99 protein-coding genes and 1 tRNA gene (2 of these 100 cut by a window edge) are annotated in these 115,343 nt (G+C 44.3%); 48 read left to right on the forward strand and 52 right to left on the reverse strand.

Going from position 1 to position 115,343, the window contains the following annotated elements:
- On the reverse strand, positions 1 to 1,535 hold the 5' portion of the coding sequence (locus F8C76_RS13280; RefSeq protein ID WP_152132205.1) for a GMC oxidoreductase. It extends 172 nt beyond the left edge of the window; 1,535 of the gene's 1,707 nt are visible here — the first part of the coding sequence; the start codon lies at positions 1,533 to 1,535; the stop codon falls past the left edge of the window.
- A 139-nt stretch (positions 1,536 to 1,674) separates the two neighbouring features.
- Between F8C76_RS13280 and F8C76_RS13285 the strand changes: the two genes are divergently transcribed.
- From F8C76_RS13285 to nadD, 6 genes are all read left to right on the forward strand, one after another.
- Positions 1,675 to 2,727: a sugar phosphate isomerase/epimerase family protein gene (locus F8C76_RS13285; RefSeq protein ID WP_152132206.1), complete on the forward strand. Its 1,053-nt coding sequence runs from the start codon at positions 1,675 to 1,677 to the stop codon at positions 2,725 to 2,727.
- Entirely contained in the window at positions 2,724 to 3,467 is a 744-nt protein-coding gene (locus tag F8C76_RS13290) for a 3-keto-disaccharide hydrolase (protein WP_152132207.1), read from the forward strand. The genes F8C76_RS13285 and F8C76_RS13290 overlap by 4 nt, the downstream gene beginning before the upstream one ends.
- A gap of 4 nt (positions 3,468 to 3,471) precedes the next feature.
- Entirely contained in the window at positions 3,472 to 4,224 is a 753-nt protein-coding gene (locus F8C76_RS13295; RefSeq protein WP_369126712.1) for a 3-keto-disaccharide hydrolase, read from the forward strand.
- Positions 4,225 to 4,305: 81 nt separating this feature from the next.
- Positions 4,306 to 5,163 carry a YicC/YloC family endoribonuclease gene (locus tag F8C76_RS13300; protein WP_152132209.1) on the forward strand — a complete coding sequence of 286 codons (858 nt, stop codon included), beginning with the start codon at positions 4,306 to 4,308 and terminating at the stop codon, positions 5,161 to 5,163.
- Complete coding sequence (gene gmk / locus F8C76_RS13305) at positions 5,160 to 5,759, forward strand: guanylate kinase (RefSeq protein WP_152132210.1); 600 nt, start codon at positions 5,160 to 5,162, stop codon at positions 5,757 to 5,759. The genes F8C76_RS13300 and gmk overlap by 4 nt, the downstream gene beginning before the upstream one ends.
- Before the next feature lie 3 nt (positions 5,760 to 5,762).
- Positions 5,763 to 6,347: a nicotinate (nicotinamide) nucleotide adenylyltransferase gene (gene nadD, locus F8C76_RS13310; protein WP_152132211.1), complete on the forward strand. Its 585-nt coding sequence runs from the start codon at positions 5,763 to 5,765 to the stop codon at positions 6,345 to 6,347.
- Positions 6,348 to 6,359: 12 nt separating this feature from the next.
- Here nadD and F8C76_RS13315 read toward each other — a convergent pair whose 3' ends face one another.
- The 3 genes from F8C76_RS13315 to F8C76_RS13325 form a co-directional block, all read right to left on the reverse strand.
- Positions 6,360 to 7,079, reverse strand: a complete 720-nt coding sequence (locus F8C76_RS13315) for a DUF6503 family protein (protein WP_170284029.1) — start codon at positions 7,077 to 7,079, stop codon at positions 6,360 to 6,362.
- Between the two features lie 54 nt (positions 7,080 to 7,133).
- Entirely contained in the window at positions 7,134 to 9,431 is a 2,298-nt protein-coding gene (locus F8C76_RS13320; protein ID WP_129655004.1) for an inorganic phosphate transporter, read from the reverse strand.
- Positions 9,432 to 9,507: 76 nt separating this feature from the next.
- On the reverse strand, positions 9,508 to 10,722 hold the full coding sequence (locus F8C76_RS13325) for a porin (RefSeq protein ID WP_152132212.1): 1,215 nt from the start codon (positions 10,720 to 10,722) through the stop codon (positions 9,508 to 9,510).
- Positions 10,723 to 11,048: 326 nt separating this feature from the next.
- Between F8C76_RS13325 and dgt the strand changes: the two genes are divergently transcribed.
- Entirely contained in the window at positions 11,049 to 12,407 is a 1,359-nt protein-coding gene (gene dgt / locus F8C76_RS13330) for a dGTP triphosphohydrolase (protein WP_152132213.1), read from the forward strand.
- Here the strand turns inward: dgt and F8C76_RS13335 are convergent.
- On the reverse strand, positions 12,404 to 13,462 hold the full coding sequence (locus F8C76_RS13335; protein WP_152132214.1) for a DUF3078 domain-containing protein: 1,059 nt from the start codon (positions 13,460 to 13,462) through the stop codon (positions 12,404 to 12,406). The genes dgt and F8C76_RS13335 overlap by 4 nt on opposite strands.
- Positions 13,453 to 15,231: a 1-deoxy-D-xylulose-5-phosphate synthase gene (gene dxs / locus F8C76_RS13340; protein ID WP_152132215.1), complete on the reverse strand. Its 1,779-nt coding sequence runs from the start codon at positions 15,229 to 15,231 to the stop codon at positions 13,453 to 13,455. Before dxs ends, F8C76_RS13335 begins: the two co-directional genes overlap by 10 nt.
- Before the next feature lie 84 nt (positions 15,232 to 15,315).
- Between dxs and F8C76_RS13345 the strand changes: the two genes are divergently transcribed.
- The gene (locus F8C76_RS13345; RefSeq protein ID WP_129655014.1) at positions 15,316 to 15,765 is read left to right on the forward strand and encodes a nucleoside deaminase; all 450 of its coding nucleotides are present in this window, start codon (positions 15,316 to 15,318) and stop codon (positions 15,763 to 15,765) included.
- 54 nt (positions 15,766 to 15,819) lie between these two features.
- Here F8C76_RS13345 and F8C76_RS13350 read toward each other — a convergent pair whose 3' ends face one another.
- The 5 genes from F8C76_RS13350 to aspS all read right to left on the reverse strand — a co-directional run bounded on the left by F8C76_RS13350 (position 15,820) and on the right by aspS (position 21,624).
- The gene (locus F8C76_RS13350; protein ID WP_116216857.1) at positions 15,820 to 16,014 is read right to left on the reverse strand and encodes a cold-shock protein; all 195 of its coding nucleotides are present in this window, start codon (positions 16,012 to 16,014) and stop codon (positions 15,820 to 15,822) included.
- A gap of 81 nt (positions 16,015 to 16,095) precedes the next feature.
- Positions 16,096 to 16,359 carry a hypothetical protein gene (locus F8C76_RS13355; RefSeq protein ID WP_152132216.1) on the reverse strand — a complete coding sequence of 88 codons (264 nt, stop codon included), beginning with the start codon at positions 16,357 to 16,359 and terminating at the stop codon, positions 16,096 to 16,098.
- Positions 16,356 to 18,140, reverse strand: a complete 1,785-nt coding sequence (locus F8C76_RS13360; RefSeq protein WP_152132217.1) for a chloride channel protein — start codon at positions 18,138 to 18,140, stop codon at positions 16,356 to 16,358. Before F8C76_RS13360 ends, F8C76_RS13355 begins: the two co-directional genes overlap by 4 nt.
- A 116-nt stretch (positions 18,141 to 18,256) precedes the next feature.
- Positions 18,257 to 19,834: a hypothetical protein gene (locus F8C76_RS13365; RefSeq protein WP_152132218.1), complete on the reverse strand. Its 1,578-nt coding sequence runs from the start codon at positions 19,832 to 19,834 to the stop codon at positions 18,257 to 18,259.
- Positions 19,835 to 19,872: 38 nt separating this feature from the next.
- Entirely contained in the window at positions 19,873 to 21,624 is a 1,752-nt protein-coding gene (aspS, locus tag F8C76_RS13370; RefSeq protein WP_152132219.1) for an aspartate--tRNA ligase, read from the reverse strand.
- A gap of 334 nt (positions 21,625 to 21,958) precedes the next feature.
- Here aspS and F8C76_RS13375 point away from each other — a divergent pair, with 334 nt between their 5' ends.
- Positions 21,959 to 22,309: a toxin-antitoxin system YwqK family antitoxin gene (locus F8C76_RS13375; protein WP_152132220.1), complete on the forward strand. Its 351-nt coding sequence runs from the start codon at positions 21,959 to 21,961 to the stop codon at positions 22,307 to 22,309.
- A gap of 55 nt (positions 22,310 to 22,364) precedes the next feature.
- Here the strand turns inward: F8C76_RS13375 and F8C76_RS13380 are convergent, their stop codons facing one another.
- The 6 genes from F8C76_RS13380 to F8C76_RS13405 form a co-directional block, all read right to left on the reverse strand.
- Positions 22,365 to 25,874 carry an efflux RND transporter permease subunit gene (locus F8C76_RS13380; RefSeq protein WP_152132221.1) on the reverse strand — a complete coding sequence of 1,170 codons (3,510 nt, stop codon included), beginning with the start codon at positions 25,872 to 25,874 and terminating at the stop codon, positions 22,365 to 22,367.
- Between the two features lie 10 nt (positions 25,875 to 25,884).
- Positions 25,885 to 27,060, reverse strand: a complete 1,176-nt coding sequence (locus F8C76_RS13385; protein ID WP_129655026.1) for an efflux RND transporter periplasmic adaptor subunit — start codon at positions 27,058 to 27,060, stop codon at positions 25,885 to 25,887.
- A gap of 23 nt (positions 27,061 to 27,083) precedes the next feature.
- A complete protein-coding gene (locus F8C76_RS13390; RefSeq protein WP_152132222.1) occupies positions 27,084 to 28,415 on the reverse strand; it encodes a TolC family protein in 1,332 nt (443 codons plus the stop codon).
- Positions 28,416 to 29,021, reverse strand: coding sequence for a TetR/AcrR family transcriptional regulator (locus tag F8C76_RS13395; RefSeq protein WP_116217626.1), 606 nt, complete (start codon positions 29,019 to 29,021; stop codon positions 28,416 to 28,418).
- A gap of 220 nt (positions 29,022 to 29,241) precedes the next feature.
- Positions 29,242 to 29,670 (reverse strand): hypothetical protein, encoded by a 429-nt coding sequence (locus tag F8C76_RS13400; RefSeq protein ID WP_129655030.1) that lies wholly within the window; start codon positions 29,668 to 29,670, stop codon positions 29,242 to 29,244.
- 2 nt (positions 29,671 to 29,672) lie between these two features.
- Positions 29,673 to 30,218: an RNA polymerase sigma factor gene (locus F8C76_RS13405; RefSeq protein ID WP_152132223.1), complete on the reverse strand. Its 546-nt coding sequence runs from the start codon at positions 30,216 to 30,218 to the stop codon at positions 29,673 to 29,675.
- A 178-nt stretch (positions 30,219 to 30,396) separates the two neighbouring features.
- Between F8C76_RS13405 and F8C76_RS13410 the strand changes: the two genes are divergently transcribed.
- The gene (locus F8C76_RS13410; protein WP_152132224.1) at positions 30,397 to 31,380 is read left to right on the forward strand and encodes a polyprenyl synthetase family protein; all 984 of its coding nucleotides are present in this window, start codon (positions 30,397 to 30,399) and stop codon (positions 31,378 to 31,380) included.
- Here F8C76_RS13410 and F8C76_RS13415 read toward each other — a convergent pair.
- Both F8C76_RS13415 and F8C76_RS13420 read right to left on the reverse strand, forming a co-directional pair.
- Entirely contained in the window at positions 31,377 to 32,519 is a 1,143-nt protein-coding gene (locus F8C76_RS13415; protein WP_152132225.1) for a lycopene cyclase family protein, read from the reverse strand. The two genes, F8C76_RS13410 and F8C76_RS13415, sit on opposite strands and share 4 nt — an antisense overlap.
- Positions 32,520 to 32,607: 88 nt before the next feature.
- Positions 32,608 to 34,878 carry a TonB-dependent receptor gene (locus F8C76_RS13420; RefSeq protein ID WP_249042416.1) on the reverse strand — a complete coding sequence of 757 codons (2,271 nt, stop codon included), beginning with the start codon at positions 34,876 to 34,878 and terminating at the stop codon, positions 32,608 to 32,610.
- Positions 34,879 to 34,957: 79 nt separating this feature from the next.
- On the opposite strand from F8C76_RS13420, the gene F8C76_RS13425 reads away from it, so the two are divergent.
- Positions 34,958 to 35,614, forward strand: coding sequence for a metal-dependent transcriptional regulator (locus tag F8C76_RS13425; RefSeq protein WP_152132887.1), 657 nt, complete (start codon positions 34,958 to 34,960; stop codon positions 35,612 to 35,614).
- Positions 35,614 to 36,435: a ZIP family metal transporter gene (locus tag F8C76_RS13430; protein ID WP_152132226.1), complete on the forward strand. Its 822-nt coding sequence runs from the start codon at positions 35,614 to 35,616 to the stop codon at positions 36,433 to 36,435. Before F8C76_RS13425 ends, F8C76_RS13430 begins: the two co-directional genes overlap by 1 nt.
- A gap of 2 nt (positions 36,436 to 36,437) precedes the next feature.
- Here the strand turns inward: F8C76_RS13430 and F8C76_RS13435 are convergent, their stop codons facing one another.
- The 6 genes from F8C76_RS13435 to F8C76_RS13460 all read right to left on the reverse strand — a co-directional run bounded on the left by F8C76_RS13435 (position 36,438) and on the right by F8C76_RS13460 (position 46,929).
- A complete protein-coding gene (locus tag F8C76_RS13435; protein WP_152132227.1) occupies positions 36,438 to 37,571 on the reverse strand; it encodes an efflux RND transporter periplasmic adaptor subunit in 1,134 nt (377 codons plus the stop codon).
- A gap of 7 nt (positions 37,572 to 37,578) precedes the next feature.
- Positions 37,579 to 41,916: a CusA/CzcA family heavy metal efflux RND transporter gene (locus tag F8C76_RS13440; RefSeq protein WP_152132228.1), complete on the reverse strand. Its 4,338-nt coding sequence runs from the start codon at positions 41,914 to 41,916 to the stop codon at positions 37,579 to 37,581.
- 77 nt (positions 41,917 to 41,993) lie between these two features.
- The gene (locus tag F8C76_RS13445; RefSeq protein ID WP_152132229.1) at positions 41,994 to 42,392 is read right to left on the reverse strand and encodes a hypothetical protein; all 399 of its coding nucleotides are present in this window, start codon (positions 42,390 to 42,392) and stop codon (positions 41,994 to 41,996) included.
- 93 nt (positions 42,393 to 42,485) lie between these two features.
- Positions 42,486 to 45,596 carry a WD40/YVTN/BNR-like repeat-containing protein gene (locus F8C76_RS13450; protein ID WP_152132230.1) on the reverse strand — a complete coding sequence of 1,037 codons (3,111 nt, stop codon included), beginning with the start codon at positions 45,594 to 45,596 and terminating at the stop codon, positions 42,486 to 42,488.
- A gap of 90 nt (positions 45,597 to 45,686) precedes the next feature.
- Positions 45,687 to 46,157 carry a hypothetical protein gene (locus F8C76_RS13455; RefSeq protein WP_152132231.1) on the reverse strand — a complete coding sequence of 157 codons (471 nt, stop codon included), beginning with the start codon at positions 46,155 to 46,157 and terminating at the stop codon, positions 45,687 to 45,689.
- A 4-nt stretch (positions 46,158 to 46,161) separates the two neighbouring features.
- Positions 46,162 to 46,929: an SDR family NAD(P)-dependent oxidoreductase gene (locus F8C76_RS13460; RefSeq protein ID WP_152132232.1), complete on the reverse strand. Its 768-nt coding sequence runs from the start codon at positions 46,927 to 46,929 to the stop codon at positions 46,162 to 46,164.
- 184 nt (positions 46,930 to 47,113) lie between these two features.
- On the opposite strand from F8C76_RS13460, the gene F8C76_RS13465 reads away from it, so the two are divergent.
- From F8C76_RS13465 to F8C76_RS13480, 4 genes are read left to right on the forward strand one after another with little or no spacing between them, the layout of a single operon-like run.
- Complete coding sequence (locus F8C76_RS13465) at positions 47,114 to 49,159, forward strand: S9 family peptidase (protein WP_152132233.1); 2,046 nt, start codon at positions 47,114 to 47,116, stop codon at positions 49,157 to 49,159.
- Positions 49,146 to 49,580, forward strand: a complete 435-nt coding sequence (locus F8C76_RS13470; RefSeq protein ID WP_152132234.1) for a hypothetical protein — start codon at positions 49,146 to 49,148, stop codon at positions 49,578 to 49,580. The genes F8C76_RS13465 and F8C76_RS13470 overlap by 14 nt, the downstream gene beginning before the upstream one ends.
- Before the next feature lie 49 nt (positions 49,581 to 49,629).
- The gene (locus F8C76_RS13475) at positions 49,630 to 50,037 is read left to right on the forward strand and encodes a DUF2141 domain-containing protein (RefSeq protein ID WP_152132235.1); all 408 of its coding nucleotides are present in this window, start codon (positions 49,630 to 49,632) and stop codon (positions 50,035 to 50,037) included.
- A gap of 17 nt (positions 50,038 to 50,054) precedes the next feature.
- Positions 50,055 to 50,447 carry a DUF423 domain-containing protein gene (locus F8C76_RS13480; protein ID WP_152132236.1) on the forward strand — a complete coding sequence of 131 codons (393 nt, stop codon included), beginning with the start codon at positions 50,055 to 50,057 and terminating at the stop codon, positions 50,445 to 50,447.
- A 4-nt stretch (positions 50,448 to 50,451) separates the two neighbouring features.
- On the opposite strand, the gene F8C76_RS13485 is transcribed toward F8C76_RS13480, so the two are convergent.
- From F8C76_RS13485 to F8C76_RS13525, 10 genes are all read right to left on the reverse strand, one after another.
- Positions 50,452 to 50,976, reverse strand: coding sequence for a YybH family protein (locus F8C76_RS13485; RefSeq protein WP_152132237.1), 525 nt, complete (start codon positions 50,974 to 50,976; stop codon positions 50,452 to 50,454).
- Positions 50,977 to 50,979: 3 nt separating this feature from the next.
- On the reverse strand, positions 50,980 to 51,693 hold the full coding sequence (locus F8C76_RS13490; RefSeq protein WP_152132238.1) for a DUF4097 family beta strand repeat-containing protein: 714 nt from the start codon (positions 51,691 to 51,693) through the stop codon (positions 50,980 to 50,982).
- A gap of 30 nt (positions 51,694 to 51,723) precedes the next feature.
- Positions 51,724 to 52,476, reverse strand: a complete 753-nt coding sequence (locus F8C76_RS13495) for a DUF4097 family beta strand repeat-containing protein (RefSeq protein ID WP_152132239.1) — start codon at positions 52,474 to 52,476, stop codon at positions 51,724 to 51,726.
- Between the two features lie 19 nt (positions 52,477 to 52,495).
- Positions 52,496 to 53,284 (reverse strand): HEAT repeat domain-containing protein, encoded by a 789-nt coding sequence (locus F8C76_RS13500; RefSeq protein WP_152132240.1) that lies wholly within the window; start codon positions 53,282 to 53,284, stop codon positions 52,496 to 52,498.
- Positions 53,285 to 53,286: 2 nt separating this feature from the next.
- On the reverse strand, positions 53,287 to 53,811 hold the full coding sequence (locus tag F8C76_RS13505) for an RNA polymerase sigma factor (RefSeq protein WP_152132241.1): 525 nt from the start codon (positions 53,809 to 53,811) through the stop codon (positions 53,287 to 53,289).
- 85 nt (positions 53,812 to 53,896) lie between these two features.
- Positions 53,897 to 54,298 (reverse strand): TonB-dependent receptor, encoded by a 402-nt coding sequence (locus F8C76_RS13510; protein WP_152132242.1) that lies wholly within the window; start codon positions 54,296 to 54,298, stop codon positions 53,897 to 53,899.
- Between the two features lie 80 nt (positions 54,299 to 54,378).
- Positions 54,379 to 54,525: a hypothetical protein gene (locus tag F8C76_RS18745; RefSeq protein ID WP_165357430.1), complete on the reverse strand. Its 147-nt coding sequence runs from the start codon at positions 54,523 to 54,525 to the stop codon at positions 54,379 to 54,381.
- A complete protein-coding gene (gene feoB, locus F8C76_RS13515) occupies positions 54,525 to 56,747 on the reverse strand; it encodes a ferrous iron transport protein B (RefSeq protein WP_152132243.1) in 2,223 nt (740 codons plus the stop codon). The genes F8C76_RS18745 and feoB overlap by 1 nt, the downstream gene beginning before the upstream one ends.
- Positions 56,744 to 56,989, reverse strand: coding sequence for a FeoA family protein (locus F8C76_RS13520; protein WP_116216888.1), 246 nt, complete (start codon positions 56,987 to 56,989; stop codon positions 56,744 to 56,746). Before F8C76_RS13520 ends, feoB begins: the two co-directional genes overlap by 4 nt.
- 85 nt (positions 56,990 to 57,074) lie before the next feature.
- Positions 57,075 to 57,749 (reverse strand): SCO family protein, encoded by a 675-nt coding sequence (locus F8C76_RS13525; protein ID WP_129655373.1) that lies wholly within the window; start codon positions 57,747 to 57,749, stop codon positions 57,075 to 57,077.
- 151 nt (positions 57,750 to 57,900) lie between these two features.
- Here F8C76_RS13525 and rseP point away from each other — a divergent pair, with 151 nt between their 5' ends.
- The 4 genes from rseP (at position 57,901) to F8C76_RS13545 (ending at position 62,744) form a co-directional block, all read left to right on the forward strand.
- A complete protein-coding gene (gene rseP, locus F8C76_RS13530; RefSeq protein ID WP_152132244.1) occupies positions 57,901 to 59,256 on the forward strand; it encodes an RIP metalloprotease RseP in 1,356 nt (451 codons plus the stop codon).
- Between the two features lie 69 nt (positions 59,257 to 59,325).
- Positions 59,326 to 59,399: transfer RNA gene (locus F8C76_RS13535), tRNA-Asn, on the forward strand.
- 569 nt (positions 59,400 to 59,968) lie between these two features.
- Positions 59,969 to 61,702 (forward strand): S9 family peptidase, encoded by a 1,734-nt coding sequence (locus F8C76_RS13540; RefSeq protein ID WP_152132245.1) that lies wholly within the window; start codon positions 59,969 to 59,971, stop codon positions 61,700 to 61,702.
- Positions 61,703 to 61,745: 43 nt separating this feature from the next.
- On the forward strand, positions 61,746 to 62,744 hold the full coding sequence (locus tag F8C76_RS13545; protein WP_152132246.1) for a glycoside hydrolase family 18 protein: 999 nt from the start codon (positions 61,746 to 61,748) through the stop codon (positions 62,742 to 62,744).
- Positions 62,745 to 62,754: 10 nt separating this feature from the next.
- Here F8C76_RS13545 and lepB read toward each other — a convergent pair whose 3' ends face one another.
- From lepB to F8C76_RS13575, 6 genes are all read right to left on the reverse strand, one after another.
- Positions 62,755 to 63,963 (reverse strand): signal peptidase I, encoded by a 1,209-nt coding sequence (gene lepB, locus F8C76_RS13550; RefSeq protein WP_152132247.1) that lies wholly within the window; start codon positions 63,961 to 63,963, stop codon positions 62,755 to 62,757.
- A gap of 20 nt (positions 63,964 to 63,983) precedes the next feature.
- Complete coding sequence (locus F8C76_RS13555) at positions 63,984 to 64,472, reverse strand: hypothetical protein (RefSeq protein WP_152132248.1); 489 nt, start codon at positions 64,470 to 64,472, stop codon at positions 63,984 to 63,986.
- A gap of 7 nt (positions 64,473 to 64,479) precedes the next feature.
- Positions 64,480 to 65,745, reverse strand: a complete 1,266-nt coding sequence (locus F8C76_RS13560) for a DUF4221 family protein (RefSeq protein ID WP_152132249.1) — start codon at positions 65,743 to 65,745, stop codon at positions 64,480 to 64,482.
- A 965-nt stretch (positions 65,746 to 66,710) separates the two neighbouring features.
- Complete coding sequence (locus F8C76_RS13565) at positions 66,711 to 68,252, reverse strand: O-antigen ligase family protein (protein WP_170284030.1); 1,542 nt, start codon at positions 68,250 to 68,252, stop codon at positions 66,711 to 66,713.
- Between the two features lie 577 nt (positions 68,253 to 68,829).
- Positions 68,830 to 70,539, reverse strand: a complete 1,710-nt coding sequence (locus tag F8C76_RS13570) for a DUF2135 domain-containing protein (protein WP_152132251.1) — start codon at positions 70,537 to 70,539, stop codon at positions 68,830 to 68,832.
- Positions 70,540 to 70,689: 150 nt separating this feature from the next.
- Entirely contained in the window at positions 70,690 to 71,097 is a 408-nt protein-coding gene (locus F8C76_RS13575; RefSeq protein WP_152132252.1) for a VOC family protein, read from the reverse strand.
- Positions 71,098 to 71,242: 145 nt separating this feature from the next.
- On the opposite strand from F8C76_RS13575, the gene F8C76_RS13580 reads away from it, so the two are divergent.
- Complete coding sequence (locus tag F8C76_RS13580) at positions 71,243 to 72,346, forward strand: acyltransferase family protein (RefSeq protein WP_152132253.1); 1,104 nt, start codon at positions 71,243 to 71,245, stop codon at positions 72,344 to 72,346.
- Between the two features lie 126 nt (positions 72,347 to 72,472).
- Here F8C76_RS13580 and F8C76_RS13585 read toward each other — a convergent pair whose 3' ends face one another.
- The 4 genes from F8C76_RS13585 to F8C76_RS13600 form a co-directional block, all read right to left on the reverse strand.
- Entirely contained in the window at positions 72,473 to 74,017 is a 1,545-nt protein-coding gene (locus F8C76_RS13585) for a vanadium-dependent haloperoxidase (RefSeq protein WP_249042417.1), read from the reverse strand.
- Positions 74,004 to 75,017: a transporter family protein gene (locus F8C76_RS13590; protein WP_211372155.1), complete on the reverse strand. Its 1,014-nt coding sequence runs from the start codon at positions 75,015 to 75,017 to the stop codon at positions 74,004 to 74,006. Before F8C76_RS13590 ends, F8C76_RS13585 begins: the two co-directional genes overlap by 14 nt.
- A gap of 284 nt (positions 75,018 to 75,301) precedes the next feature.
- The gene (locus tag F8C76_RS13595) at positions 75,302 to 75,811 is read right to left on the reverse strand and encodes a PepSY domain-containing protein (RefSeq protein ID WP_152132254.1); all 510 of its coding nucleotides are present in this window, start codon (positions 75,809 to 75,811) and stop codon (positions 75,302 to 75,304) included.
- A 42-nt stretch (positions 75,812 to 75,853) separates the two neighbouring features.
- On the reverse strand, positions 75,854 to 76,414 hold the full coding sequence (locus tag F8C76_RS13600) for a YceI family protein (RefSeq protein WP_152132255.1): 561 nt from the start codon (positions 76,412 to 76,414) through the stop codon (positions 75,854 to 75,856).
- A 242-nt stretch (positions 76,415 to 76,656) separates the two neighbouring features.
- Between F8C76_RS13600 and F8C76_RS13605 the strand changes: the two genes are divergently transcribed.
- Together F8C76_RS13605 and F8C76_RS13610 are read left to right on the forward strand one after the other, a co-directional pair.
- A complete protein-coding gene (locus F8C76_RS13605; protein WP_152132256.1) occupies positions 76,657 to 77,655 on the forward strand; it encodes a sensor histidine kinase in 999 nt (332 codons plus the stop codon).
- A gap of 3 nt (positions 77,656 to 77,658) precedes the next feature.
- Positions 77,659 to 78,357 (forward strand): LytR/AlgR family response regulator transcription factor, encoded by a 699-nt coding sequence (locus F8C76_RS13610; RefSeq protein WP_152132257.1) that lies wholly within the window; start codon positions 77,659 to 77,661, stop codon positions 78,355 to 78,357.
- A 73-nt stretch (positions 78,358 to 78,430) separates the two neighbouring features.
- Here the strand turns inward: F8C76_RS13610 and F8C76_RS13615 are convergent, their stop codons facing one another.
- From F8C76_RS13615 to F8C76_RS13625, 3 genes are read right to left on the reverse strand one after another with little or no spacing between them, the layout of a single operon-like run.
- Positions 78,431 to 80,083 carry a sodium:solute symporter gene (locus F8C76_RS13615; protein ID WP_129655102.1) on the reverse strand — a complete coding sequence of 551 codons (1,653 nt, stop codon included), beginning with the start codon at positions 80,081 to 80,083 and terminating at the stop codon, positions 78,431 to 78,433.
- Between the two features lie 28 nt (positions 80,084 to 80,111).
- Positions 80,112 to 81,437 carry a xylose isomerase gene (gene xylA / locus F8C76_RS13620; RefSeq protein WP_152132258.1) on the reverse strand — a complete coding sequence of 442 codons (1,326 nt, stop codon included), beginning with the start codon at positions 81,435 to 81,437 and terminating at the stop codon, positions 80,112 to 80,114.
- A gap of 13 nt (positions 81,438 to 81,450) precedes the next feature.
- Positions 81,451 to 82,941: a xylulokinase gene (locus F8C76_RS13625; RefSeq protein ID WP_152132259.1), complete on the reverse strand. Its 1,491-nt coding sequence runs from the start codon at positions 82,939 to 82,941 to the stop codon at positions 81,451 to 81,453.
- Positions 82,942 to 83,220: 279 nt separating this feature from the next.
- Here F8C76_RS13625 and F8C76_RS13630 point away from each other — a divergent pair, with 279 nt between their 5' ends.
- The 3 genes from F8C76_RS13630 to F8C76_RS13640 are packed head-to-tail and all read left to right on the forward strand — an operon-like array spanning position 83,221 to position 86,260.
- A complete protein-coding gene (locus F8C76_RS13630; RefSeq protein ID WP_249042456.1) occupies positions 83,221 to 84,429 on the forward strand; it encodes a DUF5690 family protein in 1,209 nt (402 codons plus the stop codon).
- Positions 84,419 to 85,576 (forward strand): TIGR03364 family FAD-dependent oxidoreductase, encoded by a 1,158-nt coding sequence (locus F8C76_RS13635; protein ID WP_152132261.1) that lies wholly within the window; start codon positions 84,419 to 84,421, stop codon positions 85,574 to 85,576. The genes F8C76_RS13630 and F8C76_RS13635 overlap by 11 nt, the downstream gene beginning before the upstream one ends.
- A gap of 9 nt (positions 85,577 to 85,585) precedes the next feature.
- A complete protein-coding gene (locus F8C76_RS13640; protein WP_152132262.1) occupies positions 85,586 to 86,260 on the forward strand; it encodes a phosphonatase-like hydrolase in 675 nt (224 codons plus the stop codon).
- Here F8C76_RS13640 and F8C76_RS13645 read toward each other — a convergent pair.
- Positions 86,257 to 86,823: a helix-turn-helix domain-containing protein gene (locus F8C76_RS13645; RefSeq protein ID WP_152132263.1), complete on the reverse strand. Its 567-nt coding sequence runs from the start codon at positions 86,821 to 86,823 to the stop codon at positions 86,257 to 86,259. The two genes, F8C76_RS13640 and F8C76_RS13645, sit on opposite strands and share 4 nt — an antisense overlap.
- A 281-nt stretch (positions 86,824 to 87,104) precedes the next feature.
- Here F8C76_RS13645 and F8C76_RS13650 point away from each other — a divergent pair, with 281 nt between their 5' ends.
- From F8C76_RS13650 to F8C76_RS13710, 13 genes are all read left to right on the forward strand, one after another.
- Positions 87,105 to 90,314: a SusC/RagA family TonB-linked outer membrane protein gene (locus tag F8C76_RS13650; protein WP_152132264.1), complete on the forward strand. Its 3,210-nt coding sequence runs from the start codon at positions 87,105 to 87,107 to the stop codon at positions 90,312 to 90,314.
- Between the two features lie 20 nt (positions 90,315 to 90,334).
- Positions 90,335 to 91,783: a SusD/RagB family nutrient-binding outer membrane lipoprotein gene (locus F8C76_RS13655; RefSeq protein WP_152132265.1), complete on the forward strand. Its 1,449-nt coding sequence runs from the start codon at positions 90,335 to 90,337 to the stop codon at positions 91,781 to 91,783.
- 78 nt (positions 91,784 to 91,861) lie between these two features.
- Positions 91,862 to 93,517, forward strand: coding sequence for an alkaline phosphatase family protein (locus tag F8C76_RS13660; protein WP_170284031.1), 1,656 nt, complete (start codon positions 91,862 to 91,864; stop codon positions 93,515 to 93,517).
- 36 nt (positions 93,518 to 93,553) lie between these two features.
- Positions 93,554 to 94,792 (forward strand): ComEC/Rec2 family competence protein, encoded by a 1,239-nt coding sequence (locus F8C76_RS13665; RefSeq protein ID WP_249042457.1) that lies wholly within the window; start codon positions 93,554 to 93,556, stop codon positions 94,790 to 94,792.
- Complete coding sequence (pbfA, locus tag F8C76_RS13670) at positions 94,770 to 96,140, forward strand: (R)-1-hydroxy-2-aminoethylphosphonate ammonia-lyase (protein ID WP_152132267.1); 1,371 nt, start codon at positions 94,770 to 94,772, stop codon at positions 96,138 to 96,140. Before F8C76_RS13665 ends, pbfA begins: the two co-directional genes overlap by 23 nt.
- Positions 96,140 to 97,729, forward strand: a complete 1,590-nt coding sequence (locus tag F8C76_RS13675; RefSeq protein ID WP_152132268.1) for a fibronectin type III domain-containing protein — start codon at positions 96,140 to 96,142, stop codon at positions 97,727 to 97,729. The genes pbfA and F8C76_RS13675 overlap by 1 nt, the downstream gene beginning before the upstream one ends.
- A gap of 3 nt (positions 97,730 to 97,732) precedes the next feature.
- On the forward strand, positions 97,733 to 98,806 hold the full coding sequence (locus F8C76_RS13680; protein WP_152132269.1) for a sulfatase-like hydrolase/transferase: 1,074 nt from the start codon (positions 97,733 to 97,735) through the stop codon (positions 98,804 to 98,806).
- Between the two features lie 152 nt (positions 98,807 to 98,958).
- Positions 98,959 to 99,591, forward strand: a complete 633-nt coding sequence (locus F8C76_RS13685; protein WP_116216910.1) for a Crp/Fnr family transcriptional regulator — start codon at positions 98,959 to 98,961, stop codon at positions 99,589 to 99,591.
- A gap of 63 nt (positions 99,592 to 99,654) precedes the next feature.
- Positions 99,655 to 101,388 (forward strand): SulP family inorganic anion transporter, encoded by a 1,734-nt coding sequence (locus F8C76_RS13690; protein WP_152132270.1) that lies wholly within the window; start codon positions 99,655 to 99,657, stop codon positions 101,386 to 101,388.
- A 57-nt stretch (positions 101,389 to 101,445) separates the two neighbouring features.
- The gene (locus tag F8C76_RS13695; RefSeq protein WP_152132271.1) at positions 101,446 to 102,855 is read left to right on the forward strand and encodes an MBL fold metallo-hydrolase; all 1,410 of its coding nucleotides are present in this window, start codon (positions 101,446 to 101,448) and stop codon (positions 102,853 to 102,855) included.
- Between the two features lie 4 nt (positions 102,856 to 102,859).
- Entirely contained in the window at positions 102,860 to 103,243 is a 384-nt protein-coding gene (locus F8C76_RS13700) for a rhodanese-like domain-containing protein (protein ID WP_152132272.1), read from the forward strand.
- An 80-nt stretch (positions 103,244 to 103,323) separates the two neighbouring features.
- Positions 103,324 to 103,662, forward strand: coding sequence for a rhodanese-like domain-containing protein (locus F8C76_RS13705; RefSeq protein WP_152132273.1), 339 nt, complete (start codon positions 103,324 to 103,326; stop codon positions 103,660 to 103,662).
- Between the two features lie 15 nt (positions 103,663 to 103,677).
- A complete protein-coding gene (locus F8C76_RS13710; RefSeq protein WP_152132274.1) occupies positions 103,678 to 104,271 on the forward strand; it encodes a Tll0287-like domain-containing protein in 594 nt (197 codons plus the stop codon).
- A 1-nt stretch (position 104,272) separates the two neighbouring features.
- Here the strand turns inward: F8C76_RS13710 and F8C76_RS13715 are convergent, their stop codons facing one another.
- Genes F8C76_RS13715 through F8C76_RS13725 form a run of 3 tightly spaced genes read right to left on the reverse strand, consistent with a single transcriptional unit; the run spans position 104,273 to position 106,835 of the window.
- Positions 104,273 to 105,157: a sterol desaturase family protein gene (locus F8C76_RS13715; RefSeq protein WP_152132275.1), complete on the reverse strand. Its 885-nt coding sequence runs from the start codon at positions 105,155 to 105,157 to the stop codon at positions 104,273 to 104,275.
- 2 nt (positions 105,158 to 105,159) lie between these two features.
- Positions 105,160 to 105,612 carry a monoheme cytochrome C gene (locus tag F8C76_RS13720; RefSeq protein WP_152132276.1) on the reverse strand — a complete coding sequence of 151 codons (453 nt, stop codon included), beginning with the start codon at positions 105,610 to 105,612 and terminating at the stop codon, positions 105,160 to 105,162.
- A 2-nt stretch (positions 105,613 to 105,614) separates the two neighbouring features.
- Positions 105,615 to 106,835, reverse strand: coding sequence for a sulfite oxidase (locus tag F8C76_RS13725; protein WP_152132277.1), 1,221 nt, complete (start codon positions 106,833 to 106,835; stop codon positions 105,615 to 105,617).
- Between the two features lie 167 nt (positions 106,836 to 107,002).
- On the opposite strand from F8C76_RS13725, the gene F8C76_RS13730 reads away from it, so the two are divergent.
- The 9 genes from F8C76_RS13730 to F8C76_RS13760 all read left to right on the forward strand — a co-directional run.
- Complete coding sequence (locus F8C76_RS13730; RefSeq protein WP_129655145.1) at positions 107,003 to 107,209, forward strand: YgaP family membrane protein; 207 nt, start codon at positions 107,003 to 107,005, stop codon at positions 107,207 to 107,209.
- Positions 107,210 to 107,385: 176 nt separating this feature from the next.
- Positions 107,386 to 108,648, forward strand: coding sequence for an NAD(P)/FAD-dependent oxidoreductase (locus F8C76_RS13735; RefSeq protein WP_152132278.1), 1,263 nt, complete (start codon positions 107,386 to 107,388; stop codon positions 108,646 to 108,648).
- A gap of 89 nt (positions 108,649 to 108,737) precedes the next feature.
- The gene (locus F8C76_RS19015) at positions 108,738 to 108,866 is read left to right on the forward strand and encodes a hypothetical protein (RefSeq protein ID WP_283016257.1); all 129 of its coding nucleotides are present in this window, start codon (positions 108,738 to 108,740) and stop codon (positions 108,864 to 108,866) included.
- Positions 108,867 to 108,994: 128 nt separating this feature from the next.
- Positions 108,995 to 110,368: a cytochrome ubiquinol oxidase subunit I gene (locus F8C76_RS13740; protein ID WP_152132279.1), complete on the forward strand. Its 1,374-nt coding sequence runs from the start codon at positions 108,995 to 108,997 to the stop codon at positions 110,366 to 110,368.
- Between the two features lies 1 nt (position 110,369).
- Complete coding sequence (cydB, locus tag F8C76_RS13745; protein WP_129655150.1) at positions 110,370 to 111,407, forward strand: cytochrome d ubiquinol oxidase subunit II; 1,038 nt, start codon at positions 110,370 to 110,372, stop codon at positions 111,405 to 111,407.
- A 133-nt stretch (positions 111,408 to 111,540) separates the two neighbouring features.
- Entirely contained in the window at positions 111,541 to 112,182 is a 642-nt protein-coding gene (locus F8C76_RS13750) for a DUF2202 domain-containing protein (RefSeq protein WP_152132280.1), read from the forward strand.
- A gap of 96 nt (positions 112,183 to 112,278) precedes the next feature.
- Positions 112,279 to 113,736, forward strand: a complete 1,458-nt coding sequence (locus tag F8C76_RS13755; protein ID WP_152132281.1) for an NAD(P)/FAD-dependent oxidoreductase — start codon at positions 112,279 to 112,281, stop codon at positions 113,734 to 113,736.
- 6 nt (positions 113,737 to 113,742) lie between these two features.
- On the forward strand, positions 113,743 to 113,877 hold the full coding sequence (locus F8C76_RS19020) for a hypothetical protein (protein WP_262707914.1): 135 nt from the start codon (positions 113,743 to 113,745) through the stop codon (positions 113,875 to 113,877).
- Positions 113,878 to 114,044: 167 nt separating this feature from the next.
- Positions 114,045 to 115,343, forward strand: partial view of a TolC family protein gene (locus F8C76_RS13760; RefSeq protein WP_152132282.1) — the 5' portion only. It continues 6 nt past the right edge of the window; only the first 1,299 of its 1,305 coding nucleotides appear in the window; it begins with the start codon at positions 114,045 to 114,047; its stop codon lies off the right edge, out of view.

Below are 115,343 nucleotides of genomic sequence, written 5' to 3' on the forward strand. Positions count from 1 at the left end.
GTTTTGGGGTCGTGTCCCATTCGTGCGCCTCCCATTTCATGGATGCCCAGACCGGGACCGGTTTCGTTATCGTAGGTGGTGATATTTCTAAACCCGGCTGCCTTGAGCATGGCAGCGGCCTCTTCAAGTATGGCTTCTCGCATTTTGTACTCGTTGTCCTTGAACTCTACATCAAAATCCAATTGGGGCAATCCCCATTGGTCCTTTTTATCGTTGCTCAAGGTAACCCGATTATCATGATGTGGCAACATTTCCCCAAAGCCGGTCATTCCAATTTCCCAACCACCGGGTTTTAGGATGGCCTCTTTCAGTGCCTTGCCATAACCCATTTCCGCGACCATTTCGGACCAGTTGGTCCTATTGGCCCCACCTTGGTATCCAAATCCACGTAGGAAGTCCTTGCGTTGTGTTTTTTCATCCAGATTGACAAACCTTGGGATATAAAAACCATTGGGCCGTCTTCCCTTGTAATATTTGTCCAAATGACCATCTACCTTGGCCGAAGCGCCCAATTGGTAATGGTGGTCCATGATATTGCGTCCCAATTGGTCATGGTTGTTGCCCATTCCATTGGGGAAGGCCTTTGATTTGGATTGCAACAAGATGCCCACGGATGCCATGGAGGATGCACAGAGAAACACAAGGTTTGCTTTAAACTCCATTTTTTCATGGGTTCCGGCATCAATGACCTTTACCCCAGTGGCCTTTTTTTGTTGTTCATCATAGATGACTTCATAGACGATGGAGTTGGGTCTTAATGTCATGTTTCCGGTCCGTTCCGCAGCGGGAAGCGTAGAGGAGTTACTGCTAAAATAGCCTCCAAAGGGACATCCCCTCCAGCATCGATTTCTATATTGACAAGGTCCCCGACCTTCAAATTCCGCAGTTTTTTCTGTAATGTGGGCCACTCTACCAATGGTCAAGAGCCTGCCATCCTCAAAATTGGAAGTCAACGCCTGTTGCAGGTCCTTTTCGGCACAATTCAACTCCATGGGAGGTTGAAATTGCCCATCGGGCAGTTGTTTAAGCCCCAAGGCTTGACCACTTACCCCAATATAGGATTCCACCTTATCATACCAAGGTGCAATGTCCTTGTAACGTACGGGCCAATCCACAGCAATGTCTTCTTTTTTGTTGGCTTCAAAATCGATATCGCTCCAACGATAACTTTGTCGGCCCCAAATCAAGGAACGGCCACCTACCTGATAGCCCCGTATCCAATCAAAACGTTTGGTTTCTTGGTAGGGATGTTCCAGGTCGTTCACAAAAAAGTGTTTCACATCGTCCCTGGGAGCCCATCCTACCCGTAGTTGTTTGTGGTATTTTTCCTTGTCAGCACGGTTTAGTTCGCCTTTATAGGGGTAGTCCCAAGGGTCATCGTTCATGGTTTTGTAATCTTCCACATGCTTTACCATGGGGCCACGTTCCAGTACTAAGGTTTTTAGTCCATTTTCACAGAGTTCCTTGGCGGCCCAACCGCCACTGACTCCCGTGCCTACCACTATGGCATCATAAACTTTGGCATCATTCACCATTCTACTGTTTTAATTGTTGGCTAATCCCTATATTTAGGTCTTTATTCATGGGAAGTGGGAATACCATGATATTTTTCTTAAATATAGAGGATAAATCCTAAAAATGAATGGATTTATAAATTCCAAAAACTCAACTTAAATGAAAACAATTAAAGGACCGGCTGTTTTTTTAGCACAATTTGTGGACAGTCAGCCACCGTTCAATTCTTTGGATGGGCTTTGCGAATGGGCCTCGGGTCTAGGGTATAAAGGAATTCAGATTCCTACATGGGAATCTTTTCTAATTGATTTGGACAAGGCGGCCGAAAGTCAGGACTATTGCGATGAGCTCAAGGGAAAGATAAACTCATATGGATTGGAAATCACCGAATTGTCCACTCATTTACAGGGACAATTGGTGGCGGTGCACCCTGCGTACGATATCATGTTCGATAATTTTGCGCCGGATGCCCTAAAGGGCAAGCCCAAGGAACGGACCCAATGGGCCATGGAGACCGTGAAAAAGGCAGCGACGGCCAGTCGAAGATTGGGGTTGAACGCCCACGCCACCTTTTCTGGGGCATTGCTCTGGCATACAGCGCACCCTTGGCCCCAAAGACCGGCCGGTTTGGTGGAAATGGGTTTTGAGGAACTGGCCAAGCGTTGGATGCCCATATTGAACCATTTTGATGAGGAAGGTGTGGATGTATGCTATGAGATCCACCCTGGGGAGGATTTGCACGATGGGGATACCTTTGAGCGATTTTTGGAAGCCACGGGCAACCACAAAAGGGTCAATATTCTTTACGACCCAAGCCATTTTGTATTGCAGCAACTGGATTATATTGCTTACATAGACCATTACCACGAGTTTATAAAATCGTTTCACGTAAAGGATTCCGAGTTTAACCCAACAGGAAAGAAAGGGGCCTTTGGAGGCTACAATGATTGGGGGGATAGAGCCGGGAGATATCGTTCTTTGGGTGATGGCCAAATCGATTTTAAGACCATATTCTCCAAATTGACCCAATACGGTTGCGATGTTTGGGCGGTGATGGAATGGGAATGTTGCATCAAAAGCCCTGAGCAAGGTGCACGCGAAGGTGCCAAGTTCATTCAAGATCATATTATTGAAGCTACCACCAAGACCTTTGATGATTTTGCAGGTTCGGCAGTAGATTCGGAAAAACTTAAAAGAATACTAGGAATATGAAAAAACCAATCATTTTGATGGCACTTGCAGTAGCCTTTGCCTGCAAGGAAAAGCCCAAGGAGAATGCAACCGAAGAAGTTGCACAAGAGGTAACGCAAACACAGGAAGAAGCCACATGGACCGTTTTGTTCGATGGCTCTTCATTTGACGGATGGCACGTGTATAATGGAGGTGAGGTAGGTGAGCCATGGAAACTGGAGGATGGTGCCATGGTATACTATCCACCCAAGGAAAGAAAGAAGGGGGAAGTGTATGATCTCGTTACGGATAAGGATTACACCAATTTTGTATTGTCTTTGGAGTGGAAAATTTCCGAGGGTGGAAACAGCGGAATTTTCTATGGAATATTTGAAGATGAGAAATATGGGGCACCCTATGCAACAGGTCCGGAAATTCAAGTTTTGGATGATGAAGGCCATCCTGATGGCAAGAACGGGACTACGCATCAAGCCGGAGCTTTATACGATATGATTGCTGTATCGGAAAAAACCGTAAAGCCTGTGGGCGAATGGAATCAAGTGGAGTTGACCATCAATCATGAAACCAATCAAGGGCAAGTGGCCCTCAATGGCAAAAAAGTTGTGGAGTTTCCAGTACATGGCCCGGAATGGGATGAGATGGTTGCCAATTCCAAATTTAAAGGATGGGAAGGTTTTGGAGCCTATCAAACGGGAAAGATAGGGTTGCAGGATCACGGAAATGTTGTAGCGTTCAGAAACATCAAAATAAAGGAACTGTAGTATGATGATCAATAAGAATGCCTTTTTGGCCCTATGTGTCTTAACTGGGGCCTTTGCTTTCGGACAAGAGAAAGAACCTACCCAACCTGAAGCTACAGAGATCTATGAACCCGTTCCTCCAAAAGTGGTTCCGGGAACCAACGGTGCGCCACCCAGTGACGCCATTGTTCTTTTTGATGGCTCCAGTTTGAACAGCTGGATCGGCACCACGGACAGTACTGCTGCAAAATGGACGCTGAACAAGGATGGTAGCATGACCGTAAAGGACAAAACGGGCAATATCCAGACCCAACAGAATTTTGGGAGCATCCAACTGCACATAGAATGGAAGTCCCCTGCCCAAGTAAATGGAAAGGGACAAAGCCGTGCCAACAGCGGTATCTTTTTATCGGGTCTATATGAAGTACAGGTACTGGACAACAACGACAATGATACCTACGTGAACGGTCAGGTGGGGTCGGTGTATAAGCAGCATGTACCCTTGGCCATGGCATCGGTGCCAACAGGGGAGTGGAATTCCTACGACATCATCTACCATGCCCCGGAGTTTGAAAAAGGGCAAAAAACCAAATCAGGGACACTCACAGTGATCCAAAATGGGGTGTTGATCCAAGATCATGTAGAGATCAAGGGAACCACACCGTACATTGGGTGGCCCAAAAACCCTCCACATGGAAAGGGACCATTGATGTTGCAGGACCACCAAGACAATAGTAGGGTAAGCTATAGAAACATTTGGGTAAGGGAGCTGGACTAAAGTCACCCTATATCTTCAACAAGCAGTAGTTAAAGGGCCAATACCTATTTTGGTTACCTTTGGCAAAATTTATCGTTTCATATGATTCAATCCATGACCGGCTTTGGAAAGCATGTTGTACAGCTTCCATCAAAAAAAATTACGGTAGAGCTTAAATCGCTCAACAGTAAAAATTTGGATATCAACGCCAGAATTCCGCAAACCTTTAGGGAAAAGGAGCTGGAGCTCAGAAAGATGATAGCCGATGTCCTGATCAGGGGAAAGGTTGATCTAAGCCTTTACGTTGAAATTACCGGCGAAGAAACCACTGCGGAAGTAAACCAAGGGGTGGTGAGGAAGTATATGGAACAGCTGTCGGCGATTGCCCAAGGAGACGATTTAAAGCTCTTGGAACTGGCATTGCGTATGCCGGACACCCTAAAAACGGATAAGAACGACATTGATGTTGAAGAGTACAAAGCTATCAAGGAAGCCCTTGACCAGGCCCTATCCAAGATAATCGAATTTAGAAATGAAGAAGGCAAGGTCTTGGAAAAGGATTTTGTGGAGCGTTTGGCCAACCTGAAAGCCTTGTTGGATAAGGTGAGATCCCTTGACCCTGAACGCTTGGCCAGTGTACGTGAGCGTTTGGAAAGAGCTGTTTCAGATCTAAAAGTGGAAGTGGATGAGAACCGTTTTGAGCAAGAGCTCATCTACTATTTGGAGAAGTATGACATTACGGAGGAAAAAGTACGTTTGGATAACCATTTGAATTATTTTGAAACCACCTTGAACTCCGACGATTCCAATGGCAAGAAACTGGGATTCATTTCCCAAGAAATAGGAAGGGAGATCAATACCATTGGTTCCAAGGCCAATTATGCCCCCATGCAACAAGTGGTGGTGCAGATGAAGGATGAACTGGAGAAAATCAAGGAACAAATGCTGAATGTATTATGACGCAAGGAGGGAAACTCATTATTTTTTCGGCCCCATCGGGAAGTGGGAAAACAACGATTGTAAAGTACTTGTTGGAACAACCCGAACTGAACTTGGCCTTTTCAGTTTCGGCCACCTCCAGACCCCGAAGAGGTAAGGAAAAGCATGGGATAAATTATTACTTCATGTCCATTTCCGAGTTCAAGAGACACATAAAGGAAGATGACTTCTTGGAATGGGAAGAAGTATATCGCGATAATTTTTATGGCACTTTAAAGAGTGAGGTGGAACGTTTGTGGGCCGAAGGCAAGAATGTCATTTTTGATATTGATGTGGTCGGAGGGCTTCGTATCAAAAAGAAATTCCCCGAACAGACCTTGGCCGTTTTTGTGAAGCCACCCAGCGTGGACGAGTTGAAGATTCGACTAAAAAAGCGCAGTACCGAAAGTGAAGACAAGATCAATATGCGGGTGGCCAAGGCCTCGGTTGAATTGGCCACGGCTCCCCAGTTTGACCGGATCATCAAAAACTATGATTTGGATACCGCCCTTAAGGAGGCCCATGAATTGGTGGCGGAATATGTCGGGGCCAAGATTCCCGATGCAAAAGAGGAATAGCTTATGAAGAAGGTAGGGCTCTTCTTTGGAACATTCAACCCCATTCATATAGGTCATTTGGTCATAGCGAACCATCTGGTGGAGTTTTCCGATTTAGATGAGGTTTGGTTTGTGATTACCCCGCAAAGTCCATTCAAGACCAAGCAATCGCTTTTGGATGACCACCATCGATACCAAATGGTATATGAGGCCGTACAGGAATATCCCAAGTTGAAACCCAGCAAGATTGAGTTTGACCTGCCTCAGCCCAATTATACCGTAAATACTTTGGTGCATTTGGATGAAAGATATGGGGAAGACCATCAGTTTGCCCTGATTATGGGGGAGGACAACCTGAAAAGCTTCCATAAATGGAAAAACTATGAAACCATCTTGGAGCAGTATTCCCTATATGTCTACCCAAGGGTTTCCGCAGGGGAGGTGGAGCAGCAGTTCAAGAACCATCCTAAGGTAGTGCGGGTGGCTGCCCCCATCATGGAAATTTCATCCACCTTTATCCGTAGGGAACATAAAAATGGCAAGAATATAAGGCCTTTGCTCCCCAATGCCGTTTGGAAATATATGGATGAGATGAACTTTTACCGTTAGGAGGGTCTAAGGTCAACCTTTGGTAAGAATATCCGTTCCTAGATACTTGTCATCCTTGTTTAAATACCAAGCCCGAGTCTTGGGCATTTGTATCCCGTTGATTTCCTCCAATCTCTCCAAAAGGATGTATTCCCCGTCATTTTTGCTTTCATCATGGTAAAATTGGTACACTTCCATGGCATAGGTCTTCGGGTCAAAATAGAAATACCAGGTATCGCTTCCTACCTTTTCATCATATCGAACCTTTAGCACAAGGTATTCCTTACCCTGAAAGGATTTTACCTCCACTTTTTCGTCCAAGAGCGTCCCAGGGTCTTTTAGCTTCATGGGAAGCCCGTACAGATAAGTGTAGTAATTTTTCATGGTCTTTCCCCGTTCGCAGGATAGTCTCAATTTATCTGCCTCAGCTTCCGAAAACTCCTTACTGCCGTTTAAGGTAATGGAGCAATTGCCCTTGCTCATATCATAGGTATAGGAATTGCCGTCCTGCTCCACATCCAATACAAATTCTTGGTTGACAAAATCGGCTTTTATGGTACTCGTTCTCTTCGGCGCATTGGGAGACTCCATAATGACCTTGAAAGAGGCATCAAAATAGCTCCAGTTGTCATTGGGGTCATGGAAGGCAATGGCCCTTTCCAACACAGTGTTGGCTGTTGGTAATTCTTGGGAATTGCCAATCTGGACGGTTACCCATGTAATTAGGAAGGAGAAAAATGCATGTTTGACCATCTTGTACCTATTATTTATAGGTACAAGATAGTACTTTATGTATGATAAAGTTGCTTACTGTTCCTGTTCGATCTTGGCAGGAGGAACGGAACTGTCGTACTCTTGATAGTACTGCTCCAAAAGATCCATCATGGCGGTCATTAAGTCCCGGGTCTCCAACAATAGGGAGAAATACAAAGTTGTATTTTTTGGACTGGACTCCTCAGTTCGGGTCCTTGAGACCTGACGATCAATCTTTTGCAATACCAGATCATACAGCTCTTGCTTGGAATTTAGGATGGCATCGATTTTATCAAAGGATTTCTTTTCGAAGGTTTCTTGGGTCCTGTCAAAAATCTCCTGTAGTTTCTGGTCGATTTCCTTGAGCTCCTTTATCTGGTTGTACTTCAATTTTTTATGGTTGTTGTACACATGGTTAAAGCTTACTTTTCCTATGTACTCTAGGGATTGCGACATATCGGTCAAGTGTCCCATGGCGTTGATGTAAAAGTTACTGGCACCAATGTGGGCTTCCTCCAAATTCTTGATAAAGTAGAAAGTATGTTCCCGTAGGTCCTCAATCTCTGAAGAAAGTTTGTTGCTCTGTTTTTTGTTCTTCTTTAGGAAGTTCAAATCTTGTTTGGCTAACCCATTGATGGAGTTGGAGTAAATCCTATTGCTACGCTTAACGGCGTTGGCAATGTTGGCGGCACTTTCATCTATCACACCTTGAATAGAGCTGCTTTCGGCTCGTCTCAATCGGTCTTCCACCTTGATTTCCTTTGTTTTCTTGTTGTAGGAGATGTAGTTCCTTACCAAAAGAAGTACAGCTGCAAACAAAAGAATGGCAATGGCGGCACCCTTACCAAAGCTGATGAGTGTTAGAATGGTCCCAGCGGCAATGAACGCTATAATGGCGGTACTGAACCATCCGGCAATAACATTGAGAACCCCTGCTACCCTGTATACGGCACTTTCGGCACCCCAAGCCCTATCGGCCAATGAGGTTCCCATGGCTACCATAAAAGTCACATAGGTAGTAGAAAGGGGAAGTTTATAGGAAGTGGCCACTGAAATCAGGATACCTGCCACCATCAAGTTAACCGATGCCCTGATCATATCAAAAGCGGGTAGGTGCAACACTTTATCCTTGGATAGATTGATTACGGGTTTTTTGAATCTTTTGTCGATGGCGCCCTGCACTGAAGGAGGAACTATGGAAGTTATCCATTCAGATACGGCAATGGAGTACCGTACAAGGCTTCTGGATAAATAGTTGGGCTGAAACCGTTCCTTGGCCTCACCTTCACGCGAAAGGTTGATTTCCGTATCGGCAACATAACGCGCTTTTTTGGACCACCAAAGGGTGGCCACCATGATCATCCCGGAAATAAACAAAAGCAGCGTAGGAGTTTCTACTTTTGTGGCAAGGATTTCCATGCTAAATTCGGAGGCCGGGGTTCCAGAAACCACCCAAGCTTCATAAGATTGCCAAGCGGCAATAGGCACACCAATGAAATTGACAAGGTCATTTCCAGCGAAGGCCAATGCCAATGCGAAAGTTCCAACACCAATGATCAATTTATAGATGTTGGTATTGGCAAACATGATGAGCACGTAAGAAATAACGGCCCAAATCATAAAGTTTACCACTACCACCCCGTACACTTGGGTCTCTAAAAAATCTTTAATGGTCATACCATTTATAAAACCATAGGTTTGGTCGGCAAAGGGAGTTCCCTTGATCCCTTTTATCAAGATAAAATAGGTAATCGCGGAAAGTGCTATACCTCCAAAAATAGCTCCGGTCCATTTTGGTTTTTTCTGAAAATCATAGGATAACAAAAGTCTGGAAACCCATTGCACAAAGGCTCCAATGGAAAATGCAATGACCACGGAAGATAGGATGCCTACAATAATTTCGATGGCCTTATCCGTGTTGATATAGTTGATGACATCCGTGAAATTCCCATTTTGCGCCCCGATTTTGATCAAGGCCATGGCAACCGCCGCTCCCAAAAGGTTGAAGACTATGGATACGGTTGTGGAAGTGGGCATGCCCAGCGTGTTGAAAAAGTCAAGAAGGAGAATATCGGTGATCATCACAGCCATAAAAATGAACATGATTTCATCAAAATAGAATTGACCGGGGTTAAAAATACCCTTTCGGGCCACCTCCATAAGACCGCTGGAAAAAATAGCGCCACAAGCAATACCTATACTGGCCACGATCATAATGGTCCTAAAGGATATTGCCTTGGAACCAATGGCCGAATTAAGAAAGTTTACCGCATCATTGCTGACACCAACTACAAGGTCGGCTATGGCCAAGGCCGCCAAGGCGACCATTATTAAAAAGTAAATACTATCCATACAATAATTAAAAGTCCAAAAAATTTTTCAAATATCTAGAGAATGCCCTATGATTAAGTTATGTTAAGGTTATCTTTTACAGGTGAACATCCAACTGTAACCGGAACATTAACTCATCAGTTCCTTGATCAACAGTTAGATAGCTAAGGTCGGTTTGCAGTTTTAGTTTATGTCCTACAATATATTTTGAAAGTCCCAGAGTATACTGTTTCTCAGGAGCTTTTCCCGTAATATTCTCATCCAATTTTATGCTGGTAAACCTAGCGGATAGTTCCCAATCCTTTTTAAGGAGATATCCCGTTTGAAGGTTCAATCCGTTTCCTATTTGTACAATGTCGCCCGTTTCAGTACCATCCAAATTTTTGGCGATAGGGTCATCGGCATCACGGTTGGCATATTCCCCCATTAGTGAGAATCCCTTGTACTTAAACATGAAATCCATAAAAAAGGTGGAAATATCCGTTTCATAAAAGCCGGTATCGGTGAACATATAGTTACCCATGTTGCTCCGGGTCTTTACGGCGTTCTTGTTGAGGTCATATGTGCTGCCTATCATTAATTTAGGGGTTTCTTCCCGTGCCAGATCGGCTCCTTTATAATCACCTTTGGACTGGAATTTTCCAAAGGGAAGGAATTCCAAGCGCGAGGTATACTGATGCCCTCCCAGATTGCCTACGGTAACGTTTCTTCCTTCTCCCTGGGAGAAAGCGAACTTCTCCCTGATCAGAGCTTGTTTTCCCAATTTAAAATGATGCCTTAGTTGGAAGCCCATATCCCGATCAATGTTGAACTTGGCATTGAGCAAGGAGCGATCTACCTGTTGGAGGTCTCCGGATGAGATAACCCGTTCTATGTTCCCAGGAAGTTTGGTCTGGCCAAACCACAGTTCAAAATTCTCATAAAAGTTCCATTTCACAACGGCATCAAAGATATATCTGGGCGTGTTTCCCGTAAATTGGGAACCTCCTGAAATATCGCGGTTGGAGAGCCCCAATTCAATTTTATATCGAAGTTTTGGCGTGTATACAAACCCATCAAATTTTAATCTGGCCCTACGTACCAGGAAATTCTGTTCTGGGTTTTGTAACCCATCGGTTTCACTATTTTCCCAATTGGCAATGGCCAGAAGTTGCATTCTTGCCCCAACTTTGGAGCTCCATGTACTGTCCTTGCCAACAATGTTCAATAACCCTTTACCAAAAGTTGACGGACTTGAATCTTGTGAGTGGGAAAAATGGGTGCATAAGAAAACAAAGAAAGACCCTGCTAGGGCTAACTTTTTGATATTCATTACAGTACTAGTTTTTGTCGCTGCAAAGAACAGCACCTAATGTTAAGTTAATGTTTTCTGTATGTTATATTAAGGATAGGAGATAAATAAAAAAGGCTACCTTATTGAAAAGGTAGCCCTAGGATTTCGAAGAATAGTCGACAAAAACTAATATCCGTAACGAAAACCTTAGCTGTAATGCTGTATTCTGACAAAAATGCCCCAATGGGATGTCTTTAGTGTAATGTAAAAATTAAGGAATCATTAAACTTTTGTGAGTCTGAAGGACAATACGGGACAAGGTTTTTCTTGGAACGTACCCAAGGTTCAGCGTATATTGCACCTATATGAACTGGGAACAATTACTCTCACTACGACGCCATGGCGATACCCACAAACGATTGCGAAAAGAGCAAAACGAGACCCGTTTAGGGTTTGAAGTGGATTACGACCGCATTATTTTCTCCTCGGCATTCCGAAGTCTTCAGGACAAGACCCAAGTGGTTCCCATGCCCATCAGTGTAGGTTCCAACAAAGACTTTGTGCATACGAGGCTTACCCACAGTTTGGAAGTTTCTGTGGTGGGGAGAAGCTTGGGACGAATAGCGGGACAGAAAATCTTGGCCAAATATCCTTTTCTGTCGGAAGTGCACGGGTATCATTTTAATGATTTTGGTGCTATTGTTGCGGCGGCGGCCTTGGCCCATGATATAGGAAATCCTCCTTTTGGACATAGTGGGGAAAAGGCCATTGGAAATTATTTTGCACAGGGAAATGGGAAGAAATACAAGGAGGTTCTTTCTGATGTGGAATACCAAGACCTTATAGATTTTGAAGGGAATGCCAATGGATTCAAACTGTTGACCGAGTCCAGGGACGGTGTTCCGGGCGGGTTACGACTCAGTTATGCTACATTGGGGGCTTTTATGAAGTATCCCAAAGCCTCGTTGCCCAAAAAACCTTCCAGGCATATAGCGGACAAGAAGTTTGGCTTTTTCCAATCCGAAAAGGATTTTTTCATGGAAGTGGTGAACGAAATTGGACTTGTTCCCAATCCCCATAATCCGGAAATGGGCTATTACCGTCACCCTTTGACCTATTTGGTAGAGGCGGCGGATGACATCTGCTATACCATCATCGATTTTGAGGATGGTATCAATTTGGGGTTGATTTCAGAGGAATATGCGTTGGAATATTTGATCAAGTTGGTAAAAGACAACATCAACACCAAAAAATATGCAGCCATGACCAATTCCAGTGACCGATTGAGTTATTTAAGGGCTCTCGCCATAAACACCTTGATCAGCGATGCCGTTGAAGTCTTTGTGAACAATGAGGAGACCATTTTAAAGGGAGATTTTGGATCTGCACTTTTGGACAAGGGAAAGTACAAAGCCCAGATAGACGATATCCTAAAGCTGAGTGTTGAAAAAATCTACCAATCTGCCCATGTAATTGATAAGGAATTGGCGGGATATCGAATTATTGCAGACCTGTTGGACATGTACACTACGGCCTTGATCAGAAAAAAAGAAGATTGTGCCAACAATTATGATGGATTGTTGATCAAGAGCTTGCCTGAAAATTACAGAAACACGGATGCCTCTGTGTACAAAATCTTGTTGGACACCAGCTGTTTTGTGGCCAGTCTATCGGATAGTGCGGCGGTGCATATCCATGATAAGTTGACCGGCCGAAAAATTTAGAAGGCATATCTAAGGCCCACCCCTAAAATCTGCTTAAACTGTATTTTGGATATCCCCGGATCGGTTATCGTGCCATCTTCAGCTACCACTTCATCAAATTTAATATCGTCATCAAAAATCACATGGGTACCAATCATGGCGTTCATATATTCATTGACTTTTAGGTTGAAGGTCATTTCCCAATCCACATCCACGTTACCAAAACTTCTTACATAATCCGTATATAGGTTGATGCGATGGTTCATCAATACATTTTTAAGGATTTCCTTTTCCCATGTATTGGTAATAAGGAAACCAAGTTCCAGAAACACATTTTCTCCCTCATCCACACCAAATGCTCCTTGACTGGATAAAGTTTCATCCAATACAAAGGTTGACTTAAGGGTAGCGGGAGAAATATAAAGGTTGAATTTTTCATTTTGGGGAATATAGGAGGTACCAATACCGACAAAAAGATAACCGGGCGCCATGAATCTTGAAATGGGGGTTTCCCGGTCTGGATATTTAAAACCGTTGGAAAACTGGGTGTTAAAATTCGCTTTTACCGAGTAATACCAGTTGGTTATGGTATCCTTTCTAAAACCTATGGTGGAGGATAATCGTATCTGATCGTCCGTTTTTCGCAGTTTTCTCCCTTCTTGGGCGTTGAGACCGTATCGTAGTTTTGCCTCATTTTTCCAGTTCAGGTACCGGAACTTGTAATTTCGTTCAAAGTCGGCACTGGCCAAGGCGGATACTGAATTGTCACCCCCAGCGTTCCAATTCACAAAGGAAACCTCATTGATATTAAGCCCAAATGCATTCTTTTTATCCCAAAATGAATGGGGCACAAAGCGTTTGTACCATCTTTTAAGGGGCTTTACCCGATTAAGCACCGTTCTTGGATCGGTCAGTTTTGCACTACGGGTAAGATACTTCAGTTTGACATCCTTTATCCGGACCACCCGAAAGCCGGTCTCGGTACTGTCGGGTTCAAAAACTTTTAAGCGATTGATCTGGGCATTGGCGGAAAAGGAGACGACTAGGAAGAGAAGTAAACAACAGATTATTCGCATTGGTCTAAGGTTGATTGTATAAAAGAATGAATGGTTTCAAAATCTATGCCAGCCAGTTTATGCGTCTCTGAAATTGTTCCATGACCAACAAACTTATCTGGAATGCCAAAAATTGTAACGGGTTTTACATAGTGTTCTGCATTGGCGAACTCCAAAACCGCAGAACCAAAACCACCTATCTCGCAGCCATCTTCGAGTGTAATGATGTGGTCATACGTGTTGAAGACTGTATCTAACAGTTTTTTGTCCAAGGGTTTTATAAAACGCATATCGTAATGACCAATGGCATCCGTTTGGTCAAGTGTTGGTAATAAACGGGAAATTTCATTTCCAATATGGCCCACGGTAAGGATGGCGATTTTTGACCCTTCCTTGAGGCAACGCCCTGTTCCCAATGGGATGGACTCCAATTCATTTTTCCAGTCAATGGTCACGCCTTGGCCCCGGGGGTATCGAATGGCTATGGGGCCATCCATGCCCAATTGGGCCGTGTACATGATGTTCCTGAGTTCCATTTCGTTCATGGGGGCAAATAGAGTAAGATTGGGAATGCATCTTAAATAGGCAATATCAAAAACACCATGGTGTGTAGGACCATCTTGGCCTACTAGTCCTGCTCTATCCAAGCAAAAAATAACAGGGAGATTTTGGAGGGCCACGTCATGGATGACCTGATCATAGGCACGCTGCAAAAAGGTGGAATAGATGTTGCAAAATGGGATAAGCCCTTGTGTGGCCATTCCTGCGGCCAAGGTTACTGCATGTTGTTCTGCAATGCCCACGTCAAATGCACGATCGGGCATTTGCTCCATCATGTATTTTAGAGAACTTCCTGTGGGCATAGCAGGAGTGATGCCTACTATATTCTTATTTTTTTGGGCCAACTCCACCAAGGTATGTCCAAACACGTCTTGGTATTTTGGGGGTTGGGCCTCTTGGGATTTCTTGAGGCGTTCCCCGGTAACCTTATCAAATTTTCCGGGGGCATGGTAGACCACCTGGTCCTCTTCCGCCTTTTTAAGCCCTTTTCCTTTGGTGGTAATGATATGAAGGAGTTTGGGGCCATCCACTTGCTTTAAACGCTGCAACTCTTCCACAAGTCCTTTTACATCGTGCCCATCCACTGGACCGGAATAATCAAGATTCAGACATTCAAAAATGTTTTCATCCTTGGCCGTGCCGGCTTTTACGTTGGTGAGGTATTTTTTTAGGGCGCCTACACTGGGATCTATTCCTATGGCATTGTCATTTAGGATGATAAGGGCATTTACGTCCGTAACTCCAAGATGGTTCAACCCCTCAAAGGCCATACCGCTGGCTATGGAAGCATCACCTACCACAGCAATGTGCTGTTTGAAGTTTTCCCCATGGAGTTTGGAGGCCATGGCCATACCCAAAATGGCCGATATCGCAGTGGAACTATGCCCCGTGCCAAAATCATCATACTTACTTTCACTTCGCTTGGGAAAGCCGCTTATACCTCCAAGTTGCCTGTTGGTTTCAAAAATCTCCTTTCTTCCGGTCAGAATTTTGTGGCCATAGGCCTGATGGCCCACATCCCATATAAGTTTATCGTTGGGCGTGTCAAAAACATAATGGAGGGCTATGGTCAGTTCCACAACTCCCAAGCTGGCACCCAAATGACCTTCTTTTGTGGAGACAATATCAATAATAAATTCCCGAAGCTCTTGGGCGAGTTTGGGAAGTTTATCCAAAGGCAGTTTTTTAAGGTCTGCCGGGGAATTGATATGTGTTAAAAGCTTTTCCAACGAATAAAAAACAAAAGTACCTATAATAGGTAAAATTTTTTTATGCTTAGCTTAGCCTTTTGATGAAAAGTTTCAATAAAAATTGTGGAGAACCCGTTTGACGACACCTATTTTATGAAAAAAGCCCTACAGGAAGCCGAAATGGCCTACGAAATGGGTGAAGTTCCCGTTGGGGCCATCGTGGTGGTGGACAACCGAATCATTGGCCGTGCCCACAACCTTACGGAGCGATTGAAGGATGTAACGGCCCATGCCGAGATGCAAGCCATAACGGCGGCATCAAATTTTCTTGGCGGTAAGTATCTGCATGGGTGTACGCTCTATGTGACCTTGGAACCGTGCCAAATGTGTGCCGGTGCACTGTATTGGAGCCAAGTTTCAAAGATTGTCTATGGCGCAGCGGATTTGGAACGAGGATTCAATGTCATGGGAGGCCATCTGCATCCCAAAACGGAAGTGGTCAGCGGGATTATGGAAAACGAGGCTTCGGAATTACTGAAACGCTTTTTCATCCAACGAAGAAACCTCAACTAAAGTAAAAGCCCCGGCATGGGCCAGGGCTTCGAAATTTTTCAAAATAAAATATAATTATCCGATTACTTGCACTTGTGCAGCAACCCTTCCTTTTCTTCCTTCTTCTTCTTGGTATTCTACTTTGTCGCCTTCGTTCAATTCCACCCCGTTCAATGCTGTAACATGAACAAAGATGTCCTTTCCTGTGTCGTCGTTGGTAATGAACCCATAACCTTTGGATCCATTAAAAAATTTTACTGTACCGGTCATTAAAAAAAAATAAATGTTAAAGCACGAATGTAGGATATTTTACGTCTAATCAGGTAAAATAACCATTAAATCTTGGGAAGATTATTCTTTTCCAGTGTTTTTGCGCTCTTGATTCTGCATTTTTTTTATGTTGTCCTTGGTGAGCATGTAGTCTTTCATGTTCTTTCCCTTGCTTTCTTTGAACAGGAAAAGGGGCATGGCCACCAAAAATAGGCCTATGGTTCCCAAACCGATATATCTGTGCGCAGAAGAAGGTTGCTCCTCTTCAATGGAAAAGCCAAATATGATAGAGGAAATGGAAGCCAGAACGATAAGGACAATGATATATTTGAGCTTGATTTTCATTGGGTGTAATTGATGAGTTTTCGCCGATAGGCCGTCAATAATTTCGATTTTGAAATGAAACCTTCGTATTTGCCATCCTTGATAACGGGCAGGTTCCAAGCCCCACTGTCCTGGAATTTCTTCATGACCTGTTTCATGGTATCTTTTCCATAAAAGATATGCTCGGGCGGGGCGTGCATCAAATTCTTTACATGAACGGTTTCGTAGAGGTCACGGTCAAACATAAACTGGCGGATATCATCCAACACAATGATGCCCATTAATTTTTTTTCATCATCCAACACGGGAAAAATGTTCCTTTTGGATTTGGAAACGGATTCGTGCAGCATGTCCCCCAAGGACATTTCAGGGTGTACCGATTTGAAATTTTTCTCAATCACATCGTCCATTTCCATAAGCCCCAATACCATTTGGTCCTTATTGTGGGATAGTACGGCGCCAATTTTTGCCAGTTCCTTGGTGTAAATGGTATAGTCCAACGCATTTTTGGTAGTGAGATAGGAGATGGAGGCAGTGATCATCAAGGGAACAAAGAGTTCGTAACCTCCGGTGATTTCAGCAATCAAGAAAATGGCGGTCAAAGGCGCATGGATTACCCCGGCAATCAGACCAGCCATGCCTATTAGGGTAAAGTTGCTTTCCGATACCGAAAACCCAAGGCCCAGATGGTTGATGATCTTGGCCACCACATTGCCCAACGCACTTCCCATGACCATGGTAGGAATAAAGATTCCACCGGCACCACCAGCGGCAAAGGTGGTGGTCATGGCTATGGCCTTAAAAATGGTAATGCCGAACAAAAGGGCAATCACTACCCAAATGTTGTCCGTATAGGCATCGAACGGGGTTTTTCCCAAAGCCTTTAAATGGTCCCCATCCAATAAATTGTTGATGAAACCAAAACCTTCCCCGTAGAGTGGAGGGATGGCATAAAGCATGATTCCAATGGCAATACCGCCCACCAAAAGTTTGTACTTGGGACTTTTGAACCGTTTGAAAAAGGTGAGTATGGAAAAGTACATCTTGGTAAAATATATCGAGGCGAAGGCGGTACCCACGCCCAACAACACATAAAATGGGGTGTCCTTCAATTCAAATCCTTCGGTAAGGGAAAAACTAAAAAGCACTTCGTTTCCCAAAAAGAAATAGGAAGTGAGCACCCCTGCTATGGAGGCCAACAACAAGGGAAGCATGGACATCATGGTCAAATCCAAGGTAAATACCTCTACGGCAAAGATGATGGCGGCAATAGGGGACTGGAAAATGGATGAAATGGCCCCTGCCGAAGCACAGGCAACCAATAACGATCGTGTCTTGGCATCAATATGAAACAGGCGACTAAGGTTGGAACTTATGGCCGAACCTGACTTGACCGCCGGTCCCAAAAGTCCCACGGAACCCCCAAACCCTACCGTAAGTGGTGCCGTGATCAATGGGGTATAAATATCTTTTGTTGATAAGAGTCCCCCTTTTTTGGAAAGCGAAAAAATAATGGACGACACCGCATGCTGAATCGGCTTTTTGTGTACAAACTTTACGTAGAGATACACAAACGTCAACCCAATGGTGGGTAGGATAAAGTAGAGTTGATTTTCTGAAAAAACGATTCCCATTTTAAGCAGGGACTCGATAAAATAGGTGAAGTTTTTTAAGGTAACGGCCACCAACCCCGCCAAAAAACCCACCACCAGACTCATGAGGTGCACAAAGGTTTTGTTGGAGATATTTTTATACCTCCATTTTAAAAACTTCGTGAATATTTTTTTTGATCGGTTGGACATGCTGAAATTATTGCATAGTGTTGAAAGTGTTTTTCCTTTGGTATAAAATGAAACAGTAAAAACGTTCTCTACGGGTTTAAAACAACAACTCTAAAAGGTACAAAGTGTATAGCAAATCAATATGAAGGATCTATGAAAGATTCACGATTGTCCATACTTGGCCAAACTGTGATATGTTCAACCTTTTCAGAATGTTCATAATATCTTAAATTATCCTTTTTAGCAATGTTTAAATAATCTTCAAAAGACCCAATATTGGAATAACTGGAAATTCTAGTGGACTTGATTTCGTAAGTTAGTCCCGCAAGTTCTTCCATCCCACTAAAATTAGGAATTTCTGGTAGGGTTAACTCTTCACTATTACTTGCATCAAAATTAAATACCCAGTTAGAATTTTGGTTTATGGACTTTAAATGGACTTTCCCTGAATGGTAGTCAGGAAGAGGTATAAAATCAATTAAAAGTTTATTGTCTACGAGAGTGGTTACGAGAGTGGTTCCTAAAGGATTGTAATCTTCTAGGGGCAATCCTTCACCCATATACCTGTAACCGTTCAAATTTGAACCATATAAGTCTACATAGGTATGTCTATAATACGTGAAATTATCAATATATGGAATCCGAATGCTGTTCTGGGATACTATTTGACCCACATTGAATCTTGCATTATGGGGTTTATCTGCTTCAAAATCAGCATAACTTTCAAAGCCGTAAATATCAATCACCGAGTTTTCCGTGTAAGGAAAATTGCCAACCGTGACATGTTCTGAAGTGAAGTCATCCAACTCCAATAGTAATGGACTTGAAATTGTATCTCTTTTTATTTTGGTATAGAAATGTTCGCCATCCACACTCCCCCCTGCAGCCTTTAAAAAAATATGTGCGGGAGGATCAAAACGATCAAGGAGGTCTAAAGTTCCAGTTGGATCATCAGGAGAGAAAAATATATAGCTATACCCTAAACCTTCAAGTTCGGGGAAACCGGTAGCGGCATAGTTGACCTCAATTGTTTCATAATTAAATCTGCCTTGGTTGGTCAAAAGAAAATTATTGGTTTCAGCTACTTTTAAATGGGGAATCGATTCCAAGTCAATCGGTCCATTGGTGTTTTTTGTGATGATGGTCAAAACAAATTCCTCGCTGGCGTCAAAATCAAAGGGAGCGAGCAGTTTTAGTTCAGCGTTTTCTGTTAGTATTATGCTATCCAGAACAACTCCATCATTCCTAGATGCAAATGCAAAGGCTTCTTCAATAGGGTTACGAAAATAATTTTCTTCAAGTGATAACTTGACCAGAACTCTCTTGATTATAAACCTAACATTTACTGATGTACTGTTCTTGGCATCATCAGATGCCACAAAGCGAATTGTTTTTTCGCCGGGGGCAAAAAGATTGGGGTCGAGTTCAAAAGTGTAATCAGTACTACTGCTATAAATCAACACACCATCCAAGAACGCTTCTAAAAGGAGGTTATCACCTGAATTATCAGCCAATGAAAGAGTCAATTCTTGGGGTTCGCTTAAGGTTTCATTTTCAACTATGCCGCTAACCGTTAAAGTAGGCGCAATACTATCTTCAACTGTTGTTTCGGGAGGCGTGCTATTTTCTGAATCACCATTGACTGAACAAGAGGCTAACAAGATAATTATGCTTAATGCCAGTAATGGTCTTGGAAAGAGGTTTTTAAAAGCCATATTTTGAAGATACTTATAAAAATCCTTTTTCGAACATTTTAAGACCTGTCCAATTTCAAATGTAACTCTTTAAGTTGCTCATCATCAATGGTCGCCGGGGCATCGATCATAACATCCCTACCGCTATTGTTTTTAGGGAAAGCGATAAAGTCGCGAATGGTCTCCTGTCCACCCAAAATAGCCACTAATCGGTCCAAACCAAAGGCAATACCACCGTGGGGAGGGGCACCATATTGAAAGGCGTCCATTAAAAACCCGAATTGGGCCTTGGCCTCTTCAGGAGTAAACCCTAGATGTTTGAACATGGTTGCCTGTACTTGTTTATCATGGATACGGATGGATCCACCACCAATTTCATTGCCATTCAACACTAAATCATAAGCATTGGCCTTGACAGCCCCCGGGTCGGTATCCAACAATTCCAATTGACCAGGTTTTGGTGAGGTGAAGGGGTGGTGCATGGCATGATAGGTGCCGGTTTCCTCGTCCAATTCCAACAAGGGGAAATCCACAACCCATAATGGGGCAAACTCATCGGGTTTTCGTAGACCGAGCCTTTCGGCCAGCTCCATTCTAAGGGCGCTGAGTTGTGCACGGGTTTCATTGGTGTTCCCGGAGAGGACACAAATAAGGTCGCCCGGTTTTGCGCCAGTGACATCGGCCCATTGGGCCAAATCATCTTGGTCATAAAACTTGTCTACGGATGATTTGTAGGAACCATCCTCATTGCATTTTACATAGACCATGCCCTTGGCCCCTACTTGGGGGCGTTTTACCCAATCAATAAGGGCGTCTATTTCTTTTCGGGTATACTCCGCAGCTCCGGGGACAGCGATTCCCACAACCAATTCGGCAGAGTTAAAGACGTTAAAGTCCTTGTGCTGGGCCACAGTATTGAGTTCCCCGAACTGCATTCCAAAGCGGATATCGGGTTTGTCATTGCCATAAAGGCGCATGGCATCGTCAAAGGTCATTCGAGGAAATTCATCGATTTCAACTCCCTTGATTTCCTTGAGCAAATGCTTGGTAAGGCCTTCAAAGGTATTCAGGATGTCCTCCTGTTCCACAAAGGCCATTTCGCAATCTATTTGGGTGAATTCGGGTTGCCTATCTGCCCGTAGATCTTCATCCCTAAAACATTTTACAATCTGAAAATATTTGTCCAATCCACCGACCATCAACAATTGCTTGAAGGTCTGTGGGGATTGGGGCAGGGCATAGAACTGCCCTTCGTTCATTCGGCTAGGAACCAAAAAGTCGCGTGCCCCTTCAGGGGTGGACTTGATCAAATAGGGGGTTTCCACATCGATAAATCCTTGTTCCGAAAGGTATTTTCGGACCTCCATGCTCACTTTATGCCTAAAAATAAGCTTGTTCTTTACCGGATTCCTTCGGATATCCAGGTAACGGTATTTCATTCGGATATCCTCTCCGCCATCCGTTTCATCCTCAATGGTAAAGGGGGGTAGGAGGGATTTGTTCAGGATGGTAAGCTCCTTGACCAACACCTCAATTTCCCCTGTTGGGATATTTGGGTTTTTTGAGGCCCGTTCAATGACTTCTCCCTTGGCCTGAATCACGGTTTCACGACCCAACTCCTTGGCTTTTTCAAGAAGTTCGACGGGTGTGCGCTCTTCATCAAACACCAATTGCGTAATGCCGTAGCGATCACGAAGGTCTACCCAAACTACAAAACCCTTGTCACGGAGCTTGTGTGCCCAACCACTTAGAACTACTTCCGAACCGATATCTGATGCCCTTAATGCACCGCAGGTATTACTTCTGTACATGATGTTTGTTATGAGACGGCAAATTTAATAGGAATGGCAAAATTTATTGCTAGATATATGGATTTTCTCCTTGATGATGGTACAGGATTTTTAAAAAAGAACGTATTGGTCCCTATTCAGTTATAGGCTAGATCAAGGTTTTGATTCAAAATGGGTGCTTTTTTATCGATAAAAGGAGTAGAATGCATTTTTATCAAAAAGTTAACGTATTGAATTTCAGTTTAATATAGTTTTAATGTAAATTTATTGTTACGTAAATCTTTATTTAATGTAAAATTTAAATAAATTTATAGCGTTAGTACAAGTAGTTCAAGATTTTAAATCCCAATGTATTATGAAGAAAGCAATATTTTTTATGGCGTTGATGTTTTCGGTTTATATGTATCCGCAAGATACCCAACCGACTTTTGAGAAAGTGGGAAAAATGGTAAAAGCAACATATTTTCATGAAAACGGAGAAATGGCCCAAACCGGCTATTATCTGAACGGAAAATTACACGGTCAATGGTTGATGTACAATATGGAAGGAAAGAAAATAGCTTCCGGTACGTACATGAATGGGGAAAGAACTGGTAAATGGTTCTTTTGGGAAGGCGATTTGTTGAAAGAAGTAGATTTCAGTGACAACAGGATTGCCAGTGTGAAAAACTGGAACCAATCTGAAATCGTTTCGATTGACAAGTAATGTAAAAGATTTAATTAAAAAGCCCCTGCCTATGGCAGGGGCTTTTTTTATGACCTTAGGCGGCCACATCCAACTGTTCCTTTTTCTTTTTCTCTCTTCTTATTTTGTTTTTCTGTATCCGTAACTTGAGTCGGTACACCAAGGTGAACAGGATGGGAACCACGATCAGGGTCAAGAAGGTGGCCACAAATAGACCATAGATCACGGTCCAGGCCAAAGGTCCCCAAAAGATTACGTTGTCCCCGCCAAAGTAAATGTGTGGGTTAAACTCACTCATCAAGGTAAAGAAGTTGATGTTGAACCCTGTTGCCAATGGAATCAACCCCAAAATGGTGGTGATGGCCGTAAGCAGTACAGGGCGCAACCTTGCCTTACCTCCTTTGACCACGGCTTCCTTAAAGTCTTCTGGGTCCAAAAGGTCTTCCTCATCCAAATCGAGGGCCACCTTCTTCCTATCGATCAAGAGTTGGGTATAGTCCAAAAGTACCACACCGTTGTTCACCACGATTCCCGCCAATGAAATGATACCCATCATGGTCATCATGATCACAAAGGCACTTCCTGTGGCCACAATACCCCCAAATACCCCGATTAAGCTCAAGAAAATGGCAAGCATGATGATACCAGGTTTGGAAACCGAGTTGAACTGGAAGATCAAAATGAAGAAAATCAAGCCAAGACCGGTAAAGAAAGCGCCCATCAAAAAGGCCATTTGCTTGTTCTGCTCCTCAATCTGACCAGTATAGTCAACCTTGATATCCGAAGGCAAGCCTTCAAAATCGTTCATTTCTTCCTGTATCTTGCCTACAATCGCTCCAGCATCCGTGAAACCAGGGGCCAAGGCAGAGTATACGGTAACCACACGTCTGGTATCCCGGTGCTTGATGGCACTAAAACCAGTACTGTTCACCTGTTTGGCAACCGCTGATACGGGCACCTCTTTTATCTGGCCGGATGAAGGATCCCTAAACGTAATGCGCTGGTTAAAAATGGCGCTGGTGTTATATCGGTTTTCCTCATTGAAACGAACATAAATGTCGTAATCCTCTCCATCTTCCTTATAGATTCCAGCTTTGGCACCAAAAATGGAGTTACGGAGCTGTTGTCCCACTTGTCCTGTGGCGACACCCAGTTCACCGGCCTTTTTTCGATCTACGGCAACCAACATGGAAGGCTTGGACTTGTTCACATCGATTTTGAGTTCATCAATACCAGGAATGTTCCTTGAGTTGATAAAGTTTCGCATCTGCTCTGCGGCAACGATCAATTCGGAGTAATCCTCTCCTTCCAGTTCTATATTGATGGGATATCCTGCTGGTGGACCAACGGCATCTTTCTCCACGGAAATGGCTACTCCGGGATATACATCTTTCAAGGCCTCTTGGACTTTTCGTAAAAGTTCATTACTGTCGGCTCCTTCACGAAACTTATATTCCCGCATGGTAGCGGTAATTTTTCCACGGTGTGGCATTTCGGCCGCGGAACCCCCATCGGTTTGTGGATTTCCTGCACCTTCGCCCACTTGGGAGACCCCACTTTCCACCAAGAAATTGTAATCGCCATGGTTATAGGTATCCGCATTGACAATATCAAATACCCTTTGCTCTATGTCCTTGGTGATGGCATTGGTCTTTTGGATATCTGTTCCTTCAGGATATTCAATGTATACAATGATCTGGTTAGGGGTATTGTCTGGGAAGAATTCCACTTTGGTTCGTTGGCTTCCCACTGAGGCTCCAAATCCCATAAAGGCTATAAGTAGGAGTACAAAAGTACCTATGGCTATAAAAATGGGCTTTCTTCCTGCCAATGTATAACGTAAGGTCCGTTCATAAAACCGTTCCCATCGTGGTAATATCTTGTTCTGGAACCCATTGGCCCAATTTCTCAAGAAAAGCCTGTAGATCCATAGCATAATGGCGGTCAATACCATTAAGGATCCCAAAGCTCTATACGTACCTCCAAACAGAATGATTAAAAGTCCGATCACGGATATGATAGATGTGATACGGATAATCTGCTTTAGCGGCATACTCTTGTCCTCCGTGGTCATGTATCGCGACACCAGTACGGAGTTGAAGAAGATGGCCACAAAGAGCGAGGACCCCAAAACTACCGACAAGGTCACTGGGAAATAGATCATAAATTGTCCCATAACTCCCGGCCATAGTCCAAGAGGGACGAAGGCTGCTACGGTGGTCAATGTGGAAATGATAATGGGAAATGCAATTTCTCCAATCCCTTTTTTGGCCGCTTCAATTCGGGACATGCCCTCTTCGTCCATAAGGCGATATACATTTTCCACTACCACAATACCGTTGTCCACCAACATTCCCAATCCCATGATCAACCCAAAGAGGATCATGGTGTTCATGGTATACCCCAAGGTGTTCAATATCATCAGGGACATGAACATGGACATGGGTATGGCAAAACCAACGAACAAGGCATTTTTGAAGCCCAAGAAGAACATCAGAACGGTCACCACCAAGATGATACCGAAGATGATGTTGTTCACCAAATCATCTACCTGACCTATGGTCTTGGAAGATTGATCATTGGCAATGGTCACCTTTAAATCCTGTGGAAACACATTTTTGACGGCATCGTCCACAATCACTTGGATTTGCTCAGCTGCGGCCACCATGTTCTTTCCGGCACGTTTTTTAACGTCCAACATCACCACGGGAGCACCATATTCACGTGCATAGGTGGTCTTGTCCTCTTCCTTAAAACTTACCTTGGCAATATCCTTCAGATAAATGGGATTGCCATTTTCAGACTTTACCACAAAATTTTCCAGTTCATTGGGTCGGTCTATCTCACCCACAATACGGATGGTCCTACGCTGTCCACTGGTAATGAGGTTGCCCGCCGAAGTGGTCATGTTCTCATTGCTTATGGTATTGATGATGTCGTTGAAGCTCACCTTGGCGGCCATCATTTTATAGATATCCACGGCAACTTCCACTTCCTTTTCCTGGGCACCGCGAATGTCCACTTGCTTTATTTCAAGCAGCCCTTCGATTTCGTCTTCCAGATATTCCCCATATTCCTTGAGTTTGTCCACCGGATAGTCCCCGGAAATGTTGATGTTGAGAATCGGAATCTCTTCGGACATGCTCAAATCGAACACATTGGGTTCTACCTTGGCACCGTTGAACGTGGGCCAATCTTCCCCTGCAGTCTTTGAATCCACCTCGTCCTTTACTTTCTGTAGGGCACCTTCAACGGAAATGTTCTCATCAAACTCCACAATGATCATGGAGTAATCTTCCTGGGAGGTGGAGGTGATTTCCACAACGTTGCTCACGGTCTTCAACTCATCCTCAATAGGGTCGGTGATGAGTTTTTCAATGTCCTCCGCGGTATTTCCGGGATAGAGGGAACTGATATAGATCTTGGTTTCCTTGATTTCCGGGAAACTTTCTCTAGGCATGCTAAAATAGGCCGATGCTCCCAGAAAAAGGATAACGGCTATCAGCACATACATGGTCGTTTTATTGTCGATAGCCCATGAGGACAGCCTAAATTCCTTATCTACGCTTTTCTTTTGCTTGCTCATAATTAGCTGGCTATATGTTGTTCTTGATTTTTACTTTTTGCCCTTCTTTTACGCTACGGGCCCCTTCATCTATGATACCATCACCGCTATTGATACCGGAAAGTACCTCTACATAATCCCCTTGGGTCTTGCCGGTTTCAATGACCACTTTTTTGGCCACAGGGTCGGACGATATGGAATCAGCATCCACCAAGAACACATATTGCTCCCCATTGGCGTTTTCTGATACAATGCTTTGTGGGATAAGAATGGCATTCTCATTGGTGTAATCGTTGATCATCACTTTGGCGGTCAAGTTGGGCTTCACCTTCCCATCATGGCTTGGTACAGGGATTTCAGCAGTGAAAGACCTGTTGCTGGGGTTGATAAAGTTTCCGGTCTGACGAATTTTGGTGATGACGCTATCTCCCAATACAGGGAAATATACGCGAACATCCTTTCCAGGGGTAACATTGGGCAGGTGACTTTCAGGTACCTCCACCTTAATGTACATGTTGGAAAGGTTTACGATTCGGAACACCTCAGAACCTGGTCCGGGACTTACCACGGTACCCTGATCTTTGATCACATCGTCAATGATACCGGCAAAAGGCGCACGGATAGTGGATTTTCCCACTTGGCTTTCCAATTGCTTTACGGCACTTTGTTGTGCTTCGTAAGTGGTTTTGGCCTGTAGATATTGGATTTCGGAACCAATGTTTTGCTCCCAAAGTCTTTTCTGACGCTCAAAAGTTGTCCTGCTAAGTTCTGCCTGCGTCTTTGCCTGCGCCAATTGGCTGGAAAGCCCACCATCGTCAATGGAAGCCAATACTTGGCCTTTGGCCACTTTTTGTCCTTCCTTGACATAAACACGGTAAAGTGTCCCGGCCATTTCAGGATAGATCAGGACATTCTGCTTGGTGGTTACATCACCTTGCAGTTCCAGATAATGGTCAAATTTCTCTGGTTTCACATCAATGGTGGTCACCAAGGGCAGTTTGGCGTTATCGTCCAATTGTGCAATGGCAGAATCCAAGGTCTTCAGCTCCATCTCCAAAGCCTTGTGCTGCTGGGAAATTTCCGTATGCTTGGCTCTGATAGCTTCTAGATTGTTGGTTTCAATGACACTCTCCACAGAGTTTTTGCCACTACTCCCACAAGAAGCCAAAGTTGCTGCTGTAAGTGCTATATATATTGCTTTTTTCATGATGGTACGGTTTTCTCTTTTGTTTATTGATTAAAAATGGTTTCCAGTTCGGTTTTCTTGTTGATCACGTCCACCATGGACTGCAAGTATTCCTGTTGACTGGTATAAAGTTGGGTCTGTGCCTGCCGAAGCTCAAAGCTGGTGGCCAAACCTTCGGAATATTTAATTTGGTTTTTGTTTTCAATACGTTCGGCCAGTTCCAAGTTTTGCTTGGAGGTGCCGTATTCCTCAATGGCAAGGATGTAATTGCTTTTGGCATTTTCCAATTGAAGCCAGATTTGTTCCTCGGCCTCGGTCAATTGGGTCTTGGCCTTCTCCAAGGCAATTTTGGCCCGTTGTGTAGAGGCACTTCTTCCCAAAGAACTGAAAATGGGAATGTTGAGATCCACACCCAAGATGGAGGATTCAAACCATGGTTGCCCGCTGCTTAAAAAATTGAATCGATCGCTAAATGAATTTCCCCCGTAGCTCACAAAAGCATTTAGTGTGGGCAACGCCCTGCTCTTGGCCAATTTCAGCTCAAAGTAACGTTGTTCGTTGAGGTTTGTGGCCAGTTTGTAATCCACGTTGTTCTCTATGTTGAATTCGGAGTCCAATAGGCCCAAGTCAATTTGTTGCTGGGTAAGATCATCCAGGTTCTCGGTCAAGACGGTTTGGGTCTCAATGGGCAATCCCAAGACCAGGTTCAACATCTGGAGCGTGATGACCTCCAGACGCTTCGCGTTTTTCAACTGATTGTCTACGGATGAGAGGGTAATCTGCAATTGATCTACGCTTTCCTCATCGCCAAGACCGTTTTCGTACACCCGTTTGGTCTCGTACAGGTTTTTCTCCAAAGTAGCCTTGTTGTTCTCGGAGATGAGGACACTTTCCTTGGCCAAAAGCACATTGCCATAGGCTTCCACCACGGCCTTTCTTACGTCCAAATCCGTTTTCTCCTTGTTGTTTTGACTATAGTCCAAAAAGGTTTTCGTGGCCTGTACACCTACAATATAAGATCCATCAAAAATCTGTTGTTTTAATGTGGCCGAAGCCGACATGGATTGGGGTTGGCCAAAGACCACTTCCTGATAAGTACCCGGTTCACCGCCAAAAAACTCGGCAGGAATCTGGGATACAGGCTGTATCAATTGATTTTGATAGCTAACCGCCCCTGAAATCTGGGGAAGGCCGCTGGCAATCGTCTCCCATTTCTGTTTTTGGGCATCGTCCAGGTCCCTAGTGGCGTTCAATGAACTATAATTATGTTCCAAGGCATATTGGATGGCCCCCTCCAGATTGAATCTGGGAATGGTATCCTGTGCTGACGAAAGCCATGGGAGCACTAGTAGTAAACTGATTAAGGTTGTTCGCATTTATTCTTGGTTTGAATTGATGATTGAGTTTAATATTTTTCGTCCTTTTGGGGTGACGATGCCCCTTAAATGGTATTCCAGATATTGGTCCAAGACATCGGGCTTGGAAAAAATCTGGGAAGGAAAAAGGTTTTCATCCTTTAAGCTCATGACCCCTGAAAAATAGATTCTGGATACAAATTCCACATTGAGGTTGCTCCTGTAGATTTCCATTTCCATTCCCCGTTTTACATTCTCCAGGACACAGCCGTGCATGGACTCGTATTGCTTTTCCTTTAGGGACCCATGTATCTTGGGGTAATATTTTTGCAGTTGGTATAAGGGAGACGTTTTCTCGTTCTTTAAATTCACCATGACAAACTTTTTGATCTCATAGAGTTCTTCAATGGGGTTCTTTTGCAGACAAACAATGTTATCTATGCCACAGGTTATAAAGTCGCACATGGTCATTGTGGTCTCTTCCACCAGTTCGCTTTTGTTCCTGAAATGGGAATAAATGGTCTTTTTGGATATCCCCATTTCATTGGCCAAATCGTCCATGGTCACACTCTTAAACCCCAGGTTTATGAAAAGTTCCGTCGCCTTCTGTATAATCTTTTCCCTCATAATGGGGGCAAAAGTAATCATGGAAACTTTAAAAACAAAAAAAGTTTCCAAGGTTTTACGTTTTTTTAACGAGTGCTTAATGGCTGATCTTTAGTGGGACCAACCTACTATGTGTTGACGAAATAGGGAGTCTCTTTTGGACTGGGTTGGGGATTTAGATCGTAAAGTCCAGAAAAAGGATTTGTACTGACGTTTGTAACGCTCTTGGATAACGTTCTTTTTACTCGGTATCATGATTTTCGTTTTTGATTCGTTCCACGTAGGCTTTAAAGGCGGTTTCTCCTTCCTCTTTCCAGAATTGGTCATAGTGTTTCCATTCATCAAAATCGCGTCTGAGCGAACCACATCTTTTTTTGGAGAAGCCATGTTTTTTCTTGTGATGGGATTTTTTGCCTCCTTTGTCATCACCAAAGCCAAAACCAAAAATGAGTTTGGCCAAGACAAAGATGCCCAGGGCTTGCCAGTAGGTTACGGTGGGCAGTCCAAATATGTCCGGCATCAACCAGTTCCATAACCACATCAACACATAATTGGCCAATAGGAGAAAAAGGATGCCCAAAATGACCATTGCAATCACTTTCAATACTTTTTTCACATAGTACTCCACTTTACTTTCCACTGCTTTTTCAATATTTTCTTTATGTTCCATGACTATATACTTTTAGATTCTTTACTATTTTCCAAATTGTTCAATAATACGGACATGGCTCGGTGTCTTCGGGACATAAGCGTCCCGGTTGGGATGCCGGTCCTTTCCGCAATTTCTTTATAGGTGAAACCTTCAAAGTCAATGGCGATGATGATATCCCGGTAAGCGGGTTTCAACGCTGCTACGGCTTTTTTCAACTCCTCTTCCAATGCAGGGGAATAGGAATTGTCCGCATCGCCATAAAAAGCTTCTGCAAAATCCTGCCATTGCCTATCAATTTCCTCCGCAGGGTATTTATGCTCTTTTCTTCCGCGCATGATATCAATGATCCTATTGCGAATGGCACTGTACACAAACCCCCCAATGTTGTTGATGGGGTTAAGGTCATCGGCCCGCGAATAAATCCGAAGCGCCACATCCTGGACAATGTCCTCCGCATCCCGTTCCGAAGTATTTCGGATTTTGGACTGCACATACATTCGCAATGAGTGGTATTCCTCATTGAAAAAAGTGGTCAGGTTGTTGCGGTTCTCTGTTTTGGCGGCCATTTAAAAAAACGGATTGCTTACTTTATCTGTTAGGACGAAGCTTTTCAAATCTATTGCATTTTTGGGGCGATTTTTTTGATGAATGGAGCAATTTTGGGTTTTTCAATGGGGATAACCACTAAAGTATTCCGCCACCTGACCCGTTGTTTTTTGTTTTTTTGCACGTATTTTTGGCTCCATGTCAGATATCGATATCATTAGTCAGTATAGGGAACAGTTTGTTACGCATCTTGAGGCAAGAACCCAAATGACAGAACCCAGGAACCTGTACGAACCTGTGCACTATATTTTAGGTTTGGGTGGCAAACGGTTACGGCCCATACTTACCCTAATGACCGCTGAGGTTTTTGGAGGAAAGGCAAAGGAAGCCATGGATGCTGCTTTGGCCATAGAAATGTTCCATAATTTTTCCTTGGTCCATGATGATATTATGGATGATGCCCCATTGCGAAGAGGAAAAACAACCGTGCATGAAAAATGGGATTTGAACACCGGGATTCTTTCCGGGGATGCCATGTTGATTCTGTCCTATCAGTTTTTTGAAAGTTATCCACCTGAGGTCTTTAAAAAACTTACCTCCCTTTTTAGCAAGACGGCCATCGAAGTTTGTGAAGGACAACAATACGATGTGGATTTTGAGACCCGCGATGACGTCACTATTCCGGAATACCTCAAAATGATCGAATACAAAACCTCGGTTTTGGTGGCTGCCGCCATGCAGATGGGGGCCATTATTGCCCATGCATCGGACAAAGATGCCGAGGCCATGTATGAGTTTGGGCGAAATCTGGGGATTGCCTTTCAGCTTCAGGACGATTATCTGGATGCTTTTGGAGATCCCAAGACTTTTGGGAAACAGGTAGGGGGCGATATCATGGAAAACAAAAAGACCTTTCTGTATCTAAAATCACTTGAAAAGTCCACCAAGGAAGACCAGGAAAGTCTCATGCATCTCTATTCCATTAAACCGAAAGACGCTGCGGCAAAAGTCGAGGCAGTGAAGGGGATTTTTAAGGATAGTGGTGCCGTAGAAGCCACCCAAACCGAAATCGAGGCCTATACACGGAAGGCTTTTGAGGTTTTGGAACAATTGACGATTCCTGAAACCAACAAAGAACTGCTACGAAAGTTTGGTGAGAACTTGATGAAGCGAACCGTCTAAAAAATTCTTCGAAACAATGCCTTGAGAAAAGGCCATGGTTTAGGAGCAGTCACAATCTGCAGTTCTTCGCCGAGATGGGTGCCATTACCCAAAAACTTTAAGATCAAGGATGCTTTTCGCTTGGCAAACAGCGATTCAAATATAGATCGTCCCAAATGGTTTTCCCGATGGAGAATGTCCAAGAGAAGTGAGTCATAGAACCCAAACCTGCTCTTTTTGTGGAATGTGGCCAAGGGTTTTTCCTGTTTTAGATGGGTAACCAAAGCCTTGATTTGTTGACTTGTATTGTAAAACGTAAACCCAGTGCTGGGCTTTGCCCATCCTCCAGCGATACCGATGTGGAAAACCACATTGGAATTATGCTTGTGAAACGGATAGCACGTCATGGGGATGCTTCCAAATTCTGTTTCTGAGATGGTATAATCAGTACTGTTGTATTTTTCTTGAAGATAATTTTTGAGCGCTTCTTCGTATTCGTTTTTCTCCAAAAGGTGTTCGGAGAAAAGAGTGTACTCTACCAAGGCTTCGGTGGTTGATGTGGGAAGCACATACATAAAACGGGTATTGCCCTTTTGCGGAACGGAAAAATCCATGAATGTGGCTTCATCTGGATTAAAAACAGGTGCTTTGGTCGTAATGAACCATCCCAAAAAGTGTTGTTGCAACACCGGGAATTTAGTTTGTTGGGAAACGGAATCCCAATCCGCTATACTGGAAAAAATCGTTTTGCCGGAAAAAGTGTCACCCTTCGTCTGGACCAAAGCCCCAACTTCATTTTCCTGAATGTGGATGACCTCGCTCTGAATCCATGTGATATTGGGGCAGCTTTTTATTTCAGGGATGTATTTGGAGTAGAAATCCAACCCCCGAAGCATTTTGTAGGTGTAAGGGGCTATGGGTGTGGAAAGGCGAAGTTCTTTTCCCGCTACATGGATGGTGTCCCAAGTTTTGCAGACCAAATCGTCAAAATCGCCTGGCCCTTTTTCCCAAAAACACCAGGTACGGTCGTTTTTATTCTTGGAATCCTTGTCCAGCACCAATATGGATTTTGAAGCAAAGAACGCATCTTTCCCAAGGGTATGGGCCAGTAAAATTCCGGCAGCTCCCGCTCCTATGATGATGTAGTCATATTGGGACATAGTCCCAAAAATACGGAAAGGAAGACAGTCGCATGAGAGGATTTTATTTTCTAACCATTAAAAATGGTTTTTAGCGGGGAATCATCTTTTAAAAAACCGTATATCTGACCCCAAAGAACCCACGAATCCCCTGATTGGGGGCATAGACATAGCTTGGATCAAAAGTTAGGGCATAGGGGTTGTCTGGAGTGGCCACCGCGTTGCCATTGGTGTCAAAGGTCACGTTTTTGTCAAAAGGATCGTTGGTGCGGGCAATGATGAATGGATTACCCTTGTTCGGGGTCCAGTCCAGTAGGTTTTTGATGCCGCCGTACAGCTCAAAATTGTTCCACCCCTTATAGGTAAATTGAATATTCTGGATGCTCCAAGTAGGGGAATATTCCTGTCTGGGGTCCAAATCACCCAAAAGGGGCAATCGCATGGGGCCATATAGGTTTCCGGTATAGTCCACACTTAGATCCAACATTCTAAAAGTATAGGAAAGGTTCCAGGTACCGGTAATGCTCTCGGTAAGGATCTGTTGTTGGGTAATGCCATTTTCGGTATTGCTCACATCCTGCCAAGTGGCTCCCAACAAGAATTTAATGCCATTGGGAAACACTACGTCCAAATTGGCACTGATTCCTTTGGAAACCGATTTTCCATCTAGATTATCATAAATAATTTGATTGGGGTTGGAGTCATAATCGGGTAGAATGATGTTTGAAAAATGCGTGTAAAACGCCGAGGCATCAATACCCACAAAAGTGCCATTGTCACTGTAGATCTTTTTCAAATAGTTGAGGTTGACGTTAACGGAGCGCTCGGGTTTCAGTTCCTCGGCAATGATTACTTCCCGTGCCCCGGTCAGTGCGGCATGGTCTTCAGTAAAAAGGTTCACCACACGGAACCCGGTTCCCGCATTGATACGAAAAATGTCATTATCCGAAATTTTCCATTTGTAGGCCGCACGAGGAGTGAAAATATTGCCGTGCCGCTGGTCGTAATCATAACGTAGTCCGGCCAAGAAGGAGTGTTTTGGAGCAAGTTTTATCTCATCTTGGGCAAAAACACTTGGAATCCAAATGTTGTCCGCATTGGTAGTTGCCGGAGTATTGTCGTCGTAATAATTGTATCGGACAGCACTCCCGAACAAAAGATCATGGTTGCCGGCAGATTTGTCCCAAGTTAGCTGTGCAAAACCGATGCGTTGATCGGCCAAATATTGGGTATCCCCATAAACGGAATTCTGGCTATGGTCATTGTAAGATAGCGAGAGCAACATTTTCTCTTGGATAGGCAATTGATATTTCCCCAAAATCTCCCATCGGCGGGTATAGATACTTTCGCCATAAATTTCATCACCCCCTCGAAATTCTGGGGTCCATTGCATTTCGCCACCCCATCGGTCTTCGTAAAAAAATCGACCCGCGACAGAGAAGATTCTTGAATCATCCCGTTCAAAATCCCACTTTTGAAAGATGGAAATCCTATCCTGAAGGGTAAGGTCGGTAAAGTTGTCGCCGTTGTTGTCAATGGGCACATCATAATTGAAGTAGTTGACCCCAAGGAGCATGTTGGCTTTTTTGCCTACCTCAATTTTACTGCCTACATCCAGATTGTATTCGCCCCACCCGGTCACAAACCCATCCACAAAAAATTCTGGGGCGGTGATGGCGTTTTTGGTGATGATGTTGATCAGTCCACCTACCGCTTCGCTACCATAAAGGGAAGAGGCAGGACCCTTCACAATTTCTATTTGATCGATTAAGGAGTTCGGGATGCCGGTCAGTCCGTAAACAGTTCCCAAACCGCTCACAATGGGCATACCGTCAATCAAAACCAACGTGTACGGACCTTCCAATCCATTAATATGGATGTCGCCCGTATTACATACATTACAGTTGATTTGTGGGCGGACCCCGTTTACGTTTTGTAGTGCATCAAAAATACTGGGTGTAGGGTTTTTTTTCAGGAAAGTGGGGGTATAGACTTCCACCGGAACCGGACTTTCCAACCGACTGACGGGTTTCAGGGTGCCTGTGACCACGGTTTCATCCAAGGCTTGCGCCGAAGCTTCCAAAATAATATTTACGGTTTTGGTTTCCCCCTCTTTTACGGTAAGGGTGGTTTGATATGGGATATAACCCATGGAAGTGGCCAAAAGCACATAGTCGCCGGGAGCTATATTGGAAAGTTGATACTGCCCGTCCACATCGGTGGAGCCACCTATTTGGGTTCCTTTTAGTAAGATGTTCACAAAGGGTAGGGGTTCGCCATTTTCAGTAACCTTTCCGGAAATGGAAGCATTTTGTGCAAATAAATGGGCAAAGCATCCAAAGAAAGCAATGAAGAATATATGGTCAAAGTTAAATTTCAATGTACTTAAAATTAAATTTAGACAAAACTAAAAATAGGTTTTGATAAATAAAAATGTATTTTTGAAAAAATATTTTTTCATGACCCGTTCCGAGGAGAACTATCTCAAGATCATCTTCCATCTGGGAGGGAGCAATTCCACTCCCATTACCACCAATGCCATTGCCGAACAGATGGAGACCAAACCCTCATCGGTCACCGATATGGCCAAGAAATTGGCAGAAAAGGGATTGGTGAACTACAAAAAGTACCAAGGGGTGTCCTTAACGGATCAGGGGACCAAAACCGCATTGTCCATCATTAGAAAACATCGGCTATGGGAAGTTTTTTTGGTGAAAAAATTGGATTTTTCTTGGGATGAGGTCCATGAAGTAGCCGAGCAGCTGGAGCACATCAAAAGCGAAAAACTGATAGACAAAATCGATGAACTGTTGGAGTTTCCAAAGTTTGATCCCCATGGAGATCCCATTCCCAGCAAGGATGGTAAGTTCATGGTACGGGATAAACAACTTCTAAGTGAAGTGGCCATCGGCGACAAAGGGGTATGCGTGGGAGTTAAAGACTCTTCGGCCCCCTTCCTAAAGTTTTTGGATAAGAATAAAATCGCTTTGGGCCATACCATCCAAGTTTTGGAGAAAGAAGATTTTGACCAATCATTGCATATTGCGATGGAAGGTAGGGAGCTGCGCATTTCACATCAGATCGCATCCAACCTTTATGTTAAAAAGAACGAATAATGGAACAAGTAATTACCTATTTTGAAACCATTGACCCCATTTTGGCGGCTTTGTACGCCACATTGTTCACTTGGGGACTGACCGCCTTGGGAGCAGGTTTGGTTTTCTTTTTTAAAAATGCCAACCGCGCCGTATTGGATGGGATGCTTGGATTTACCGGTGGGGTAATGGTCGCAGCCAGTTTTTGGAGTTTGTTGGCGCCGGGCATTGAAATGAGCCAAGGCGAAGGTTTTGTAAAGGTGATTCCCGCTGCCGTTGGGTTTTTACTTGGGGCCGGGTTCATTTTTGGTTTGGATAAGATTTTGCCGCACCTCCATATCAATTTTAAGCTCAGTGAGGCCGAAGGGGTAAAAACCCCATGGCATAGAACAACCTTGCTCACCTTGGCCATAACCTTGCACAATATTCCTGAAGGCCTCGCCGTGGGCGTGCTTTTTGGTGGGGTGGCTGCTGGAGTTGATGGTGCTACCATTGGAGGGGCTGTGGCCTTGGCCTTGGGAATCGGGTTACAGAATTTCCCCGAAGGTTTTGCAGTGGCCATGCCCTTGCGTAGACATGGTCTAAGCCGGAGAAAAAGTTGGATGTACGGACAGGCGTCTGCCATAGTGGAACCCATTGCGGGGGTGTTGGGGGCTTGGGCCGTTTTGACCTTTGAGCCTATTTTACCCTATGCGCTTTCCTTTGCTGCCGGAGCAATGATCTTTGTGGTGGTCGAGGAGGTTATCCCAGAGACCCAACAGGATAAATACACCGATATCGCCACAATGGGCTTTATCGGCGGATTTATCATTATGATGACTTTGGATGTTGGGTTGGGTTAAAACTAGTTTCCAAACAGGTCATAGACCCCCTTCACCAAAAATTGGTCGTTATCGTTGAGCTTTTCTTGGGAAGTTATCTCCACATGGCCTGCATAGCTATCGCCTAAGGTCACCCCAACACGTTCAAATTGAAGGTCACCCCCTTCTTTGGATATCAACTTTAGGAGATAGGAAGAACCTTCCACGTTAAAAACGGCCTCTTCAGGTAGGCCCCAGGCTTTGGTGGTGTCGGTCATGATTTTGGCGTCAACGAACATTCCGGGAAGGAAACCACCATCCTCTTTTTTCAAATGCCCATGGACTTTAATGGTCCGTTGGGCGTCGTCAATGGAGGTTCCTACCAAATATACTTCGGCTCCAAAGGTTTCCTCGGAAGCCTCAGGAATCTTAAATTGGATTTCCTGTCCCTTTTTTATTTTCAGAATGTCCTTTTCAAAAACAGTCAGCTCCAGATGTACGTGCTCATTGTCCACAATTTCCAGGATTTCCATGGAAGGGGAGACATAACTTCCCGTTGATACGTGCATTTTGGTGATGCTCCCATCAATGGGGGAATAAATGACCGCTTCAGGAGTGATGATGCGCTGTTCCACATTTTTAGGGGAAATATTGAGCATCTGCAATTGCTTTTTAAGCCCTTCGTATTTGGCCAAAAAGGTTTCATAATTGCTCTTGGCTTCCAGATAGTTCTTTTGCGAAGCGATCTTTTCCTCAAAAAGCGTCTTGTTCCTGTCGTATTCAGCCTTTAGAAAGTCAAGCTGGTTGAACACCTCAAGGTATTCCTGTTGCATTTTTACAAATTCCTGGCTCTCCAAAGTAACCAAAGGTTGTCTCTTTTTTACCCGGTCACCCACCAACAACGGGGTTCTTTTTACAAAACCGCCCATAAATGAAGTGATTATGGCTTTGTTCTTGGGCGGGACATCAATCATTCCTGAAGTTTCCACCATATTGGGAAAGGTCTGTTTCTGCATGTTTCCCAAGGCAAACCCACTACTGTTGAACTGCTCTTGGGTCACAATTACGGTGGGAGTTTCGGTCGATTCTTCGTTGGAAGTCTCAGCGCTTTTTTGATTGCCGCATCCTGCAATCAGCAGGGCTAAAAATGAGGCATAAATGAAGCTTATATTTTTCATGGTCTTATTATAATGTTATGGTCAAATAATTAATGGCGAGTACGGTTGTATTGTATTGGTTGAGGACATCCAAATGGCTCAATTGGATCTCGTAGGCATTTTCAAGGCTTTGGATGTACTGGAAGAAATCGATTTCCCCGTTCTGAAAATTTCCCATGGCAGCTTTGATGATCTGTTCCGAAAGTTGCTGCCCTTCATTTTCATAGTACACCAGTTCCTTGGACTGTTGTTCCAATTGATTTAAAAGGCCTTGATAGGTCTGGTTGGCGGCAATGGTGACCTGCTGGTTTTCCAATTCCGTAATCTGTGCATTGATCTTGGAAGATTTCAACCTGCTGCTATGCCCAAAGAAAAGAATGGGGATTTTTAGACCCAATTGGATTCCGTAGAGCGATGTTCCCAGCCCATTGTTGGTGCCTTGGAAATACTCTAGGCTAAGATCGGGGAGTAATCGGTTTCCCTCCAATTGTTTTTCCGCATTGCTCCTGTTTTGAAGGGATTCCAAAAAGGTGGTTTCCGTTTCCATTAACCCCACTGGGTTGACCACAGTCAGCTTTTCGGGTTTCTCCAACTTGATGTCCAAGATATCATTACTCTGAACCAAACTGATAATCTCCGTATAGGTGGTTGCCAATTCCTGTTGGATTTTGGAATAGGTATTGGTGATTTGCCGTAATTTGGCTTGGGCCGTTACCTTTTCCAAATAATTGGTCTCACCCAATTCAAAACGCCTGTTGGCCGCGTGGGAAAACTGGGAGTAGATGCTGTCCAAGGTTTTGTACAACAGTGCTTTTTGGTGCAAGGTTTGATACTTGTAATACACGGTACTCAACGATTTGAACAGTTCCTTTTTTCGGATTTCAAGCGCTGATTTCTGAACTTCGTACTGGGCATTTTGGAGTTTGTTTTTGGCTCCATACACGGTCGGAAACTCAAATTGTTGCTGTACTCCAAATACCTTTAAGGGTTCATTGTTCAGGGCCAGGTTGTTCTCATCATATTGATAATACACCTCGGTCTTGTCAAACTGGAACGCCGTTCCCTTCAGGGCATCTGCCCTGTCTACCTGTAACGCATTGGCCTGTATGCCTTTATTGTTTTCCAAGGAAAGTGCCATGAGGTCTTCCAAGCCCAATTGCTCTTGTGAAAATCCAAGAAATGGCAAGGAAAAGGCTATCAGCAATAAGGTGTTTTTGGACATTTTTTTTCTTTTTCTGGTTTTTCCAAAATGAACATTATGTGAATAAGCATAGAGTACAGGGAGTACCACCAAAGTCAACAGGGTCGCGGTGACCAACCCTCCAATGACCACAGTGGCAAGGGGACGTTGTACCTCGGCCCCGGCATTGGTGGAAACGGCCATGGGCAAGAAGCCCAGCGCTGCAGCGGATGCCGTCAACAGTACAGCCCGCAATCGGTCTTTGGTGCCTTGCTTGATCAAATCCTCCATGGAGTCGAAATGTGAACCCTTAAGCTCTTTAAAATGTTCTATGAGCACAATTCCATTGAGCACTGCAATACCAAAAAGAGCAATAAAGCCAACCCCGGCCGAGATGCTGAACGGCATGTCCCTTACCCAAAGAAGCAAAACCCCACCTACTGCGGAAAGGGGAATGGCAGTAAACACCAATAAGGCTTCCTTTACCGATTTAAAAGCAAAGTAGAGCATTATAAAAATGAGCAATAGGGCAATGGGCACGGCAATCAACAATCGGGCCTTGGCATTTTGTAGGTTTTCAAATTGCCCACCATAGGTGATGGTATAGCCTGCAGGAAGTTTCAGGTGGGCATTTACCAATTCCTGCACATCGTCCACCACGGATTGGAGGTCGCGATTCCGAACATTGATGCCCACCACGATACGTCTTCGGGTATCGTCCCTTGAGATTTTTGCAGCTCCTTTTTGGTAGGTAATCTGTGCCAATTCGCTGAGAGGAATTTTTCCTCCAGAGGGGATATCAACATACAAATTCTTTAAGTTTGAAATGTCTTTTCGGTTTTCAGAATTCAATCGGACTGCAAGATCAAACTGCCGCTCCCCTTCAAAAACACTACCCACTACCTTTCCGGCAAATCCCATGGAGACCATTTCATTAAGGTCGGCAATATTAAGGCCATGTCTGGCTACTTTGGCGCGATCATAGGTAACGTTCATTTGCGGAAGGCCTTCTACTTTTTCCACCGTGATGTCCGAGGCTCCCTCCACATTTTCAATCAGTTGTCGTACCTCATTGGCTTTTTCAGCGAGAATCTCGAGGTCTTCCCCAAAAATTTTGATGGCGATGTCTGCCCTGACCCCGGTGATGAGCTCATTGAAACGCATTTCTATAGGTTGGGTGAACTCCACTTCGATACCAGGTAGAACCGAAAGAGCTTCTTTGAACTTATCGGCCAATTCGTCCTTGGACTCGGCAGAGACCCATTCCGATTTGGGTTTTAGAACAATGATGACATCACTTTCTTCCATGGACATAGGGTCCGTAGGTACTTCGGCGGCCCCAATCCGGCTCACCACTTGCTTTACCTCCGGAAAATTCTCCAGAAGGATTTGCTCCATCTTGGTGGTGGTCTCCACAGTCTTCGCCAATGAAGTTCCGGTCTTGAGAACGGGTTGGATCACAAAGTCGCCTTCATCCAAGGTAGGCACAAATTCTCCTCCCATGTTGGAAAATAAAATCGCCGCACCAATAAGCAAGGCTGTCGCGATGGACAATACCAGTTTTTTACTTTCCATGGCCCAATGGATGATCGGCTCATATTTTTTGTTGATCCAATGTATTAAGCGGGCCGAAATTCCTTTTTCAGAATTTTTATTGGGCTTTAGAAATAGGGCCGATGCCACCGGCACATAGGTAAAACACAAGATAATGGCACCCAGAAGGGCAAAACTGAAGGTCATGGCCATGGGTTTGAACATTTTTCCTTCCACCCCGCTCAAGGACAGTATGGGAATAAAGACAATTAAAATGATAAGCTGCCCAAAAACAGCGGAGTTCATCATTTTGGAGGCACCCTTTAAGGTGATATCGTCTTTAACCGCCTGACGTTGTTCCTTATCAAGCGAGTTGAGCTCGGCTTGCTTGGTCGTAATTTGAAAGGCGATATACTCCACAATGATAACGGCCCCGTCTATAATGATTCCAAAATCTATCGCTCCCAAACTCAACAGGTTGGCGTCGACGCCAAAAACATACATCAAGGTAAGGGCAAAAAGTAGACACAAAGGGATTACGGAGGCCACCACCAACCCTGAACGCCAGTTGCCCAAGAGGAGTACCACCACAAAGATGACGATCAAACAACCCAATACCAAGTTTTCGGTCACAGTAAATGTAGTTCGTCCAATGAGTTCACTACGATCCAAAAAAGGATTGATGTAAACTCCTTCCGGTAGAGATTTTGAAATTTCGGCAACCCTTTCCTTAACGGCGTCAATGACTTTTTTGGAGTTGGCATCCTTGAGCATCATGATCTGGCCCATGACTTTTTCCCCTTCGCCATTGCCCGTAATGGCCCCAAAACGGGGAGCGCTTCCAAAGCCTACCTGGGCGATGTCCCGAACATAAATGGGAGTACCTCTTCTCCGGGCTACCACAATATTTTCTATGTCCTGCAAATTTTCAACCAGACCTTCCCCTCTGATAAAATAGGCTTGGTTTACCTTTTCAATATACCCACCACCGGAAACACTGTTGTTCATTTCCAAGGCGGTAAAGACTTCCTTGGCTGAAATGTTCAGCGCATTCAGCTTTTGGGTCTCAATGGCCACTTCATATTGTTTGAGGTAGCCTCCCCATGTATTCACTTCCACCACGCCCGGTATACCGGAAAGTTGCCGTTTAACGACCCAATCCTGAATGGTTCGCAATTGGGTGGGCGTGTATTGATCCTTGTAAGCGGGTTCCACATCCAAGGTGTATTGGTAGATTTCACCCAAACCTGTGGTAATGGGCCCCATTTCCGGGGTGCCAAAACCCTCTGGGATTCGTTTGGAGGCCGATATGATTTTTTCGGCAATCAATTGTCTGGGGAGATAGGTTCCCATATCATCCTCAAAAACAATGGTGACCACTGAGATTCCAAATTTTGAGATGGAACGGATTTCCTTGACCCCGGGAAGGTTGGCCATTTCCAGTTCAATGGGATAGGTTATGAACTGTTCCATATCCTGTGTGGAAAGGCTGGTTGAGGTGGTGATGACCTGAACTTGATTATTGGTGACGTCAGGCACGGCACCTATGGGAATCTTGGACAAAGAGAACAGTCCAAGACCAATGATAAATAAAGTAAAGAGCAGAACAATGAATTTGTTCTTAATGCTAAAGTTTATGATGTTTGAAAACATGATCCATAGAAATAGATAGCGTTATAAATTCGATAAAGCTTCCGAAAAGTGTCCAACATAGCTGGAGATACTATGAATTATGCGTGTTTTGGGGGCTGAAAAGGCCCATCACCCCAAATAGTGGAGTACGACATTTGGTAGTGGAAATTATCCGTAGTGGCCACAGGGACTTCCGAGCGGGATTCCAAAATGGGTTTGTGGTCTTCAACAAAAACCAAAAGTTGGGAACATTGCGTTTGATGCTGAAAAGGAAGTTTTTCATGCTCTTGCTGCTCCTCCTGATGCTGTTGACTGTGCTGGGTTTTCTCTGAACCGTAATGTTTGGATATAAAAACCAAGAAATTGTCGCCATACTCATCGCTGTGGAATTGATAGTGTTCCACAAGCTGATCCAACTCCACTAAATCATTGAAGTGGAGGTTGATGCTCTGCATAAAAATGAGCGAAGAAAGTGATATGGCAAATAGCTTTAACATAAAGCGCCCTAAAAATACGACTTTTTACAAGGTTGATATACTGCCAGTTGTTAATTTAGACTTAATCTCATTTTAAGTTCAAATCATTCCATTTTATGGTAATCTAACCGTGGATGTCCCATTTTTTTGCAATGTTGCATTTATTTTGGGCAACTGCTTTTCCAGCGCTCCTTGCAATCGGGCCATGTGTATGTCCAGCTCTTTGGTAAGTTCTTCATAAACCTGATAGGCCCCATCTGTGGGTTTTGCATCCCCGGTTTCAATGCTTCGCTGCAAGGCATAGAATCGATTGTTCAGCTTTATGGGGAAATTCAAGGGGTCTTGTCCGGAACGGTTCTTTACTTGATAGAGGTCCTCTTCAATCTTCGTCAAGGTATCCAGAAATGCCTTGGATTGTTTCTGGAATGCTTTGCTGGAAATGGGTTTGCCAAGACTATCGAGCTGTTTTCGGATGTTTCTGATCTGTATGACCGCTTCATTGGCCATAGTGGCTTTTTGGGTGATTTTGGAGGCCAATTGAAACTGTTCTTGTAAATCTTCCGCTGTGATTCCTTTTAGGTTGGGGTCCATGGCAATTTTGAACGGAGCGGTCTGTGCCACTTCCTCCCCAACTTTCATTCTAACGGTATAGTCCCCAAGAGGGGCTTTTGGACCTCTATCTGTTGGGGCACCCCAAATAATGATGCCATCAAAGGTGGTGGGTCCGGGATATCTGAGGTTCCAGGAAAAACTGTTCAACCCTTTGGCGGTAGTGGGTTTTGTGCTGGCACTTCCGCCCCACCAAGAGGCACTTTTCTTCTCTTCGTACTTGGGTTGATTTCCTCCAAAGGAATCGATTAAGGCATTGTTGCTGTCCAAAATTTCAAAAGTGATGGTATCCACCTCTTCTTGCAGGTAATATTGGAACGTGGCATCATAAATTCCCCGAATGGCATCCGTGGGCTTAAAAAGTGCCTGTTTCTTGCCAATTAAATCATTGGAGTATTCGCGTAAAGGTTGTATATCGTCCAAAATCCAAAACCCTCTTCCATGGGAGCCCAAGACCACATCATTGTCCTTGATGACCAAATCCCGGATAGGGGTATCGGGCAAGTTCATTTGAAGCGATTGCCATTGGGCCCCATCATTGATTGAAAAATACACTCCATGTTCCGTGGCCAAGATCAGCAAGCCTTCCTTTTGATGGTCCTCGCGAATGGCCCGTGCAAAATGCCCTTGTGAAATACCATTGATGATTTTGGTCCATGTTTTTCCGTAATCATGGGTTTTAAAAACATAGGGTTCGCGGTCATCCACTTGATATCGGTTAGCAGCGACATAAAGGGTGCCCGGATTATGAATGGATTCATCAATGATGCTCACCCTTGAAAATTTAGGAAGCTCAGTGGGGGTGATATCCGTCCAGTTTGTTCCACCATCACGGGTTATGTGGATTTTTCCATCGTCCGATCCCGCCCAAATGGTATTGATGTCATGGTGGGAAGGCGCCAAAGCAAATACGGTGGCGTAAATCTCAGGGCCATTCATGTCCATGGTAATGACCCCTCCCGTTTTGCCCAAGGTCTCTGGGTCCGCATAGGTAAGGTCTGGACTGATTTTTTCCCAGGTCTGTCCGTCATTGGTGGTTTTCCAAACATGTTGGGAGCAGGTGTACATCACATTCGGATCCTTGGGCGCAAACATAATGGGGAATGTCCATTGCCAACGCTCAGGAAGTACACTGGCAGGTTCCCCAGAAAAGAACCTTGGATACACCTGAATATCCCTGGTCTGTCCATTGCTGCGGTCGTATCGGGTGAGCAGGGCCCCTTGGCTTCCTGCGTAAAAAACATCTGGATTTGTGGGACTTTGGGTAATCCACCCACTTTCACCACCGCCTACGGCATAATACCATCCATGGTTGGCCCCCATTCTAGCTTGCATAAAATCCCATCCATCGCTGGGCATGGCCAAAGTGGTATTGTCCTGTTGCGCCCCTACCACATGATAGGGAACATCACTGGTGGCCATCACATGATAAAACTGGGAAGTGGGAAAATCCTGTTCGGTCCATGTTTTTCCGCCATTGATGCTGACATTGCCCCCACCATCATTGGAACTGATCATTCGCTCCGGGTTGTTGGGGTCGATCCATAGATCATGGTTATCGCCATGGGGCACTTCAATTTCAACATCGAATGTTTTTCCACCGTCCGTGGATTTAAAGAAATCCACATTCAACCCGTAGACCACATCCTTGTCCTTGGGGTCGGCATAGATTCGCGAATAATAAAAGGCCCTCTGTCTTAGTTTACGTTCATTATTAGTAAGTTTCCAAGTCTTTCCAGCATCATCGGACCGAAAGACACCACCTTCGTTGGCCTCTACAACGGCCCAAACCCTATTGGAATCGACAGGTGAAACCGTTACCCCAATTTTACCGATAGGACCTTTGGGCATTCCTGGATTTTTGGTGAGGTCTGTCCAAGTTTCTCCGCCGTCCGTGGATTTCCACAATTTGCAATCCGGACCTCCACCCCACATTTTCCATGCTTTGCGATACACTTGCCAAGTACTGGCGTATAGTGTGTTCGGGTTATTTCGATCTATGATCAAATCAGCTGCTCCGGCCTTATCACTGACATACAGTACTTTTTTCCAAGTCTCCCCACCATCTGTGCTTTTGAATACCCCTCGTTCCTCATTGTCTCCATAAGGGTGGCCCAGTGCGGCCACATAAACAATATTCTCGTTGGTGGGGTGTACGCGTATCCTGGAAATGGCCTGGGTTTCCTCTAGTCCCAAATGGGACCATGTTTTTCCGCCATCCGTGGTTTTGTATACGCCATCCCCTTGGGTGATGCTACCGCGGAGTTGGGTCTCTCCCATACCAATATAGACCACATCGGGATTGGTCTCAGCAACAGCTACGGCACCCACTGAAGAGCTGGTCACTTGACCATCGGTAACACAGGACCATGTGTTTCCACCATCAATGGTTTTCCATAAACCACCTCCCGTAGCGCCGAAATAATATTCGTTGGGCCGGGTAGGACTCCCAGCACAGCCAAGAGATCTTCCACCTCTATCGGGGCCAATGTTTCGCCATTTGAACCCACTGTAGAAGCTGGTGTCAACGGCCATGTTTTGTGCTTGAATAAAAAATGAGGGGATCAAAAGGGCAAAAAGCAGCCCTATACGCAAGGAGGTTGGTTGCATTTTCATAGTATCAGTTCTGGAGTTGATATATTAGTCGTATCCTAATGTACTGAATCTTTTTGAATCACTCATGGGGTTGGTTTCCAAAAGGATGTGTCACAAATTCTCCAGAATCAATCCATAGTCGTACTGTAAATCCTCGTGGAGGGTTGGCAATTTTTTCTTGATGTATTCCAACTGCCTTTGGTACAAATTGTGCATAGCCGTGTTGCGATGGATGGACGGGGTGAATGCGTTCAGTTTTTCGCAAAAGTAGAGGAGGAGTTCAACTTCGGTCTCTTTCTTGTTGGAATAGCGACTATATTTTTTGATGGTCCGCAGGATTTTACGGATACTTTTTTTGATGTAGAAAAAGCTCTTGGTATTGATTTCCCCAAACAATTCATCCACCTCTTGTTTGATGGACTCCACATAACCACTTTCGTTCTCGGCCTCGAACAAAAGATAGGTAAGCAGTTCTTTATTTTCTTTTTTGAAGCGGGCCAATCGGAGACAAAGCTGCAACACTTCGTCTGGCGACCTATACTGGAGTTCCTTTTTCAATTGGGCAATGGTAGATGCTTTCATAGGCTCAACTTCTAAGGTAGGATGCCCCGTTCACATCGATAATGGTTCCAGAGGAATAAGCAGCACCCTCCGATGCCAAAAATAAAATGGCATGGGCCACTTCCTCGGGTTGGGCCATTCGTTTGAAAGGGGATTCGCGCAGCAAATTTTCCCTCTCCTCAGGGGTAAGGGTCTTGGCAGCCATTTCGGTTTCGGTAAACCCAGGGGCCACCACTCCAACATAAATGTTGTGGGGCGCCAACTTCTTGGCCAGGGATTGGCTCATGGCATTCAAAGCGGCCTTGCTGGCCCCATAGGCCGGTTTTGTGGGCTCACCTCTGAAGGCGCCCCGGGAAGAAACATTGACTATATGGCCTCCGCCAGATTTCATCATGTATTTGGCTGCCCAGTAGCAGAGATTGGCTACTGCAAAAAGATTGGTTTCAAACGTTTTTTCCCAGGCATGGGTCCAGTGGTCAAAATCTACTTGGTCTATTTCGTGAAAGATGGAAATGCCGGCGTTGTTCACCAATACATCCAATTGGCCATACGCTTTCACAAAGTCCTCGATCAAGGCTTGGGTTTCCTCTTTTTGGGAAATGTCCCGCTTAAAGAGTTGATGGCCTTTGCCGGGCAATTCCTTTAAAGTGTGTTTGGCAGCTTCATCATTACTTCTGTAATTGAGGCCAACTTTGGCCCCGTTTTGAGCAAAGGCAAGGGCCGTGGCCCTTCCAATTCCGCGGGATGCGCCCGTGATCAATACGTTCTTGCCTATAAAATTGTATGCTTGCATTTGAATATCAACTTAATACCGCTATGAATTTACCTCAATATCATTGACCCTAAAGATAGGGAGTTGTACAGTTTTAATAGGATGTTGGGTAATGTAGTTAAATAGGAAACCCAAACGGGGGTTGTGGCCGCATTGAATTCTCCATTGAATTGCGCTATCTTTAAAAACTTCAAAAAGTAATGCAATGAAAACATTTTTCCGTTTGTTGTTTTTGGTATTCGCCGTTCAGGTTGCCATGGCCCAAAAGCAAAGCTTTTCCTATCTCGATATTTTTGACCTCCAATATGTGTCCGATCCACAAATCTCCCCAAATGGCGAATGGGTGGTATACCGCCGTATGGGCTTGGACATTATGAAGGATGCCGAAACGGGCAACCTTTGGTTGATCAAAACCGATGGAAGCCAAAACCAAAAGCTCACTTCTCGAGAGATGAACGAAAGCAGTCCGCGATGGTCGCCCAATGGAGACCGTATTGTCTTTGCGAGCAGTACCGATGAGGGTTCTGAAATCTATATGTATTGGGTTGCCTCGGGAAGAGTGGCCAAGCTTACCCAATTGCCCTTTAGCCCAAGTTCATTGACTTGGTCACCTGATGGGAAACAATTGGCCTTTTCCATGAACGTGCCCCAAGCACCTCCCGTGATCGCCAAAATTCCGGCAAAGCCCAAAGGGGCCAAATGGCAGGATACGCCTCGGATTACGGATCGGGTCTACCATGAAGCAGATGGTAGGGGTTATATTGCCCCAGGGTTCAACCATATTTTTACCATTCCCGCAAACGGTGGGGCACCTCGCCAGATAACTTCTGGGGATTGGCACCACAGGGGAAACCTTTCATGGGGCAAGGATGGGTCAAAGATTTATTTTTCGGCCAATAGGGTAGCCGATTGGGAATACCGTTTTCGAAACAGCGAGATCTATTCGGTGGATGTGGAAACTGGTGAAATCGTGACCTTGACAGACCGCAATGGTCCTGACCATGATCCCCAGGTATCCCCAGATGGAAAAAGTATTGCCTATGTGGGGTATGAAGACAAGATACAGACCTATCAAGTCCGAAAATTGCACATCATGAATGTTGATGGGAGCAACAAAAGGGTCATTGCCAAGGATTTTGACCGATCCATTGCCGATATCCAGTGGAACGCCAAAGGAGATGGGGTCTATGTATATTATGATGATAAAGGAAATGGAAAGGTTGGTCTGATTTCCCTTAATGGAAAAATGACCAAGTTGGTGGACAATGTGGGTGGAACTACCTTGGGCCGACCTTATTCTGGGGGTTCATACAGTGTTTCCGACAATGGAACGATTGCCTACACCCAAACACAACCAGAGTATCCTTCGGATTTGGCCATTCTGGGACCAAAGGCAAAGAACCCTGTGCGGGTCACCCGTTTAAATGATGCCCTGCTCAACTACAGGGAACTGGGAAGGGTAGAGGAGGTTTGGTACAAATCGTCCGTGGATGGCCGCGACATTCAAGGATGGGTGGTGTATCCCCCAAATTATGATTCAAGCAAGAAGTATCCTTTTATGGTAGAGAACCATGGTGGTCCGATTGCCAATTATGGGGATCGATTTTCCGCTGAAATGCAGTTGTTTGCGGCAGCTGGCTATGTAGTCTTTTATCCCAATCCAAGAGGAAGTACGAGCTACGGCGAGGAATTTGGGAACCTACTATACAACAATTACCCTGGAGACGATTACCATGATGTGATGGATGGCGTGGACCATTGCATCCAAAAGGGTATTGCCCGTGAAGACCAATTGTTTGTGACCGGGGGAAGTGCCGGGGGGATCATGTCGGCATGGATGATTGGCAAGAACAATCGATTTGAGGCCGCTGCGGTGATAAAACCCGTGATGAACTGGATCAGTAAAACCCTTACCGCTGACAACTATTTTTATTATGCCGAGAATCGGTACCCGGGGCAACCTTGGGAAAATTTTGAGGGCTATTGGAAATTTTCGCCCATTTCCCTCGTTGGAAATGTACAGACGCCTACCATGGTCATGGTGGGGATGGAAGATTTAAGAACACCGCCCAGTGAGGCCAAACAACTGTACCACGCGCTTAAACTGCGTAAGATCGAGACTGTTTTGGTCGAGGTTCCCGGGGCAAGCCATGGCATTGCCGGAAAGCCCAGTAATCTCATGACCAAAGTAGCCCATATTGTGGCTTGGTTTGATAAGTACAGAACGGATAAGAAGGATGAACAGAAATAAAAGACATTGGCTTTGGAACGTATTGATCGTTCTTACTTTGGTGGCCTGTACCCTTGCCTTTGTGGCCCATTACAAGAATTGGCAGAAAATCGAGGAGGGGGAGTTTCGCATTTTTTCAGGAATCTATTACCAAAGGATTCCAATTGCCGATATGGACAGCATCATGTTGGTGGATAAATTGCCCGAAATGGAACGTTCTTCCGGGTTTTCATGGATGGCCAAGGAGAAAGGCGTGTTCCAAGATTCCATTACCCAGACCAAGGTCTATGTGTTTGTAGACGACTTAAAACAACAAAAGGTGCGATTGGTGCACCACGATTCCCTGAAAATGTATTTCAACCTACAGGACAGTCTCGAAACCCAAAAAATATATGCTATTTTGCAATCAGAATTGATGGACAACCTCAAAGAACCAAAATGATTTCTTTAATCGTACAAGGTATACAACCCAATAATTGTCCCAATTTACTATGAAACTGATTTTTTTAGTACTCGTGTTGGCCCCGATATCCCTTTTTTCGCAAAACACGATTTCGGTACACATTAAAAATGTGGATTCCACCAAAGGCCACGTAAATGTGGCGGTGTACAACTCGGATGATTCTTTTTTATCGTTTGATGAGGTCCTTACAACCGAAACGGCGCCCGCCCATGAAGGCGTGGTAAGCTTGAAGATACAAGATCTGCCCATGGGCGAGTATGCATTGGCTGTTTTCCATGATGAAAATGCCAACGGAAAACTGGATACCAACTGGTTGGGCATTCCAAAGGAAAAAGTGGCCTTTTCCAAGGCCAAGATGAAAGCGTTCGGACCGCCCAAATACAAGGAGTGTGCCTTTAAGGTCACTTCAGATTATGAGATCAGTATTGATCTTTGACCAAAAAAACTATTAGAATGGAAACCATTTTTCTCACCCAGCTGATGGGGGCACTCTATGGATTATTGGCCGTTGTTTTTGGTGCTTTTGGCGCCCATGCCCTTAAAAAGAAATTGACCCCTGAACTACTCCATAGTTTTGAGACAGGGGTCAAATATCAAATGTACCATGCCATTGTGCTGTTGGTTTTGGGCTTTAATCTGGGCTTTGACCAATCCTTGGATTCGGTCATCGCGAACTGCTTTATTTTTGGCACTCTTTTGTTTTCCTTTAGCATTTATGCCCTCTGCCTGAGTGCCGCCAAAGGAGAAAAGCTTCGTTTTTTGGGTCCGGTTACGCCAATTGGGGGATTGCTCTTGGTTGTGGGTTGGGCCTTGTTGCTCTACAAGTTTGTATCGCCGATATTTTAAGAGATCAGTCCACCGTGACGGGAGTAATTTCCGGATAGAACCATGGTGTATGCTGATTGGTCACCGCGGTCCATTTCCAGCCCTCTTTTTCTCTATGCGCGTTCAAGGTCATTAATCCAATCTCCTTAAAAGTGGTATCCGAGGGGATTTCCTTTCTGTACCAGAACATTTTCCAGGAATAATAGGCTAGCGCATTTTGGGAATCCAATAATCGTATTTTGGGTTTTCCTACTTCATAGTAATACGCCAAGGAGTCATTGTTCATCATCATGCCATGAAACTTTTCAAGCTCCTCCCTTCCTTCAAAATAATACCCTTGTGAATTGATCCATGTGGCATCCTCGGCAAATCTGTCCATGGCCAAGGCCATGTCTTTTTGGATCATGGCCCTCTCCCGTTCCGCGACCATCTGGATCAACTCCAAGGAATCTTGCTCACGGGTATTGGTCAATGGGGCGGTTTTATTTTGATTTTGACAGGATAGGGTTGTTCCACCAATCCAGAGCAATCCCAAATAGAAAATCTTCATGATCTAAAGCCTTAAGTACATATTCCCGTTGATGGTGTTCAAACGAAGCCGATGGGTGGCGTCGTCAAATTTGCCTTCCACCTTTTGGCCTACGTGCCGGTCCGTCACTTGCAATTCCAGATGTTCATCGGCATAAATATTGCCATGAATGGTTTCGGCCACCAGACGGGAGTTTTTCATGACCAGGTCAATTTCACCATTGATGGTCTTCAGGTTCATATCACCAGCATATTTTTTGATTTCAATATTCCCATTGATAAGATCAGCGGTAAAGTCTCCCTCAATAAGGTCGGCATTTAGGTTCCCGTTTATGCTACTCACTTTGAAAATGGCATTCTTGGGAACGTAGAGCACATAGTTGAACCGATAGGTCTCATGCGTATGGTAATAGCGCCGTTCCCCTTCCGGCCGGTTTTTGTTCCACTCGTCATAGAAGGCGTCAAAAAGGGCCTGTGGATTGGAGGTGATGGTAATGGAACTGTTACCCTCATCGATGTCCAATTTATACTTGTCCAGATATTTTCCGTCTTCCGTTGTGATGTCCGCTTTGAAATACACCGAGGACTTTTCCCAAGTCTTGACCTCAATTTTATAGGCAAACTTGACATTCAATTCTATGAATTGATTGGCATGGGGAATGTTTTTCTCAATGATTTTCTGTGCATGGAGGGACAGGCACAGGAAGCCCATCAATACTAGGGTCGTTACATTTTTCATGAGGATTCGTTTTTAAGATGATGGATTGAATTATTGTTTTCTTAGGTAGATGTTGCCATTGGTGGATTTTAGGGAGATGTTCACGCCGCCATTGTTTATGGCTGCATTGACTTTACGGCCTGAAACGGATTTAAGCCCATCCTTTTCTTCGCGTTTTAGATCAAAATTGGTGTAGATGTCCCCGTTTACAGAACTTAGGGAAAGGTCTGCAGGGGTGTTTCCAGGCATGGTGACGTCTACAGCGCCATTGGTGGAATAAATGGAAATGGGGGAACTTTGCTTTACGGCCCCAAACTCCACAGTGACTTCACCATTTAAGGTATTGGCGGTAACTGGACCGTTCACATCCAAAATCTCTATGCTGCCATTGAGTTGGGCATCCGCTTCTATTTCACCTGCGAAACCGTTAATTTCTATGTTTCCGTTCCAAGTACTCTTTACGGCCACATTTTGGTTTTTGGGCAAAAAGATTTCGGCTCCTTCGGATTTCCTTAAATTTTTTACGATCAAGGTGTTCCCGTCCTGTACCACATAAAATCCGACCTCGGTATTGTCGTTTCCGCCTTCTCCTACTAGACGGAGCCCTTTCGCGCGTTCTGAAACCTCATGCCGGTCACCGGCTTTGATCAATATCTCATTGGACGTGTATGTTCTAACTACAATATCCGCCTTAGATTCGATCTTCACCCATTCTATCCCGTTGAGGGATTTGGTGTAATCGTTTTGTGCATGGGCCATGGCACTTAAGATAAGGGCCGTGAAAAGAAGTGTCATTTTTTTCATGATTTTCGTTTTTTGATGTTTATGTTATTTTGGGTAATACAGCTTTGATCTGTTCTTTAATGAAAGGCTGCGTATCTTCTTGCTCCAACAATTTTTTCATGGGAGCGATTGCTTTTTTCTCCTGTATCTGTACCAACATCTCTATAATGCCAATCTGGATGCTTGGGTTTTTTTCCTTTCCCAAGGCCTCGATGAAGACATTCTTTACGGTATCCGATGCGCTGAATTTTGAAAGGGCCTCAAAAGCGGTAAGGCGAACATTGTCATTTTCATCATGGATCAATCGATTGGCCAACGCCTGTATGATGGCTTCATCCGGATGTTCAAACTCTTCAATATAATTGACGCCTTGTATGCGTTTGCTGGCGGATTGGTTTTCCATCAAGGAAAGCATGGCGGTCTGTTTCATTTGTAGGGTTTCGTCCTTTAAAATGGCCATGTCTCCATCCACCTTTCGCTGTTGAAAGAGGCTTCCCATTTGAAAAGAAGCCACCAAAAGTGCTATGCTGGCCGCTACTTTGAGCAGATTGGTGGCCCAATTGGATTTTTTCTTCGGGACCAACGGAACCATTTTTCCCAGACTCTCTTTTTCTGCTTCCAAGGCTTCTTCGAATTTGTTCCTGAGTCGATTTGTAGGTACATGTGGAACGTCATCTTCAAAAGCCTTGAACAGCGTTTTCATCTCTTCCAGTTCTTTTTGACAGTCAGGGCACTGGGATAGATGCTCTTCTGCCTTTTTCTGGGTATTTTTATCAAGAGTACCATCCAAATAGGCCGGAATCAAGTCCGAAATGTGATTATTCTTCATGGTTATAAACTTTCTAAATAAATTTTCTTCAACTTTTTAAGGATACGGCAGACCTTGGTCTTCATCGCTCCAGGGGTGCTTCCCATGATTTCCGCCAGCTCTTCATACCGTATTTCCTTGAATCGGTTTAGGATGACCAGCTCACGATCTTCTGGGTCCAACTGGTTAAGGGCTTGTTGCAATCGGGAATAATCTTCCACATCTTCATTTTCTTCCTTATCGGATTTGTACTCAAGAACCTCCAAACCATCGTGATGCTTGTGGTTTCTTGAAAAATGACTTTTCAGACTGTTCCGGGCTATGGTGAACAGCCAGGAAACGAATGAGCCATTGTTATAGGAACTCCTGTATTTGATGAGCTTGTAAAAAACATCTTGGGTCAAATCCTCGCTCAACATGCTATCGCCGGACATCTTGTACAAAAAATTGTACACGTGTTTGTGATGTCGGTCAAAAAGGACCTTGAGCATATCCAAATTACCCTCGGCAACCTTTTGCATCAGTATTTCATCTGAAAGCGCTTTCAATAGCTGTTTTTGGTTGTTGTTTATCCTATATAGTCAAGAAATTGAAAAAGGTTACAGTTGGGAAGAAAAAAATGAATGGAAGGGATTATTCGATGGTTTTGATCTTGATGACACCACTGGCACCCCTTGAGCCATATTCCGCTGTTTCAGCACCGGTCAAGGCCTCAATGCTCTCGACCATAAAGCTGTTGACCAATTGGTCCACGGACCTAAATGAGTTGCCAATAATATATCCGTTGAGAACATATAAGGGTTCCGTGACTTGTTGACCGAAGACCTGATTGGAGGCTTTGACAAAATAGGGCACCCCATTTCTTAAGGTAACCCCGGGCAATTGCCGGATACGCTGAAGTAGACTGATGTTTCCTTTGTTCCGTTGCTCAAGCTCTTTGGCGATTTCTGGATTGTAACCTGTGCTTTTGGATCCTGAACAGCTTCCCAAGTAGAAAACAAGGAACAAAACACCGAGGGTAAATAGCTGTTTCATAGTGGCGCAATTACCCTACAAGCTATTAATTTTTAGCGAATTAAGTCGAAGTTATCCGGAAAAATTGGACTGAGGAAATTTTATCCACAACCACAATTGTCCTGCCCGCAGGATTTGGAACCTTTCTTTTTGCCAAAAAGCATGGATTTGGGCAGGAGAAATTTCCAGACCAAATAACCCACGGCAAGGGCAACGATGATATAGACCATTAATTGCTGAAGTTCCATTAGCTAAGAATTTGATAGGCCACCATGGCAACAAGGTAGGCAAATATGCTCATAAAGGCCAATTGGTACAGGGGCCATTTCCATGAATTGGTCTCCCGTTTCACCACGGCCAAGGTACTCATACATTGCATGGCAAAGGCATAAAAAAGCATCAGTGAAATTCCAGAAGCCAGATTGAACAGGGGTTTCCCCATTGGGCCTAATTCTGCTGCCATCCGATTTTTTATGGTTTCTTCCTCATCACTACCCACGCTGTAAATGGTGGCAAGGGTGCCCACGAATACTTCCCTGGCGGCAAAGGACGTCAGTACCGCAATGCCAATTTTCCAGTCATAGCCCAAGGGCCTCACCAGGGGTTCAAAAGCCTTTCCAGCATAGCCGATGTAGGAATGCTCCAGTTTGTAACTGGCGATCTCTTGTGCCTTGGCCCTTTCCATGAGGTCTTGGGTCCTGATTTGGATGGAATCCTGCACGGCTTCGGAGGTTAGGCCAGCATAATCGGTTGCCAGAGCCTGCTCATAAGTGTTGATGTTGTTTTGGATATAATTTTTGCTATACGTGCTAAGGCCTTCCTCTTCAATTCGGGTGTTGACAATTTGTTCCGCATCATGGAAATCATCCGAGAAACCATTAGACCCCAAAAACCAGAGGACGATGGAAATGGCCAGGATGATCTTTCCCGCACCGAACACAAAGCTTTTGGTTTTCTCCAATACGGTGTAGGCCACATTTTTGATAAGGGGTAGGCGATAGGTGGGCATTTCCACCATAAAGAGCCCCCTGCTTTTTATCTTCAATATTTTATTCAGGACCATAGCAGAGAAAATCGCCATTCCAAAACCGATGAGGTAGAGCAACATCAGAGTCAATGCCTGATAACTCACGCCCAAAATACTTCCCTCGGGGATAACGAGGGCGATTAGGATAAGATACACTGGCAATCGCGCCGAACAGGTGGTAAACGGGGTCACTAAAATAGTGATAAGACGTTCTTTCCAGTTTTCTATGGTCCGGGTGGCCATTACCGCTGGAATGGCACAGGCGGTTCCAGAAATTAGCGGGACCACACTTTTACCACTTAGCCCGAAGGGACGCATCAAACGGTCCATAAGAAAGACCACTCGGCTCATGTACCCAGATTCTTCCAACAATGAAATGAACAGGAACAAAAAGGCAATCTGAGGAACGAAAATGACGATTCCCCCTATTCCGGCCAAGATTCCTTCGGCCAACAAGTCGGTGAGGACCCCTGGAGGCAAAGTATTTTTGATCCATTCGGCAGCCATGGAGAATTGCTCGTCAATGATATCTTGGGGATAGGAACTCCATTCAAAAATGGCTTGAAAAATCAGCAGTAAAATGGCAAAGAAAATCAGATAGCCAAAAACCTTGTGGGTAAGGACCTTATCTATGGAGGCACGAAGTCCCTTGGCAGCCAAGAAATCTACTTTGTAGGTCTCTTTTAGCGCATTGTTGATGAACTGGTAGCGCAACACGGTCTCCTTGTGCTGTAGTTTTTTGAGTTCGTCCTTGGACTTGGTGGAAAATGAGGTGACATCCTCTATTCGTTTTTTCTCAATGGGCATAAAGTTGACATCCTGGGTGATGACCAACCATAATTTGTAAAGATCTTCGTTGGGGAATGCTTTCTGCAATCTTCCAAAATAGTCCGGGGCAATCCGTGTGGTGTCTATGTTGGGGGATGTGGACAGACTTTTGTAATCCGCAATAAGCTCCTTTAAGCGATCAATGCCATTGCCTTTTCGGGTACTTACCAAAGCAATTTTGGCATCCAGTTTTTTCTCCATTGCCGCAACATCCAATGAAATCCCTTTTCTGGACATACGGTCGGCCATGTTGATGACCAAGATGGCCGGAATCCTAAGATCTTTGATCTGGGTGAATAGTAGGAGGTTCCTTTTAAGGTTTTCCACATCGCTGATCACCACGGCGACATCCGGATAGTTTTTGTCGTTCTTGTTGAGCAAAAGTTCAACGGCCACACTTTCGTCCAAGGAAGTAGTATTGAGGCTGTAGGTTCCGGGAAGGTCCAGTATATGTGCCTTTACGCCTCTGGGGAGTTTGCAGATGCCCTCTTTCTTTTCCACGGTAATGCCCGGATAATTGCCCACCTTTTGCTTAAGGCCCGTCAATTGGTTAAAAACAGAGGTCTTTCCGGTATTGGGATTGCCGATCAGGGCAACATTGATGTTTTTGCTCATAGGGCCTTCGTATCTTCAATAATATCCAACTCAATGCATTGGGCCAATGATCGTCTTATGGCGATGTGGCTTCCGCTAAGATTGATGTAGATGGGATCTTTTAACGGGGCAACCTGTACCAGTTCCACTATATTTCCGGGCAAGCATCCCAATTCCAAAAGTTTTATGGGGAGGATATGTTCCGAAAAATCCTTGATCACTCCTTTTTGCCCATGCACAAGATCCGCAACTGTAGCCACTATATTTATTTAGATTGATTTTAAGTAACAGCAAAAATACATAAAAAACATATAAAGCCGTAACCGAACGGCGAGTAAGGCTTTGGTTCTATTCTGTGTAGCTGTCTTTCAGGGTTTTAAGGTCCTCGAGCAATTTGTCAATTTCCTTTCTGTTGGTGCCATCATAAAAGCCCCTGATCCTACGCTCTTTGTCCACAAGGATAAAATTTTCGGTATGGATCATATCGTAGGGGCCGCCATCTCCATCCGTCTTCACGGCCAAATACGATTTTCTGGCCAACTCATAAATTTGTTTCTTGTCGCCCGTGACCAAATTCCACTTGTTATCCACGACCCCTTTTTCCAGGGCGTATTTTTTTAATTGGGGAACGGAATCTATGACCGGGGTCACGGAATGGGACAGCAACATGACATCATCATCATCCAAAATGGCATCCTGGATTTCGGTCATGTTCTTGGTCATTATGGGGCAAATGGTAGGGCATGTGGTAAAAAAGAAATCGGCCACATAGATTTTATCCTTGTAATTGTCTTGGGTGATGGTTTCCCCGTTTTGGTTGACCAGTTCAAAATCAGCAATTTTATGGTACTTCTTTTTGTAGTGTAAAGTGCTATCCACCAAAGAAGGGTCCACCATGGAAGGTTGGTACACCGGGAGCAGCTTTTGGGGCTGTAGGGCATTGTAAAATAGATAGATGATCACGGCGGAAAGTGCCAAGAGGACAGCTCCAAAGAACTTGTATTTTGAAAAGAAGGACAACATACTTGCAAAATTACGGCTGATAGGAGGATTCTTCAAGGTGAAAACAAGTTTTTGGTGCTAAATCTTTCTTAAAACAAACCTCTGTTCATCATGCTGTTTTCATATCACTAGGTAAAAGGTTACTTTTGTGGGTTTTAACAAAACACTTCGGATGAGTCCCATACTTATAAAGACAATTCAATTCTTTCTTAGCCTGTCCTTACTCATTGTACTTCATGAGCTTGGGCACTTTATTCCCGCTAAGATTTTTAAGACACGGGTTGAAAAATTCTACCTCTTTTTTGATGTAAAGTTTTCCCTTTTCAAGAAGAAAATAGGAGAGACCGTATACGGTATCGGATGGTTGCCCTTGGGAGGCTATGTGAAGATTTCCGGGATGATTGATGAAAGTATGGATACCGAGCAAATGAAGGAAGAGCCCAAGCCTTGGGAATTCCGGAGCAAACCGGCCTGGCAACGGTTGATCATTATGTTGGGAGGTGTCACCGTCAACTTTATTCTGGCTGTGGTCATCTACATTGGCATGGCGTATTCCTATGGCAGGCAATACATTCCTATCGATAGCCTTAAAGATGGGGTTTGGGTAACCGAAAAAACCATTGGGGACAAATTAGGGATAGAGACTGGGGACAAAATTGTTGCTGTGGATGGCAAGGAACTGGAATCCTTTGACAGTGTTTTTGGGGAATTGATCAACGGGAACAGTATTACCATTATTCGAGATGGTGAGCGCATTGAAAAGGAAATCCCGATCGATTTTATTTCCACCTTACTGGATGACGAGGACAAACTACGCTTTTTGAGTGTTAGGGTTCCCTTTGTGGTGAACAAGGTGCCCAAAACCTCACACAACAAAGAAGCTGGATTCAAGCCCAAGGATAAATTTTTGGCCGTTAACGGCCAAGCAGCTGTATACAGGGACCAGGTAATTGCTTTTCTGGAGAAAAACAAGGATAAGGATATCAATATCACCTTGCAGCGACAAGATGGTTCACAAGATCAGGTAACGGCCCATGTAAATGCCGAAGGCATGCTGGGATTGGAAGTTGGGGGGTATACCATGGAAGATCTTGAGGAACAAGGATATTTTAAGATCAATACCGAGGAATATACCTTTATGGAAGCCATTCCTGCGGGGATAGACAAAGGGGTGACTACTTTATCCAGCTACGTGAAACAACTCAAGAAGATCTTTAACCCCGAGACCGGGGCCTACAAGGGCGTTGGAGGTTTTGCGGCTATCGGCAGCCTGTTCCCCGATACGTGGAACTGGGCCACATTCTGGTCTACCACAGCATTTATATCCATTATGTTGGCCTTTATGAACATCTTGCCCATACCGGCACTGGATGGAGGGCATGTGGCATTCCTATTGTATGAAATGGTTACGGGACGCAAGCCCAGTGACAAGTTTTTGGAGTATGCACAGATGGTCGGGTTCTTCTTGTTGATTGCTTTATTGTTGTTTGCCAACGGGAATGATTTGTATAAATGGCTTTTTAAATAGAAAAGCGATTTTTTTCTTTGTACTGTATTAAAGAATCTGCTATATTTGCACCCGCTTAAGGTAAAATATTCCTCCTTAGCTCAGTTGGTTAGAGCATCTGACTGTTAATCAGAGGGTCCTTGGTTCGAGCCCAAGAGGGGGAGCAGAGACAAAAGGCTTCAGAGAAATTCAAACTCTGGAGTCTTTTTCCGTTAATATGCGGATTCCCACCCTCCTGTTTTCTATACTGTTATACGATTTCAAAATTTACGTTAATTGGTTACAGGGGTTTTCAAGCACTTTTTTATAGGAAACACTGCCGTCATATCAGGATATTAAAATGGTTTTTAGGCTCTACGGAAGTATCATGAACAATTATAGTTGAGCAGATTGACCTTTTTGTCTTGGTTAATTTTTCCCTTCATTTATTTTAAAGAAAATACTTATATTGTAGAAAGTATATTCTTTCAATATTAAACTATTGAATTTACGGTTTGATTAGGTCTACTTAACATGAGCCCAAAACAGTAAAGCAGGGACTTGCTTACTGGGGAAATAGGTTAGGTTCGCCGATGTAAACGGATATAAGTTTCCCCTTAGAAGTTCATTCATGGTAGTTTTTCACGAAGGAGTTAATGTGCAATGCAATAGGCATGAAAAAGTTCGTGAAGATTCCCAAACAATGTACAGAAAAGATAAAATGACGGTACAATTTTAAGAGAGAAACTTTTAAATGCAAACTAAACTTTTTTTATGGGTATGGCCATGGTTAATTTGGAGTTTGGTTTCTTGTGATACCGTAAAAGGAGACAATATCCATGATGAAGTCCTGGCCGTGATTGATCGCCAGTATCCTGCTCCCGTAAGCTCTTCCCTGGACGGAACCAAATTTCTGAAAAAATCAAGAGATAGTGCTTTCAGTCTTTATGCAGGTGAGGCCTCTCAATCCAGTCTTGTAGATTATTCAGGTTTTACCCAATTATCCTTGACCTGGCATCCTAATGGGAAGGAAGTGGTATTTCAGGAGTATAATCCTGATTCAGGGATTTACGATTTGTTTGGATTGGATATTGACAAAAGAAGTCGACAGCGTATAGCGATTCCTCCTTCCGAAAATTGTATTCCTTCTATAGAATTTTCAAAATCCGGAAGGTATATGGCTTATATGGCGACCCGGAATAGTAGTTCCAGAATATATGTTTATGACTACATCGATAACGTCCTTATGGACGATTCCTATGTGGTTCAGTCACCCTATTCAAGCTTTCAATGGAAGGATGATTCCTCCCTTATTTTCATAGAAGATTCGTTAAGACCAGTTATTATGAAAGTAGATATTGATGATGGAACCCTATCATCATATCCATTGGACGATTTTAGCGAGGTGTCAAACTTTACGGTAAACCATAATTGGATTTTGTTGACGGGAAGGTTGAAAAATGAAGAATACTTCCAATGTTTCAAATTTGATTTAGGGAGTGGTACAACGGAAAAATTGACAGAGGGCGATTTTAATGTAACGGAATGCACTTATTCAAACTATGGTCCCTATTATTATTATACCCGAAATGAAAAAGGACTTCCCCGGCTTTATTGTTCTGATCTTCGCATTGACTCAATAATACAAGATGTATCCACTGCCACAAAGGGCTATCAGTTAAGTCTAGAGCTTTCCAAAGATGATGTTTACCTCATGGGATATAGTTTAAATGCCCCTATGGGCATAGAGCATCTTAATTTGGGCAATAGAGATATCAAACCAATCAATACTATTGGTGAAAGAGGCTTGGAGATGCCTGCCCCTGAGTTTTTGAACATAGAGAATCATGCCGCCAATACGCTTGTAAAAGCTTTTTTTTGGCCATCAAACAATAATGTGGCTGCATCAGAGAAAACGGTACTCTATATCCATGGGGGGCCATTTCTCCAAAGCACTCCTATGTGGAGCGAAATGGTCTACGTACTTACCCAGTACGGGTTTAATGTGTTGTCCATTAATTATCAGGGGTCTTCAGGGTATTCAAATAGCTATGCCCTGAAAAACAAGGTTCCTAATCAAATATCGGACATAGTGGCCTCAATACACTTTTTGGAAGATCATAAACAAATTGGGGCGGAGGATATCATTTTAATGGGATCCAGTTATGGAGGTATGTTAGCGGCAAAGGCAGGAAGATATGTGTCCAATATTGGTGGGGTGGTCCTCATTTCGGGCGATATGGATTCCTTTCCAAGGGATTGGAATACCGATATTATGTTGCTGGGCTTCTATGGGGAAATGGATCCAATTTCAGAAAAAATGAAATTTATATTCAATGACGTAGGCCTTTTGAACTCCAAAAATGCCCAATTCACCTTTTTTGAAAAGGAAGGACACTTATTCCACAGATCAACCACTTGGGCCAATATATACAGTAAAATTATAAATACATTTCATTCAAATGCTATCTTTCAAACAAAACTTTAGGCAAAGAGAGCCTTTTAAACCAAGGTTTTTCTTTTCAATACTTATGATTATTTTGATTTTCGGATGTGAGGAATCCATTGCAATAGACAAAAGTCTACTGGGACAGGAAAATGCAGTGTGGTCCGAAAGTATTTATCTTCGGGGTACCCAACCTAGCACTGGAGAAAAACTGACTGAAAACGACCTGAAGGAGTACGCTGAAACCCTAAGGGAAAACCATATAAAGTATGCCTATTTATTCTCGGGGCCTTATCAAAATGATGGCCACTTGCCCAGATATCCCTTTACCCAGTTGGCAAAGGAAAGCGTACGCAAGTTAAAGGCCTATTACCCTGAGATCATCATCTTGCCGTGGATTGGAGGTATTCAGAACAAAACCGTGTATCTGGGGGATTCCTTATGGACCGAAAATGCGCTCAAGGATACCAAAAGGTTGATTGATTATCTTGAAGTTCCGGGAGTGCATGTTGATTTTGAGTATATCGTAAAGGGAAACCCATATCTGGACAGGACGGTTTCCAGGGAAAAAGCTGGAGATAATGATGCATATCCAAACAATGTCAATTATTTCCATGAACGCTTGCGCAAACTTGTTCCAGACGCCTTTATTTCTTCTGTAGTGGTGGCCACACCAACAGGTACCCAATCATGGAAGCGGAAAACTTCCACCAAAGAATTGGAAGGTTTGGTTCCATACGTAGATCAGCTCTCATTTCTTTTTTTTGACACGATGATTGATTCACAAGAATTGTTTGAAACCAATTGTGTTGCTCAGGTTAAGGATATACAGACCCTTAAAGAGCTGAATCCCGATACGCAGTTTCTGATATCTGTGGGCACATTCGTTAACCGGGAAGAGCTTCATAACTTTCGGAACCTAAAGATTGAGAGTGTTCCCAATACCCTGAAAACTATACAAAGAAGCATTTTGAATGTAAATCAAGAGGAAAAATTGGTAGATGGGATATCCATTTATTGTGACTGGCAAACCGAGGAATCAGAGTGGAAATCATTCCGAAAACATTGGTCAAAAAAAGAGTGATATGGTAAACTCAAGGATTTAATTTTTTAAAGAAACGTTCCTTGAACGATTTCCAAGAGCTTGTTGAAAAAAGTATCATAGGTACTTTCCCTATGATGTTAGAAACAGGAACAAACCCAAAGTATCTGGAATCTATGGAGTGTTTACGGTTGTCCCCCATTAAGAAACAGAAATCCTGTGTAAAGGTATAAGCCTCTATTTTTTCTCCATGCTTGTTATAATAGATGTCATTGTTTTCCTCCCACTCTTGGCCTTCAAAATCGCTTATGGCAGCACCGTACAAAGCATATGTCTTAGGGTTGATTTTTATTTCCATTCCCTTTTTGGGTACAACCAGTGGTCCCATATTGTCCAATGTCCACTCGTTTTCTTCTGGATTCGCAAAAAGAGGTCTGTCTTTAAGGGATTTGTCCAAGTCCTTTTGTAGGACTTGATAATTTTCATTTTTTTGGAGCGTGGCCATCTCGTTTTTGGATAGTGTCGCCTTGATCAGGTTTGAGGTATCTGGAATTGGGGAAAAGGGCCCATTTATACCCAAACTATCCATGGTGCTGAAAAAAGGTTTTGTATTGGTCGGTCTAATCTGGTAATCCTCTTTGATGTCCTTGGAAGGTGTTCTATGTTTTCCATTGACATAGGTCTCCCCATTTTTTATGGTCAGTGTGTCACCTGGCAAGGCCATACAACGTTTTACAATATAAAAACCATAGGCCTGCTGATATACCAAAATATCCTCTCTTCTTGGAACGGTGGCGAGTCCGGGCAATCTTAATGAAGACCATATATATTGCGAATCTTCGGGAGTGGCACCTTTTTTATCGGAGAAAAATATATTCACCCACGGAACATCCTTTAGGGCCAGAGGGATTCCCGGGCCATAGATCAACTTGTTAACGACAATGATATCGCCAGTGTACACAGTATTTTCCATGGAGTTACTGGGTACGGTATACACCTCAAATACAAAGAGCCTTATGCTTAGTACTGCAAGAAATATGAGAAAGAAAATCGATAAAAAACGAACAAACCCCTTTAATCGATTGGATTGGATTTGATCAATACCCCATAGGACCAACAAAACAAGCAGTCCTAAAAATACAATCAGGGCTGTAAGCCAACAAAGCCCTAAAATGCACAGAAATAGTAGGAAAACACCCAGAGGAACAATGGAATAGGGCCTAAATAGAACCCTTTTTTTTGTACTAAACCTTGTGGTCATGGAAAACGATGAAACTCTATCTAGTTTGTGGCATTGTTGGCATTGATCAAAAGTTGGGCGGCAAGTCGTTCAAAGGCATTGCCGTTCTCAGGAGATTGAAATTCATGGGATTCATAGGTGCCATCCTTTAGATGTACAATGCATGGATAAATACTGTTATTGGTAGGGAGCACATATTTGCTTTCCTTGTCCACATGTACATTGGGAATGGTATCTACCCTGATATTTAGCTTATGCTGCAATATTTTAAGGGATTCTATCTTGGTCAAGACTATGAATGTCTTTGGGTTGCGGGCATTTTCTTTTATAAAATATTCTCCTTCCTGGATACACCCCTTGCAACCTAAACCGGGAAGAATGACCATCCATTCGGTGTTGCTGGGCAAATCAAAATTGTCCATGACAGATATTATATGATCTTGTTCCAATTCGGGTTCTCCTTTTTTACAGGAAATTAAGGTGCTTGCTACTATTAAAATAAGCAATATGGTTCCAATATTTTTTTTCATATATATATTATTTCTTTATTTCTGAAGGGAGAAAAACCTTAAAGGTAAGATAGGCTTCATCCACATCATTTTTGTCTATGTATTCAATGTTCAAGCCTTCTTGGGTAACAAAAGAATTTTCCCAATGCCATAGGTCTCCCGGACCAAGAGTGGTTTCTCCCAGATAGCTGAAATCTTTATCCAGAATAATGACCGCAATATCCTTTTTCTTCCAGCTTGCTCCTTTCGGGGCATTGGGCATGGCTCGCCTTAGAAAACGATAATAAACGTTTCGGATTGGATCATGCAGTATGGTGCAATATCGGTCCTCCTCAACGAGCTTTGCTTCTAATTCCTCAGAGTCCATTCCGTTTGTTTTTTTGTCAAAAGAAGAAATCGGTCCTGAAAAATTGCTGCCAGCAAAAACTTTTATTGGCTCTTCAGGATTGTTTAAGTCACTGATATATAAATGATGGGAAGGGGTGAAGCTATAGATGATACGTTCGCCATCCGGATGTAATTGAGGATACACTTGCATAGGTAACCAGCCACCCCAATTATAGTTGTTCCCAAAAATTTCATAAGGATAATGGTGTGTAAAACGAACTTTGTCCAATGAATATGAAATATGGGATTGAATTGGGAATTTTGTAATGACTGAATCTGGGATTTCATTGGGAAATTGTCCCGTAATAAGCAGTTCGTTTTTGCCCTTGATTAATGGAATGGAAGAGTTGTTATGATATACTGGAAAGGAAAAAATCCAATCCATAGGGTCCCCGTTCAGTCCTCTCCCTTCATTAAGCGATAGGCTTTTGATAATATTGCCCTTTTCATTCATTAATGATATATCCATTGAGTTGGACAACATATAAATGGAATCGGCGCTTTTAACAAGATAGCCGACAATATCTTTTTGGCCCTTGGGGTCATTGAACTCATATGGTATTTTTTTAATGAAATCCAGATTCTTGTAATCGTAAAAATATATGGATCGATTATAGGTGTTCAGAAAGGTCAAATATTGATTTCCCAATGAATCTGTGAACAACTGAATATAATTAGGACGCGCAGCTGTTTCTTTGTCAAGTGGGTATGATTTATTTTTAATGAACTCTAATTGTGCAGTGGTGTTTAAGGTTCCACTCTTTTCATTATTGATTTTATTCTGTTCTATTCGACATGAATAAAAGATGGAGATAAGGGATGCCACCATTAAAAATTTGGTGAGAAGAAATAAAGACGGACAGGCAATACCAAATCCGCCTTTATGTTGAAAGAGTTTTGATTTCATACAATAATTGATATTCAAAAATTAATTTTCTTGGTTTATTGGATAAAACCATCTCCTTTATTTAATTTATAATGGATTGTTTTTTAATGAAATTACAATCCATAAATGGCTCAAAAACCCAAAGGCAACGTTTATCCCATTTGTATTATAAATTGTCACCCTACTTACTAGAAAATTCCAGGGTGCCATTTATTATGGTCTAACCGTAAGCCATTGGATTAAAAATATTATATGTGCTTTTTAAAAAGCACGAATCTTAAGGCCCAGAGCCAACAGGATCACAGTAAAAACCTCCTCCCAAATAGGTGCACTGATCATACGAACAACGATATTGCATCGTGTATCCTTTCCACTGACATTCAGCATTTGCTGAATTTAAGGAGATTAGACCAGCCAAATCATAACCATCGGATTTGATAGAGCTATTACTGCTTACGAAAAATACTACTGCAAACACGATTGCCGCTAAAACGGTAATTGCCTTTTTCATAATTGTAAAGTCTTTTAGTTTATAATATGTTTTAACCTCTTGTACCTGTCTTATGGAAGGCGCTACAGGTACCGAACACCAAGCCCGTTTCTGTAAAAAGGGCATATGTACTTGATATTTCAAGAACTTTCCTCTTGTCCCATGCCAGCTAAGTCATAACGATTCAGTTTTTAAGTATCAATAATCATCTATGTGTAAACCCATCTTAGGAAGGGTTTGATTTCTCTATAGGAGGGAACCTTAAAACAATACGGGGTGGGGGAGAATTATTATTGAGACTAACTTAAGAATTTTATTTCAATATAAAAAAGAAAAAAGTATTATTAATGTAGGTATAATACTATTAATTTGTTATAATATTTGTTTTGTAAGGTAATTCTTGTTGTCATTATCCAATTTTGGATGGGTGGTCATTGTGGGGTTGGGAATCTCTACATGACCTTTAAGGTTTTCCCTTTTTTATGTGACTCCAGGGTCATATGCGAGACTTGTTTTCCATTTCATTGATTATTTCGTTGATTTCGTTTGTCATTTCCCTAATGGCCTTGGATGGTATTTTTACGGGTTTGGATAAAAAAGTCAGTGCCGCTTTGCGTGCCTTGTCATACTCGCCTGTATCTTGGTAAAGCTTTACCATAAGATATTGCGGATAGTGCCTGCTCGGCACCATTTTGGAGGCCAATGCATATGCCATTTCTGCCTCCGTGAAATGCCCAAGGGCTTTATAAGCATCACCCAATGCTATTTGTGTAATGGTGTTGTTAAGATAGCGCTGCGATTGCTTCAAGGTTATAAGGCCTTTTTCGTAGTCTTTGGACATCACCAAGGCTTTTCCATATTGCATAAGAAAGTCTCCATGGGTATGTAGCACCTTTGAGGAGGCTGAACCAAATAGGTCGACACTACTTGAGTATTGGGCATAATCGTATTGCACCAACGCTCTTTTCCAATTTTTATACCCCAGTTCGAGGGTCTTGGTATATCGGATGAGTTGTATGGTTAATAGTAGGATGCCAACGCCTAGCGCAACCTTGGTACTTTTGGTGGCCCATGAGGGAAGCTTTCTCTTTATTTGAATGTAGAATGGGTGTATGTCTTTACTTGACAAAAAGGCAAGGGACACTACGCCTATTGCTTTGATGGGCAATATGTGGGAAGGATAGGAGAAGAGCCCAAAGATAAAAATGGAGAGGAGCACTCCTTTGAACATTTGACCTATGGTGCCTGCTTTACCAGGAAGCGTAACCAAAAAGAAGAGAATTGCTACAAAGGGCAGAAGACCTAAAAAGCCGTTCTCTACAACAATCTGTAAAATTTCATTGTATGGATAACGAACGTCATCGGCCAATCCCATACTGCCAGAATTGATATGCGCTTCAAAATAGTTGGCCTGAAAATCCATATAATGGGCACCAAAGCGATCAAACCCTACACCCAATGCAGGAGCTTTCTTGATCATATCGGCACACACCTCCCATACCAAGATTCTTCCATTTGCCGAATTTGATTTATAATGATAAAGTGCAAACAAACCAACCCCGGAAATAATCAGGGTACTTAAAATAATGGCTCTAAGCTGATATTTGGGGATCGATTTCCAAGTGCGTATTTTCTTTACTTGGAATATTTTTATCAATATGAGCAAAAGGGAAGAGGTCAATACAGCTAGCCAAGCGGCCCTTGAGCGTGTGGAAGGGAGAACAATAAGAATGGTCAATAAACCTATCCAGGACAAATGATTAAAAGCGTAAGTGGCTACTTTTAAACCGAATACCTCCACTTTGGTTGGACCAAAAGTCTTTTTCAATTCTGATACAATCTCTTTTTTGAACAGGTAACATCCCAACGCCAAGGGCCAAACTGAAGCCAGAAACCCTGCGTAGGGCCCGGGATTGAAAAAACTCCCTACAATGCCAAATTTTGTATCTGTGGGAGGCAGAAACGTCAATTGAACAATACCGTAAATGGCCTGTAAAAGGCCAGAGGCTATAATAGCCAACAAGAGTATGCCGTACAATCTTAGGGGAATCGTACGTATAACAATATACAAGAAGGAAAGACCAATGAGTTCAATAAAGCGGATTGAAAAACCATAGTGGGACTGAAAGAGATAACGATTCAGTACCACATAGCATAGCCATACCCATAAGCAAAGATCAATACGCGAAACCTGAAATCGATTGTTTGCTTTTGCGAAAAAAACAAACCATACAAAAGGGATGGAAAGTAAAATCAATCCGTATACGAAGAATAAAGTTTTCGATACAATGGTCGGATCAGCATACGCAGAACTATTTGCAAATGGCAGAAAGGAAAATATGCTTATAAGAATTGCCAGTAATAGATATTGGATAGTATTGTTCATGCTATAAAAGACTGCCCTTTAGAAATCAAACCCTCTAGTAAGCAAAGGGTTGATTTCCAATGTACAAATAATTTATAAGCCTTATACTACTTTTTAATAGGTATTTTCCTATACCATGGAATATGGATGACAAAGAATAGTCAAACAAAAAAAGAGGAATGACGTTTAATTGCAACGTTCTTTTAATTGGGTCTTTTGGGGCTTTTCAAAAAGTACGCCCAAAAACCCTTTAATGGTGCGCTACCCCAGCGGGAATCCTTAGTTTAAAAAGATGTTGGTTCATCCCTTTTGTGGCCAATTTGAAAGCGTGGACCTCCTTGCTTTGCAGTCTGCTTCCGTAATTTCTATACACGGTAACTTTTAGATAGGTTGGGGTAAGCTGTTTGTTGCCATGGTAGGTGGCATTGATTTTCCAATCACCCAAGAGTTCCTCATCCAGTAAAAAGTCGGCCATGGAATACCCCAGTTCTTTTTCGGAACGGATTCTTTCCGGCATTTCCCCTTGAGTGTGCTTCCATTCAAAATATTGGTTGCCCGGATTTACAAACTGTAGATTGAATTCCGCTTCGGAGTCGTTCCACTCGAACACCAACCGGGTGTCATTTTCATCATCGGTTTTCTTTCGTTTTTGAATTTTCAAAGAGCCATTGTCCAAGGCAAACAGATTATCCACCTCTCTTTCCATAAGCGCCGAAAGTTCCATACTGTCCTTGGGCAAAAGACCTTTGTCAAGCAAATAGGAATGTCGGGCATAAAGCGAGGCTGCGGATTCCGGCTTGTCCAAATCGCGGTAGCTGTTGGCCATGTCTATGAAACTTTGTGCATATTCTGGCCGAAGTTTATAGACCTGTTTATAGACCGAATGGGATTTTTCCTGCCGTCCCTGAGCTTCAAGGACATAGGCCATGGCTTTCAACAACACAGGATTATTCCCGGCTAGATCATGATAAGCATTTAAGATACCATCTGCATAAGACTTTTCCTTTTCGGTCTCGTAAAAATGACGATAAGAGTCCAGATAAAAGAACGGATGATGGGCATAGGTGGCCCTATTATTTTCAAATACGGTTTTGGCGGCTTGGGTAGATCCACTCTCGTGAAGTTCTTTTAAATAACTGGGCAAGGATGCGCCAAGACCCTCCACATCGGCGACCTCCTCGGTGAGGTAGTTGTTCCGCAAACGGGCCTGGTCGTAGGGCTTGCCATCAGGTTCTTTTGGGGTGATAGTGCCTGTCTTGGTATTGATAATCATTACCCCTCTTACACCAAAGCCATATCGTGTCGTCCCTGCAAGCCCAGAAATAAATGCTATTCTTCGAATATTGCCAAATATTGTACTGCAAGCTATCCTATACAAGATTACTCCATCCACATCAAAAACAACACCTTTGCCACGCACATACACTTCAAGTTCATCACTAAAGGGGTTGCACCTAGCAGAGATTCCAGCAAATCTTCCCGTAAGTAAAAAGTCCAATTGAGGTGCCATTTCAATTTCTTCTTCTTCTAAAATTCGAAGGGAGTAACCGGAAGTCTCCTTGTTCAGATACCCATAGGCCGATTTGATGATATTGGGGTTGGAATCGTACTCCAGTTCCAGTTCTTTTTGGCCTTTGAGAATGGTCTTGGAAACCGTTACTTCTTCCAATTCTTCCACCCGTAGGTTCATTTTTATATTGAGGATTCGGGTAATGTCCTCCACAATGACGGAAACCGTATCCATCCCCACATAGGTGAACCGCAACTCCTCCTTGGGGTGTGCCTGGATGTGATACATTCCTTCCCGGTCTGAAGTAATTTGTGCGCCTGAATCAAGATTGGTCACATGCACATCTGGCAAGGGTGCTCCCGCTTGGGTAATGCGCCCTTGGATGGTCTGTTGCCCATGGGTAGCGATAAAAAAGAGAAGAAAAAGACTGGCAAGGGTGAATGATTTCATTACCTACATGTTTTTGATTGTTGATACGTGAACTTTTGTGGGGGAGCCTTAGGTGTTCGATGTAAAATCTTACACATCAACAAGATAGTGATTTTTTTGTAAGTAAGGATCATGGGGAAAGTTCCGCCCAGACCGATTGGGATATGGGGCCTAATCCTCGGGGCCCACCCAAGCAAACGGGTTGTGGGCCACTTCCCATAGGTGACCGTCCAAGTCTTTAAAATAGCCATGGAAACCGCCCCAATCCGCTCTTTGGGCAGATTTTACCAATACGGCACCCGCGTTCACGGCTTGTTCCAAGACTTCCACAACTTCGTTTTCCGAAGCTACGTTATGGGCCAAGTTTATTCCAGTATATCCATTTCCTTCGGAGGGAACACCGGCATTGGCTGCCAGACTTTCACGCCCAGAAAGTCCAAGCCAAGTTCCGTTCAGGTTAAAAAAAGCAACCCCGGGAGGGGAGGGGAGCATGGGCAGTCCCAGTCCATCGCGATAAAATGCGATGGATTTCTCCAAGTCGGCGACCCCCAAAGAGACCATACTGATTCTAGGTTTCATTTTCTATGGTTTACGGTTCCATTTTTCCTTGATGACCTTACTAAGATACAATTCGCAAGTCATTTTGTGAGTCAGTTCATGCTCTGGCGCCATTGGGATGTATGACAAATGGGCTATCTTGTAGCGAGTATCCAACCAACCATCTATGTCACAGATTACCACCAATGTTTCCCAACGTCTTTTTTCCTTGGATGTATTCCGGGGGTTGACCATGTTCCTATTGATTGCCGAAGCTGCCGGATTTCACGGCAATTTTTCGGCCTTGGCCGAAGGCACTTGGTTGGAAGGGCTTGCCCATCAGTTGCACCACCACCCTTGGAACGGGCTTCGGTTTTGGGATTTGATCCAACCCTTTTTCATGTTCATCGTGGGGGTGGCCATGCCCTTTTCAACACGCAAACGATTGGCCAACGGGGACAAGCGCGCAGTGACCCGCCATATCTTGAAAAGGTGTTTCCTGCTGTTCAGTTTTGGGGTGCTGCTGCACTGTGTCTACAGTCATAAACTGGTCTGGGAACTTTGGAACGTTCTGGTGCAGTTGGCATTCACCATACTGATTGCCTACGCCATCATGCAGCTTCCCCATAAAGTTCAACTCGCCATATCTGCTGCACTTTTGGTATTGACCGAAGTGCTGTACCGCGCCTACAATCCCGAAAACCCGTACAACCAAGGCGAAAGTTTTGGCTCTTGGGTAGATATGCTGGTGATGGGAAAGACCAATGGCGGCTATTGGGTCTTCATCAATTTTATCCCTACGGCGGCCCACACCATTTGGGGCGTGGTCTGCGGACAGGTTTTGCTCTCCAATAGGGATGCAAGGGAAAAATTAAAGGCATTCGTCATTTGGGGACTGGGGATTCTGGTACTTGGTCTGGCCATGGATGTGCTGGACATTACCCCGATCATCAAAAGGATTGCCACCACCTCCTTTACCTTGGCCTCCGGGGGTATTGCCGTTCTGGTATTGGCCTTGTTCTATTGGGGGATAGATGTTAAGGGTTATAAGGCCAACTGGTTGAAAATATTCTCCGTAGTGGGCACCAACTCCATCTTTATCTATTTGTTTGCGGAGACCGTGGGAGTCCAATGGTTTCGGGATTTTGGAAAAATTTGGACCGAAGGGCTCTTGGCCCCGATCGGCCTGCCCCAAGATATGATCATGGTGATTAATGCCTTGTTCGTACTCTTTATCTTTTGGTACCTCACCTACTTTTTGGATAAGAAGAGAGTCTATTTTAAGGTGTAGGGTTGTATATCAAAAAGCCCACCGATATCGGCGGGCCCTTTCTTGTAAAACTAGTTTTTCAGATTGTTTTGATCTGGTGTTGTTGGTCGGGAAGATTGTCCCTTGACTTACAGGGTATCTTCCATTTTATTGGTCCGCACCATCGGCCATGGCGCGATCAATGGTAAACTGTGCCACTTCACGGCCTTGGTCGGTACCCACGGTGGCGTCAAAACTCCAATGGATTCCACCGTACACCCGTGATATGGCGGCCTCTTCGGCCCAACCCCTTACCTTGCCGGCCTCTTCCGGGAAAACATAGGCCAACACTTCCGATGCTGCTGCCGAGAACACACTATGCCCCGAGGTGTAGCTGGGGAAGTTGGGCGTCCCGGCGATGGTCTCAAACCCTTCGATCATTTGAATGGGTCTGGGATAGTGGTAATAGTATTTGGCATCCCAACAACTGATTCCGGAGTCCATAATGGCCATGTTCATATAGGCCAAGGTTCGGGTGGTCTGAAGAGGATTCAATCTATAATCTACTATAAATTCGTTGGCAATTCGGTTCCAGTGTCCCGGAGGGGTGTAGGTGCCCAGTCCATCTTGCCAAAAGTTGGCAATCCGGCGATGTTCGTCCGTCATGTTGCGGGCGTAGTCCTTGAGCAGTTCCACATCGTCCAAAAATTCCTGTGAATCCAGTTGCGGAGGTGCAATGGGGCGTACACTTTCCACATCGTCAATGCTCCACATGGTCACCTGACTGAACAATGGGGTGAGTCCCACGGGACGTTCCGGGATTTCCAAATTGTCCCATGCCCAACCAAAACGGTCATAGGCGGCCTGTTTAATGGAATCTGAAACGGCTTTTGGGGTCTGCGCCTTGCTCATCCCGTCGGTAGAAGCCCGTGCCAGGGCAGTGGCCGATACCACATCGCCAATGGCCACACCTGCGGTGACATCGCTCAACACATGCCCGCCGGACAATCGGAGGCTTTCTAAATGTTCTTCTTCCAAGCCTTGCAGATACTCCGCTTCCAAAGGAAACATGGCCGTAAGGATGTTCCGTGAGGCCCTTGCGATTACTGCCCCATCCGAGGGGTAGGAGGGGATGGCATTTTCCTTATACGCAAAATTGATGTCCCCATCCTGCTGATAGGGTGCCGCCCGGTTGTATTGGTATTTGTAATGCCATGCGCTGATGAGGCCATCAAACTGCGCTACGGACATATAGGCCAATGCCCTACACGCATAGGGTGGATGTGCAAAAGGAAAGGCCGGTGGCCCTTCAGGGTTGGATGGATTGGGCAGGGTATAGGTGCCATCGGCATTGGGACCGGGGATGAGGTTGTACTTGGCAATGAGTTCCAAGGCAACCTCGTTCCAGCGAATGGCCGGATTGTTGGTCCAATACTTTACGGCTTTTTTCTGTTCCGAGCTCATGCTTTGCATATCGGCTTTCAGGTCTGCCAGCTCCGCTTGATAGGCTTGGGAATCGGAAGACTCGGGCGCATCCACGGGTATCGAGGCCCCGGAATCATGCAGCACAGGGGTCCAGTCCCCACCGTTTTCATCAAGTTCGGAATACGCATAACTTTCATAGGGAAGGTAGCGCGGGGTGTCTTTCTCGCAGGAGGCCAAAACCACAAGGGCGATGGCCCAAAGTAGGGTGGATATCTTATTGTACATCATCGGTTGCTTCAATTGGTTTTTTGAATGGGTTGAACTGATAGGTAATACCAAAGCCGGTATTGCTAAGTTTGGGCATGTTCCGCCCATCAATGATCCTGTTGTGGTAGGCCACAACGCCCAATCCTTTCAAGGATTTAAAATAGTATTGTGCCGAAAGCCCAATGCGGTCAAACTTCACCTTATTGGTGGGCTGTGCGGCATTATAGGCCCTGATATCGTCCCCGCTGGTGGAATCCAATCCGGTATAGTTGAATTCCAACTTGAACGAGTAGTCAAAGAACCACTTTCCAACGATACCCTCATAGGTCCAAGCGTTGGGGACATCCATCCATGCGGTGTAGTAGCTGCCGTTGTTGTAATAGTAATCCCGTTCGGCCTCGGTATACCCACGCCAAAGATGGGCCAAAGAACCTCTTATGAACCAGCCGTTGGACAATTGGTACTGGCTTATGGCCCGCAGTGAAAACTCCGGAGCGCCCGAACCAATGCTATAAGGTTTGTAATCGGACAGATAATTGGTAAGGGGAGTTGAAAATCCGGCTGTGGTCAAGACGGATAGCTCTCCATTGCCCAAGGTTTTTTGAAGGGCCCTATACTTTAAGGCGAAGCCAATATCCTGAAACCCCCTTGCGCCAGTGAATTTTCCTCCATTGGGTTCCGAAGATTCTGTGCTGATGAAGGGCAGGCCAATATAAAAGTTGAGGTCGTCCAGAATACCAATGGCGGCCATGGGCAATACCGTGTTGCGGTCCACCGTGGCAATGGTCTCGTTGGATCGAAGATAACCGCCTTCCCAATAGCGGTCAAAGCTGCCCATGTCATAGGCAAACAAGATGCATATGTTCTTTGAGGGCATCATCAAGGCATCACTGGGAGTCTGTGCCCGAAGCGGGTTCGGTGACCAGATGCATAATAGTGTTAGGGTAACCAGCAGATGGGGCCAAGAAAACCTGGACCTACATGTGGAACCCTGTTTAGAGGTGTTGTTTAATGGAATCATGTTTAATTTTTGATTGGAAATAGGGTAAAGGCAATGATTACAGGCCCATTACTGATTGATATGCTAGGCGTTGGGTCATGCCGCGGGCTAAAATAGAGGTATGGCACGAGCGAAGGGATTAAGGAAAAATAAGAAGGGTTAAGGAAGGGTTAAGAAGGTTAACAATCACCTAAAAAGAGGAAATTAGGGCTAATCAAAGGTTATGCAAGATGGGATAACCGATAATATTCCATAAAAAAAGCCACCCAAAAGGGTGGCCAATGAGTATAGGTGGTACAGAATTTCTAAACAAAAAGCAATATCACGGTCAGTACAAAACCTGCTGCGGCAAAGTACAGGCCGTTTTTATAAATGGGTGCCTTGGGACGAAACATAAAAAAAGCGGAAACCGCAAAGAACAATAGTGCTACACCAAAAAATATACCCAGCCAAAACAACGGGTGACCGGAGTGCATTTTGTGGAGTTTGTTCATGTTGTCCAGAATCTTGGGCAAACGTTTTTCGGTATAGGAAGCTTCCCCTGTCTTTTGGTTGTAGGTGCCTCCACTGAAATAGAACAAGTCCCCTTCGGTCTTGTCCACCTTGAATGCTCTTTTGCGCAGGGCGGCACCGAGGGCTTCCTCATTGAGGTTCGGATCCAAGGTTGTACTGACCTGGACCTCACTTTTCATGTAGTCCGTATTCCTAAACGTGAGCACAATGCCACTAATGGCATATACGGCCATGATTCCGGCCAAGAAGAACCCTAGATACCTGTGGATTTCCCGAAATGTGTTTTCCGATTTTCGTCCCATGTAAGTGGTTTGTTTAAACTGTTGTCGGGCCTAAATATACGCCTATTGTTGGGCCATTTCCAGATTGATGGTCAGGTCAACATCATTTCCAAGGGAAACCGTTTCACCGCCCACACCAAAATCCAATCGGTTGACGGTACCGGTGAGTTTAAGCCCCGCTTTCAATTTTTGGCTGCGTTGGTCCGTTATAATTCCGTTCACCTTTCCATCCAAGGTGACCGTTTTGGTCACGCCATGTATGCTAAGATCACCGGTAAGTTTAAAAGTCTTGTCGCCGGTCTTTTCAAAGGTGTTGCTCTTAAAGGTGATGGCAGGATGGGTCTCGGCACCAAAAAAATCATCGCTTCGCAAATGGTTGTCCCGGTTGGTGTTGTCCGTATCAATACTGGTGGTTTTAATATCCACCATAAATTCAGCATTGTCAAAAGTATCGGAAGCCGTTGCGGTAATCTCAAAATCGCTAAAATGGCCTTCCACTTCGGAGATCATAAGGTGGGTAATGGCAAATCCGACCTTGGAATGGGCACCGTCCGATTTCCATGTGGATTGAGCAGATACCATGGCCCCAGCAAGTAGGGCAAAAATCATTACAGTTTGTTTCATGATGGTTACTTTTAGATGTTTTGTGAAGTTTCCTTTTTTGGGTTGATACCTACTAATTTGACCAATTGGAACAGATATGTGGAACTATTTTCCGCGAACGGTAGATGTGAAGATGTCATCAACAGGATTTATGAAAATTTTAACTAAACTGTCGTTCAAGGGGTAAATTTTGTTGTTGGCAAAACTATTTTCCTTTAAAAGGGGATTATACCTAGTTTTGACATTCATTTAATGGTAACGTGTTGATTTCAAGGAAAGAGCTTTTTTTTCAAATTGTACTGCACCTGATCGTGCTACTGTTTTTCTCGTTTAACAAACATGAGGGCAGTATTAATATTGATCGGGCCATCTTTCTGTTGTATTACAGTGCGGCCACGGTCATTATCACCTATTATTTAATGCCCAAATACTTGTATAAGAAGAGGTATTGGCAATTCTTCATTGCCTTTGGCCTTGTGGTTACGGGAGTGATTTTGTTGGAAGAATTGGTGCTGGAACCGTTGATGTTTCCCAATACCAAAAGAGGAAACTCTTTTCCTGGGGTGTATTTGTCACTTTTGGGGGTGTTGCCTGTGATGACCATCTTGTCCGGATGTAAATTTGGATGGGATGCCCTTCAGAAACAAGCAAAGATAGATGAGTTGCAAAGTACCATACAGGAAAGCGAAATCCAATTTTTGCGATCACAGATCAATCCCCATTTTTTGTTCAATAACTTGAACAACCTTTATTCCTATGCCTTGCAGAATTCACCCAAGACCCCAGAGATCATTTTGGAAATGAGTGGGGTTCTACGCTATATGCTCTATGAATCCAAAGAGCAGTTTGTTCCGTTGAAAAAGGAGTTGGAACAATTGGATAATTTCATCAAATTGTACAAGCTACAGATTGAGGACAGGGGGCAGGTCCGTTTTGAAACCAGTAACATAGGAGCAGGATACAAAATTGCCCCGTTGATTTTGATCGTGTTCATTGAGAATGCGTTCAAGCACAGCCAATCTGGGCAATCCTCGGACATTGAGATAGATATTTCCGTAAAAATGGACAATTCTGTTCTGGAGTTTTATTGCAAGAACAACTTTGAGGCAGTACCCAGTCTGGATACTATTGCCAAGGGGATCGGACTACAAAATGTCCAAAAGCGTTTGCAGTTGCTCTATCCCAACAAACATAAGTTGGAAATAAAGGACGAGAATAAAAGTTATGATGTATACTTGAGGCTGGAACTCGAAAAAGCATAGGGTATGAGGTGCATTATTGTTGAAGACCAACCGCCAGCGCAGCGTATTCTTGAAAAGTTTATCAAGGATGTAAGTTCCCTTGAACTTGTGGGAGTGTTTTCTGATGGATTGCAGGCCTTGGAGTTTCTCAAATCCGAACCGGTGGATCTAATGTTCTTGGACATCCATTTGCCCAAGATCAATGGGATTGACTTTTTAAAGAGCATCCAAGATCCTCCCAATGTGATACTGACCACAGCTTTCTCTGAATATGCCTTGGAAGGATATGATTTAAACGTGGTGGATTATTTGTTGAAACCTTTTTCCTTTCAACGCTTTTTGCAGGCTGTGAACAAGCTGGATAATAAAAAGGAACACCCTGACCTGAAAAATAACGGTATCACCCCCAATCCGATCAACGAAATCTATGTGAAGTCGAGCCATGAGCACATCAAGGTTGCGGTGGACGACATTCTCACCATTTCCTCAGATTCCGACTATACGGAAATCCGCTTGGAACACCGAAAGATATTGTCCAACGAACCGCTGCGGCATTGGGTGACCGTTCTGGGGCCGCCGCAATTTTTTCAGGTGCACAAATCACATATCATCAACACGAAAAAAATCGATAGGATATCCGGCAACTTGGTATATCTGACCAATGGAGCAAAAATTCCCATTGGGCGCGCCTACAAGGAAAACTTTTTGAATAGTATATTGTAACTAAAAATAGTACTGCCAGTAAAATAAAAAGGCCCGGAAATTTCCGGGCCTTTCTTGTTGATATTTTTGAATCCTATCCGGTAAAATAGGATAAAATGGCAATCACAATTACGACCAAGAGCACGGAAAGCACCACATCCACAGTGCTGTAGCTTCCTTTGGTAGCGGCTCGGTCCTCAGCAGTCAAGGTGCCAAAGGAAAGGCCCTTGATCAATGCGTAATTTGGAGGCGCTGTGGCCAAAGTGACCGCAATACATAGGGCTACCGAAAAGATGAACATAAAAATGGCCATGTGGGCAAAGTTCACGGTAGCAAACTGAAATAGGAAGCCCGACACTTCTTCACCCGAGTTGATTTGGGGCTGATAATAAATTTCGGACCCTAAACGGAGTACCAAAAGCACCAGACCTGCCAAAAGTGTGGTGATGGCTGCTTTTGAATTGACCCGTTTCCAGATGATTCCCAAAAGGAACACTGTGGTCACGGGGGGAGCAATATAGGATTGTACGTTCTGAAGGTATTGGTACATGACCCCACCCCCGATTTTGTCCATGATGGGAATCCAAACAATGCCGAGCACCACAATGATTCCCGTGGCAATTTTACCAATGGTGAGCAATTCCCGTTCAGATTTTTCGGGACGAAGTTTTTTATAGATATCGATGGTGAAAATGGTAGAGCACGAGTTGAACACAGAGGCCAGGGAACTCATCAATGCTGCCATAAGCCCACCAGCCACCAAGCCCTTCAACCCAACGGGCAAAAGAGTCTTCACCAACATGGGGAAGGCCCTATCGGCACGTTCCACGTTGAATACTTCGGGGTTTTGAATGGTTAGGGCAAAGGCTATGATACCGGGGATCAAGAAAATCAGGATGGGCATCAATTTTAGATAAGCGCCAAAAATGGCCCCGCGTCTACCTATTTTAATGTTGTTGGCAGCAAGGGTTCGCTGTACAATATATTGGTCGGTACACCAATACCAGATTCCCACAATGGTTCCCCCGATCAAAAGACCGGTCCACGGAAAATCTGGATCGCTCATGGGGCGCCACATATTAAAGTGGTCTGGGCTAACGGAGGTCACGGTTTCCCGTAGCTGTCCCCAGCCTCCAACTTCCTGAAGGCCCAGATAGGTGATGATCAAGGACCCCAGAATCAAGATCACGGTCTGGAGCGTTTCCGTGTAGATCACGGCTTTCATTCCACCGACCACGGTATAGATCCCGGTAAAGACGACCACTCCAATGGCCCCATACCAAAATGGAATCCCAAGCAGTTCGGAAACCACAATCCCCCCTGCATAAATGGTCACGGAAACCTTGGTGAGCACATAGGCCACCAATGAAAATATGGAAAGGAACCAGCGCGATCGGCTATCAAAACGTTTTTCGAGGAATTCGGGCATGGTAAATGCCCCGCTTCGTATGTAGAACGGGAGAAATAACCATCCCAGCAGTAGAACGATCCACGCATGAAGCTCGTAATGGGCCATGGGTGTGCCCGATTCAAATCCGGTTCCTGCCAAGCCTACAACGTGTTCTGAGCCTATGTTCGATGCAAAAATGGAGGCGCCGATAACGAACCACCCCACATTTCTACCCGCCAAAAAATAGTCCTCGGTGTTTTTATTCTTCTGGGCCACAACCCAAACGGCCACTCCGATCAGGGCCAAGAAGTAAATGCCCAGAACAATCCAGTCGGGCCTTTCTAAAACTGATTCCATAATTAAATTGGTTTGTTTGCTTAGTTAGTTATATGTATTGATTGATTATGTTCTCAAACAATTCCTGTTTTCCACTACGCTTTTTGATCTCTGGGTTTTTTAAAGCGTGTGCATGTAGATCTAACAAGGAAAGCGTACCGTCTTCAAAGGCTTTTCCGGTGCCGGAATCAAACGAGCTGTATCGGTCCCTCCTCATGCTAATATAATTGGAATTTTCCAATATAGCGTTGGCGGCCAATAAGGCCCTGGCAAAAGCATCCATTCCGCCTATGTGGGCATGGAAGATATCCTCAAGGTCGGTCGAGTTTCTTCGGATTTTGGCATCAAAGTTGATTCCACCGCCCTGAAAGCCACCAGCTTGCAAGATTATCAGCATGGCTTGGGCCAGTTCATACACATCCACGGGGAATTGATCGGTATCCCATCCGTTTTGATAATCGCCCCGGTTGGCATCGATACTGCCGAGCATCCCATTGTCTGCCGCCACCTGAAGTTCATGTTCAAAAGTATGCAGGGCCAAGGTGGCGTGGTTCACTTCGATATTGAGTTTAAAATCATCCAAAAGATCATATTTGGTCAGGAAACCGATGACCGTGGCGGCATCAAAATCATATTGATGTTTGGAAGGCTCCATAGGCTTTGGTTCAATAAAGAACGTTCCCTTGAACCCTTGTTTTCTGGCATAGTCCTTGGCCATGTGCAGAAATCGGGCCATGTGGTCCTGTTCACGGCCCATATCCGTGTTCAATAGGGACATATATCCTTCGCGACCTCCCCAAAATACATAGTTTTCACCATTGAGTTTGATGGTGGCATCCAAGGCGTTTTTCACTTGCGCCCCGGCATGGGCCACTACATCAAAGTCGGGATTGGTGGCCGCCCCGTTCATGTATTTGGGGTTGCTAAAGCAATTTGCGGTTCCCCATAATAGCTTTACCCCAGAAGCTTTCATTTTTTCTTGGGCGTAATCGGTAATGATTTCCAATCGTTTTTCAGACTCGGCCAACGAATTCCCTTCGGCAATCAGGTCAAAATCGTGGAAACAATAATATGGCGCCCCAATCTTGGTAATGAATTCAAAAGCGGCATCCATTTTGTCCTTGGCCTGTTGAATGGGGTCCGTGCTGGTCAACCAAGGGAATTCTTGGGTAGGTGCCCCGAAGGGATCGGCCCCTACACCGGTGAAGGTATGCCAATAGGCAATGGCAAACTTAAAATGGTCTTTCATGGTCTTGCCTCCCACTAATCTGTTTTCATCATAATATTTAAAGGCCATGGGATTGTGGGATTCCTTTCCTTCAAACTGTATTTTTCCGATTCCTTTGAAAAACTCTGTATCTCCTTTTGTAATCATAGTTTTCTATTGTTCAATGTTCTAGATATGTTTTTAGTTCCTTTTTCCAGTTCTGATACGCTTCCTGATAGTTTTCAGTGTTAGCGTCCGGTTCATAGGTCAACTGAATGGCGTCCGTAGCGGTGGTTTCCGTGATACTGTCAAAATCCCCGTGGGCATAGGCCGCCGCCCTAGCTGCGCCAACGGCCCCGGTGGTCTCCACAATATCAATACGGCTGTTGGTCAGTGAGGCAATGGTCTTGGAAAATATACCCGCCCGAAAGAGATTGTCATTGCCTGCTTTGATGGAGGTGATGTCCACCCCATCGTTTTGTAGGATTTCCATGCCATATACAAAGGAGAATGCAATGCCCTCCAAGGCCGCCCTAAATATATGGGGTGCTTTGTGTAGGTTAAACCGAAGGTTCAGGATTCGCGAGCCTTTCCCAAAATTGTTCAGCATACGTTCCGTGCCGTTCCCGAAGGGAAGAATACTCAACCCTTGGGCTCCAATGGGAATGGATTCCGCCATTTGGTTCATTTGATGATACGAAAGACCGTGGGTGAGCTCGTTTCGGATCCAGCTATACTGTATCCCCGTACCGTTGATGCAAAGTAGTTTCCCAATCCTTGGGTCTTTGGATGTATGGTTCACATGGGCAAAGCTATTGATGCGGGTATGTTCTTGGGTAGTTTCTTTATCGGATAGGGCGTAAACCACTCCTGAAGTACCTCCTGTGGCCGCTATTTGTCCGGGCTCCATAACATTCAGGGATAGGGCATTGTTGGGTTGGTCCCCAGATCGGTAAAGAATGGGAATACCCTCGGGTAGTCCGGATTCCAAAGCACCTTGTTTACTTACCAAACCCTGTTCCGAAAAAGTGGGACGTATTTCAGAGACCAGGGAAGGGTTGATGCCTGCTTCCTCCAATAGCCATGTGGCCACTTCATTAGTTTTAAAATCCCATAAAATCCCTTCGGAAAGCCCAGATGGGGTAGTAACGCAAGAGCCGGATAATTTTAGGGCAATGTAATCGCCGGGCAACATAAACTTATGGATCTTCTTAAAGATTTCCGGTTCATGGTCCTTGACCCATTTTAGTTTGGAAAGCGTAAAATTTCCAGGGGAATTGAGCAGGTGTTCCACACATTTTTCCTTACCGGCCTTGTTGAAAAGCTCTTCTCCAGCTTCCACGGCCCTACTATCACACCAAATTATGGAGGGCCGGATAGGTTTGTGTGCTTTGTCCACCACGACCAAACCATGCATTTGGTAGGATATCCCAACCCCTTTGATGTCTTCTTTGGAAATCCCATTTTTGGAGATCAGTTCACGTACCGCAGTACAAAGGTGCTTCCACCAAAGCTCGGGATCTTGCTCTCCCCAGCCTGGATTTGGGGCCATGATGGGCATTTCCTTTTCTGGCTGCTGCGCAACATCCACCACTCTTCCATTTTCATTTTGTATCAGGGCTGCTTTTATGGATGAACTGCCAATATCAAAACCTAACCAATATTTAACCATGTTGTTGTCGAGCGCTTCAAATATTCAATTAAAATAGCATTAAAAATTAAATGTCATCCAAGAATCATGATCAAGAGTAACTTAGGATGGAACAGGAATAATTTTTTGCTAACGATTATTTAAACTAAAAAAGCGGATTGTTTTCCAAAAAAGTGAGTAATTTGAAACTTTATTTTATTATTTGTAAACATCGTGTCAACCCAAAACGCCCATAAAAGACGGTCTTCCCTAGTATTCGTCCTGCACGCCTCCCTAGCGGCCTTTGGCACGTACTTTTGTATGTATGCCTTTCGGAAGCCCTTCACCGTAGCAACGTTTGACGGGCTGGCTTACTTTGGGGTGGATTACAAAATATTGTTGATCATTGCCCAAGTTTTGGGATATGCCCTTTCCAAATTTATTGGCATCAAGGTCATTTCCGAACTGAAACCCAACCGAAGGTTATTGCTCTTGATTTCCCTGATTTTTTTGGCCGAGATGGCATTGATCGGGTTTGCAACCCTGCCGGCCCCCTATAATATTGTTTTTATGTTTTTGAACGGCATTCCCCTGGGAATGGTTTGGGGCATTGTATTTTCTTATGTTGAGGGAAGAAGGTTCACCGATGTATTGGGGGTGATCCTGTGCGCTAGCTTTATTGTCTCGAGTGGTGTGGTGAAATCCGTTGGGCTCTATGTAATGAATAATTGGGGGGTAAGTGAGCTATGGATGCCTTCGGTGACCGGGGCACTTTTTGTATTTCCCCTGTTGTTGTCTTCTTATTTTTTACAGCGGGTACCGCCACCCACAGCTTTGGATATGGAGCAGCGTACCGAACGTGTTCCCATGACCAAGCAAGACCGGAAAGCCCTTGTGAAGAAATTCTTTTTCCCGCTTTTGTTGGTGGTTATCTTTTACACCTTCTTGACCGCATTCAGGGATTTCCGAGACAATTTTGCCCGGGAATTGTGGGATAGTATGGGGTATCAAGGTGATATTTCCGTCTTTTCCACATCGGAAATCATCATTGCCATTATTGTGCTCTTGATCATAGGCTCCATTTTTTATGTGAAGGATAACTTTAGGGCATTGTTGACGTATCATTTACTGTTGATATTGGGAACCGTGGTGCTGGGTATTTCCACCCTCATGTTCCAAATGGGCTTGATGGCTCCCTTCGTTTGGATGGTCTGTACCGGTTTTGGACTCTACATCTGCTATGTGCCGTTCAACTGCTTGTTCTTTGATCGTTTTATAGCGGCCTTCAAGATAAAGGGCAACTCAGGGTTCTTGATTTACATTGCCGATGCTTTTGGATATGTGGGCAGTGTTTTGGTGCTCCTCTATAAGAACTTTGGTCAGGCCAACCTTTCATGGCTCAACTTCTTTGTATATGGCACATACGCTGTGGCCATTATCGGTATTTGTATATCAGTGGTGCTTTTTGTCCATTTTGGGGCAAGGCATAAATCAGAAAAATTGAACCAGGAATTGGATTATGGACAATAAATATGATGTAGTTGTTGTAGGAGGTGGTATTTTGGGCACGTTTCATGCCTATCATGCCATGGAATTGGGGATGAAGGTCTGTTTGGTTGAAAAGGATAATTATCCCAAGGGCGCCACCACTCAAAATTTTGGACAGGTAGTTCCATCCGGGATGAACACCAAATGGCAAAAGTACGGGCGGGAAAGCCTTCGGATCTATAAAGAGATCCAGTCCCAGTTCGATATCAGCATTCGTCAAAATGGAACCGTGTACCTGGCATCCAATGAAGAAGAGGAGCAATTGTTGGTAGAGCTACGGGCCATCAACAACAACAATGAATATAGTTCCAAGATGTTGACGAAGAGCGAATGTTTGGAGCGGTATCCCGGATTGCGTAGGGATTATGTAAAGGCCGGACTTTTCTTTCCGGATGAAGTGACCGTTGAGCCAAGGACCATGATCCATAGGCTTCAGGAATATCTGGTGGCCCAAAAAGGATTGGAGGTCAAGACAGGATTTTTGGTTTCTTCCTGCGAGAGAATGGGGAGAGGGATAGAGGTGCAGAGCTCGATGGGTGAAAGTATCTTTGGCAAAAAGGTTATCATTTGCAACGGCAGCGATTTTAAGAATCTTTATCCGGAATTATTTGCCCAAAGCGATTTGGAAGTTTCCAAGCTTCAGATGATGCAGACCAAACCCCAAGAGAATTATACCTTGAAAGGGTCCATTTTAACCGGATGGTCCATCAGAAGGTATGAGGCATTTTACGAATGCCCATCCTATCACGAAATAAAGGCCAAGGAACTTCCGGATACCCCGCAGAAAAATTGGGGCGTGCACATTTTGTTCAAACAAGCCTTGGATGGCTCGGTGATCTTGGGAGATTCACATCAATACGCCGATGCCGCACATGCGGACGATCTAGGCTATGACCTTGATATGGATATTGATAACTTTATGGTGGAGGAAGCCAAAAAGATCATTCAATTGCCCAACTACGACATTCAGCGTAGGTGGTACGGAATGTATTCGCAATGCAAGACCAATGACATTTTCAAAAAGACCATTGATGAAGATATCCACATTGTTACCGGTATTGGAGGCAAGGGCATGACAGGGAGTGCCGGCTTTTCAAAAAAGAATATTGCCAAAATTTTAAATCGATAGAAATCGCTTATGAAAGATATGAAACTAGTTGTGTTTGATATGGCCGGAACCACGGTGAACGAGGACAATGTTGTTTACAAAACAGTACAAAAGGCACTCAAGAATGCGGGGGTTGATGTTAGCTTGGACCAAGTGTTGGAACATGGGGCAGGGAAGGAGAAATATCAAGCCATATTGGATATTGTTGAACAGGTAAATGCCACCGTGGATGCCAAGGAAGTACATGCCCGTTTCAAAGAAATGCTCAAACAAGCTTATGCCGAGTTGGAGGTGACCACATATGAAGGGGTGGAACAGCTTTTTGAAACCTTGCGTTCCCATGGGATCAAAGTGGTGTTGAACACGGGGTACGACTCCAACACCGCACAATCATTGTTGCAAAAATTGGGTTGGATGCCGGGAAATCAAATAGATGCACTGATCACGGCCGATGATGTGGAAGTGGGAAGGCCTTCCTCGGAAATGATCGATAAGGCTATGGCCCTATTCAATATTACCGATCCGGAGCAGGTACTGAAAGCTGGCGATTCTGAAATTGACATTGAGGAAGGTAAAAATGCCAACTGCGGGATTACCGTTGGGGTCCTTACCGGGGCACAGACCCGGGAACAATTGGAGAAAGCCGAGCCAACCTATATCTTGGACTCATTAAGTGATCTGCAAGAAATCCTGTTCAAGGATTAAATAAAGAAATAAACGACCAACATCTTTGAAGGTACTTTGCCCCTGTTGATGGGAACATGGGGGATTCTTCCATCGAAAAATATAGAGTCCCCTTCCTTTAAAAGTACTTCTTGTTCCCCAATGACGTAAGCACACTCACCGGTAAGAATGTATTTGAATTCAAAAGCATCAGTGATTACTTTTTCCCGTTCGGAGTTGGGTTGTACCTCCAAGAGCACACCTTCAAAACCTACGGAGTTCAATTGTTTGCCAAAGATGTAATTATAGGTAAATCCAATGGCTTCATCCTCTTTTTCAATAATGGTCTGTTCTTCTTTTCGCGAAACCAAAAAGTTGTGCCCATTGACTTTGGGCATGCCATCGAAGAAATCGATCATCTCGGTTTCCAAGGCGCCCACAATCTTTAAAAATACGGGCAAGGAAGGGATGGTCCTGCCATTTTCTATGCGTGAAATCAACCCAGCGGTAACTCCAGCTTGGATGGCAACATCACTGATCGTCTTTTTGTTGCCTCTCCGTATTTCCTTGATGCGTTTGCCAATGCCTATCAGATAATCATCCATGATAACTTAACCTCGTGTGTTTTAGTATTTATAATATTTTGGAAAAAGGAACAAATAAAAGTATGTTTCTTAACCTATTGTTAAACAGTGGAATATTAAGGTGTTCACTTGGTGCAAGATACCATAAAAATTGAATATTTGTAAATAATGTTTAGCTAACATTATGCCGATTCTTTTAACCTTTCCATATCTTTTTTTTAATCTGTTCAACTGCGTGCCTTAACGCTTGTGTTGGATATTTGTTGATAAATAATTAACCAAATTTTACAAATATTCAACAAATGAAAAAAGCATTCGTAGCGTTTATACTTGCCTTTACTGTAAGTATTGTCGGCTATTCCCAAACCACATTTTCAGGTACGGTTGTGGATGAAAACAGTGTACCGTTGCCTGGGGCATCGGTTGTTGTGAAAGGTAGCACCGTAGGGGTGGCTGCAGATTTTGATGGAAACTTTGAAATTGGAATTCCCCGGGAAGGTGGAATTTTGGTGGTTTCCTATATAGGGTATATTGCCCAAGAATTTGATCCTTCCGGAAAGACCATGGCAACCATTATGCTACAACCCGATTCGCAGCAATTGGATGAAGTAGTGGTTACGGCTTTGGGTATCAAAAGGGAAACCAAAAAATTGGCCTATGCCGTTCAAAAAGTTTCCGGGGAAGAGATTTCTGAAGCAAAGGAAACCAACGTGGTCAACTCACTTGCCGGTAAAATGGCGGGGGTTCAGGTCACTGGAGGGAATTCTGGTGTGGGATCGTCCTCTCAAATCATCATCCGTGGGGAAAATTCATTGAATCCTAGCCCCAATGCCAACTCTCCTTTATTTGTGGTGGATGGTATTCCTATCAATAATAATGTGAGCAGCCGTGGTTCCGAAGGTAACATGGAAGTGGATTACGGTAATGGCGCCATGGACATCAACCCGGATGACGTGGAGACCATGACCGTATTGAAGGGTCCCAATGCAACCGCTCTTTATGGTTCCAGGGGTGCCAATGGGGTTGTTCTTATCACTACAAAATCAGGAAGAGGTGCAAGAGGTATCGGTGTTTCATACACCAATAACACCACTTTTGAGGACTTGTTGACCTTGCCTAAATATCAAAACAGATACGGACAGGGATCCGGTGGACAGTTTGCCTTTAATGATGGAGGTCAGAACCGTTCCTTGACCGGAGGGATCAATGATCATGTGGATGAAAGCTGGGGTCCTGCCTTGGATGGACAACTGATTCCACAGCACGATAGCCCAACCACTAGCGGATTGCGTGCTGGGGATGTGCATGTACGACCTAGAAATCCTGATGGCACTTTTGCGGATGAAATCATTGCAACTCCTTTTTCACCGCATTCAAGCAATATTGATGACTTCTTCAGAACCGGCTTTACCATGAGCAACAACATTGCATTGACCGGTGGTAATGAAGATGGAAATTTCAGGGTGTCTTTTACCGATTTGCAGAGCGAGAGTGTTATTCCAAACTCCAACTTTAAAAGACGTTCCTACCAAGTGAACGGGACTTATAACCTGACTGATTGGTTGAAGGTGACAGGATCCATGAACTACATCAATTCCAATTCAAGGAACCGTCCCAACAACTCTTATGGAACGGAAAACGTAATGTACCTATGGATCTGGTTCGGTCGTCATATAGACATGAACGGACTAAGGGATTACTGGCAGCCCGGTTTGGAAAATGTACAACAGTACAATTACAACTATAACTACCATGACAACCCGTTCTTTACGGTTTTTGAAAACACAAATGCTTTCAACAAGGACCGTGTGATCACCAACTTGCGGGCCGATTTGAAGTTGACCAAGGATTTGAGCTTTATGTTGCGCTCCGGGTTTGATTATTCCAATGAACTGGATATGCGTAAAAGGGCTTTTTCAACCCAGCGATTCCCAAATGGGCAGTATCGTGAGGACTACATCTATGCTTATGAGCAGAACACGGATTTCCTATTGGCCTATAATAAGGAGTTGAACGAGGATTTTGACTTTGGAATCTCCATGGGAGCCAACCATCGTTCGGCAAAGAACAGATATCAGCGTATCAGTGCCAACTCATTGTCCATTCCCGGCATCTACAATTTTGGTAATGCTGCCGAGCCTTTGACCCAGAGCGATTACGATAGCAAGTTTACGGTGAACAGTCTCTATGCCTTTTCGAACGTTTCCTATAAGGACTATGCCTTCTTGGATGTAACGGCCCGTAACGATTGGTCGTCCACTTTGCCTGATGGAAACAATAGCTATTTCTACCCTTCGGTCGGAATGAGTTTCATCCTTTCCGATATGTTTGAGATGCCAAAAGCCATCAGTTTTGCCAAAATCCGTGGAGGATGGGCCACCGTGGGGAACGATACCGATCCATACAACTTGGCTGCCACCTATGGTTTTGGAAACACCTTTAATGGATTTTCCAGGGCGTATTCGCCTTCAGAATTGAAACTGTCAGATCTAAAACCGGAAAGAACCAACTCCTTTGAAGTGGGTGCCGATCTACGATTTTTCCAAAGTCGTCTAGGCTTGGATGTTGCAGCATACAAGTCTGTTACCGATAACCAGATTCTTTCCCTTCCAGTCTCCAACACTTCAGGATATGGATCAAGGATCATCAACGCCGGTGAGGTGGAGAATAAAGGTATTGAGGTTACATTGAGCGCAACTCCTGTAAAGACCAATAGCTTTAGTTGGGATACCAACATCAACTTTACTGCCAACCGTGGCGAAGTAAAGGAACTTACCGATGGACTTACCAGTTATTTGGTAAAAGAGAACTATCTGCAAGTGGTGGCCGAAGTTGGTGAGCGAATGGGAGATCTCTATGGAACCGGATTTGAGCAGGTTACCGACAAGAGCAGCCCATACTACGGGCAGTGGATCATAGATGAGAGTTCTGGTTTGCCCATCCGAAGCAATGAACTACGCAATCTTGGAAACTACAATCCAGATTTCATGGTAGGTTTCCAAAACAGCTTCCAATATAAAAACTTCAGGTTCGGATTCCTTTTCGATTGGAGACAAGGTGGGGTGTACCACTCTAGGACCGTTGCCATTGGAGGTACAACAGGAATGTTGGATTTTACGGTGCCAGGACGTGAGACTGGTATCGTTGCACAAGGTGTGATTGATAATGGTAATGGAAGCTATACGCCCAATACGCAGAGTGTGGCCGCATCCAACTACTATTCCCATGTGTATAACAGGAGCAATGAGCAAAGCTCAATGTTCGATGCAACCTATGTGAAACTTCGCGAAGTGAAATTGGGATATACCTTCCCAAGTAAATTATTGGAAAGAACACCGATTAGGTCAGCTACCATTTCACTGGTTGGCCGTAACCTCGCTTTGTGGACAGAAAACGACCACGTAGACCCTGAGACCATTTCTTTCTCCGGAGGCAATATTGTGCCCGGTGTAGAAGACATGGCCCTGCCCAGCACCAGAAGTTTTGGACTGAACCTTAATGTAGAATTTTAAATAGTCAAGACGAAAAAAAGATGAAGACATCAAACATCATAGCGTCAATATTTCTAGCGGGAACCTTAATGGTGTCCTGTACCGAAAACTTTGAAGAAATCAATATGAACCCTAATGCCCCGGAGCAGGTAAGTGCCAACTTGTTGGTATCCACCGTGACCTCGGAAATTACCAGAACACTTACAGAAGAGGGCTACAGCGATGGAAACACCATTACCCAATTGATGGCCAAGAACAACTTTCCTGGGTTTAGCCAATTTGATTGGGGAGATCAAGGCATGTGGAATTTCTTCTACAATTACCTGCCGGAAATCAACGATATTTTGGAAATATCAAGGGCAGAGGGCACACAAAATGCAACCTATGAAGGGATAGCCCTTACCATGAGGGCCCTTAGTTTTGCCAACCTGACCGATTTGTATGGATATGTTCCTTACTCTGAAGCCATGTCTGGTAAGTCAGATGGAATATTTACTCCGGTATATGATGATCAAGAGACCGTTTATAATGGGGTGTTGCAAGATTTGGCCGACGCAGATGCTGCATTGGCCAAAGGAGAGGCAATTGCAGGTTCTTCAGGAGATGTCATCTTCAACGGAGATGCTACCAAATGGAGAAGATTGGCAAACTCATTGAGACTGCGCTATTTAATGCGGATTTCAAAACGTAGGGATGTTTCTGCCGAGATGCAGTCCATCGTCAATGCAGGAAATTATATCGATTCCAATGAGGACAATGCCACATTGGTGTACAGTGGAACCTCTAACACCGATTCTTGGCCGCAGAGTACTGGCCGTATTGGAGGCTTTGACGAGAAAAGCTTGTGTACCACCTTGTTGGACTATTTTGAACGCTTTAATGACCCACGTTTGGACATTTGGTTCGATAGAAACAGTGATGGTGATTGGGTAGGTATCCCTATTGGCCTGAACCAGGACAACGCCCGTGCCTATGATGACGAGTTTAGTCCAAGCAGGTTGGATGTGGAGTTGTTTTACTTTTCTGCCACTCAAGCCGAAGCTTTCATCATGAAAAACTCAGAAGTACAATTTATTTTGGCGGAAGCTGCCGAAAGAGGCATCATTACTGGAAGTGCGGAGAGCTATTACAATGAAGGTATTAGGGCAAGCCTTTCCTATTGGGGTGTTGATGATGCCGACATTGAAGCCTATTTGTTGGAATCCGAAGTGCAATATGATGGCACCTTGGAACTTCTGTTGACCCAAAAGACCATTGCCCTTTGGAATGTGGACTATCAAGGTTGGATGGATTACAGAAGAACAGGCATGCCTGCATTGGAAACAGGTCAAGACGATTTGAACGGAGGATTGTATCCCGTTCGTTTCCTTTATCCTTCATCGGAACAAACCCTGAACAAGGCCAATTATGATGGTGCCGTAAGTGCCATGGGCGGAGCGGGAGACAACATAAATACCAAAGGCTGGTGGGAAACCGGAACCCGGTATTAGTAGAAAAATTCATTCATTTCAGCGAGCAAACGGTTGCCCCTTGAACGGGGCAGCCTTTGCTATTTAAGAGTTATGACCATGATAAAAAAAGCACTTAGTTTGGTTTTGTTGACCGTCTTGGTTTTTGCCTGTGACAAAACGGATAAAAAAGGATTCGCCATAGATCACGTCGTTGTGATTGGAGTGGATGGGATGAGTCCGGATGGTATCAGAAATGCAAATACCCCCATGTTGGATTCCATGGTTCAAAATGGAGCCGCAACCATGCAGGCAAGGTCGGTCCTCCCTTCAAGTTCCAGTCCCAATTGGGCCAGTATGATCATGGGTGCCGATACGGAGCAGCATGGGATCACTTCCAACGGATGGGAAAAATTTGACCATCAATTGCCCCCGGTCGTGGCCACCAAGAACGGTACTTTCCCTACCATTTTCACTTTGTTCAAGGACCAACAACCAGAAGCCCATGTGGGTGCCATTTACGATTGGGACGGTTTTGGACGATTGTTTGAAAAGGACGATGTTGACTTTGATATCAATGGCGACCACGAAGACGGGACTACCACAGATGCAATAACCTACATCAAGGAACACACGCCCAAGTTTACGTTTGTGCATCTGGACCATGTGGATCATGCTGGGCACAGTATGGGCCATGGCAGTGCGGAGTACTACACTTCTGTTGCAAAGGCAGATTCCCTGATCACGGAGATTGTAAAGGCCACCAAAGATGCCGGGATGTTTGAAAAGACCCTTTTCATTGTATCTGCGGATCATGGAGGATTGGGTTACGGACATGGTGGGGAGAGTTTGGCCGAAATGACCATTCCCTTTATCATGTATGGAGCCGGGGTGAAGAAGGGCTATGAAATTGAAGAAACCGTATACCAATACGACAATGCCCCCACGGTGGCCTACGCCATGGGACTGCAAACACCACAAGCATGGATTGGCAGACCTGTAAAAGGGGCTTTTATAGGAAATAAAAAACCCAAACTGACCTACAAGCGAAAAGAGCAGATTACCCAACCCAAGATTCTTCCCGATGCGGGCCATTATGAGCCGGCAGGCGGAGTTTTCAAAGCCGATTCCGTAGCAGTGGTGATACAAAACCCGAACAATAGTGGGGAAATTCGCTATGTGCTGGGGGGTGAGATACCAACGACGGCCAACAGTATGGTTTATCAAGACACCTTCTATCTAAAGGAAACGGCTGTGTTGAAAGCTGCTGTTTTTCAAAATGGAGCCATGGCAAGCACCATGGCCGAGGCCAATTTTAGAATTGTCCCAAAAAGCAAGGAAGACCCCGTAAAGTTTCAGATATTCTATGGGGAAAAAATGGAAAAGCTTCCGGATTTCTCAACCCTAAAACCTGTCAAGGAGGGGTATGTAACGGAGTTCTCCCATAAGCAGGCCTTGAGTCCGGACATTCAACAAGATCAGGTGGCCTTGGTGTTGATAAGCTATTTGGAAATCGAAGAGGAAGGAAAGTATCGCTTCTTCACCAATAGTGATGATGGTAGCAAACTCTATGTGGATGGGATATTGGTAGTGGACAACGATGGGGACCATGGCGTTATGGAACGTAGCGGAACCTTGGAATTGGCCAAGGGACGTCATGAGGTACGTGTGGAGTTCTTCAATGGCGGTGGCGGCTACCATTTGGATGTAAAGTATCAAGGGAAAGATGTTCCCAAGCAGATTATTCCTGCAAATAAATTATACAGAGTCAAGTAATAGATGTTCCACAACCTTAAAAAGTTAGGTTTTTTGATGTTTGCCCTGTCCGTTTGGATTTCACATGGACAGGACACGCAATTACCTGATTGGAAGCCTGGTTTTTTGGATATCCATCACATCAATACAGGTAGGGGAGATGCAACTTTCATGGTGTTTCCGGATGGGACAACATTCTTGGTGGATGCTGGCGATATGTCCGATACCCACCCAAGGACCACATCAAGTAGAAATGCCAAGTTGGTTCCCAACCGGTCAAAAACTGCCCCTGAATGGATTGTGGATTACATAGATCAATTCATACCCAAAAACCAAAATAGGCAGTTGGATTATGCCTTGATCACCCATTACCACGATGATCACTTTGGGGAGGTGGACTCCCTGCGAAAAGTGGCACCCGGAGGGTATCAACTGACTGGGATTATGGAGGTGGGTTCGTTGTTGCCCATCAAAAAACTGATTGATCGCGGATTTGATTTCCCCTTGGATTTAAAGGATGCCAAGGTGCAATCCAGGGAACGTTTCTCCAAGGATGCATATGGCATGGTTCCAACCTTGAAGGAATATTGGAAGTTCATCGCCCATCAATCCAAAGAAAACGGATTGGAAAATGAAGCCTTGAAAGTGGGTGCTACGGACCAAATCGTTTTGAAGCACAATCCAAAGGATTATCCTGATTTTTCCGTTCGAAATATTGCTTCCAATGGAGTAATCTGGACTGGAGAGGATACTAAAACCCATTCTCTTTTAAAGGTAGGTGAGTATCCCGGCGAAAACCCCTTGAGCAATTGCATCAGGATAGATTATGGGAAATTCAACTATTTTACCGGAGGGGATATTGCGGGAATCGATGGATTGGGGCAAACGAACATCAATGCCCTTGAATCGCATGTGGCACCCGTCATTGGTCCGGTTGATGTGGCCACGTTGAACCATCACGGTAATCGGGATTCCCAGAACCCCTATTATGTCCGTACCATTAGGCCGCGGGTTTGGGTCCAACAAAATTGGACAGCGGACCATCCGGGGGAGGAGGTGCTGCGAAGGATCACCTCAAAACAACTTTACCCTGGTGAGCGGGATATTTTCTCCACCATTATGCTTCAGGGCACCAAGGATGTCATAGGAGGCAGGGTGGATCAATACAAAAGTCAGGAAGGACACATTGTGGTTCGGGTGTATGATAACGGAAACATGTACGATATTTATGTGTTGGACGACACATCCGAAGAACGTAAAATACGAGCAAAATATGGACCATACAAAGCAAGATAAACACAGCGGGGAATATGTTGTGGAAGGAGACATCAACCTAACCTCGGCAAGGGGCGAATGGATAGAAGGGGATGTGAACGAACAGACCAAGGAACTTTTGGAAAAGGATGCCAAGTACTTTTTGCATCAATCCATGTCTACCCCCTGTTTGGATGTCTTGAAAAACTGCGAAGGCTCATATATTGAAAGCATTTCAGGTAAAAAATACCTCGACTTCCACGGAAACAATGTGCATCAAATTGGGTTTTCCAACCCCAAATTGGTGGGTCGGTTGACGGAACAATTACAAGGATTGACCTTTTCTACCCGAAGATATACCAATGAGGTGGCCATACAATTTGCCGAAAAGTTGGCCTCGGTCTGTCCAAAAGGCCTCAACAGGGTGTTGCTCACCCCAAACGGAAGCTCCGCCATTGGCATTGCCTTGAAATTGGCACGGGCCGTTACGGGAAAGCACAAGGTGGTTTCGTTTTGGGATTCCTTCCATGGGGCTTCACTGGATGCCATTAGCGTAGGGGGCGAATCGGTTTTTAGGGAGCACATGGGCCCTTTGATGCCCGGTGTGGAACGCATTCCACCCCCCATAACCTATCGGGGCATTTTTGAGGGGAATGAGGATAAGGCTTTGGAGTATTTGGAGTATGTCCTTTCCAAAGACAACCAGATAGGGGCCTTGTTGGCGGAGACCATCAGGAATACCGATGTGCAGATTCCTTCGGAAAAATTTTGGAAAGGGGCGCGCGAGCTCTGTACCAAGCATGGGGTGTTATTGATTTTGGATGAAATACCAATTGCCTTGGGAAGGACTGGGAAAATGTTCGCTTTTGAACACTATGGCATCGAACCCGATATCCTTTGCCTTGGCAAGGGATTGGGAGGAGGGATCATTCCCCAAGCTGCCATTGTAACTAGGGATGAATACAACACCTTTGGGCATATCTCATTGGGGCACTACACCCACGAGAAAAGTCCACTGGGGGCCATGGCAGGCTTGACGGTTCTTGACATCATCGAAGAAGAGAACCTTTTGGAAAAGGTAAAGACCCACGAAGTCTTTCTGAAGAATGCACTCTACAAATTGCACCGAAAATATTCCTTGATCGGCGATGTAAGGGGCATGGGCCTACTTTGGGGCATAGAATTGGTCACCAATAGGACCACCAAGGAAAAAGCTGTTGTGGAAGCCGAGGAGATTATGTACGAATGTCTAAAATTGGGATTGAGCTTTAAGGTTTCCAAAGGAAACGTACTGCAATTATCCCCCCCATTGACCATATCACAAGAAGAACTGGAAAAAGCCTTGGAAATATTGAACGAGGCCTTCCTTAAAACCAACGCAATCGTCTAATGAAAAAAATCAACCAACTTTTATTCTACTTTTTTGTGGGTACGGTCATGGCCGTGGCCCAAGAACAACCCCAAATTTTGGTGCAGCCTTATTTGCAGGATGCACAACCCAACTCCATCATCATCAAATGGGAGACCAGTAGCGGGGAGGAAAGTATTGTGGAATGGGGAACCACGGAAAAATTGGGTAAGAAGGCCCAAGGGATAGCCTATGACATCAACTTTTCGGATACTAGGATCCATGAGGTAAAGTTAACCGGTCTGCAACGGTTCACCGAATACTACTACCGGGTAAGGACGGGCAAGGTGAAATCGGATATTTATCAATTTAAGACCCCACCTTTTGCCAGTGATGAGGAATCGTTCAACATTGTGGCCATGAGCGATATGCAATACGACAGTCAAAACCCCAACAAGTTTTCCGAAATGGTGAATGAAGGGGTGATACCGTACTTGGAACAGGAATTTGAAGGAAAATTGCCCGAAAATTTGGCCTTGGTGATGATTCCCGGAGATTTGGTGGCCACAGGAAGCAACTACAGCCAGTGGAAGAACCATTTTTTTGACCCGGCCCAAAAACTTTTTGCACAGGTTCCCGTATATCCTGTTTTGGGCAACCATGAGCGGAACTCCGTTTTCTATTTCAAATACTTTAGTCTTCCCGAGAATGGCACTCCGGCCTATGCCGAACATTGGTGGTATAAAGACTACGGCAATACCCGGGTGATTGGTTTGAATTCCAATGAGGGTTATCGGGATTTAAGGGAACAATACGAATGGTTGGAAAATCTCTTGGCCGAAACCGAGAAGAATGATGCCATTGACTTTGTTTTTGCCCAATTGCACCATCCCCATAAATCGGAACTTTGGATTCCCGGAGAGGAAGAATCAACCGGAAAAGTAGTGAAGATGTTGGAAGCGTTTTCCACCAAGACCGGAAAACCCAGCATCCACTTTTTTGGCCATACACACGGCTATTCCAGGGGACAGTCACGCGACCATAAGCATTTGTGGGTCAATGTGGCCTCAGCAGGTGGAGCCATAGACAACTGGGGCGAGTTTGAAGGTAGGGATTATGACGAGTTCACCGTGACCCAGGACGAGTATGGATTTGTAATGGTTGAAGTGGATGGTAACCGGGAAGACCCCAAATTCACCATTAAACGCATCAGCAGGGGAAATGAAGAAGATTTTAGGGACAACGAACTTCGCGATAGCATTACCATCTGGAGAAAGGAACGAAAACCAGTTGCACCCATGCCTTTGACTCCAAAAGAAGATCAAGAAGTAGGTATAGAAGGAACCATCCTTAAGGCCGGAGCGTTTGAAAGTGGTCATCAGGGAACTTTCCATGCGGCATCGCATTGGCAGGTTTCGGAAGCCAAGGATTTTGAGAAATTGGCCTTTGAAAGCTGGAAGCAGCATGAAAACTGGTACTACAAGGAAAACAGACAAAAGGATGATGACCTCACGGATGAAAAGACCAGGCGCCTTAAACCAAATACCACGTATTTTTGGCGAGTAAGATACCGGGACCAAAACCTGAATTGGAGCGACTGGTCCGAAATAACATCTTTTAAAACCAAATAAAACATGAAGAACAGGATTTTGCTTTTGATCATGGCATTGGTTGCCATGCATATGGGGAATGCCCAAGACTCGAACAGCACCAAGGTAATTTTGATTACGTTGGACGGGTTCCGTTGGCAAGAACTCTTTACGGGTGCAGATTCCCTTTTGGTAGCGAACAAGGAATACGTTCACAATCCGGATATGTTGAAGAATACGTACTGGAGAGATACCCCAAAGGAGCGAAGAGAAGTGCTTTTACCATTTGTATGGGGCCAAGTGTCCAAAATGGGCCAATTGCATGGCAACCGAAATTTGGATAGCAAAGTGAACCTTACCAACACCATGTGGTTCTCCTATCCAGGCTATAACGAGATACTTACCGGTACTGCCGATGATGCCCGAATCACCAGTAACGATAAGATGAACAACCCCAATACCACCATTTTGGAACGGTACAATAATTCGCCCAAAGGGAAGGGAAGGGTTGCCGCATTTGGGAGTTGGGATGTGTTTCCGTACATCATTAACGAAGAGCGATCAGGGATTCCGGTAAATGCCGGTTTTGAGTCGGCCACCGAAAACTTGAACGAGCGCGAGAAATTCCTTAACCAATTGCAGGAACAGATTCCGAGTCCTTGGGGCAGTGTTCGGTTGGATGCCTTTACCCATCATTATGCCTTGGAGCACATGAAAAAAGAGCATCCCAATCTGGTCTACATTTCCTACGGGGAAACCGACGATTTTGCACATGATGGGGACTATCAGTCTTATTTGAAATCGGCCCACAACACAGATGCCCTGATCAAGGAACTTTGGGAGTTTACCCAAGAAGATGAATTCTATAAGGATCAAACCGTTTTTTTGATCACCACCGATCACGGTAGGGGCACCCAACCCTTGGATACCTGGAGAAGCCATGGAAGTAAGATTAACGGTGCAGGCCAAGTTTGGCTGATTGCTTTTGGAAAGGGTGTCAAAGCGTTGGGAGAGATGGAAAATGAACAGCTATACTCCAATCAGATTGCCCCCACGGTGTTACAGCTCTTGGATATTCCCATGGTCAAGGAAATAAAGGGGAGTCCCTTAAAATTATAAATACGTCAGTTTTATTTTCAGTTAATTAGTTTGAGTTAGTTTGTCAGGGCCCGCACTTTGTGCGGGCCCTTGCTTTTTATGGATTTTCATCTTGGCCACGGTCATGGGTGTTTTTGCCTAAAATGGTTACCTTAGAGGGGTATAACTATCATATGAAAGAAGAACTTTTAGGAATATTCAGCTCCCATTTTGAGCAACCCCTTATTGATGAGATTATTGAAGTCGGCAAGTGCATGGAAGTCCCTGCTGGCGAGACCATCATGGATATCGGAAACTATATTAGAAGTATTCCATTGCTGCTTTCTGGGGCCATTAAAGTATTGCGGGAAGATGATGAGGGGGATGAATTGTTGCTTTATTATTTGGAGCAAGGGGAGACCTGTTCCGTGACCATGGCCTGTTGTATGGGTCACACCCAAAGTGAAATTAGGGCCATTGCCGAAACCGATGCCAAAATTATGATGGTGCCCGTCCAAAAAATGGAAGAATGGATGGCCAAGTACAAAGGATGGCGCAATTATGTGTTCGAAAGCTACCACAACCGATTGAATGAACTGTTGCAGACGGTGGACAGTATTGCCTTTAAAAATTTAGATCAACGTTTGGTGGACTATCTCAAAAAGAAGATTGAGGTGACCAACGACAATCAGATACGAAGTACCCATCAAGAGATTGCCTATGACCTGCACACCTCTAGGGTGGTAATATCACGCTTGTTGAAAAAGCTCGAGAAAATGAAGAAATTGGTCCTTCACCGGAACTATATCCAGATTTTGGATCTATAGGTCTGTGCCTTTGGTTACTGTAAAGCAATACACGGAACCGTATTTTTGTTCAAAACCAACCCTATGCTTAAACGGTTTTTTCCCTTTTTATCGTGGTTGAAGACCTATAATCGTTCACTCCTTTATGGGGATCTCATTGCGGGACTTACCTTGGGGGTCATGTTGGTGCCTCAAGGGATGGCCTATGCCATGATTGCAGGAATGCCACCCATTTATGGACTTTATGCAGCGTTGGTTCCGCAGATCGTTTATGCGTTGACAGGTACATCGCGCCAACTGGCGGTGGGCCCGGTGGCCATGGATTCCTTATTGGTGGCGGCTGGCATAGGGGCGTTGCAATTGGCCAATATTGAAGACTACATTTCGGCGGTACTTTTCTTGACGCTTCTTATTGGTTGTATACAGTTGCTTTTGGGCTTCCTGCGAATGGGCTTTTTCATCAATTTTTTGTCCAAACCCGTTATCAGTGGATTTACCTCAGCAGCAGCCATTCTCATTGGATTGGGACAACTGAAGCATATTTTTGGGGTCCAAATTTCACAATCCAGTAAAATACACCAGCTGCTGGGAAATATTTTTGGCAGTTTGGGGCAGATCAATCTTTACGCATTGGGATTGGGGATTGCCGCCATTCTCCTTATCCTTTTCATGAACCGCATCAGCAAAAAGATACCCACTCCCCTGATCATCGTTATTGTGGGAATCTTGGCCGTTTTGTTTTTGCATTTGGAAACCAAGGGAATCCAGGTGGTTGGAGAGATACCCAAAGGATTGCCCAAATTCCAAAGCCCGGAATTCCAATGGGAAAAAATGGGGCAATTGCTGCCCATTGCCATTACCGTGGCCCTGTTTGGGTTTATGGAATCCATTTCCATAGCCAAAACCGTTGAAGAGAAACACCATGAGTATGAGTTGGATGCCAATCAGGAACTTCGGGCCTTGGGCCTTTCCAATCTTTTGGGGTCTTTTTTCCAATCGTTCTCCGTATCAGGAAGTTTTTCAAGAACCGCGGTCAATGATCAGGCGGGGGCAAAGACGGGCATGTCGCTTATATTTAGTGCATTGCTGATTGGGGCGGTGCTCTTGTTTTTGACTCCCTTGTTCCACGATTTGCCCGCTGCGGTATTGGGGGCGATCATTTTGGTATCGGTTTTTGGATTGATTGATATTAAATATCCCGCCATGCTTTTCAAGAGCAGAAAGGATGAATTCATGTTGTTGATCGCTACCTTTTTATTGACCCTTTTCATAGGATTGATCGAAGGAATTCTTTTGGGGGTGTTGCTTTCCCTTTTGTTGTTGGTATATCGCATTTCCAACCCCCATATAGCCATTTTAGGTCGAATCAAAGGGACCAATTATTTCAAGAATGTGGACCGATTTGCCCAAGAGGTCGAAGTGGATGCTGACAAGCTCATCATTCGGTTTGATGCCCAACTCTATTTCGGGAACAAGGATTATTTCAAAAAACAACTCTATCAACAAATAGCAAGAAAGGGAGATGCACTACGGTATATAATCCTCAATGCGGAGGCCATCAATTATATTGATAGTAGTGCGACGACCCTTTTGGAACGCATTATTTTGGATTTGCGAGAAAAGGGTATCCAATTGCTGATAACGGGGGCCATCGGTCCAACGAGGGACATTCTGTACCACAGTGGACTTATCGATATTATTGGGGAGGAAAACCTTTTCGTCCAGACGTTTGAAGCCGTGGACTATTGCTCCGATCAAAAGGAACGAACGGGAATTCAGAAAAGGATCTCACTCCAATCCAAGACAAAGAGTTTGTAACTTTGGTAACTGTACGGGTAAAAGTAGTCATGTATTTTTGACAAAAACCAAGAAAAAATGAAAATAGAACAGATATACACCGGATGTTTGGCCCAAGGGGCGTACTACATAGAGAGCGAAGGCGAAGTGGCCATTGTGGATCCCCTTCGGGAAGTAAAGCCATATATTAAAAGAGCCAAGGAAAGCGGTGCTACCATAAAATATATTTTTGAGACCCATTTCCATGCCGATTTTGTAAGCGGGCACGTGACCCTTTCCAAGGAAACCGGTGCGCCCATTGTATATGGTCCTACGGCAAAACCATCGTTCGATGCCATCATAGCCGAAGATGGGCAGGAATTTAAATTGGGCAAAGTCACCATCAAAGTGTTGCACACACCGGGGCATACTATGGAGAGCACCACTTATTTGCTAAAGGATGAAAACGGAAAGGACCATGCCATTTTTAGCGGGGATACTTTGTTCTTGGGTGATGTGGGACGTCCGGATTTGGCCCAAAAAGCGGCACATATGACGCAGGAAGAATTGGCGGGCACTTTGTACGATAGTCTTCGCAACAAAATTATGCCCTTGGCCGATGATGTCATTGTATACCCGGCACACGGAGCGGGTTCTGCCTGTGGTAAAAACATGATGAAGGAAACCGTGGACACCTTGGGCAATCAGAAGAAAATGAATTATGCCCTACGGGCAGATATGACCAAGGAGGAATTCGTCAAGGAAGTCACTGATGGGTTGTTACCTCCTCCCCAATATTTCCCGTTGAACGTGAAAATGAACAAGGAAGGATATGAAGATATCGATACCGTATTGGAACGGGGAACACAGAGTTTGAGCCCAGATGCCTTTGAGGTGGCGGCCAACGAAACAGGCGCCGTGGTCTTGGATGTTAGGAATCAAGCTGATTTTGCCAAAGGCCATGTGCCACGATCTATTTTCATTGGATTGGACGGGAGTTTTGCCCCATGGGTAGGTGCTTTGATCGCCGACGTGGAACAGCCCATTCTTTTGGTGGCTCCCGAAGGACGTGAGGAAGAAACCATAACCCGACTTTCAAGGGTTGGATTCGATGGTACCTTGGGATATTTGAAAGGCGGATTGAAAGCATGGGAAGCAGCAGGCAAGGAAGTGGATACCGTAAAAAGTGTTTCTGCCGATGAGTTGAAGAAAGCCATAGAGGAAAATGCACCTGTATTCGATGTTAGAAAAGAATCGGAATACAAGGCAGAGCATGCCGAGAATGCTATTTTGACCCCCTTGGATTATATCAATGATCACCTATCCGAGTTTCCGGACAAAGAAACTTTCTACATCCACTGTGCGGGGGGATATAGAAGTATGATTGCGGCCTCTATCCTGAAGAGTAGGGGAATACATAATCTTATTGATGTAGCTGGTGGTTTTGCCGCCATGAAAACCGCGGGGATTCCCGTAACGGATTATGTTTGTCCAACTACTTTAAAATAACAACATGCAAAAAGCACTAAAATTTACCCTCTTTACTTTTAGTTTTTTATGGATGATGTCCTGTCTTCCCCAACAAAAGGAGGTCGTGAAAAAAATAGATAAGGCCACCGTCCAGACTGAAGTAATAGGTAAGGATGTTCAGTTGGTGGATGTAAGGACTCCAATGGAATACCAAGAGGGTCACATAGATGATGCGGTCAACTTCGATATTAGCAATGCGGAAACCTTTGCTTTCCAGTTGGAGGGACTGGACAAGGAAAAACCTGTGTATGTCTATTGCAAAAAAGGGGCGCGGAGCAACAAGGCCGTAGAGATTCTCAAGACCAAAGGATTCACTCAGATTTACGACTATTCCGGCGGGTATGACGATTGGAAAAAAGAGGACTAATTGCCTTTTCGTTGTGTAACCCGCGTTACTGACCATAGCTTTTATCCCCTGTATTTTTGAGGACATAAAATCAGGATAAAATGTCAATATTTAGTTTTTTGTTCCCAAAGGGAAATCAGTCCGATGCCATCCGAATTTTAGATAGGGATGCTTATAAAAGTGCCATAGCCAAAGCCAAGGTGCAATTGGTGGATGTGAGAACGGCTGGGGAGTTTAGGGCAGGACATATTAAAGGAGCTCGCAATGTGGACTATTTTCAATCTTCGGCATTTGGTGAAGCCTTTTCAAAAATGAAGAAGGATGAACCCGTATACCTCTACTGCCAGTCAGGAAATAGAAGTCAAAAAGCGGCCCGGAAACTTGTGGACATGGGCTTCAGTGAGGTCTATGATCTAAGAGGGGGGTATCGTATGTGGTAATTTAAATCGACTAAAATGAAACCAACGGCTATCGTCTTATTTGTTCTTGTAGGGGTGCTTTCCTGCAAACAGCAACCAAAAACATCGGTTGATGGGGAATCCAATCATCCAGATTATTTGGAAATAGGTAGGGAATATGCCCAAGAGACCCAAAAGGTTTTGGGCAAGAACTTAAAGACCACCATTCAGAACGAAGGCGTGGCCCAAGCCGTTGTTTTTTGCAATGAACAGGCCTATCCATTGACCGATAGCATGGCCGCTAACTATAAGGCCAAGATCAAAAGGGTTTCGGACAAACCCCGTAATCCGTCCAATAAGGCCAATCCAGCGGAATTGGGCCATATCAACACCTTTAAAGAAAAAGTGGCCCAAGGGGATTCCATTATTCCCATTGTGGAGGAGGAGGATGGGAAGGTTCATTTTTACACTCCCATCATCACCCAGAATCTGTGTTTAAATTGCCACGGAACTCCCGGAAAGAACATTGCGCCGGATGTTGTTGGGCATCTCTCCGAACTTTATCCCCAAGATGAAGCCATAGGGTATGATGTGGATCAGGTTCGGGGAATCTGGAGCATTGTCTTTGAAGCAGAAAAACGTTCTGAATAAATCAGCCGTTTCTTTTTGATTTGGTAAACCCATGGACCAACTGTCCCCAAAATCCCTTGGGTAGGGTTTCATCACCTGGGAACCCCAACCGTATCTTTCCACCACTTTCCGGAACATAACTGGTACGGAAAATATAATCCCAAAGACTGATGCTTATCCCAAAATTCATCCCATAGGGATGCTCTTTGGGAAGATCATAGGCATGATGATATAAATGCATCACGGGATTGTTCAAAATGTATTTCAACGGTCCCCAGGTCAGTTTTATGTTGGAATGGTTAAAATGTCCAATGGCAATGGCTGCAAAATGTACTAGATAAGCTTGTTCAGGTTCAAATCCGCCAAGTATCATGACCCCCAAGGTCTTTAAGGGTTTGTAGAGGATGTTTTCCATCCAATGGTATCGCAGATGTGCGGCAAACCCCATTTCCTTTACGCTGTGGTGCACCTTGTGAAATTCCCAAAATGCCGGCACCCTATGCAGGAGAACATGGGTGAACCACTGCACAAAATCGAGCACAATAAAGAAAACCAACAATTGGACCCATTGTGGCCATAGGGTCACATCCACAAGGGCCAAACTCTTTGAACTGATTCCCATATCCAAAAAGAGCACCCCAAGCACTTTGTACACGCCGCTGATGACTATGGAAAAAATGAAAAAGTTGAAGAACATGTAAAAGGCGTCCAACCAAAAGTCCTTTCTGAAAATGGACTGCTCCTTTCGCCATGGGAAAAGGATTTCCAATGCCCATACCAAAAGTGAAATGGCAATGAGACCCCAAAAATAGTTGGTGTACCACGGCACTTGAAACAAAATGGATTTCCATGTCCATTGGGCCGTTCCCAAAAATCCGTTCAGCAAAGCATCTAGATATTCTCCCATGATCAATTTAGTTCATACCATTCGGCAACTTCCAAATTCTGCCGCCTTCCCTTGTCGGTAGGGGCGTAGTTTTTGGACAGATAATTTAAAATAAGCTCTTCATTTGCACCCAAATCCCACAAGTTTTGGGTTTCTTGCATCCATACAATGGTGGCTTTCCAGCCCTCCCGGCTCATTCGGTTTTGGGTCACCAATTTGGCGGAATGACAGGCGGTACAATTCTGTATGGTAGCCTGCATCCCTTCATCATCAATAAAACCAGTGGCCACATGGATGCCGTTCTCCACTTTGTCGAAATCCTCAACGGAATCTTCCACCGGTACTTCTTGAAGCTCCGACTTGGGTTTCCTATTGGCAACATAGAACAGCCCCCCGAACAGGACCAGCATCAGCAATAAGAAAGAAGCGAGGATTTTGGTCAGTGCCTTGATCTGCTTTTTAAAGTTGTCTTTCATCCTCAAACAATTTTTACCGCTATTCTATGACAGGCATTGTTGAGGTATCCCTTGGGGTTCCAACCGGGCAGTACCATGGGTTGCGATTTCCCTTGGGAATCCGTTGCTCTGGCCCAAACTTCATAATACCCTTTTTGGGGAAAGGGAATGGTAACGTTGAAATGTTGCCAAGCTAATCGGTTGGTTGGTTTTTTCAAGCTACAGTGGTGCCATGTGCTCCCAAAATCTATGGAATACTCCATTTTGGAAACCTCCAGTTCCCCGGCCCAAGCATGGCCGTTCACCTGCAAGGTTTGTCCTTGTTTGATTAGGGCACCACTTTTTGGATACGTGATCAAGGACTTTATGGGCATGGATTCAATGATGCACATATTTTCATCATCCACTTTAGTGCCAGGGGCAACCGTTTCGCAAGGCACGCGATATGAACTTCCTCCCATTTTTTCCCCATCATGTACTTGGTTGCGCACACTGATGCGGGTCAGCCATTTCCCCGATGTGGAAGCTGGCCATCCACCGCATACCAACCGAAGCGGGTAACCGTGCGCCAATGGAATATCCTCGTCATTCATGGAGAAGGCCAGCAGGGTTTCATCTTGTAAGGCCTTTGGCAAGGGAACACCTCTGGAAATGGGTTCTTTTTTAGGGTCACCGCTCAAATGGGTGTCGGCAGCATGATACCCAATGTATAATGCATCAGGATTCACACCCACGTCTTCAAGAACATCACGGAGTCGTACCCCGGTCCATTTAGCACAAGAGACTGCTCCAATGGTCCATTGGTTTCCCTTTGCGGGCGGATTGAACTCACTTCGCCCATTCCCACCACATTCCAAGGTGAGTTGATAGGTGTGCTGTGTAAATCTGCGTTTGAGTTCGTCCAGGGTATACGTTTTTGGATTTTTTACCGATTCCCCATCTATGGTCAAAGTCCATTTGGAAACATCGATATTCTCTGGGATTTTTCCATTGTTCCGGATGAACATGTATTGGTTGGGGGTAATGTCGTCATTCAACAAATGGGCCTTGGCCTCCATATTCCACGGCTTGTCGTTCAAGACCACCATTTCCTTGTCCTTGTGGAACAATTCAAAAGGGTCAGGGTCCTGTAGACCCAATGGGAGGTAGTTTTTGGGCATTTTGTGGCCAAAAACAATGTCGGCTCCCAATATGCTGGACATGGTGGCCAGTGATAATCGATACGTAAAATCCCTTCTATCCATAAAAAACGAAACTTAAATCTAGCATAAAAATAAATAGAACTGTGTAACCCAGGTTACCGAATGTCCTACGGATTTGGTTTAAATTTGAGAGATGGAGCTGGAATAATGTGAAAATAGGTCTTGGACCTAGAATTACTTAGGTATTTGAAAACATAATACAGATTCATATGAAAAAAAACATGGGCGGTCTGGACCGCATAATTAGATTGATAATAGCCTTGGTGGTGGTTGCCCTATATTATTTTGGGGTCATTACGGGTACTTTGGCCTATGTACTACTGGCCTTGGCTGCCATATTTGTTTTGACAAGCTTTGTTAGTTTTTGTCCTTTGTATGTGCCCTTTGGAATTAAGACATGTAAAGCCAAGGACTAGGTTTTTTCTTGATTGGTTGATGACAAAAACCACCCATTTATGGGTGGTTTTTTTATGGATTTTGGCGAGGATTTCATAAACAGGGCTTAGGTGTTTTATGGATAATGTAACTTTTGTTACACTTTTTTAAGGATATCCATAATATTTTACGGGATAAAATGAAAATAGTGTAAGGTATGAAATCACATTATCAAGTCTTGATCATTGGGGGAGGCACGGCTGGAATCATGACGGCGGCCCAGCTTTTGGCGAAGGACAAAAAATTGGACATAGCTATTATAGAACCCAGCGAAACGCATTATTATCAACCGGCATGGACCTTGGTGGGTGCCGGGGCCTATGATTTCAACAAAACAGCAAAACGTATGGCCGATGTTATGCCCAGCGGAGTGGATTGGGTCAAGGACAAGGCCACAGGATTTAATCCCAGACAAAATAGCGTATCCACCGAAAGCAATGGGGACATTACTTACGACTTTTTGGTCGTTGCCCCAGGATTGGTCATGGAACCCGGTATGATCAAAGGCCTGCCGGAGGCCTTGGAACTTGGTGTGGTTTGCAGCAACTATACGGACCCGGAACATACATGGAACACTATTAAAAACTTCAAAGGGGGCAATGCGCTGTTTACGCAGCCCACCACGCCCATCAAGTGCGGGGGAGCACCTCAAAAAATTGCCTATTTGACGGCCGATTATTTTAGAAAAAACGGACTTAAGAACAAGGCCAATGTCATATTTGCCACCCCGGGAACCGTAATATTTGGGGTAAAGGAAATCCGGGAGACCCTAATGAAGGTGATCGATCGTTACGGCATTCACTTTAAACCGTTTTATTCGCCCAAGGAGATTGATGTGGAGAACAGAATAGTACACTTCAGCCATACTGCACCCGAAGAGAACCGATGTGTCATTAACGAGGATAATGAATTGGGGGAACAAATGGTAGGCGATGTGGATATCAGTGTACCGTTTGATATGTTACATTTGGCCCCTCCCCAAGCTGCCCCTAGATTTGTAAGGGATTCTGCTTTGTCCAATGATGCGGGTTGGTTGGATGTGGACCATCATTCCATGCAGCACAACACATATCCCAATATTTTTGGATTGGGCGATGTAGCCGCCTTGCCAACGGCCAAAACTGGTGCCGCCGTTCGAAAACAAGTACCTGTAGTGGTTGAGAACATCATAAAGTTGATGAACCATAAATCTGCAGACAACCATTCCTATAATGGGTATTCATCCTGCCCCTTGGTAACAGGTTATGGCAAAATGACCTTGGCAGAGTTTGACTATAACAACAACTTCATCCCCGATCCCAAATTAAAACGCATGTTGGTATTTCATAGCGATAAGGAACATTGGAGATTATGGATGCTCAAAAAATACGGTCTCCCGTATTTGTATTGGAACAAAATGCTCAAAGGGAAGAATGTATAGCCTAGTGCTAAGAATGTTCCCTTTTATGAGAATTGTCATAATTTATAGAAGATAAAGCCATTACATTTGGTGGTATTAAATGCACACCTATGAAAACTTTTTTGGCACTTCCCTTGGTTTCTTGGGACAACGGTATAATCATGATCGCTGTATTTGGTGCAGTGGTAGTGGCTTTGGTTCTTGCTGTCCTAATGATGATGAATAGCGGAAAAAAATAGAAAAACCTTTAATGATTCACAGTTTTAACGCAATGATTTCTGCTATTGTGTTAAAACTGTTTTTTTGTAACATGGGTAACTTAGAAAGATAGTTTTCATGGGTATTTTTGAAATACAAAACCATATCCATGGAAACCGAAATTCTCGCCCGGATTCAATTTGCCTTCACCGTTGCCTTTCATTACATCTATCCGCCTTTGAGCATAGGCATCGGCCTGTTGTTGGTCATTTTTGAAAGCATTTATATTAGGACCAAAAATGAGACCTATCATAAATTGGCCCGTTTTTGGACCAAGATTTTTGCATTGACCTTCGGTATTGGTGTTGTCACCGGGATTGTAATGGAGTTTGAATTCGGCACCAACTGGGCCGTGTATTCTCGCTATGTAGGTGATGTGTTCGGTAGCGCTCTGGCTGCGGAAGGAATATTTGCCTTTGCCTTGGAAAGCGGTTTTTTGGGGATATTGTTGTTTGGCTGGAACAGGGTGAAACCTTGGGTGCACTTGGTGTCCACCATAGGGGTTTTTCTAGGTTCCATGTTCTCCGCTATATGGATTGTGGTGGCCAACAGCTGGCAACAGACCCCTGCCGGATTTCACATTGTGGGTGAAGGGCTGGACGCTCGTGCAGAGATAACCGATTTTTGGGCCATGGTATTTAACCCATCCAGTGTGGACAGACTTACCCATGTTTGGCTCGGTGCTTTTTTGGCCGGCGCCTTTTTGGTGTTGAGCGTACATGCCTATTATCTCATCAAGGGGAAGTATGTGGAAATCTCCCAAAAAGCCTTTAAGATAGCTTTGGTAGTGGCCACGGTATTTTCGTTGGGACAACTGTTTACGGGGCACCAGTCAGCAGATGGAGTGGCCAAGAACCAACCCGCTAAATTGGCCGCACTCGAAGGCCACTTTGAGGCATCCGCTCCCGCAGACATGTACATAATGGGTTGGGTGGATAAGGAAAAGCAAGAAGTTAAGGGAATAAAAGTACCGGGGGGGCTATCTTTTTTACTGGAGTATGATTTTGAAGCCCCAGTGACAGGCCTTAACGCATTTCCCGAAGATGAGCGTCCCTCGCAGATCAATGCCGTTTTTCAGTTTTATCACATTATGGTGGCCATTGGTATGGCTTTGATTTTCCTAACAGTATTGGCTACTGTAATGTGGTGGCAAGGTAAACTCTTTACTAAAAAATGGCTACTCTGGATTTTTGTTTTTGCAGTTTTTCTGCCCCAGATTGCCAATCAGGTAGGTTGGTTTGCAGCCGAAATGGGAAGACAGCCTTGGGTGGTGTATGGCCTTCTGAGGACCAATGAAGCATTCTCCCAAGCCGTTTCGGAAAATCAGATTTTGTTTTCTTTGATTTTGTTCTTTTTGGTCTATGCCCTGTTGTTTATGCTGTTTATTTACCTATTGCACAAAAAAATCAAACATGGCCCCTATGAAGAAGCAGAAACTGATGATACACCCTTTGGGGGAACACTAACCCATATAATGAATTGATATGGAAACGTTTTTAGGATTGGATTATCCCACATGGTGGTTTTTGGTAGTAGGCGGACTTTTTTCGGGGTATGCCATTTTGGATGGTTTTGATTTTGGTGCAGGTGCCTGGCATCTCTTTTTAAAGAAAGAGAACAGCCGCAGAATTGCGTTGAATGCCGTTGGCCCGGTTTGGGATGGCAACGAGGTTTGGTTGGTAATCGGTGGTGGGGCGCTGTTTGCAGGGTTTCCCGTAATGTATGCCACCATGTTCTCTTCTTTATATATTCCTTTTATGTTGTTCTTGTTGTTCATCATATTTAGGGCCATTTCCATTGAGTTTAGGGGCAAGGAGCCCATGCTTTGGTGGAGAAGACTTTGGGATGTTTGCTATAGCATCTCCAGTATTATGCTGGCTTTTTTGTTGGGAGTGGTGCTTGGAAATGTCTTGCAAGGAATAGCCATCGGGGAGAATTATCAATATCAGGGTGGGGTTCTTTTCGAGTTTTTAAACCCCTATGCCTTGATGACAGGGTTTACCACCTTATTTCTTTTTATGACCCACGGGGCCATATTCCTTCTTTTAAAAACCGAGGGAAGGTTGTTTGCCAAATTGACAAGGCTATTGAAAACGGGAATGATTTTCTTTATTGTGAGTTTTTCCATAACCACTTTGTACACGTTGATTTATATCCCACATCTCTCCGATGATTTTAAGAGCAATCCAACCTTGTTCGTAGTGCCTCTGCTCACTTTTCTGAGTATTGCCAACGTACCCCGACTCGCTGAAAAGCGAAAATATAAATTGGCGTTTCTTTTTTCCTCTTTGACCATTGCATTTTTGTTGGTTTTGGTGGCTGTGGAGCTGTATCCTGTTTTGTTGCGTTCCACCATAGATCCACAGTATAATATTGATATCTACAATGCGGCCTCTTCCACAAAATCCCTACAGATAATGCTTACCATTGTGGCCATAGGTACTCCACTGGTTCTTTTCTACACCATATTTGTGTATAAAACTTTCTGGGGAAAAGTAAAACTGGACGAAACAAGTTATTGAACAGAGAATATTTCAAGTAAAGGTCCTGTGTTAGTGGGGCCTTTTTTAGTTAAAGTTTTGTTTAAAGAAGAGACAGGGTAACCAATGTTACTGATTTTGATGTGTACTATGCTGACTTTTAGAGGAAAAAGCTATGAAAGCACGTATTACAGTACTTGGTCCCGTTTTGTTCTCCATCCTATTGGTTTTTGGGATGCTATCAGGGTGTTCTGATTCAAGTGATGAGCCCATTGATACACAAATCAATAATGATGATACAACCTTAATTTCTGAAGAAGATGAACAAGCACTATTGTTCATGTTGGAAGAAGAAAAGTTGGCAAGGGACACCTATCAGTTTTTGAACGACTATTGGGATATGGTCCAGTTTGAAAATATAATGCAGAGCGAACAGTCCCATATGAACGCCGTGGAAACTTTATTGAAGGCCTATCGTATTCCATATGAAATTTTGGAAAACGGCAAATTCACTAATGAAGATTTACAGGCATGGTACAACAAGTTTGTGGAAGAAGGAGTGGTTGATGAGGTAGCAGCCCTTACCATTGGTGCCACCATTGAGGATTTGGACATTGTAGATTTGGAAGACCATATCCAAGCGACTTCCAACCCCTACATTATCGAAGTGTTTTCAAGTTTGCAATGTGGTTCACGAAACCACTTGCGAAGCTTTGTACAAAGCATTGAAAATCTTGGTTCCACGTATGAACCACAATTCCTTTCCCAGGAAGCATACGATGCTATTTTGGAAGGGTCGCATGAACAGTGTAACTAAAACCATTACAATTATTTAGCGTCTATTTTTCCAATGTGACCTAGGTCACTTTATATCTGAAAACCTAAAGGTAACTTTGGGTAAATCGTAAAGAAAATGGCCAAAATAGTTGTTTTGGGAGCTGGTATTGCGGGTCATGTGGCAGCCTCCCATCTTAGAAGAAAGCTCAATAAGGAGCATGAGGTTGTGGTGGTTTCCCCCAATAGCAATTACCAATGGATTCCCTCCAATATTTGGGTGGGGATCGGTAGAATGAAACCACAGGATATCTTATTTCCATTGGCGCCTTTGTATGCCAAAAAGCATATCGATTACAAACAGGCAAAAGCCGTTAGTTTTCACCCTGAAGGAGATCAAGACCAGAACAGGCCCTATGTAATGGTTGAATACGTGTCTGAAGGGAACAAAGGGAACAAGGAAAAAGTAACCTATGATTACTTGATCAATGCCACGGGGCCAAAACTCAATTTTGAAGCTACGGAAGGACTCTCCCCCGGGAAGAACAAAGCACATTCCGTTTGCACCTATACCCACGCCCAAGAAGCGTGGAATGCATTGGAAGGCCTCATAGAACAAATGAAGCAGGGCAAGAAAATCAAAATATTGATTGGTACCGGCCATGCCAAATCCACCTGCCAGGGCGCCGCATTTGAGTATATCTTAAATGTGGAACAGGAACTTAGAAGACACAACGTAAGGGATAAGGCAGAAATCACATGGATTTCCAATGAGTTCAACCTAGGGGATTTTGGAATGGATGGTATGTTGATGAGCTACGGAAGCAATATCATGAAATCCAGCGAAATGGTGGGAATGGTCTTTGAAGATAGAAACATCTCGTGGATTTTGGGTGCCGGGGTCAATAAGGTCGAAGATGGAGTGGCCCATTACGAAAATTTGGACGGGGAGCAGAAACAGGAAAGTTATGACTTTGCCATGCTCATTCCCTCTTTTTCGGGCCATGGGTTTAAAGCCTATGATAGAACTGGGATGGATATCACGGATAAACTTTTTAGGGGATTTATGATCGTGGATGCGGACTATACCCCCAAACCCTATGAGGAATGGAGTGTACAGGACTGGCCGGAGACCTATCAAAATCCATCATATCCCAACATTTTTGCTCCGGGCATTGCCTTTGCCCCACCCCATAGCATTTCAAAACCGAGAAAGAGCAAAAATGGCACGGATATTACCCCTGCTCCGCCAAGAACGGGGATGCCATCCGGAATTACGGCAAAATTAGTGGCCGATAACATTATAGAAATGATCAAACAATCCAATAAGGAACTTCACCATAAAGGATCCATGGGCAATATGGGAGCCGCCTGTATTGCATCGGCAGGGTTTGGAATGACCACGGGAAGTGGTATAAGCATTACTACCTATCCCATTGTGCCCGATTATCAGAAGTATCCGGATACCCATGGAAGAAAACTGGGGAAAACTTTTGGTTCCATTGGATTGGCAGGGCACTGGTTGAAATTGGCCCTGCACTATGCCTTTATATACAAAGCAAAAATGAAACCCTTTTGGTGGTTGATCCCAGAATAGAAAATTATGACACGAAGAATATCCAAATACAAGCGATTTATGATGATGAACCCCATTGTCCAGTTTTTTAAGTTCATCTATTTGAGCATTAAAGTATTGCTGGTGGTCGCTGGCGGACATGGGGGAACCCGAAGCGCTTAGTATACAACCGTTTCTTTTTAATGGGCCTTGGTACAATCCTATGCTAATGCAATAGGGTTTTGTCAAGGTTTTTTTATGGTGTGGAAACGGCACATTTTTTCTTGGTAACCAAGGTTACTGTGCAGGGATTTTAACGAATCTATTTTTGACACAAATTAATTATGCATATGAAACGATTATTTGTTCTAATACTATTCTTTTCTGCACAGCTACAGATTCTTGCCCAAGATCATGTACGGATTTCCTTGGAGGATGTCCAGATGAGGGTGCAAGAATCCAACGCCAGCATTAAAGTATCCGAACAGGAGGCCAAGATGGCCAAGTATGATTATAGGTTCTCCAATTCCATCTATTTACCACAGATTGCGGTATCACACACGGGAATGGCAACCACGAATCCATTGATGGCTTTTGGTTCTAAATTGAACCAAGAGGTTTTGACCCAGGCAGATTTCAATCCAGCCTTGTTGAACGACCCCGATGAGATCAAAAACTATGCAACAGTGGTGTCGGTGCAACAACCCTTGATTAACCTGGATGGGTTTTACCAGCGCAAAGCGGCCAAAACTACCATGGAAGCCAAAGAACTCCAAGCGATGCGAACTCGGGATTATTTGGATTTTGAGGCCCAGAAAGCCTATGGACAACTGCAATTGGCCCATCGTGCCGTAGCGGTGTTGCAAAAAGCACATGAAGCGGCAAATGCCAACTTGAATATGGCACAGAACAGCTATGATCAGGGATTGCTTCAAAAAGCAGATTTACTGGAAGTGAAAGTGCGGGTGACCGAAGTTTCCGATCAGCTGAAAACGGCAAGGAGCAATGTCCAAAATGCATCGGACTATTTGGCTTTCTTGATGAACGAACAGGGAAACGTGGTCTATGAACCCTCCGAAGAACTGGTTCCGGATAACCTTGATGAAAACATGGATGTTTCCTTGGAAAACAGGGCCGATGTAAAAGCCATGGATTTGGTGTCCGAAGCCTATAAAGCAAACATGAGGGCAGATAATATGACCTTTTTGCCTAGGCTCAACGCCTTTGCCAGTTATGAAATGTACGACGACCAGATTTTTCAGGCAGACGCCAAAGGATATATAGTCGGGGCAAGTTTGAGCTGGGACGTGTTCAAAGGCTCCCAACGATTTGCCAAAGCAGGAAAAAGCAAAACAAACTATGAAAAAGCAAAACAAGAATACGAACAGTACATCGCCAAAAGCACTATGGAGCTTCAACGCACCAAACGGATGGTCGAAGATGCGCAAAGTAGGCTCCAGACCTCAAAATTGGCTATGGAACAGTCCGAAGAATCCTTGAGGATACGTACCAACCGATTTGGGGAAGGCTTGGAAAAAACAACGGATTTATTAATGGCTGAGGCCACCTATGCCGAAAAGCAATTGGCGTACTATCAAACCATTTTTGAATACAATCAAGCCCAATCCCTACTCACATTTTTAACCAAA

The organism is Flagellimonas olearia, assembly GCF_009184425.1.
Taxonomy (GTDB): Bacteria; Bacteroidota; Bacteroidia; order Flavobacteriales; family Flavobacteriaceae; genus Flagellimonas; species Flagellimonas olearia.

Coding starts and splice junctions, on each gene's coding strand:
- F8C76_RS13720 (WP_152132276.1), bottom strand. CDS start 105,612: ATGAAAGACAACTTTAAAAAGCAGATCAAGGCACTGACCAAAATCCTC.
- nadD (WP_152132211.1), top strand. CDS start 5,763: ATGAAGAAGGTAGGGCTCTTCTTTGGAACATTCAACCCCATTCATATA.
- F8C76_RS13665 (WP_249042457.1), top strand. CDS start 93,554: ATGTTTGCCCTGTCCGTTTGGATTTCACATGGACAGGACACGCAATTA.
- F8C76_RS13500 (WP_152132240.1), bottom strand. CDS start 53,284: ATGAAGAATAATCACATTTCGGACTTGATTCCGGCCTATTTGGATGGT.
- F8C76_RS13595 (WP_152132254.1), bottom strand. CDS start 75,811: ATGGGACGAAAATCGGAAAACACATTTCGGGAAATCCACAGGTATCTA.
- F8C76_RS13495 (WP_152132239.1), bottom strand. CDS start 52,476: ATGAAAAAAATGACACTTCTTTTCACGGCCCTTATCTTAAGTGCCATG.
- F8C76_RS13425 (WP_152132887.1), top strand. CDS start 34,958: ATGACCCGTTCCGAGGAGAACTATCTCAAGATCATCTTCCATCTGGGA.
- F8C76_RS13615 (WP_129655102.1), bottom strand. CDS start 80,083: ATGGAATCAGTTTTAGAAAGGCCCGACTGGATTGTTCTGGGCATTTAC.
- F8C76_RS13385 (WP_129655026.1), bottom strand. CDS start 27,060: ATGAAAAAAGCAATATATATAGCACTTACAGCAGCAACTTTGGCTTCT.
- F8C76_RS13375 (WP_152132220.1), top strand. CDS start 21,959: ATGAAGAAAGCAATATTTTTTATGGCGTTGATGTTTTCGGTTTATATG.
- F8C76_RS13725 (WP_152132277.1), bottom strand. CDS start 106,835: ATGGATAGAAGGGATTTTACGTATCGATTATCACTGGCCACCATGTCC.
- F8C76_RS13545 (WP_152132246.1), top strand. CDS start 61,746: ATGATTATTTTGATTTTCGGATGTGAGGAATCCATTGCAATAGACAAA.
- F8C76_RS13405 (WP_152132223.1), bottom strand. CDS start 30,218: ATGGCCGCCAAAACAGAGAACCGCAACAACCTGACCACTTTTTTCAAT.
- aspS (WP_152132219.1), bottom strand. CDS start 21,624: ATGTACAGAAGTAATACCTGCGGTGCATTAAGGGCATCAGATATCGGT.
- F8C76_RS13355 (WP_152132216.1), bottom strand. CDS start 16,359: ATGAAAATCAAGCTCAAATATATCATTGTCCTTATCGTTCTGGCTTCC.
- F8C76_RS13635 (WP_152132261.1), top strand. CDS start 84,419: ATGGACAATAAATATGATGTAGTTGTTGTAGGAGGTGGTATTTTGGGC.
- F8C76_RS13540 (WP_152132245.1), top strand. CDS start 59,969: ATGCAAACTAAACTTTTTTTATGGGTATGGCCATGGTTAATTTGGAGT.
- xylA (WP_152132258.1), bottom strand. CDS start 81,437: ATGATTACAAAAGGAGATACAGAGTTTTTCAAAGGAATCGGAAAAATA.
- F8C76_RS13365 (WP_152132218.1), bottom strand. CDS start 19,834: ATGGCTTTTAAAAACCTCTTTCCAAGACCATTACTGGCATTAAGCATA.
- F8C76_RS13650 (WP_152132264.1), top strand. CDS start 87,105: ATGAAAAAAGCATTCGTAGCGTTTATACTTGCCTTTACTGTAAGTATT.
- F8C76_RS13525 (WP_129655373.1), bottom strand. CDS start 57,749: ATGTTGTCCTTCTTTTCAAAATACAAGTTCTTTGGAGCTGTCCTCTTG.
- F8C76_RS13570 (WP_152132251.1), bottom strand. CDS start 70,539: ATGAAATCATTCACCCTTGCCAGTCTTTTTCTTCTCTTTTTTATCGCT.
- F8C76_RS13590 (WP_211372155.1), bottom strand. CDS start 75,017: ATGATTCCATTAAACAACACCTCTAAACAGGGTTCCACATGTAGGTCC.
- F8C76_RS13435 (WP_152132227.1), bottom strand. CDS start 37,571: ATGAAAAATATAAGCTTCATTTATGCCTCATTTTTAGCCCTGCTGATT.
- F8C76_RS13455 (WP_152132231.1), bottom strand. CDS start 46,157: ATGAAAGCATCTACCATTGCCCAATTGAAAAAGGAACTCCAGTATAGG.
- F8C76_RS13655 (WP_152132265.1), top strand. CDS start 90,335: ATGAAGACATCAAACATCATAGCGTCAATATTTCTAGCGGGAACCTTA.
- F8C76_RS13705 (WP_152132273.1), top strand. CDS start 103,324: ATGTCAATATTTAGTTTTTTGTTCCCAAAGGGAAATCAGTCCGATGCC.
- F8C76_RS13430 (WP_152132226.1), top strand. CDS start 35,614: ATGGAACAAGTAATTACCTATTTTGAAACCATTGACCCCATTTTGGCG.
- F8C76_RS13680 (WP_152132269.1), top strand. CDS start 97,733: ATGAAGAACAGGATTTTGCTTTTGATCATGGCATTGGTTGCCATGCAT.
- F8C76_RS13700 (WP_152132272.1), top strand. CDS start 102,860: ATGCAAAAAGCACTAAAATTTACCCTCTTTACTTTTAGTTTTTTATGG.
- F8C76_RS13625 (WP_152132259.1), bottom strand. CDS start 82,941: ATGGTTAAATATTGGTTAGGTTTTGATATTGGCAGTTCATCCATAAAA.
- rseP (WP_152132244.1), top strand. CDS start 57,901: ATGAGTCCCATACTTATAAAGACAATTCAATTCTTTCTTAGCCTGTCC.
- F8C76_RS13645 (WP_152132263.1), bottom strand. CDS start 86,823: ATGGATGATTATCTGATAGGCATTGGCAAACGCATCAAGGAAATACGG.
- F8C76_RS13710 (WP_152132274.1), top strand. CDS start 103,678: ATGAAACCAACGGCTATCGTCTTATTTGTTCTTGTAGGGGTGCTTTCC.
- F8C76_RS13600 (WP_152132255.1), bottom strand. CDS start 76,414: ATGAAACAAACTGTAATGATTTTTGCCCTACTTGCTGGGGCCATGGTA.
- F8C76_RS13415 (WP_152132225.1), bottom strand. CDS start 32,519: ATGTCCCAATATGACTACATCATCATAGGAGCGGGAGCTGCCGGAATT.
- F8C76_RS13755 (WP_152132281.1), top strand. CDS start 112,279: ATGGCCAAAATAGTTGTTTTGGGAGCTGGTATTGCGGGTCATGTGGCA.
- F8C76_RS13690 (WP_152132270.1), top strand. CDS start 99,655: ATGCTTAAACGGTTTTTTCCCTTTTTATCGTGGTTGAAGACCTATAAT.
- F8C76_RS13445 (WP_152132229.1), bottom strand. CDS start 42,392: ATGTTAAAGCTATTTGCCATATCACTTTCTTCGCTCATTTTTATGCAG.
- F8C76_RS13560 (WP_152132249.1), bottom strand. CDS start 65,745: ATGAAATCAAAACTCTTTCAACATAAAGGCGGATTTGGTATTGCCTGT.
- F8C76_RS13675 (WP_152132268.1), top strand. CDS start 96,140: ATGAAAAAAATCAACCAACTTTTATTCTACTTTTTTGTGGGTACGGTC.
- F8C76_RS13315 (WP_170284029.1), bottom strand. CDS start 7,079: ATGGTCAAACATGCATTTTTCTCCTTCCTAATTACATGGGTAACCGTC.
- F8C76_RS13450 (WP_152132230.1), bottom strand. CDS start 45,596: ATGAAAATGCAACCAACCTCCTTGCGTATAGGGCTGCTTTTTGCCCTT.
- F8C76_RS13290 (WP_152132207.1), top strand. CDS start 2,724: ATGAAAAAACCAATCATTTTGATGGCACTTGCAGTAGCCTTTGCCTGC.
- F8C76_RS13380 (WP_152132221.1), bottom strand. CDS start 25,874: ATGAGCAAGCAAAAGAAAAGCGTAGATAAGGAATTTAGGCTGTCCTCA.
- F8C76_RS13300 (WP_152132209.1), top strand. CDS start 4,306: ATGATTCAATCCATGACCGGCTTTGGAAAGCATGTTGTACAGCTTCCA.
- F8C76_RS13735 (WP_152132278.1), top strand. CDS start 107,386: ATGAAATCACATTATCAAGTCTTGATCATTGGGGGAGGCACGGCTGGA.
- F8C76_RS13320 (WP_129655004.1), bottom strand. CDS start 9,431: ATGGATAGTATTTACTTTTTAATAATGGTCGCCTTGGCGGCCTTGGCC.
- F8C76_RS13440 (WP_152132228.1), bottom strand. CDS start 41,916: ATGTTTTCAAACATCATAAACTTTAGCATTAAGAACAAATTCATTGTT.
- F8C76_RS13485 (WP_152132237.1), bottom strand. CDS start 50,976: ATGAAGATTTTCTATTTGGGATTGCTCTGGATTGGTGGAACAACCCTA.
- F8C76_RS13610 (WP_152132257.1), top strand. CDS start 77,659: ATGAGGTGCATTATTGTTGAAGACCAACCGCCAGCGCAGCGTATTCTT.
- lepB (WP_152132247.1), bottom strand. CDS start 63,963: ATGACCACAAGGTTTAGTACAAAAAAAAGGGTTCTATTTAGGCCCTAT.
- F8C76_RS13730 (WP_129655145.1), top strand. CDS start 107,003: ATGAAAAAAAACATGGGCGGTCTGGACCGCATAATTAGATTGATAATA.
- gmk (WP_152132210.1), top strand. CDS start 5,160: ATGACGCAAGGAGGGAAACTCATTATTTTTTCGGCCCCATCGGGAAGT.
- F8C76_RS13475 (WP_152132235.1), top strand. CDS start 49,630: ATGAAACTGATTTTTTTAGTACTCGTGTTGGCCCCGATATCCCTTTTT.
- F8C76_RS13395 (WP_116217626.1), bottom strand. CDS start 29,021: ATGAGGGAAAAGATTATACAGAAGGCGACGGAACTTTTCATAAACCTG.
- F8C76_RS13715 (WP_152132275.1), bottom strand. CDS start 105,157: ATGGGAGAATATCTAGATGCTTTGCTGAACGGATTTTTGGGAACGGCC.
- F8C76_RS13685 (WP_116216910.1), top strand. CDS start 98,959: ATGAAAGAAGAACTTTTAGGAATATTCAGCTCCCATTTTGAGCAACCC.
- F8C76_RS13695 (WP_152132271.1), top strand. CDS start 101,446: ATGAAAATAGAACAGATATACACCGGATGTTTGGCCCAAGGGGCGTAC.
- F8C76_RS18745 (WP_165357430.1), bottom strand. CDS start 54,525: ATGGAACTTCAGCAATTAATGGTCTATATCATCGTTGCCCTTGCCGTG.
- F8C76_RS13410 (WP_152132224.1), top strand. CDS start 30,397: ATGTCAGATATCGATATCATTAGTCAGTATAGGGAACAGTTTGTTACG.
- F8C76_RS13350 (WP_116216857.1), bottom strand. CDS start 16,014: ATGACCGGTACAGTAAAATTTTTTAATGGATCCAAAGGTTATGGGTTC.
- feoB (WP_152132243.1), bottom strand. CDS start 56,747: ATGAGCAAAAACATCAATGTTGCCCTGATCGGCAATCCCAATACCGGA.
- F8C76_RS13465 (WP_152132233.1), top strand. CDS start 47,114: ATGAAAACATTTTTCCGTTTGTTGTTTTTGGTATTCGCCGTTCAGGTT.
- F8C76_RS13470 (WP_152132234.1), top strand. CDS start 49,146: ATGAACAGAAATAAAAGACATTGGCTTTGGAACGTATTGATCGTTCTT.
- F8C76_RS13360 (WP_152132217.1), bottom strand. CDS start 18,140: ATGTCCAACCGATCAAAAAAAATATTCACGAAGTTTTTAAAATGGAGG.
- cydB (WP_129655150.1), top strand. CDS start 110,370: ATGGAAACGTTTTTAGGATTGGATTATCCCACATGGTGGTTTTTGGTA.
- dgt (WP_152132213.1), top strand. CDS start 11,049: ATGAACTGGGAACAATTACTCTCACTACGACGCCATGGCGATACCCAC.
- F8C76_RS13400 (WP_129655030.1), bottom strand. CDS start 29,670: ATGGAACATAAAGAAAATATTGAAAAAGCAGTGGAAAGTAAAGTGGAG.
- F8C76_RS13285 (WP_152132206.1), top strand. CDS start 1,675: ATGAAAACAATTAAAGGACCGGCTGTTTTTTTAGCACAATTTGTGGAC.
- F8C76_RS19015 (WP_283016257.1), top strand. CDS start 108,738: ATGAAAACTTTTTTGGCACTTCCCTTGGTTTCTTGGGACAACGGTATA.
- F8C76_RS13660 (WP_170284031.1), top strand. CDS start 91,862: ATGATAAAAAAAGCACTTAGTTTGGTTTTGTTGACCGTCTTGGTTTTT.
- F8C76_RS13460 (WP_152132232.1), bottom strand. CDS start 46,929: ATGCAAGCATACAATTTTATAGGCAAGAACGTATTGATCACGGGCGCA.
- F8C76_RS13555 (WP_152132248.1), bottom strand. CDS start 64,472: ATGAAAAAAAATATTGGAACCATATTGCTTATTTTAATAGTAGCAAGC.
- F8C76_RS13390 (WP_152132222.1), bottom strand. CDS start 28,415: ATGCGAACAACCTTAATCAGTTTACTACTAGTGCTCCCATGGCTTTCG.
- F8C76_RS13490 (WP_152132238.1), bottom strand. CDS start 51,693: ATGAAAAATGTAACGACCCTAGTATTGATGGGCTTCCTGTGCCTGTCC.
- F8C76_RS13480 (WP_152132236.1), top strand. CDS start 50,055: ATGGAAACCATTTTTCTCACCCAGCTGATGGGGGCACTCTATGGATTA.
- F8C76_RS13510 (WP_152132242.1), bottom strand. CDS start 54,298: ATGAAACAGCTATTTACCCTCGGTGTTTTGTTCCTTGTTTTCTACTTG.
- F8C76_RS13750 (WP_152132280.1), top strand. CDS start 111,541: ATGAAAGCACGTATTACAGTACTTGGTCCCGTTTTGTTCTCCATCCTA.
- pbfA (WP_152132267.1), top strand. CDS start 94,770: ATGGACCATACAAAGCAAGATAAACACAGCGGGGAATATGTTGTGGAA.
- F8C76_RS13585 (WP_249042417.1), bottom strand. CDS start 74,017: ATGATGTACAATAAGATATCCACCCTACTTTGGGCCATCGCCCTTGTG.
- F8C76_RS13575 (WP_152132252.1), bottom strand. CDS start 71,097: ATGAAACCTAGAATCAGTATGGTCTCTTTGGGGGTCGCCGACTTGGAG.
- F8C76_RS13640 (WP_152132262.1), top strand. CDS start 85,586: ATGAAAGATATGAAACTAGTTGTGTTTGATATGGCCGGAACCACGGTG.
- F8C76_RS13630 (WP_249042456.1), top strand. CDS start 83,221: ATGTATGCCTTTCGGAAGCCCTTCACCGTAGCAACGTTTGACGGGCTG.
- F8C76_RS13325 (WP_152132212.1), bottom strand. CDS start 10,722: ATGAATATCAAAAAGTTAGCCCTAGCAGGGTCTTTCTTTGTTTTCTTA.
- F8C76_RS13295 (WP_369126712.1), top strand. CDS start 3,472: ATGATCAATAAGAATGCCTTTTTGGCCCTATGTGTCTTAACTGGGGCC.
- F8C76_RS19020 (WP_262707914.1), top strand. CDS start 113,743: ATGACACGAAGAATATCCAAATACAAGCGATTTATGATGATGAACCCC.
- F8C76_RS13580 (WP_152132253.1), top strand. CDS start 71,243: ATGTCACAGATTACCACCAATGTTTCCCAACGTCTTTTTTCCTTGGAT.
- F8C76_RS13740 (WP_152132279.1), top strand. CDS start 108,995: ATGGAAACCGAAATTCTCGCCCGGATTCAATTTGCCTTCACCGTTGCC.
- F8C76_RS13335 (WP_152132214.1), bottom strand. CDS start 13,462: ATGCGAATAATCTGTTGTTTACTTCTCTTCCTAGTCGTCTCCTTTTCC.